Origin of the sequence: Rhizobium sp. HT1-10, from assembly GCF_049472505.1 — a bacterium.
Lineage (GTDB): Bacteria > Pseudomonadota > Alphaproteobacteria > Rhizobiales > Rhizobiaceae > Rhizobium.
This window is the reverse complement of sequence record NZ_JBCEBQ010000010.1, coordinates 1-115,343: the sequence shown is the minus strand read 5'-3', so window position 1 is coordinate 115,343 and position 115,343 is coordinate 1. Positions and strand designations below refer to the sequence as shown.

Sequence of the window (115,343 nt, the reverse complement as noted above, 5' to 3'; positions counted from 1 at the left end):
TTGTCTTCAGCGCGCCGTATTCGGTGTCGGTCGCGGTGTCGAGGTTCAGTTCAGCGCGGGTATGCCAAAGCGTGCCGATCTTGTGGTCGGGCTGGTAGGCATCCTTCCACTCGCCTTCGGTGCGAACCATGCCGCCGATTTTCAGGCAGGTTTCCGAACCAGGAATGTAGAAATAGCCGGCGCCGTAAGCGTCGCAAATGCGGACATACTGCAGCGGTTCCGGCTCAGCCGCAACAATAGCGTCTGCAGCGTTGGCAGCCGAAAATGCCGACAGGGCAGCAGCCGATGCAAGGAGAAGACCCTTGATAATCATCTTTAAATCCATTTTTTCGGTGCAGGGCGAAGCATCGAAGGAGCCGATACCGTCGGAGGCCTGCGGTGGTGGAGCAAGTTATTCCGGAGCTTTCGCTCGTAGGACAAAGGCTATGGCCAAACCGCAGACCGGTACAGCTTCCATCGCCCGAAACGGGGCCGCCGGCATCGGTGTTTTCGCGCCACGCGACTGTCACACCACATTTACAAAACGGATAGCCGAGCGACGTTCTATAATAGTCGCCGGAATGCCGCGCTTCGGGCGCATTGGCGATCGAAGGAGCACGCGATGGCGGCCAAATCATCGAATCGAAATCGGTCGATTGGCTACGCAGCAGCGCGCGACGCTCTGTCTTCGACCTCTTTGTCTATAATGACTGCGTGCGATCGCCGCAGGTGACGTTGACAAGGCGCGTCTGAAAGCCATGTTGGCAGCGGCGACTACCCCTATGAAATGACTCCTTCGAGGCCTCCATGCGCGATCCGTTTCAAAACCCATTTCCGGCATCCGACAGCGTCCGGCACGCAATCTGGGAAATGCTGGTGCCCCGCGATATCGACGCATTCCTGGCTGCCGACTGGTCGATGGTTGCCGGCGACTTCGTCGAGGATGGCTTCATCGGAATAGACGGCAGGCACGAGACCAGTCCGGACCAGTGGCGCCTGACGTTTCCGACGCTCTCCGCTTACCGGGACGAATGGCTGCGCCAGGCGCGCGAATTTGCATCGCAATCCTTCGCCGAGGACCCACGCAACGCCATCTTCACGGCGACCACGCTGGAAGACATAGAAATTGCCGGAGAAACGGCGCTGGTGCGCAAGAAGTTTGACGGCGGGCTGACGAAGACGGATGGCAGCCGCGATGTCATGCTGTGGCAGACACTCTATTATTGCCGCTTGCACGCGGGCCGCTGGAAGATCTCCGGCTTCACCGGCTATCTCCCCAATCCGATGGGCTGAGAGCGGGCAACAGCAATAGATATTGCAGCTCACTGTATTGCAATCGAGCTGCGGATCTATCCTTCGCTGCGCGCTTCTTCTGCTCACGTGAACCCTCCCGTGAAGTGCGGAGGGCCCGTCGGCCCTTCCTGTTTTATCGCGCCCATTCTCCACAAAAGTTCCGGCCTCGAAAATCATTCAATGCTCATGGACAAGGCTCGCGCAAGCGCTGCAGGCGACAGTCGGGAGGAACATGTATCTGAAAGCGGGGTCGTGCCTTGCAAGGTTCGCATCGCCGCATAGTGGAAGGCTTGATAGTTTGAAAAGTGCAGCGGCTCAGGTGCAGACATTGTCGGACCCCTACCTGATCACGGGGAAGGCGCCGATCGTTCGGGCAATCTACGAGAAGAGAGATATTGCACCTCTCTGGAACCAGCTTCTGGCCCGAGCGTCCACGGACCTCTCCGACGCCGCCGCCTTCATGGATGCCTCGATCGTCCTGCACACGGTGGGCGAGCCGGAAAAGGCTGTCATCAGCCAGAAGGCAGCGCTCGAACTCAGCCGCCAATACCGAATTCAGAATGGTCGCGGCACCGGCCTCAACATTCTCGTCTTCATGACGGCCGGCGATTTCATGGCGAACACGCCGATCGAGTTCCTGCTGGAACAGTCCGACACCAACCTTTTGCTCTACTACATCGATGCCGACACCAAAGAACTCACCGATATCCCAGACCACGACGTCGCCTTTGTCGCTATTGGCGAATCGACCGCCAATCTACCGGTGCTCGAGAATGTCGAGCGGCTGTTGCGCGACTGGTCCGGCCCGATCGTCAACAATGCCCCACGCGCCATCATGGATCTCTCGAGAGACGGCGTCGCCAACGCTTTCAAGGATGAGCGTGCGGTGCTTGCGCCCGCCACCGTGCGTGTGACGCGCGACGCGCTGCAGAAGCTGTCCCACGGCGAGGTCCAACTTGGCAAGCTTCTCGAAGGGGCCCGTTTTCCCATCATCGTGCGGCCGCTGGGCACCCATGCCGGCAAGGGCATGGAGAAGATCTCGGCCCGCTGGGAGCTGACCGGCTACCTCAATGCCCAGACGGACAGCGATTTCTACCTGACGCCGTTCATCGACTACAGCGACGCGGACGGCAAGTTCCGCAAGCAGCGGATCGCCTTCATCAACGGCAAGGCCTATGCCAGCCATCTGGCGATCTCGGACCACTGGATGGTCCATTACCTCAGCGCCGGCATGGCGCAGCATGCCGAGCGGCGTGAGGAAGAGGCTGAGTGGATGGCCAGCTTCGACAGCGATTTCGCCGTCCGCCATGCCGCCGCCTTCGACGCTCTGCACCGCCGCTTCGGTCTCGACTATTTCTCCATCGACTGCGCCGAGCTTTCGGATGGCCGCCTGCTGATGTTCGAAGCGGATGTCGCCATGATCGTCCATTCGATGGATCCGGAAACGGTGTTCCCCTACAAGAAAAAGGCGATGGGCAAGCTGTTTGCCGCCTTCGAGGAAGCCTTGCGAGACCGCATGTGGCGCGCAACTTCGACCTCGCCCGTTACCTGCGCCAACACCGGGCGGCCAGCCGTCTATCAGCGAACGGATGACGACTGCCTGATCTGCGCTTTGGCGATGTTCACCGGCAGGACCTATGAGGAAATCCAGCAGGTCGCCCGTAGTTGCGATCCGATGTTCCCTCTGGGCGGCCCGATGAGCCATTCGATCATGCGTGGCGTCGCCAACCAATGCGGCTTGGTTCTCCTCAGCAGCATCTACATGCTCTGGAACAAGCCGGCGATCATCGGCGTAGTGTCGCCGACGGTCCCCAACACGGGCCATGCAGTCTTCTGGGACGGCGAAAAGATCATCGATCCCGGCCTCAGCGCCCGTGTGGACCGGGCCTATATCGACCGCTGCGGCCTTGAATTCACGCAGCGGGCAAGCGATCTGGCTCCGCTGATTAACCACGAGATCTCGATCTCCTACGTTGCCGGCGCGGTGACGTCGGAAGAGCCAAACGCATGAAGCCGATGCTTGCAGCCTAATTCGGAGACCACCATGGCTGCACGTCAGCACCTCATCACCCCGATGTCGGCAGATCACGCGCCGACATCGGACCAGCAGCAGCTTCTTTCCCAATCGCTTGCCTCCGTCTCGCTCCTGCTCGGAGCGGGCGGCGACCGGCGTATTCTTGCCCATCCTATCCACCGACGGAACAGATACGGCACCTTGACCACGCCGGCCGACGACGAGATTTCCTTTTCGTCGACCACTGCCAGCAATGTCTCGACCGAAGGTTTCCGGGCGGCGGGCGTTGCCCTGGAGCGTCTCGTCAACCTCGGCTCGGCATCACCCGTGGCGATCGACCGCTGGTTTGCCGACATTCGTGGCGGCATTGCCCGCAGCCTCGGCTGCTCTGGCGCCGAAGTCGTCCTTGCCGCTTCGGGAACGGACGCGGAGCTCATGGCGCTCTGCCTGTTCTCCCGGCTTTCCACGCGTCCCCTCACGAACATCCTCATTGCGCCTGACGAGACTGGTAGCGGCGTCCCGAGAGCGGCGGCGGGCCGCCATTACTCGGACCTTGCCGCACTCGGTGAAGCCGTCGAAGCCGGCGCAGCGTTGGACGGATTGAACACCGACCTTATCGAGGTGCGCTCCATCGCCATCAGGATGCCCGAGGGCGAGCCCCGCCAGCAGGCCGACATCGACGCCGAGCTGATTGCGGCCGTCGAGGGCGAACTGAAGCGGGACCGCGATGTTCTCGTCCACGTGCTCGACACATCGAAGACGGGCCTGTCCGGTGTCACGCGGCAGGCCGCCCGCCATGCCGTATCGCTGGCGCCTGATCGCGTCCATGTCATCGTCGACGCCTGCCAGTTCCGGTGCTCGGTGTCTGACATCGGGCAGGATATCGCCGATGGCTTCGTTGTGGTGGTGACAGGCTCGAAATTCGTTGCCGGCCCCCCCTTCTCCGGGGCTCTGCTTGTCCCGCAGCCCCTCGCACAAGCCTTTGCCGCCCATGGTTCGCTGCCGGCCGGTCTGGGCGCCTACACGGCCGCCTATGACTGGCCATCATCGCTGCGCGGCAAGATGGGCCTTGCCTATGGCGCCGACTTCAATCTCGGCCTGGGTCTGCGCTGGGTCGCCGCTTCCAACGGCCTTGATCGGTACACTGCAATTCCCGAAGGCCCGCAGGCGATGATCAAAGCGCGTTTCGTCGAGCACGTTCGCACCCGCATCGAACGCACCGACGGTATCTCTCTGCATGGCAATGACGAGGGCGAGCATCTCAATCTGCGGACCGTCGTGCCCTTCACGATCACCATGCCAACGGGCGCCTTTGCATCGTTCGAGGAGAGCCAGGCAATCCATCTGTCGATGCGGGAATGGAGCGGCGGGCCGATCTGCCACCTCGGCCAGGCGGTGCGCCTCGGAACACGCAGCGTACTGCGGATCGCTGCCTCCGCGCGGGATATCTCCGACGTCGCAAGTCGCATGGCCGATGGACACCCCATGCACCACGCCTTCCGGCCGGTCGAAGCCAGGTTGGACGCTGCCTTTTCCAAGCTCGAGGCCGTGCTTCGTCACGTCCGGACGCTCTGATGTCCGGAGAGACGCAAGAACCGAAGCGCCCCCTCGTACCCTCGGCCAACCTCGACCCGTCGGACTGGGGTGAATTTCGCGCCCTCGCCCATCAGATGCTCGATGATATGATCGGCCACATCGAGACGATCAGAGAGGGGCCGGTATGGCGGGCGCCGGCCGCCGAGACGCGCCAGCGGTTCGCGCGCGCCCTGCCCCATGAGCAACGCCAACTCGGCGACGTGTTGGACGATGTGCGTAGCCACATTCTGCCCTATGCGACCGGCAACCTGCATCCCCTGTTCATGGGATGGGTGCACGGTGCGGGCACACCGGTCGGCATGGTGGCCGAGATGATCGCTGCCGGCCTTAATCTCAACTGCGGCGGCCGCGACCATGTCGGCATCGAGGTCGAGCAGCAGATCGTCCGCTGGATGAGCGAAGCCCTCGGCTACCCGACTGGGGCGAGCGGTCTTTTCCTCACCGGCTCGTCGATGGCCAATTTCCTGGCCGTGACCATCGCCAAGACGGAAGCCCTCGGTCAGCAGGTGCGGCAGGCAGGCCTTGCCCAACAGCAGCAACTCACCGCCTATACCTCGAGCGAGGCCCATGGCTGCATCGCCCAGGCCATGCAGCTCTCCGGCATCGGCTCGGCCAATCTCAGACTGGTCGCAGTCGACGCCAGCGGTCGAATGCGGCCCGAGGTCCTGTCCGCGATGATCGAGGCCGATCGCGCCGCCGGGCATCTGCCCTTTCTCGTCGTCGGCACGGCCGGCACCGTCAACACCGGGGCCATCGATCCGCTGGAAAGCCTCGCCGCGATCGCAGCCCGAGAAAACCTCTGGCTCCACGTCGACGGCGCCATCGGCGCCCTGGCCGTGTTGTCCTGCGAACTGCGTGGACTTTTCGCCGGCATCGAAAGATCGGCCTCGGTCGCGCTCGACTTTCACAAATGGGGACATGTGCCCTACGATGCCGGCTTCCTGCTGGTACGAGACAGCGCGGCGCACAGGCGCACCTTCGCCCAACCGACCGCCTACCTGCAGCGCGCCGATCGCGGCCTTGCGGCAGGAGAGACATGGCCTTGCGACCTCGGTCCGGACCTGTCGCGCGGATTTCGGGCGTTGAAAACCTGGATGACGATCGAGACGCTCGGTAGCGAGCGCATCGGGCAGGCCATCGCAGAGACCTGCCACGTCGCCGCCTATCTCGTAGAACGCGTCGAGCACCATCCACGGCTGGAGCTGAAGGCGCCGGTCGCACTCAACATCGTCTGCTTCAACATTCGCGGCGAAGACTCCGCCTTCATCCGCACCCTCGTGCTCGACATCCAGGAAGCCGGCATCGCCGCCCCATCCTGGACCGTCATCAACGGCGACCTCGTCATCCGCTGCGCCATTGTCAATCACCGCACCACGCGCGACGATATCGATGCATTCATCGGCCACATCGATCGGTATCTGGGCGATAAGCGGCTATAGTTGACCGATTACGCCGTTCATGTCTCGTAGACCGGTTGTGCGGGCCGCAGGCTGCGCTTGTCACGCCGCGACGAAGCCGTCTCATTCTGCCGCGGACTATCGGTTGATCGTGCAGTACTCCTTGCTGGCTTCCGATACGGCGTAGAAATGCGCGGGACCGGTATCCGTCAGTCGGGCAAGGCCGTACCAACCCAGATTGCCGTTGAATTTCTGGGAAAGCCACTCTTCGGCTCTTTCGCTCACACGCGTAGAGAGCGCGAACCCAACAATGCGATTCGCCTCGTCGACAGTGACGACGTAAGAGGCAGGCGCGTGGCTCTCCGTCATCCAAGCCCAGCCTCTCATCGTGAACGGAGCGCCCGGCGCATCAAACACCTTGGTCAGATCGCCCGGCGCAATGGGGTCAAAACGCTCGACCTCGCCCTTGCAGACCGTCTCCTTGTAGCCGGTAAAACGCACTGCCATGTCATCTCCCCACCGGATGGCATATCTGGAAAATACGCTTAGATTTCTTCGCTCTATATCGTGGAAATATTCGGATGCAGCGGGTGGATCTGGATAAAGATCATGAAGCAGTGCGTCGCTGTTGACCTTGAACAGCACCGCTATGCTGGACTCGGCATTTTTATCCGCCGCCTTTTGCCAGACCCGCATCTCGTTACTACCTGCGTCGATACTCATGGAGAAAACCACGGCAGCGGCGGCAAGATAGACGGCCGTGACCCCGAGTATCACTCGGCGGGCGCAGAGTTCGCGAATCATGCCGATGCAGATCGCCAGCGCGCCAAGCCAGCCGAGCGCTGCGAAGGAGGCGTATTTCTTGTTGGCACCCTCCAGAACACCAAATCCCGCGCGCGAATAGGCGCCTGCAAACGCCGTGATGATGATGCAGGTCAGCACGAAAATACCGAACGACATTGCACGACCGCCAAAACGCGGACGTGCCAGACGGATCATCACCGCCGCGGAAAATATACCAAAGATGGCAACCCCGAGAAGATAAGTCAGCGTAACGGAGCTCGACCATGTGGCGAACGAGGATGGCCAAGGTCCGAAGCGGATGAACGGCGCGCCAAGATAGATGAGAGCGAACTTGACGAGATCAAGGACGCTGGCAATGCCGTCGTGGGTTGCCGCTTCCTTCGTCAGGAATGTTAGGCCCACATGCGCGATCGCCAGCAACGTAAGCACTGCGGTGAACTTTAGAGGCCACCGTGCGAGGACGGCCATGCCAGCGCATGTCATCAGCAACACAGGTGCATTACCAAGCGTGAATGTTGCAAGCACCGCAAGGACAAATGTCGCAGCAACAAAGGCTGCAAACTCACGCGAAGACGGCGTGGTTTCGATCCGCATGCTCATCCACGCCGCGAGACCGACGACCAAGGTCGCCATCAGGGTATGCTGTATCTGGAACTGGATCGCGAAGGTGTAAAGGAACATCGGATTGACAAACAGAACAATGATAACGCCAAAAGGAAAGACGTATTTTGCAAAATTGCCGCGTTCGTTGTCCTCTCGCGCCAGTACGACGACCGAGATAACCGCCATCAAGACCTGCAGGAACACGCAAAGCCCAACCTGCAGCTGCTCCTTGCCGCGCAGAAAATAATCATCGAGCAGCGCGATTGCGCGCGTGGTGGCGATGCGATGTTCATTGTGTGGAGCGATAAGATAACTAAAAAAATTGCTCCAAGACGGCCTTGCCCGGATGAAGCGCGTGCGATCATAAATGTCGTCGTTGACCGGCATGACGTAATGATGTGCCGACACCCAATAGATCGTGTAGACGGCGATCAGAAACCCGACAACAGCAACGGCACCTTGCAGAAGAACAATGTAACTCGGGCGTTCTGCTCTAAAAGCCAAGTTGTGATTCAAGTCCGTCACCGATCATTTTTCCTTTTACTATGTTTTATATTGAAATCTGGCATCGCCGACCGCTACCACCGAGCAAGCCGGCGCGCATAGCTCGGTTTTGCCATCAACGGTCAAGCAACCAGAAACTGTCAACCCCTATTCCTTCCCCACTTCCAGAAAGTACGCCGAGTGGGGCGCAAGCAGATCCGAGTCGTACTTGCTACCGGAGCGCGCGTTCGCGGTAGCGAATGAAAGCAACTTTTTGGCATAGTCGCTATCATCGATCGAGAACGCATGCCTCAAGTCGCCGTGGACGATATAGGCCGTCCACAGGTCGATTAGAGCCGGGCGGGCATCCGGCTTCTCGGTGGCCATGCTTTCGAAAAGTGCAGGAAATTCGAAAATTCGGCGTGTTCTTTCATCGATCGTGCCGGTGCAAAGTTGCTTTATGAAAGGAACCGTTCGCCTGTAAAGGTCGATGTGCTGGATGGAGAGGTTGAGGGACGCACTTACCGTCTCCGGGAAACGCCCATCGCAGAGACTCCATTTGGCGACCTGCCGCTCTTCGACCCCCTCACGCACCTCCACTTGGCCAAATTGGAATGCCGGGATGAAGCTGCTGCAGACAAAAAGCAGGGATGCTAGGATTGGAAGCTTGAGCCATATGCCGATCCGCGGAAGAAATAGCAGTTCGACACAGACGAGGCTAATCCCGAGAATAAGTGGCACTAGCATGGGGCCAACGTGGAAATGCGATGCCACCCAACTGAAACCGAAGTCCGCCCGGCCGACGGCGAAGGCGGCAAGGCAGAGTACAGAGCCAACAATCAGGACACCGCCGATGCGCAGATTGGGCGTCAGAGGCCTTGCCCTCCACATCGCGAATCCGAGAAGAAACATGACGCAGATCATGCCGCCACCGAGGGTAAGCGTGACGATGTCTGACCGGTTGGCAAAAGCGCTTCCCAACAGCTTTATAACATAGGGAATATAGATCTCCAGGCTGACGCTGGTGTTCGCATTGTCAAAATAGGTCGACAAATACTTGAGATGGGCGATCGACAGCAGCAATCCGATCAGCGAAACTGCGATCGTCAGCCACCGACGCCCGAAAGACGGCACAAGAAAAACGTGGAGAGCAAGCGCGGCCCAGGTAAACACGCCCTGCGCCGAGGAAAAGCTTGCCAGAATGCATGAGGCAATAGCGAAAAGCCAACTCAGCCTGTATTTTTTTTCAACCAATATAACGTTCAGAATCATGAACAGATTGACGAAATACCAACCAAGTTCAAAAGCCCAGAAAATATGCTTGGATTGTATGGGATGGAAGAAAGCAATCGACGTAACGATGACGACGAGAATCCTCTTGGCAGCAGAACTTTGGCGAAAAGCCTGATAAATGAGTAGTTGAGAAGCGATAATCGCCAGCGCGGATGCATAGATCAGATAACTGAAGTGCAACCCTAAAATCCGGAATACGTATATCGCAAAAATAGCCTGCGTTCCGAGCGGATGGCTTGCAACGTGGGCATCCATCCAAAATTGCCAAATCGGCTTGCCGTCGCGGAACTCTTGGAGCCAATCAATGTAGACAAAATCATCGGCATAAGGCCAATCAATCGCCTTAGTAACGATAAGTGCCAAAAAGCAGATTTCCATCGCGATAAGTATCGCCAGAGGAAGATCCAGCTTAGAAAGAGGCGCCGCGTCGAGATTTTCTGTCGACGAGCGTGGAGCATCAAGGGCCCCAGAAACTAACGGCATCAGACTAAAATTCCTTACTGATCTTGGCAGCCAACTCGAGCACCCGTCACGAGATCGATAAATCTCCATCTCGCAAGAATTTGTCCACGCATGCCTACACCAATAGCAATAGGGTGATTTCGAAAAGGATCAAGCCACCGAACAGAATGCGTCTGTCTGATTACCCCGATTAATTCGCTTGCTCAGTATGCTTGATCCTCAAGAGACGCACGCGAGGCTTCAACTTCGCCGTTTTGTAGCGTCTCGTGCCTGAGCAACCAGACCACCTGCTCCGTCCTCAGCACATCCTCGTCATATATTTCCGCCAGATCCAGCGGGATCGGATCGTCGAATTTCGTGCGGTAATCGCGCACAACCTCCAGTCCGGCTGAAGCCGCGGCCCGCTTCAGTTGTGGGGCGGTGACCTTGTTGAGGGTGGTGTAGGTTTCCCAGAGCGCATCGCGCTCCACCGACTGGGGCGCATCGAGCGGTATGTATACGGACCAGGCCTCTCGCAAATTTTGAGGGGTCGGCGGCGCATTGTACAATGCTTGCCGGTACTCGTCATGCTCCATCGCCAGATGAGCCCAGGGCTGGCCCACCCACGGCGCCAGATGAGAACCGTCTCTTGAATAATAGAGCGGCGAGATCTGGAGAAACAACACGCCCTCTGGTTTCAGCGCTTCCGCGATGGTTCGGAACGCCGCCTCCAGCAGGTCCCGTTTCACATGTTCGAAAACAGACCAGCAATAAATGAAATCGAACATGCCCAGATCGCGCAGGTCCTGACCTGGCGATATCTGCTGGAGCCGTAGATTGGTAGGCAGACCTTGCAGTCCAAAATGGTCCCGGGCGATATCCTCGCAATTATTGACTACATCGAGTATTTCTACTCCGACGACCCGGCGCGGAGTCTTTCGTAGCGCCATTCCCAATGCAACGGTGCCCTCCCCGCACCCGAATTCCAGCATGTCCTTACCGGAGACACCTCCGTAAGGTTCATACCAATCCGATATGATATCGACCACGTCCCTGAACTTGTGCTGGTAGATTTTGTTGTCGGAACTCATGAAGCCATCGCCTGCCACGCAACCTCCTTCAGTAATCTCAAATATATGTCAAGTTATCCGTAGATAGCCTTACTTTACCAATCTCCGCACCCAGCGCATAGGCGCTGTTACCCTCCAGGAGATCGACCGCAAAAGCTCGGCACTGCGCAGGCGTTCCGCCTCGAGCGCAAATCTCAGGGCATCCATCTCGTGCGCTCTGGAACGCTCGCGTTCGGCTTCAATGGCAAACCGCATCGCCTCAACCTCTGATTGCCTCGGGATTCCGTCGTCATCCTGAGGCTGCGTCCGTCCGACCTCGATGGCAAACTTCATCGCCTCAATCTCCGACGAACTGCTTCGGACTGATTCGAGTTCACGCATCATCTTGCGCTCTTCAGAAAGCACCCCGCGCAGTCGGTCGAGTTCGTTAGATATATGACGGGTGTGGATCTTGGTGGCCTGCAGGACACGAAACGCTCCCTCGTCCTTCTCTCGGTCGATACGGCGCAAGGTGGCGATAGCATTGGCGGCAGAACCTGTCGGATTAAGCTCCAGGATCTCCGTCACGTCGTCGATCGCCGCCTTGGTCTCCTCGAGATATCGCCGGCCATTGCGTCCGTCCGGCTCGATATAGGTTCCCTCGCACCACTCGTTCCAGGAATGCAGAAACACGATCCGTTCATCGGGTGGACTGTTCTTGGCCGTATCCAACATGGTCTGCGTCAGCCATAGCCGGTAGGAGTCATTCTCGGTGTTGATGTGCACAAGGGCACGCGACGCGTATCGAGGCGTGTTGTCCCAAGGCGCCATCACCGTTTTGTGGCGCCGATAGTCAGGGATGCTGCGGCCCATATGGAAGCTGGCAAACTTGCGGTAATCGACAATATGGCCGGTGAAATCCTCTGGAAGATCCTTGGCCTCGATCTGATCACTGAGGACATTTGGCGGAATGGTGTTGGAAGGGATCTCGTAGGTCGCATCGAAGCCCATGGCGCGCGGGTGCAGCGGATCCTGCGACCAGTCATCGACCATGACCAGATACAGACCTGGGAAGCCGTGTTTCACCGCTTCCGCACGCCATCTGTCGGTTGTCGCATTGACGTCGGCGAACAGATGCGCCTTGTAGACCATCAGGATCGGCCGGCCATCGACTTTCACATATCGCTCGTCCCGGAAAGTCGTCACCAGTTCCTGGATAAAGACAATATCGTCCTCCGGCGAATGGTTCTGGGCGATGATGACTTCCTTGTCTCCGCCGTCCCAGCGCTTGCTCCAGTTTTCATTCGCCCACAGATAGAAGAACGGCGCCTTCATGTCTGAATTTATGTAATTCTCAATCGGTTTATAGAGGAGCTTCTGGCCTTGGAAATAATAGTAGTAGAAGCAGAAGCCGGAAATGCCGTGGCTAAGCGCCAGGTCCACCTGCGCACGCATCACATCGACGGAACGCAGGTCGTAATACCCCAGTTCGCCTGGTAGGCGCGGCTGGTAGTGGCCGGGGAAAAGCGGCTTTGCCTTGATGACATTGGTCCATTCGGTGAAGCCATTGCCGTGCGCCCAATCGTTCTGGTCGATGGGATGGAATTGCGGCAGGTAGAAAGCGAAAACGCGCGGCACATCTGACGAGGGCGCCACCGCGGGAGCTGTCATTCCAACTGCCGAAGTCAGGGTGCGCAACTTCCAAGCCGGTTCCGCTTCGCTCGAAAATTTATCCGAGGCCGGCTTATAGACCGTATATTTCGGCCTACCTTCGTGTTTCCCGGCCCTCATGTAGTGCAGCAGGCCATTCTGGCCGTCTGCTTCCACATCGGGGTTCATGGACAGATAGTGCAAAAGATCGAACTCGGCGCTGGGCGACAGGCGATTGCGCCCACCTTCGCTCAGAAAATGGTCGAGTGGATCATTATCCCCCACCTGTTCGTTGTGAAGCACGTACCATGCGGCATCAAACAGACCAGAGCGGATGGCAAGTTCGCGTTCCGCCGGCTCCGCCGCGGCAACGGTAACGGCAGGCACGACGTTTTCCGGATCCTTTTCTGCAGATGCCGAAGCCAGCGCCAGAAGGTAACTGACGGCCTCTGTCATCTCCTCCACGGGAATTTCTCTTGCCCGACCGGTCAAATTGCGAAGGATCTTGACGTCGCGACCGCCATCGGCGAACCGGCCCGAGAACGGATTGTATTTTCTGAACACGCCGATACGGCCCAGAAGGACGACACCGGACGTGCCGACAGCATTTGCCATATGAGCGGGACCGCTATCCACCCCGATGAAAAGCTTCGCGCGCTTGATCACTTCAGCCGTGCCGAGCAGCGATGTCTTGTTGGTCAGATCTATGACACCCGGAAGGTCAGGAAGCCGCGCACCGGCCTTGGAAGCGCCGATTTCGACGACCGCCAGGCCGTGCTTTTCCTGTATCCAGGCGACGGTCTGCCGCCATTTTTCAGTGTCCCAATCCTTATCGACATTGTTAGATTCGCGATGAATGACGCAATAATCCGCCGGCAGACCCAAGCCATCGACTGTTTCTTCGATATCCGCGCCGATATACATCTTCGGCGTAACGGTCATAGGCGGCAATCCCGCCCCGATCGAGAAAGCCTCGAGGATTGAGCCGTAATCGAACCACTCATGCGCATTGACGAGCGGATTTCCGTGCTGTTTCACCAACGGAATGCGGCAGCATTCGCAAACTCTGTAATTGACGTGAAGATCGACGATAAGGTCGAAATCTTCATGCTTCGTTTTCTTGATCCAATCCGTTAGGCAACCAAGGACAATGGTATTGTCGATGTTCGGATTAGCATCAATGAGAACGCTGTAAGGCTTGCTGACAGCCCAAGAAATTTCCGCATCGGGATAGGCATTTCGAAGGTACCGACTGACCGGCTCGCATGCGATAATGTCACCGATATGCTCGATCAGACCTACGAGAACTTTCATTGCGTCTCTCTGCTAGTGCATGAATATGATTTTGGCAAAACTAGATATCTGCGAAAGCCATAGCCAATCGGCTTCAACAATCCAACAATCTTCTTTTGTGGAACACGCAACTCCAAAGGAAACTTTCCCGGTGTGTCGATGTATCGTCCTGCCGCTTCAAGGCGCCGGCGATACGATTGTTGAGATCGGCATTAGGCAATGACGCGAGTCGAACTGGAGGTAATCAGAAAAAAAACTGACCGTCTACCACTTTAGGTGGAACAAAGGGCGTGCCGTTGCCGAAAACGTCTCGTAGGGAGCCCATATCGGGCCACCCGGGACATATCGATGCCCGATGCAAGTGGCCCGTTGATCGTGCGTGATTACCGATACTGGTCGTCCCGCATCAGATAATTTTGAACGTAGTCGCGAACGCCCTCCTCCAGAGAATAGAAGGGCTTCTCATAGCCGGCGCTCTTGAGTTTCATCATGTCGGCCTGGGTGAAATATTGATACTGGTTACGAATTGACACTGGCATGTCTACAAATTCGAAGTTGACCGGCCTGTCCGCTGCAAGACCGACAGCCAGCATCAAATCGCGGAAAGATCGGGCCCGGCCAGTGCCCAGATTGAAGAGGCCGCTGACGCCCGGGTTCTGCAACAACCAGGAAATCACGCTCGTACAATCGCGGACGTACACAAAATCGCGGAGCTGCTCGCCGTCGGCGTAGCCAGCTTTGTGCGACTTGAACATCTTGATGACTTGGTCGGCCAGAATCGGCGGTGTGTTCTTGGCGACGAGACTTTTCATGTCGCCCTTATGAGCTTCGTTGGGACCATAGACATTAAAGAACTTGAGGCCGGCCCATTGCGGCGGCGCCTCTCCGCGTCTGGCTCGCTCCAGAGCCCATTTGTCGAAAGCGTGCTTGGACCAGCCATAAAGGTTCAGTGGGTGTAACTGGTCGAGAGCGGCGTCGCTGTCGTCATCGACGAAACCTCCAGTGCCGTCACCGTAGGTCGCTGCTGACGATGCATAGATAAGCGGCGTGCTGGTCCTGGTGCACCAATCCCACAGACGCGTCGAAAACCGCAGGTTGGAGCGGATGATCTCGTCGCCGTCGGTCGCCGTGGTCGAGGAATTCGCGCCCATATGGATGACGGCATCAGCGCCCGACAAACCTTCGAGATAAGTGGACATCTCCTCGGGAAAGACGATATCTGCAAATCGCCGTTTGGCGATGTTGCGCCATTTCGCGTCGGTGCCCAAATGATCGACGATAACGATGTCATTTCTGCCGGCTTCATTGAGGTCAGCTGCGATATTGGAGCCGATGAAGCCGGCCCCCCCTGTCAGGATGATCATTGTGTGTTCCCTGTCACTGGCGTCTTGGAGCGGCCGATCAGCCGCGAGGTGGATTGTCCCTGGGTGAGGTCCGCCAGCAGCACGGCTCCACCCGCATCGCGCACGACGGAGGCACCGACCACCTGATCCTCGGTGTAATCTGCACCCTTGACGAGAAGATCGGGCAGCAAGGCCGCAATCAGGTCATAGGGCGTATCTTCATCAAAAAGCACAACCGCTGCAACGTCTTTCAACGCGCCCATGACATCTGCGCGGGCGTCCTCCGTCTGCACCGGCCGTGATGGACCTTTCAGCCTCCTCACGGAGGCATCCGTGTTCAGCGCCATCACCAGTCGGTCGCAATTGCTGGCGGCTTGGCGGATCAGCGAAATATGGCCCGGATGGATCAGGTCGAAACATCCGTTCGCAAAACCGACCTTCAACCCGCTGTCGCGCCAAAAGGCACGCGTTGCCAGAAGTTCGTCGATATCGAGCAGGCGACCGTCCTGAATGTCGCGACTCCCCTCGGAATCCTGCATCGCCAGCAGGAGTTCCTGTGGGGATATAGTCGCTGTCCCGACCTTGGCAACGACGAGGCCGGCGGCGTGATTGGCTGCACGCATCGCCTCGATGATGCTCAACCCGGATGCGAGCGTGACACCGAGCACTGCGACCACCGTGTCGCCGGCGCCCGAGACGTCGAAGACCTCTCGAGCAACGGTAGCGAGATGCATCGGCGGGTTATCGCTTCCAAAATAGGACATGCCCCTTTCTGATCGCGTGAGCAGGACATCGGCACCGCAGGTCTTGGAAGCTAGGCGGGCCGCGGCTTCCGCCTCGTCGTCACTCTCACAGGCAAGACCCGTTGCCTCCGTCAGTTCCGCCCGGTTCGGCGTGATGATAGAAGCGCCGCGATAAGCGGAAAAATCGCGCCGTTTGGGGTCCACCAGAACGAGCTTGCCGGCAGAGCGCGCATGGGCCATTGTCGCCTCCAGAACACGGTCGCTCAGTACCCCTTTGCCGTAGTCGGAATGAATTACGAGATCGCACGTGTCGATGGCTATCTTCGCCGCCTCGATAAGAGCGTCTTCGATCGCTGCCGCGAAGGGCGAGTTATCCTCGCTGTCGACACGCACGATCTGCTGATGCCGGCCCAAAACTCTGGTCTTGGTGATGGTGCTTCTGCTTTCGTCCATCACCACGCCGGAGAGATCGACACCACCAAATTGGTTCAGGCTTTCAGTCAGTCGCACGAAGCCGTTATCGCGGTTGGCGACGCCGACCAGATGGACTGTCGCACCCAACGCTGCGATATTTGCCGCCACGTTGGCAGCCCCGCCTGGCACGGTGCGTTCGGACACACGCTTGACGATCGGTACCGGCGCTTCCGGCGAAACACGACTTACCTCGCCCTGGATGTAGATGTCGAGCATCAGATCGCCGATAACCGCGACTTTTGCTGAGGCGAATTTCTGCACCATGTCCCACATCTCAAATAACTCCGAAGTCTTCTTGCTTAGCCGGTTCAGGCATTTCACGCGCCGTCAAAGGCATCAAGGCCACACTGGCGGAATATAGATGATACAAGCTGCTAGCCGGCACAAAATCCACGATCGGCTGAGCGTTGCCATCGACCCTATCAATCCAGCCACCCTCGAAAGGTCGCTGAAGAAATATGTCGTTCAATGACGACGCCATGTTTTTCGCAATAGGTAGGCCGTCGGGCAGGCCGGCGCCCGCCCTGACGGCTGCGATCTTGGCACCTTCGGTATGTGGCCAGAGCCGGTGCGAAGGCTTGCGCACATTCATCGAAAGCGAGATCTCGTCGTAGCACAGGCGGGCGTCTTTCAGTCCATACCGACAGGCCGAGGCCCAGAGAGCATTGGCGATGGCACTCTGATCGGTGCCCGAAAGGGCGCCATACCACTGCAACAACCACGCCCATTCGAATTGATGGCCGGGTTCGAAAAAGGCATCGTCCGAATGCCGCTCCAGCTGCGACCAGTCCTCATGATAATATTCCGCTAGGACGCCAAGGTCTTCCATCCAGATTTTTCTCCGGAAATGGAGGACGATATCCGATGCCCGGTCGAGAAATCCGCCATCCGGCCATGCCTCGTGTACGGCAAGATAAGCCTCCAGCAAATGCATCAGCGGATTTTGGGATTTGAGTTTTCTGGATGGTGGGTGCTGATCGTGCAGGCCCGAAAAGTGCCGGTCCACCAGACGGTTCTCGACGAAATGCGTGGTCTTCTCGATAGCGTTGCGAAGCCGCGGCGCGCCGCTAAGGTGGTAAGTGGTGGCAAGCGCCAAAAGGATGAAAGCATGGGTGTAGCTGTCGCGCACCGGAGAAACCACATCGCTATGCCTACCGATGGAAAAACAAAGTCCCTTCTCCACGTCGCCGACGTCGTTGTATCTTGACAGCAGGCTATCCATGGCGCGCAACGCGCTGTCGCCACCGGCCGGGAAGATGCCCGACAGCGCAGCGTGACTATAGACGTAGATTTGCCGCGCTTGCACCATCGCGCGATGCGGTACGTTACCGATCGTCCGGCCCTCAAAATCCAAACGCTCCGCGAACAACCCATCTCTTTCCGAATACCCTTGCGACAGCCAGACCGGCAGTGCGACTTTATGAATGTGCGCGCAATAGGCATCGATAGAGGAGGGAAGGACGGCACTCATTGGGGCAAGCCCGTCGCCACTGTCGGCGCAAGCCTGCAAAGGCAATCCGCGACGAAATCATCGAGGTTTCCGCCATTGAACAGAAAACCCTGAACTCCCATCGCGGCGGCGGCCTGCATATCTGTTTCTTTGTCGCCGATCATGAAGGATTTTGACAAATCAGTAGGAAATTGCCGGGCGGCCTTCATAAGCATTCCTGGCTGCGGCTTTCTGTCGGGATGGTCGATTTTATAGTGTTCGAGAGGCGCATCGGAAAGATAGGGGCAATAATAGAAGGCCGAAACCTCTCCACCGTGCAATGCTATACAACGTTGCATCCACTGATGTAGTTGCTGCACATCATCCTCGGTGAAAAATCCACGCGCGACACCCGATTGGTTGGTGACAACGACCACTCTGTAGCCAGCCCGTCGCAGCCGGGCCAATGCGGCCAGCGCCCCGTCAACCCAAATCAATTCCGAAGACCTGAAAAGGTAGCCGCTATCCTCGTTCAACACACCATCGCGATCAAGAAAAGCCATGGGTTGTAAGCTTGATGAAACATCGGCAGTCACTTTTCTCAACCCTTCACCAAGTTTAGTGTTTAGCAGTTAACGCTGGTGATTGAAAATCGTCAAATCAGTAACATCTAATTCTTCAGCTAATTCTATTGCCGCTCGACGCGCATAGCACGTCGGTGTAGCCTTACCAACCATTGCCGTCTAAATGGTAGGCAAAATTGTGGGAGCACTACTGGTGAATGATCTGCCCTACACGTCCTCGGCAACGAAGAAAACTGCATCGAAATATGGCGAAATCAGCTATTTCTCGAACGATTCCGGCGCCATCCGCCTGTCCCTAGAACACTATGGGGAATGGGCAGAAAATGAAATCAGCTTTATGAAGACCTTCCTGCGCAAGGGCGGCACCGTCGTTGATGTGGGCGCCTATCTCGGCACGCACACACTTGCCTTTGCTGATGCAGTTGGAGAGAACGGCCATGTCGTCAGCATCGAGGCGCAGCAAAAATCCTGGGAGATATTACAGGCGAATGTCAGCGCCAATGGGTTGAAGAATGTAAGGGTTGAAAATGCCATTGCAGGCGAGCAAGTCGACTTTCGCGACCTGGTCGCGATCGATCCGGAAAGTGCGGAGAGTTTCGGCAGTACCTCCATCGTCGCGATCAAAGAACATTCAGACACCGCCCTCAAGGTCCGCACCATCAGCATCGATTCCCTCCAAATCGCGCAGTGCGATCTTATCAAGATTGACGTCGAGGGGATGGAGGAGGAGGTGCTTAAAGGTTCCGTCAAAACTTTGGCGCAGTTGCGACCGACTATCTATGCCGAATGCAACAGCCTGGACGACGGTTTGCGGACGGTGGCATTGCTGAAGGGCATGGGCTACACGACCTTTGCCCATGTCGTCGATGCCTTCAATCCGCAGAACTTTAACCGCAACGAGAACGACATTTTCCGCGGTGCACGCGAGGTCGCTATTGTCGGAGCGATCGACCAGAATGCTGAAGTTTGTCGTGCATACTCACCGCGCAAATGTGAATTGCTGCTTAACATCGAGACTGCCGACGACCTCGCCCTGGCGATGATGAACAAGCCCCAATATGCGGTTGAGATATTGCGCGAAGGCGCTGCGAGCCGCAGCGGAGGCAATGCAATTCTGGATCAATGGACAAACGATCGGCTTGATCTCGAAGCCTGCCGGACGGACGTCACCATATTGAGATCCAAGGCGATTGCCGATGGTGCGGAGAAACATCAGCTGCAGATCGACACGGCGTGGCTGAAAAATGACGTCGAGGATCTGAAGCGCCAAATCGCCAGCTTGGGAAATAAAGTCATCGCGGAGAAGCGCGAAAGGACCGACCTCTCATTCCAATTGAAAAAAATGGACCACGAATTGGGCAACCTTGAACTCCAGGGTATTTCACTCAGGCGCCAGCTTGCGGACCGCGAGGATCAGAAGCAGCGCGATCATGCCCGCATCCGCGCCCTGCAGGATCAGATCGAAATAATCTATCGCTCGCGATCTTGGCGATTGACCTCGCCTATTCGTCTTATTGTCATACTGATGAAGCGCTACATCAGGAGAGTAAAGGGATAGCGACAAGCGTTTTTGAGGATTACAAAAGGCGCTTTGCGCGTCAAATGGGGGAAAACAAGTGGACAACACTAATATATCAATTTCTGAAGAAATTCGCATACTTTCGGAGCGTTTGCTTAAAATCCATGAGCGTATTGGGCGGGTCGAAGAGCATCACGGCGACGCCTTGACCGATTTTGGACAGCGTCTCGCTGTCGTCGAGAAGCAATATGGTGATTCCGTTGCCACTCTTGGCCGGAAACTGGAGCTACTGGAGCGCAATGCCGGCTCCCAGCAAAGCGCCCAGCCGCAGCCCGGCCTTAAGACGGAAGAAGCCAACCTGCCGACCGGCACCTTCCTCGGCCATGTTCCCGAGCGCTACAGCTCCCAGCTCAGCAAATACCGGTCGCTTGGCGGCCAGTTCGGTGAAGAAAAGAACAGCATCACCTACGGCAATGGCGACATGGTTCGCTTCTACGCTTTGGCAATGGCTTTCGATCTAATCCAAAAAGATGGTATCGAAGGCGACGTTGTCGAGCTTGGTGTCTACAAGGGCGACACGGCAGTTCTCTTCGCCAACTTCGCCCGCAAGATGTCCAAGCAGCTCTATCTTCTGGACACATTCGAAGGTTTCGACGTCCGCGATCTCGAAACCAACGAGCAGCACCTGACGGGAGCTTTCAGCGACACCGCGCTGGACTACGTGAAAAGCCGCGTGGGCGCCGAAAACACTTCATATATCCAGGGATTTTTTCCCGAAACGGCCTCCCAGCTCGATGAAAACAGGCGTTACTGCGTCGTCCACATCGACACCGACCTGCACGCTCCTATCAAGGCCGGCCTCGAATATTTCTACCCGCGGCTCAACACCGGCGGCTTCCTGATCATGCACGACTATATGAGCCTGTGCTGGGATGGGGCGATCCGTGCCATCGAGGAATTTTTCGCAGACAAGCCTGAATTTATCATCCCTATCCCGGATTTCGCCGGTACCGTGATGATCAGGAAGATCGGCTGACGATTAGACCCACGGCCGGTTTTGCCGGCCGTGGGTGAGTTCCGACGGGGAAAAGTGATCGGCGGTGCCGTGGCAGCTTTCCAAGATAGTGGTGCTCGCAGACAAGCCGAGCGAAATACAGACTGCCGACCAAGGCGTCCTAGTCACCGACTAGGGCTGAATTTCCGGATGTTGTGGAAAGTGCATCGATGGATGAATTTTCCCCCCGAGATATACCGCGGACGTGTACGTTCCGCCCACCGTTTCTCGGCACCCTCGTATTGGCGAAGGTCGGGAGCAACAGCGTAACCTAGTTTTCTTGTTTTCTTGGCAGGCAACGTCGCAACAATTTCAGCATTGGCTTTTCAATGACGAAATGGCTCAGCATGCCCACCAATATCGATGAAGTGAACAAAATCGCAATCTTCAAAAGAGGACTACTATCTAGATCCACTCGATACCACTTGGCAGCTTCTCCGATGAAGATCTGAAGCGAAATATGACTGAGGTAAATTGCGTAGCTAGCATCCCCCAGCGTGACAAACACTCTGTATCTCAGCCACTTGCTGCCCTCGAAAGCAAGCATTCCTCCTACAAGCAAGGCGGCCGGCAGTCCCCATGACAAGGCACGGCTGGTCGAGCCAAGCCGATAGTTCAGAGAAAAAACTAAAACGCTTAAGACTATGGCCATCACACCTAAGGATGGAGGTATTTTCAACTTACCTGCGATCAACGCGTATATGACTATTCCGTAGGCAAATTCCAGACACATCGACGACTGAAAATACTCGTTTCCGTCAGCCCAGAAAATGGGAAGAGTCACGGACGAAAGAAATAAAAGCACAAGAAAAACAACCGACTTCGCATAGTTTCGGCTTATCAGCAAAGCAATTGTAAAAATTATATAAAACAGCATTTCGTACTGCAGCGTCCACGCCGGGAAGTACAATGGTAGGTTATTTGGACCCGAACCAAATAAAGGAAACAGCATTAAGGACCTAATAACCTGTGACAGGGTAGGCAAATCCCTCCAGCATATGTATTTCACGATTATAAATGCGGCGGTCGCCACCCAGTACAAAGGCACAACACGTATGAAACGCCGCATCCAAAATTCATATGCGGTTTCACCAGGCCGAGTTGAAAGAAATATCACTATCCCACTGATTATAAAAAATACATCGACACCAGCAGCGCCGACGTCAACCTTCGTATCGCCTAGGCTATGGTGTAGAGTTACGGCAGCTGCGGCAAAAAATCGCAGAAAATGAATAGAATACAGCATGCCTAAGCTTTCAAAGCAACACATTAACCATTTGATTTCAATCTATGCGCGTCGCAGTTGAAACAGTCAAGCGTGCGAAAATCGGGCGACCGCTCTCATGCCCCTAGCTCCAGTTGACAAAGCACGGCAGCTGCTATTGCGGCGAATGCTGATAAGGATTTAGTTCGAAGGCCGTCTCGATACCCGATGCACAAATGACCTCGAATTGAGCAGGATCATCAATCGAGCGGATACCCCGCCTCCAGGAGGTCTGCTTCCATGAGTTCAGATGCATAGCGGGCCAGTGAGGGCTCTAGATCACGTCGCCACCGACCAATTGAATCCTTGGAAGACTCACTTGTTTTGTGATTCTTTATTTCGCTCGTCTCAGCATTTGCCGTTTCAATCATCATGGCCATGACCGCCGGTGAATTATCAACATCGAGATAGCGCAAAATGCCGGAGAGGGTGCCAAATGTATCCTCAATCAGGTTCTCGTACCTGACAAAGAAGGACGTCTCCTTCCTGCGCCGCCAACCATCGATCACATTCGAAAACAGCTCTTTCCGGATGTCGATAAAATCATGCGCATCTTTTGCGTTGTTGGCTCCAAAATCCTTCGTTTTCCTACGCTCGTTAAATGCTAGAGCAGACGCGTGCGCATCGCGCGGGTCTCGAACAAGCACTATTTCCTTGCAAAAATCACCGTATATTTCTTGAACTAAATCCGGGATAAACGAGGGTCTACTCTTCTCGACAAAATATCTCGCGCCGCCTTTAAACTGCTTGGCGGCAATTTCCGTGTATATCGTGTCGATGGATGACACAGCGCAAAATGCGTTTGCATCCGCTAGGCGTGAGACAATATTTCGATTTATTAGATTGTCTTTCTTGTTTTGCAGGTATTCATAGTTAAAATACGGATTTGGATATAAAGCGGTCTGGCCGCGATCTATATCTTTAAATTGTTCGTTAAGCTTGGAATCTCTGTAGAGATTTTGCTCCGAATTTATCTTCGCCACTTTCGCATAGTGAGCCGCTAACCGGGTCTCCATGGGGTAGCTCGTTTCAACAGCAATCTGCGGGTGCGCCGAAATCAACCGCATCATGTACGTCGTCCCGCTTCTGCCGTTGGCGGTAACGAGGACGGGGCGAATTTGTGGAGCAGTCTTCAGCTCGGTAAAGAAACGATCTTGCTCGCCGTGAATATACCCGATGTTGACTCTATCTTCTTTTTCATCAATGACGCTTCTCGTGACCACTCCAACCGAGATTCTAAATTTCGTACCCAGCCCTACCAGGCTTACGGCGCCATTGAATCCGGATATCAGCGGAATATTATAATCCGGGAAGGCGCTGACAACATCGGGCCGCTCGAATTCAACTTTTGAAACATTGATCGAAAGTTCCACGCGGAATACAATACTCAGTACGACCTTGTGCTGAGCAGCAACCCAGCCGCTGAAAACGAGATTGGGGAAGCCCCGCGCTTCATCGATAAGGAGTGTATCGAAAGATATTCCCACAAATTCTGAAATTGCGCGTTCATTGGCGATAAAGCGACAGGAAGTCATATCTTCACCTTTTGTATGTCACCGGCTACCCGGTAGCCGCCGGTTTTAACAGGTTCCCTCAAAAAGAGGTGAGCGATTTAAGCAGTTTGTGATTCTCTCGGATTGGTTAGAAACGATGGACTTCACAACGGCCTGGATCAAATCGCCCGTCGGCACTCTGCTTGGTTATGGCTCGCCACTCGCGCGATATCAAGAAAAGAGAACGGGACCAGTCAGTCCTTTTCTGCTGATTGCCCGCCGCCTGCGTCGTGCTTGGAGAACGTATTCACGTCGTAAGCGCTCCGCCCCAAATCGTCACCGACGATTGCCAATGCGAACGCTGCGGAAGGATTTCCCCTCGCTCGACCGCTCAGTGATATTTCGTCGAATGGAGGACGCTGGGGCTTCGGACGCGCGTCAACCGGGCCTGGTGATCGAAGCCCGCAAATCCGACGGTAAGGAGGCAATCTCCGGCAGGGACCATCGATAGAAAGAGTGCCCCAGGAACTTGACCCCGACATCGGACCGGAAACATACTTAGGAAGCGGGTCGAATCTAGGTTGGGACGCCGGGTAACTTCTCGGTGATGATCAGCCCTGTCTGGCCTCAACGATCACGCTATCAATTTGATTTGGCTCTGCCTGGATCGGCAACCGCATTGGGGACAAGCCGTCGGTTTTAGAAAGGCAAAAAGCTATGCATAGATCACGCAAACATTTTCGCTTTGGCCACCTTGATCGTCTTGAAGCAGAGTCGATTCACATAATTCGGGAAGTTGCAGCCAATTTTGCGCGCCCGGTGATGCTGTATTCTGTTGGCAAGGATTCTTCGGTGATGCTGCACCTCGCTCGGAAGGCATTTTACCCTGCTAAGCCGCCCTTTCCCTTCTTGCACATCGACACCACGTGGAAGTTTAAGGAGATGATCGCCTTTCGCGACCGGACTTTCAAGGAACTCGGACTGGATCTGATAATCCATATAAACCCAGATGGATTGGAGCAGAATATCAACCCATTCACGCACGGGTCGGACACTCACACACATATTATGAAAACGCTGGCGCTGCGGCAGGCGCTTGAGATGTACAAGTTCGATGCCGCCTTCGGTGGTGCGCGCCGTGACGAAGAAAAATCCCGAGCGAAAGAGCGGATATTCTCGTTCCGCAACAGCCAGCACGCTTGGAATCCCAAGAGCCAGCGTCCCGAAATGTGGAAAACCTACAATACCCGTATTAGCCCCAGCGAATCCATACGCGTCTTTCCGCTGTCAAACTGGACGGAGATCGACGTGTGGCAGTACCTCCTAGCCGAGGATATTCCCGTTGTTCCTCTGTATTTTGCTAGCAAACGGCCGGTTGTCGAACGCGACGGAACCCTGCTTATGGTCGATGACGATCGCATGCCGCTCCGCGCCGGGGATAAGGTAGAGGAAAAGCTTGTCCGTTTCCGCACGTTGGGTTGCTACCCCCTCACCGGCGCCATCGAGTCTGATGCGATGACAAGAGAGGACATCATTTCAGAAACCCGCCTTGCTCGGACCTCAGAGCGAGAAGGTCGTCTCATCGACAAAGACGGCTCTGGCTCCATGGAGAAGAAGAAAAAGGAAGGATATTTTTGATGATTGTGGCCCAGCGACACCGCCCTTCCTCTTCGATATCAGACGACTTCGAGACACAGGGAGAAAAGTCTTTTTTACGCTTCCTCACCTGTGGCTCCGTCGACGACGGAAAGTCTACCCTCATCGGACGCCTGCTATACGATTCAAGCCATATATTTGACGATCAACTCGCGGCCCTCGAGCGTGACAGCGCCCGGCATGGAACAATCGATGGTGACTTCGATTTCGCACTCCTCCTGGATGGCCTTGAGGCCGAGCGCGAACAAGGCATCACCATTGATGTCGCCTATCGCTTTTTCGACACCGAAAAACGCAAATTTATCGTTGCAGATACGCCCGGTCACGAGGAATACACCCGCAACATGGCGACCGGGGCCTCGACAGCGGATCTGGCTGTCTTGCTGGTGGACGCGCGTCGGGGTGTTTTGTCTCAAACGAGGCGGCACTCCATAATCGCGTCATTGCTTGGAATCCGACATGTCATCTTGGCAGTGAACAAAATCGACCTCGTCGGCTACGACGAAAGAACCTTCGACGAGATCGCATCACACTATCGCGAATTCGCAAAGAATCTTGACTTCATCACGGCCGTACCAATCCCGATATCCGCACGCTTTGGTGATAATGTTATCCACCGCTCAACCAATATGCCGTGGTACCAAGGCCCAACGGTGCTCGAACATTTGGAGAATGTACCGGTCGACGATGCCTATATCGATAGTCCTTTCCGCTTTCCTGTTCAGTATGTGTCGAGGACGGACCGAGATTTCCGCGGTCTTGCGGGCCAAGTCGCTTCGGGAAAAATTGCAGTAGGCGAGCCTGTCGTGGTCGCTAACTCGGGCAAACTCTCGCGGGTAAGGGAAATCGTCAGCATGGACGGTCCGCTCGAGGAAGCACGGGAAGGCCAAGCTGTAACGCTCGTACTAGATGACCAACTTGATGTGTCGCGGGGCAACATATTGGCTGCACCCGATGCTCCACCGCAGGTCGGCGATCAATTTCAAGCCCATATCATCTGGTTCGATCACGAACCGCTAATTCCGGGCCGAAGCTATATCCTCCGGACAGAATGCGACAGCGTGACCGCAAGCGTTACCAACCTGAAGCACACCATCGACATTCATAATTTCTCTCAGATTGCCGCAAATACGCTCGCCATGAATGAATTCGGCGTCTGTACCTTTGGTCTTCAGTCGCCAATCGCTTTCGACCCATTTCGGAGCAATCGCGTCACCGGCAACTTCATCCTGATCGACCGCTACACCAACGCGACTGTAGGCGCTGGGATGATCGATTTTGCATTGCGACGCGCACGGAATATCCACTGGCAAGCGCTAGACGTGAGCAAGAGTTCGCGCGCTGATCTGATGAACCAGAAACCCGCAGTGATATGGCTGACAGGGTTATCTGGGTCCGGAAAGTCGACAATCGCCAATACTCTGGAAAGGGTGCTGCATGCTAGCGGGCGGCACACCATCCTTCTTGACGGCGATAATGTCCGCCATGGGCTAAATCGGGATCTTGGTTTCACGAACGCCGATCGGGTAGAAAACATCCGCCGGATTGCAGAAGTCGCAAAATTGATGGTCGATGCCGGTCTGATCGTTATAGTCTCGGTGATATCTCCTTTCCGTTCCGAGAGGCAACTGGCGCGCGAATTGATGGGTTCCGGAGAGTTTGTCGAAGTGTTCGTCGACACACCTCTGGAGGAGTGCGTGAGGCGAGACCCAAAGGGACTATACAAGCGGGCTTTAGCAGGTGATATCCGTAACTTTACCGGCGTCGATTCACCGTATGAGGCTCCAGAAACGCCGGAGCTTCGTCTTCAGACCATAGAAGCTCAGCCAGAGGCGCTGGCGATGAGGATCCAGGAGTATGTAGAAAGGCGAACGTGACTTGCCCTATGCGACCCGTCTCAGGCCGCCGCACCATATCGTGCCTTGCGGTGGTATTCCAAGTGCGCTGTGATCCCGGAAGCGATACTTTATACTCGCTTCAGTTCCTCGAATTTTTCGTCGCAAGAGCTATCGCCACGCGTCATTGCGACACATATCGTTCCACATGTTCAAAGGGGCTGGCCTATTGAACCGCATTGTTTACCTGAATGGCGAATGGCTTGCTGAAGCCGAGGCCAAGGTTTCGGTCTTTGACCGGGGCTTCCTGTTCGCAGACGCAATCTACGAGGTGACCGCCGTCATTGGCGGTAAGCTGATCGATTATAGGGGCCACACCGCCCGCCTTCAGCGCTCGCTGTCCGAGCTCGGCATCGTCTGCCCGCTGTCGGAGGAGGCACTGCTTGCCGTCCATCGCGAGATCGTAGAGCGCAACGGCCTCGACGAGGGGCTGATCTATCTGCAGGTGAGCCGCGGGCCCGCCGATCGTGATTTCGCTTATCCCGCGGCGCCTACGCCGACGACAGTCCTCTTTACCCAGGCCAAGGCCATCCTCGAAAATCCCCGCAACCAGACGGGCATCTCCATCGCCACGGTGCCGGACTGGCGCTGGGAGCGGCGGGACATCAAGACGGTGCAACTGCTCTATCCCTCGATGGCCAAGATGGAAGCGACGCGACGCGGCGCCGACGATGCCTGGCTTGTCGAGGATGGCATGGTCACCGAGGCGAGCTCTGCCAGCGCGCATATCGTCAAGGCTGACGGCACGCTGGTCACGCGCGGCCTCTCGCACGCGATCCTGCATGGGATCACGCGGGCGGGCATCATCGAGCTTGCAAGGAGTGCCGGTATTAAAGTCGAAGAGCGGGCCTTCACGGTAGAGGAAGCCAAGCAGGCCGCCGAAGCCTTCGTCACCTCCGCGACCAATTTCGCAACACCGGTGGTCAGGATCGACGACGTGGAAATCGGCAATGGCCGACCGGGCCCGATTTGCGAAAAGCTGCGTGGCCTCTATACCGCCGAGCGGCTGTCGACGGCCATCTGACCGCAGATCTCAAAAAGGAGACCGCCGCGAGGCTCGCGGCGGTCTGTTCTGTTCGGCCCAAATCAGCTCAAACTCAGTTCTTGACGGTGTCTTCCAGGAAGAAGCGGCCGAGCGGGTTCTGGTAGAAGTTGTCGATGTTCTTGCGCGAGACGTTGATATAGGGGCTATAGTAGAGGTCGATCCAGTTGACGTCGTCCTTGGCCATCTTCTGCAGATCAACATACATCTGCTGGCGCTTGGCCGGATCGAGCTCCAGGCGGGCTGCAGCCACCAGTTCCTTGACCTTCTCGTTCTTGTAGTGGGTCGAGTAATTGTTGTTGGAATCGTGGCCGAGCACGAAGGTGGTCTTCTGGTCGGGATCGAGGATATCGTTCGTCCAGTAGTTCACCGAGATATCGTAGTCGCCGGCAACGACCATGTCCCATTCCTGGCTCGCATCGACCTTCTGCAGGTTGGCGGTGATACCGGCCTTCTGCAGCTGCTGCTGCAGCAGCACGGCAATCTGCTCGTCGACCTCGTCGCCGGCGCGCAGCAGGTAGTTCAGCTTCAGGTCCGAAGCACCGGCCGCCGCCAGCATCTGCTTGGCCTTCTCAGGATCATAGGGGCGCTGCATGTTGTCGGCGTAGTAGTAGAGCGCGCCCTTCGGAATGTAGGAATTCGCGACAGTTCCCTGGCCGAAGGTGACGGCATCGATGATCGCCTTCTTGTCGATAGCGAAATCGAGCGCCTGACGGACCTCTTTCTTCGCCAGCGCGCCATGCTCGTGATTGATGAGCAGGTGGTCTTCGCGAGTGGAAGGGTCGATGTCGACATTGAGGTTCGGGTCCTTCTTCAACTCGGCGACGCGTGAGAAGGGAACGAAGATCGCGGTATCGAGCTGGCCGGCCTGTACGTTCAGCATGCGGGTATTGTCGTCGGGCACGGAAATCCATTCGACGCCGTCGAGCTTGACGCGGTCCGCCTGCCAGAAATAGGGGTTCTTCTTCAGGATCACGCGATCGCCGCGGCGCCACTCGTCAACGACGAAGGCGCCCGAGGCCACAGGCTTTTCGCTGTAGCCGTCCGAGCCGAGCGCCTCCATGGCCTTCTTCGAGATCACCGAGACGTTGGGCAGCGCCAGCGTGGACAGGAACGGCGCAGACGGGTTCTTCAGCTTGACGGTCAGAGTGCGGGGATCGGTGGCGACGGCCGTGTCGACGACCTTGTAGGAATCGCTCCACAGCGAAGCCTTGTCGTCGCGGATGCGCAGCAGGCTGTAGGCGGCGTCCTCGGCGGTCAGCGGCGAGCCGTCGGAGAACTTGGCGTCGCGGATCTTGAAGACATAAGTCAGGCCGTCATCGGAGATGGTCCAGCTTTCGGCAAGACCCGGCTCCAGCTTGGTGCCCGTCTTGTCGACGCGCACGAGCACGTCATAGACGTTGGAGAACACCCAGTTGTCGATGTTCTGGGCGGTCTTGATAGGATCGAAGGTGGTCGAATCCTCGCGGCGGCCGATGGTAAGCACGCCTGCCGCCTCGGCAAAGCTGGCGCTGAGGCTGAGGCCGGCGAAGAGGGCTGCAAGCCCGACTGTTTTCCATTTGCTGATCATGATGTCGTTCCCTTTGTTGTTATGGCAGGCGTTCGAGAAGATGTGGCGACGCTAGAGGCGGATCGCCGTGGATGTCGGCAAGCAGCGGCCGGTCCGGGTCGATGTCCGGAATGGCCGCGATGAGTGCCGCGGTATAGGGATGCTTGGGCCGCGCGAAGACCTCGGCGCAGAGGCCCTCCTCGACGACTTCGCCGCGGTACATGACGACGACCCGGTCGCAGAGATTGCGCACGATCGCCAGGTCATGGGCGATGAAGATCAGCGTCAGGTTCATCTTGCGCTTCAGGTCACGAAACAGCTCGACGATCTGCGCCTGGATGGTCACATCAAGGGCGGCGACGCATTCGTCGGCGATGATCAGCTTCGGATCGACGGCGAGCGCCCGGGCGATGCCGGCCCGCTGACACTGGCCGCCACTCATGCTGCGCGGCTTGCGGTCGGCAAACTCCCGCTCGAGACCGACGAGATCGAGAAGCTGACCGATCCGGGCGGGTATCTCGGCAACCGGCGTCGCCCCTTGGACCCTCAGCACTTCCGCCAGCATGTCGCCGATGCGCATCCGCGGATTGAGGGCGTTGTAGGGGTCCTGGAACACCATCGCAGCCTCGTGGCGCAGCTTGAACAGCGCCGCGCTCTTCTGCTGGGCGAGATCCACGCCCTCGAAGCTGACATGGCCCGAAGACAGCGGCGTCAGGCCGAGGATGGCGCGCGCAAGCGTGCTCTTGCCGCTGCCGCTTTCGCCGACGACGCCGACGCTCTCGCCGGGCATGATGCGCAGGCTGACGCCCGCAACCGCGCTGACGGTCTTGCCGCGCGCGCCGAACAACCCGCCGCCGCTTGCAAAGCGGACGTGCAGGTCGTCGACCTCGAGCAAGGGCCGGATGGTGGCGGCTATTGGGGCTGCTTCAGCAGGGGCTGGCCCACCCTCCGCCGCGATCGACGGATGGCTGGCGATCAGGCTGACGGTATAGGGATCCCGCGGCGTCGACAGGACGGTGCGCTTCGGCCCCTCTTCCAGCAGCCTGCCGCCACGCAGCACCGCGATCCGATCGCAGGTCTGGGCCACGACGCCGAGGTCGTGGGTGATGAGGATGATCGAAAGGCCGCGCCGATCGCGGATGTCCATTAACAGACGCAGGATCTGCGCCTGAATGGTGACATCAAGCGCCGTCGTCGGCTCGTCGGCGACGAGGATCTTCGGGTCGCAGGACAGCGCCACTCCGATCATCGCCCGCTGGCGCATGCCGCCGGAAAATTCGTGGGCGTAGCTGTCATATTGCCGTGCCGGATCCGGCAGCCCGACCTGCGACAGGATATCGACGGCGGCAGCCCGCGCGTCCCGGGCGCTCGCCCCCTGGTGATAGCGAATACCCTCGGCGATCTGGTCGCCGATGCTCATCACCGGATCGAGATGGCTGGTGGGGTTCTGGAAGATCATGCCGATCTCGGCGCCGCGCACCTTCAGCATCTCGGCGTCGCTAACCGCGGTGAGGTCGCGTCCTTCGAGCAGCACCGATCCGCTTTCGATCCTGAGACGCGACGACGGCATCAGCCGCACCAGCGAGCGGCAGAACAGGCTCTTTCCGGAGCCGCTTTCGCCCACCAACCCGACGATCTCGCCCTTGCGGACATCGAGCGAAACGGCGTCGATCAGTGTGCGGACACCGTCCGGCAGGTGCGACTTCACCGTGAGATCGCGGACCGAGAGAATGGGATCGTTCATTCGTGCACCCCGAAGACTTCGCCGAGCGCATCGCCGAGCATGCTGAAGCCGAAGGCGAGGCAGACGATGGAGAGGCCCGGAAACAGCGTGATCCACCAGGCCGTCGTCACGAAGCTCTGGCCTTCGGCAACCATGACACCCCATTCGGCGACCGGCGGCTGCACGCCGAGGCCGAGATAGCTGACCGCCGCGCCGCTGAGCAGCACAAGGACGGCATCCGACATGGAGAACACCAGCGACCCGGCAATGGCATTCGGCAGCAGGTGGCGGAACATGATGCGGGCACGACTGAAGCCGAGGCTGACGGCGGCAACCGCATAGTCGCTGCTTTTCAGCACCAGCATCTGCGCCCGGATTAGGCGCGCATAGGACACCCATCCTACCAGCGCCATGGCGATATAGAAACTGCCGAGGCCCGGGCCGAGGATGGCGATGATCGACAGCATCAGTACGAGAAAGGGAAAGGCGAGGATGATGTCGACCAAGCGCATGAAGATCGCATCGACAGGCCCGCCGAAAAATCCCGCGACGGTACCGACCGTCGTGCCGATCAGGAAGGGGAAGAGCACGCCGATGACCGCGATCTGCAGGTCTATCCGGGTCCCCCAGATCACGCGCGACAGGATATCGCGGCCGAAATTGTCGGTGCCGAAGGGATGCAGCCAGGTCGGCGCCTGCAGCCGGACATCGGCGCCCTGCAGGATCGGGTCGTAGGGTGCAATCAGCGGCGCAGCGATCGCCACAAGCAGGAAGAACAGCAGGATGGCGAGGCCGACCACCAGGGTCAGCCGCCCGCCGAAGAAGCGGTGCCAGCGCAATGCCAGTGGCGCGGAGGCTTGCACAGTCATAGGCGGACCCTCGGATCGACCGCGACTGTGGCGATATCGGCAATGAAATTGATGAAGACGGTGGCGCAGGCAAAGACCATGGCGACGCCTTGGACCACCATGTAGTCGCGCGAGAAGATGGCGCGGACCAGCAGCTGACCCATGCCCGGCAGGGCAAAGACCGTTTCGACGACCACCGTTCCGCCGATCAGCCAGCCGATGTTGACGGCCAGGAGATTGATCGTCGGCAGCAGCGAATTGGGCAGGACATGACGCCAGAAGACGGTGCGCTCCGGCATGCCGCGCGCCCTCACCGCCGTTGCGACGTCGGATTTCAGACCCTCGATCATCGCCGTCCGCAGGCTGCGGGTGAGCACCGTCGACAGCGACAGCGCGATGGTCAGGCTCGGCAGCAGCAGATGGGCGGCTTTCTCGCCGATCGTGCTGCCATAGCCGGACACCGGCAGCCAGCCGAGATCGACGCTGAACAGAATGATGAGCATCAGCCCCAACCAGAAGGGCGGAAAGCCGATGCCGAAGGTCGAGACGATGCGGATGATATGGTCGGGGGCACGCCCGTTGCTGCGCGCGGCGATGGCAGCAAGCGGCACGGCGATCAGCACCGACAGCACGACGCTCGACGCGACCAGCGCCACGGTCGGCTCGATGCGCGTCAGGATGAGTTTCAGCACGTCGATCTTGTAGAGGATGGATTTGCCCATCTCGCCATTGGCAAGATTGCGCAGGAAATAGAAATACTGCAGCCACAGGGGCTCGTCCAGGCCGTACTGGGCTCGGATATTGGCGATCGCCGTCGGCGTGGCGCGGGTGCCGAGGATATTGCGCACCGGATCGCCGGGGATGAGCCGCACGAGGATGAAGGTGATGACGCTGATGCCGAACAGCACCGGCACGAATTGCAGCGGACGGGTGAGGATGAACCTATAGCGATGCATCGCGGCAAGTGCCCCTTCGCGTTCGCATGGAAGCGTCTTTGATACTCTGCATTACCCGGCCCTGTGACGCGAGAGAAAGTCTTGAAGGACCGGATAATAGTCGGCCGGGTTTTCATAGAAGGGCATATGGCTGGCGTTGGTAAACACCTTCAGCTCGGCATCGGGCAGCGCCAGCTTCATGCGCAGCGCACAGGCCGGTGTCAGCTCGTCATGCTCGCCGGTGGTGATCAGCACGGGCAGGGTCAGACGGGGCAGATCGGGGATCCGGTTCCAGTCCTTGAGGTTGCCGATATAGAGGAACTCGTTGGGGCCCTGCATCGCCATGTAGGGTGCCATGTTCCAGTCATCGAGCGAGCGGCGGACAGGCGCCGGCCATTCGGCAAGCCGGCACACGTGGCGATAGCTGAGGATCGTCAGCGCCGCCTGATATTCCGGATGGTCGTAAGTCCCTTGCGCCTCGTGCTTCTGCATCATCGCCACGGTCTCGGAGCCCAGCGCCGACCGCAGGCGGTCCAGTTCCTGGATCAGATGCGGCATGTCGGCGACGGTGTCCTCAAGGATGAGGGTGTGGAGATTGTCCGAATATCGCAGCGCATAGTCGATCGCCAGCCACCCGCCCCAGGAGTGGCCGAGCAGATGGACCTTGCCGAGACCAAGGGCCTTGCGGACGGTCTCTGTCTCCTCGACATAGCGCTCGATGGTCCAGAGCGCCGGGTCGGTGGGTCGATCGGAGGCGCCGGTGCCGAGCTGGTCGAAGGCCACAACGCGATAGCCCTTGGCGGCGAGACAGCTGTGAGCCTCGCGCAGATAGTCGCAGGGAAGTCCCGGCCCGCCGTTCAGGCAGAGCACCGTCTCGTCGCCGCTGCCAAAGCTGTAGGCGACGACGCGATAGCCGTCGACGTCGACCTCATAGCGCGCGTCCGGCTGCATTTCCTGCCACATCATCACACTCCCGCAAGATTTCCCTTGCTCAACATTTGTGCATGGCTAATTTTTTACCGGAAACCGACTGGGTTACCAGCTATAAGAAGTGATAGGTCGACATGAGACGGCTGAGGAAAAAGCGATGCTAGATGAGATTGGCACAATCCGGCGACAGTTTTACGCCCATACGACCCTCGACGGGCGCATCGACCAGGCGTTCGAAGCGGCCAAGCAACTTGGCTTCGAGGCACTGATCTACGACTATACGCCGGTGCCCTATGACCTCTCCGGCGGCATCATGATCCCGTCATTGCTGAAGCTACGCAACATTTCCGAGGATATGCACGAATACTGGTACGACCGGGGCTATTTCCGCTTCGACCCGGTCCAGCAGGTTGCACTGCGGACCTGCGCGCCATTCTTCTGGGATTACAACCCTAGCGCCGACACGCCGATCAATCGCTTTATGAGCGAGGACAGCGCCCCGGTCGCCCGCTATCTCAGCGAGCGTGACATGTCGACCGGGGTGACGGTGCCGGTCCACATGCCGCGCGGCGACTATGCCACGGTCACCGGCGTTCGCTTCGGCCAGCACCGCGATGCCGAAACACACGCGCTGCGCACCATTGCCGACTTCGGGTTGCTTGCCCAAGTCTTTCACGAAGCAGCCTTCGAGCTGTTCGACCAGGCTGCCCTCAGCGTCGGCAAGATGCGGTTGACAGAGCGTGAGCGCGAATGTCTGCGCTATTCGGCGGAAGGGCTTTCCGCCAAGGAAATTTCCCGTATCATCGAGCGCTCGGTGCCGACGGTCGTCATGCACCTGAATGCCGCGGCAAAGAAGCTGGGCGCCAAGAACCGCACGCAGGCCGTCGTTCGCGCCACCCATTACCGGCTGCTCGACAGCAAGCCATCCTATAACTTGTGATAGCTGCCGGTGTGCCTCCGGCGCCTCTATGCTGGCCTTTTGCTTCTGAAGGATGGAGATGCAGGTGGCCGACGTGACCTCGAAGGAAGATTATCTACCGTTCCGCACATACAAGACATGGTTTCGGATCACGGGATCCCTCGACAGCGACAAGCTGCCCCTGGTGGTGGCCCATGGCGGCCCCGGCTGTACCCATGATTACGTCGACTCGTTCAAGGATATCGCCGCGCTCGATGGCCGGCCGGTCATCCATTATGACCAGTTGGGCAACGGCAACTCCACCCGCCTGCCGGAGATGGGGCCGGACTTCTGGACGCCTGCCCTGTTTCTGGAGGAGCTCGACACGCTCCTCGACCATCTCGGCATAAGGAACCGATACGCATTCCTCGGCCAGTCCTGGGGTGGGATGCTGGGTGCCGAGCACGCCGTGCGGCAACCGCCGGGCCTGAAAGCGCTTGTCATTGCCAACTCGCCTGCCGACATGCACACCTGGGTTGCCGAGGCCAACCGCCTGCGGCTCGAACTGCCGGCCGAGGTTCAGGACACCTTGCTGCGCCATGAACAGGCCGGCACCCTCACCGATCCCGAATATATCGCAGCCTCGCGCGTCTTCTATGATCGACACGTCTGCCGCGTCAGCCCCTGGCCGCCGGAAGTGGCGCGCACCTTCGCAATCATGGACGAGGACAACACCGTCTATCGCAACATGAACGGACCGACCGAGTTTCATGTCATCGGCACGATGAAGGACTGGACCATCGAGGATCGGCTCCACCGCATCGTGGCCCCGACCCTGCTGATCTCAGGCAAGCACGACGAGGCGACACCGCTGGTGGTCAAGCCCTATGTGGACCATGTTCCAAATTGCGAATGGGTGCTGTTCGAACATTCCAGCCACATGCCGCATGTCGAGGAAAAGGAACTCTGCATGAGAACCGTGTCTGAGTTTCTGACCAGGTTCGACCGCGGATAGCGGAAGGTCCAGCCAAAAGCTTGTTCAGGTCAACAGCACAGGCCGCTCGAAGGAACGCAGTTCCGTGTCTGACTGCCCCTCTCGTCAGCCGAAGAGCGCCTGTATCGGCGGCGCAGACATTAAAATGCCCTGGCGAGTAGCTCGGACCACATTTGCTGTTGCGGCGAGGGAATGAATTGTGTATCCCCGCCTCACCAGAAGTTCGGAGTGTAGCGCAGCCTGGTAGCGCATCTGGTTTGGGACCAGAGGGTCGGGAGTTCGAATCTCTCCACTCCGACCATTATTTTGAAAACTTAGCCGGGTTAAGTTCTTGGGAGCGTTGCGGGAACCCCGCTCCGCTTCACCCATTACCCAGCTGGCCTAGCGCGGTCCCGCTCCACTCTGTCAAGACGCTCACGGAGCTCAAGAGTACGGTCGCGGGTCGATTATGTGTTCGCCGCATCTTTGTTCTGTCGATCGTTCTGACGCTCCAAAGCTTGAAACCGCTGTTCATAGCCTGAGAAGACGCGCTCGAGTTCGGCGCGTGGGACCTGGGCTGTGTGGAGATCGGCCAAGGTGTCGTCGGTACGCTTGCGATCCTCAAGGCCGCGATCGGTGCGCCATTTTAGTTCCTGCTGGGTCACCATGGACGTGACGACCGTCGACAGGCTGGCCTTTGTGTTGGATGCCTCTAAGCGAGCATCCTCTCGTACCTGGGCAAAATTGTCCTTGATGGGCTGTAGGGCGAAGTAGCGAAGCCCCCAAAGATCGTAATGGCAACCGTGCTGAACCCGATCAGCAGCGGCCATTGGGTACGGCTCCCCCCTCGGAAGTCATCGGCAAGCCCACGCGGCTGCGAGGCGATGTCCGTAAAGCCTTGACGCATCCGGACGTCGATATAGGCAATCTGGCGGGCATGGTTGTGGACCCGCTCGGATATGTGGACGTAGCGGGCATCATCATTCATCCCGGTCATGTCGCCTTTTCCAATCGTTGTTTTCACTTCCGATAAACGACCTTCTAATATTCCAGTTCATTGCTTGGAGAAGTTACGCCGCGAGACCCCGCCTCCGGTTAGGGTAGCGGGGCTGGATGTTGAGAACCCACAGATGTGATTTGGGTGGGTGGTGAAACTCTTTCGCCCCATCACTCGTCTGCCGGTAATGGAAAGACCAAAGTTCAGCTTTCGGGTCATATATTCTGTTGCGGGTGCAATTCTTGCGATATGGGCGGGGTTAGCAGTAGAGATCTGCCACCTTCTTGGCTGGCTTTGACGATCAGGCCCAATGAGAGCCTGAGCTTCGAACCGTGTTTGGCGTTGTTTCTGTCAGTATGACGATCGCTGATAACCCGTCAGGTTTTCCGCTCATGCCTGAGGCATAGGGTGTGCTCTAAAACCAACCGGTTGCGGTAAGTGATAAAACGCGCCGGTTCGTTGTTGGCAGCAGCGGCGAGTAACTTCTCGGTCAAATAGTCGACAGCGGCCTCTAAATGAGCCGTTTCAACAGTCTGGTCTTCGGCTAAAATTCTAGCAGCAAATTTTGGCATAGGAGTTCATCTCCATTGTGGAATGGAGCAATAATACATCTCTTGTTAAGGATGATCATAGGCATTTTGCGTGATCATTTCTGACAAGTTAATACACACAGGCCGTGTGCCGATCTCGGACATATCTGCTATATTGATGTGATCAGGGACCTGGGGTCTGTTGCCAGTTGGCAATCTGCATAGAAAATGATCTGTGATTTTCGGATAGGTTGGAGCAAAAAATGGCCTGGAAGCGCTTAGACACCCAAGATGTACTTAATGTTAGGTACTATCCCCATAGAAAACGGCTTAAGGCCCATCTCAAATCAGGCTACTCCGCCGAATACATGCCTATTTCTGAAGAAAGATACTCCCAACTTGTAGCCAGCGGCCACCATCACGACATCGATATATTCTTCAGGAATATGATTACCCCTTACCAGGTCTCGAAACGGCCAACGCTTAGGTTCACCGCTATAAAAATAGCGAAACGAGCAGCAGCTGCAGCCGCTGTCATAGCGTTTGTCGTTCTTCTTGGGCTTTGGAACTCTGGTGTGATGTCTGCTTACCTCACTCACATCTTTCCGGCCGTTGCTGGTTAAATGCGGTTCGTGGCGAGGGCTAGGCGCGGAAAACAGTCGTCACGATTTGTTTGATGTTGTGCCGGATTTCCAAGTTTGGAATCAGGTACGCAGCTTGCGCTGCCCGATAGGTATCGCGGGCAGCGTTAAACGAACCGACCCATAGGATCGCGCTTGAAAGTCCCGCGATAATCCAAATCTGTAATCTCATGCAATCCTAGTAGGACTTTTTCGGCCGGCCAGCAATGGTGCCGGGTAACCGTTTGGGCTCACGCTGATGTGATTAAAGCTTTCGCAATGGGTCACGACTCGTTAAATCAAAGCCAGAAGATGCAGCCATCTCAACGCCGGGAGCCTTACGGCAAATGCGAGCATTTGCCTGCCGGCCAGTGGATAGCCGGGAATGCAGTAGCGTTACCCGGGGTGAGTATTGCCCTCGCCTGCCGCACCTTCGAGGTCAGCGAGACCTGCTATCGTTACAGTGCCAAGCTGAGCGAGGAGAACGAACAGATCGCCGATCTCCTCATTCGGCTGACGCGAGCAAAGGAAGAGCTGGGGCTGCGGTCTGTGCTTCCTTTACCTGCGCAATATCCGGGGGCATCTGTGGAATCACAAACGGGTCTACCGGTAATACGCGAGTTGGAATTGAACCTACGGATCAAGCCAAGAAAGCGCTTGAAGCGGAACAAACCCGATACGCTGACCGTCCCGGATCAACCGAACATGGTCTGGTCGATGGACTTCATGGCAGACCGCCTGGAGGACGGCAGGCAGTGCAGGTATCGCGTCCCAGACTCACAGGAGTTCGCTGGCCGAGTTGGTGAGTTCGAATGTCGCTAGGCGGCATTTAGTCCCGTGGCTTAGCCATACCGTCGCCCGTCTTTCCCGGACTGCGAGACCAACCTTACCAACGGGAAGAAAGCCTGCTTTCGCAGGGAGTGGATACGAACCACCTTTCTCACCTGGTCTAGGTCGAGGAGGAATTGAACCTCACCACCAGAAAAATGATTGTTGTCGGCGGCGTCCAGCGTTTTAGGTCCGCGCGGTACCCACAACTTTGGAGCTTACACCTCCGAACGGGTGAGGAGATAGTCAAGCCCGCCGAGCCTATACCACCGGTAGCCGTAGGCATCGAGCAGCAACCGATGGTGCCCTTCACTGTCCGCCTCACTATTTCCGCCATCCATTATGTCGATGAGTTTCGCACCCTCCCCCACGGCCTCGTTGGGCCTGATCATGAACTCGACAGGTTTCGGATGAAGGTTATGGATGACCAGCACGGAGTTGTTGCGCCAGTCGTAACGTAGAGCCAGGACCCCGTCGTCTCCAGTGTCGACGACCGTGCATTCTCCCCACCCGATCTCTGGCGCTTCTTTGCGCATCCGGATCAGTCGTTCCATCCAGTTGAGCATCGAGTCTGCGTCGCGGCGTTGGTCGGCAACGTTGATATGCGGATAGCCGTACGGGCCCTCGTTGATGACCGGCAACATCGGTTTGTCGCTTTTCGTGAACCCGGCTTGAGGCTCCGTCGACCACTGCATTGGCGTTCTTGCGCAGTTGCGCTCAGGCAGGTTCAGGTTGTCACCCATGCCGATCTCGTCGCCATAACGCAGAACCGGAGTGCCAGGCAGCGAGAACATAAGGCTATAGGCCTGCCGGATGCGACGTGGATCGCCTTCTAGCATCGGAGCCAGGCGACGCCGGATGCCTCGGTCGTAGAGCTGCATACCCTTCTCAGGCCCGAAAGCCGCGAACACGGCGTTGCGCTGCCTATTCGACAGCCGTCCCAGATCGAGTTCGTCGTGATTGCGAAGGAACATGCCCCACTGGGCGGTCTCCGGCCGGGGCTTCGTATCATTCATTGCTTTAACCAAGGGCCGGGCATCGGCTGCGGCCAGCGCATAAAAAAGTGTCTGGTTGACCTGGAAGTTGAACATCATTTGCATTCGGTCGCCGTCATCGCCGAAATATTCCAAGTCAGTCTCAGGCAAGACGTTGGCTTCCGCAAGGATGATTGCATCGCCACGGCGCCACTGCAGGAACTCCCGAAAGCGCCGTAGCATGTCATACTGCTCTCTCGGCTTCGCGACATCCGCGCCCTTCTCGGCGATAACGAATGGGACAGCATCCATGCGGAACCCACACACGCCAAGCTGGATCCAGAAACCCATGATCTTCAGAATTTCCGCCTGAACCAGCGGGTTGGCGGTGTTGAGGTCAGGCTGGAAATCGTAGAAGCGATGGAAATAGTAGGCCTTCGCCTTCTCGTCGTATGTCCAAGTCGATTTCTGGACACCAGGAAAGACCATGCCTGTATCGGCATTCGCAGGCTTTTTCTTCGACCAAACGTACCAATCGCGATAGGGTGAGTGCGGATCGGCGCAGGCTGACTTGAACCAAGCGTGCTCGTTTGATGTGTGATTGACAACCAGGTCGATCAAAACCCGAATACCACGCTGTTTGGCCGCATGCGTAAATTCTACGAAATCTCCGAGTGTCCCATAGCGCGGATCGACGTTGTAGTAATCGGAGACGTCGTACCCATCATCCCGCCCCGGAGATGTTTGAAAAGGCATGAGCCAGATAGCAGTGATGCCAAGACCGCTGAGATAGTCCAAGCGGCGCATCAGGCCTTGGAAATCGCCCGTTCCGTCGCCGCTGGAGTCCATAAATGAGCTTACCGACAGGCAGTAGACGACGGCGTTTTTATACCAGAGGTCATTTATCAAATTGATTTTTCCTTCGGTCCGCTGACGGGTCTGCCCATCATGACAATAACTTTCTTGAGACGAATGCCTTCAAATAGGCGCTCACAGGTGACGGGCAATGCCATTAGCTTTCGCTTGATGAACGAGCTGCGGAACCTTCTTCGCTCTGCCAAGTCAGATTGGGCGAGGTCAGATGATTCCCTATCCGCCACTCGATGCTTTGAAACCCGTCGGAAACGGCATCTGGGTCGTCGACAGCGGCCCGATAAAGGCAGGCGGGTTGATACCCCTACCCGTCCGAATGACAGTAAAGCAACTGATTGACGGCAGCATCGACCTTCATTCTCCAACCCACTCTGATGAAGGACTTCGCCAAGAGATTGAGAAGTGCGGGGCTATCCACCACGTGGTCGCACCTCAGCCAAACCTGTCACTGACGTCATGCAAGCAGGATCGCTTCACGACGGATTGCTACGGCTGCCGCAACTGATGCACCTCGGATCGGAGGCGGGTCCGGTCGTTCACTGAACTCTCGCCAGATAAACAGCGTCAGCTCTGCCCCGTCAGTTTTGGTCTCACCACGTCCATCCGCGAATTGTTCGAGCGCCCTATAGCGCTTATCCTCCCAGAAAAGGTCTTCGACCCACTCGTAAACCGGAATAGCGTGGAAACGAATTGGATAGCCTGGAGAGTGACCGAAGCGGCCGAGATATACCCGTTGTACGCCAAGCATTTTCAGCGCTTTTTGAACGACCTCAAAAACAATCCCCCATTGAACCCAGGACCTCAGCTGGAAGATCACTGAGATCATTCGTGGCCTTTATTGACGCGATGATCAGATATCCGGGTACGGCAGAGTTGACACGATGGTTTAGACCAGTGAGATTCCGGGCGATGTGAAGGCGCGACGGTATTTGCTGTGTCCGGGGCATGGCGGCAATTTATCTAGATTTACTCGCGCTGCAATGTCCGGTGTTCGCGCAATCCGGCCATACCTGTGGATCGATGTCACCTACCTGAAGGTTCGTCGCGGGGGGCGCATCGTCTCTGTCGCGGTCATCATCGCGGTGGGCTTCAACACCGATGGCCGAGGTGAGATGCTCGGCATGGATATCGGGACATCCGAGGGCGAAGCGATCTGGACGGAATTCCTGCGCAAGCTGACAAGGCGAGGCCTCCGCGGCGTCAAGCTCGCTGTCTCCGACGCCCATGAAGGCATAAAGGCCGCCGTTTCAAAGGTTCTTTTCGCCACCTGGCAGCGCTGCAGGGTTCACTTCATGCGCAGTGCATTGGCTCATGCCGGGAAGAGCGGCGCAAGCTGGCCCGCCGGGGTTTGAGGGGGCGGCGCACCGAGGTGGCGAGCATTTTTCCCAACGAGGATGCCATCATCCGTCTCGTCGGCACTCTGCTGCTCAAACAGAACGACTGTGGGCAAAACGCGCACCTTCCCAAGCGGGCGTCATTTCCATTTTTTCTACCGCCTAAGTGGACATTCCGTGTGTTCAGCTCACAAGCGTTTGTTACACTTTCGCCGGCTTGAGAAGGGATCATAGACCTGTCTGGCGCGCTTGGCGGCAATCCTGCGCGGAGCGATACCGCCGAGCAGATAGACAACAGCACGCGACGCTTGCGTTTTTGCCATTTGCATCACAGAATCGATCTTTGCAAAGTTAGCGTTACAAGACAATTTTCATGAGGCTGCCTTGATCTTCGCCGAGCAACTCGATCATCTGCCCGCAACAAAACGCCGCGAGCTCGCTCGCGTCGTGAAGATCATATTTGAGGAGTTTGGGGACGCCCAGAAAGCCAAACTTTCCGAAAAGGGTCGCGCGGGACGGATTCTGAAGCTGATTTTGTTTGGCTCCTATGCCCGTGGCGACTGGGTTGAAGACCACGACAGCGGTTATCGCTCAGACTATGACCTGTTAGCCATCGTCAACACTAGGAGATTTGCCGAGGAGAACGACGTCTGGCTGAAGATCGATGAACACCTAACACAGGCGTTTGCAATTACCCATCATCTCCAGACGCCGGCGAAAGTCATCGTTCACAGCTTGCCTGACGTCAATGACAAACTTGCCCGCGGCCTGCCCTTCTTTGTCGACATCGCCCGCGATGGCATTATCCTATATGAAGCCCCTGGTTATCCCCTGACCGAGCCGAAGCCACTGACGCCAGAGGCTGAGCACCAAGAGGCTCAGCGACACTTCGGCCAGTGGTTTCCTAATGCTGAAACGTTCGCAAAAGGCGCAAGCTTTTATCTCAGTGAAGGAGACCTGAAACACAGCGCTTTTTTGGCTCACCAATCCGCAGAGAGCTTGTACCATTGCGTCCTTCTCGTCCTCACTCTGTATTCTCCAAAATCGCATCGTCTCGGGATGTTGAGGACCCGTGCGGAACGCATAGATCCTCGCCTGGTCGAAGCCTGGCCGCGCGACACAAAGTTTGCGACGCGGTCCTTCACGCGGCTTGATCGTGCCTACGTCGATGCCCGGTATTCGGCTCACTACGAAATCACAAAGGAAGAACTTGATTGGCTTGTCGACCGCATCAAGCAGCTCAAGGAAATCGTAGCGGCGATTTGCGCTGAGCGACTCAATGGCTAAAGCTGGCGCCACCCCAAGCTGCAGGCAATCCTTATCTTGAGAAGCGTCTTACCGGAAGCAACACCGGTCGGTCCCGATAGACGAGACTACGTCAAGATCTGCCGTAGCGGGCTCAGCCCCCACCTCCCCTCACCCGGTCTTGGGATTCAAATTCGGTTCTGCCGGTGAGGCCGCGCAGGAATTCAGGAACCTGCACCATCGAACCGGCCCTGAGGTTAAGAAACAAAGAAAGCTTCAATTGCTGTGTGATCAAGGACGTCAATTATAGCGTAGGCGTCTTTATGGGCCCACACGGCAAAGAAGCCCGCAGGTGCGGGATCCTTCGTATGGGAAACTTGCCTCGGCCCTCACACCTGCGCAAAGCGCTCCGGACGGAACGCCGCCAGAAGCGGATGTCTTTCGCCCGTGGCAATTTCGCCCGCGAGCAGTTCACCGATGATTAGGCCGAGCGTGGCGCCACTATGGCTGAAAGCGACATAATAGCCGGGGATGTCGGCAAGTTCGCCCAGCACCGGCTGTCCGTCGCCAGGAATAGGCTTTGGTCCCATCGCATAACTGTCGAGTTCGAGGACAGGATTGCCTTCCAGCACGCGCGACGCCTCGCTAAGCAGACCCTGCACCGTGGAATCCCTCGCCTCGTATGTCCCGTCGGTATGGATGATGATCTCCTCTTCCGACCAGCCGGAATCAAGCACCAGAGCCCCCGTTGGCGTCGGACGGATGGCCACGCGCGGAGTGTTGAGCACGGCGCGCAACGGCAGGCCGTATGGCTTGGTCTTGACCAGCAGCGCGACCGGGGTTGCGTCGCCGATGGGTTGGCCGGCCTCCGCCGCCATCAGCGGCACCGCCGGACCGGTGGCAACGAGAACGGCATCTGCGGCAAAGCTTCTGCCGTCGACGGTGGCGACGCCGCGCGCCCGGCCTGCTTCGATTGTGACAGACGCACGACCCGCATCCGTCACCAGCGCGCCGCCAAGTTTCAGGAATTCGGCAAGCAGCACCTCGATCAAGCCGGGCAGATCCACCCAGCCCTCGCCGGGATTGAAGATCGCGCCCTGAGGGGTCACCGTGCCAGCATCCACGCCCGGCGTCACCGCGGCAATCTCAGGCCCGTCGAGATGCAGCGCTTCGTATCCGATCGCCTTTTCATGGGCAAACGCGGCGGCGATGTCGTTGGCCGCGTTGTCAGCATCCCAGGTCAACCCGCCATCGAAGCGCAGCCAATCGGCATCGGGATGTCGGGTCGCCAGCGTGCGATACCGGTCGATGCCGATCATTCGCAGGCGATGATACTCCTCGGATCGCACGCGGGAGGAATTGAGCCAGGCGAGCGAGCGGCCGGAAGCGCCGTTAGCAACCGGACCATCGTTGATCAACGTCGTGGTGACGCCGAGCCGCGCCAGATTGACGGCAGAGGAAACGCCGAAGATGCCGGCACCGACGACGATGGCAGTCGAGACGGAAGAAGAGCTCATGAAATTCACTTTCCTGATGAATGCGGTTTTGAGGGGATTTACCGGTCGTTTTGCAGGCTCGCGCCCTTGCCCGACCGCCGGAGAAGATCATCGCGCCGCCGCATTACAGCACCTCCGCCAGGAAGTGCTTGAGCCGCTCGGTGCGGGGGGTGTCGAAGATTTCCGAAGGGCTGCCTGCCTCGATCACCCGCCCCTCGTCCATGAAGACGACCTGGTCGGCAACCTGCCGCGCAAAGCCCATTTCATGGGTCACCACGACCATCGTCATGCCACGTCGCCCGAGATCGGCCATGAGCGTCAGAACGCCTTTGACCAGTTCCGGATCGAGCGCGCTGGTAACCTCATCGAAGAGAATGACTTCCGGATCCATCGCCAGCGCCCGGGCGATCGCCACACGCTGCTGCTGGCCGCCGGAAAGCCCGCCTGGCCGATGATGCTGGCGTGCGGCCAGACCGACATCCGCCAACCGCGCTTCGGCGATCTGCGTTGCCTCCCGTCTGGGCATGCCCTTGATCTTCGTCAAGGACAGCATGACGTTTTCGAGTGCCGAGTGATCGGGGAACAGGTTGAATTGCTGGAACACCATGCCGACCCGACGACGCAGCTTTTCCTGCTTCATGGCAAGAATGCTGGCGCCGTCGAGCAGGATATCGCCGCCCTTTGGCTCGACCAGCCGGTTGAGGCAGCGCAGCAGCGTCGATTTTCCCGAGCCGGAGGGGCCGATGATGCAGGTGACGGTACCCGGCTGGACGTCGATGCTGACGCCCTTCAGGACTTCCAGCTCGCCGTAGGCCATGGTAAGGTCGCTGACCCGCAGGCTGCCGCCCTTGAAGGCCTGTCGGACCGGCGCCTGCGCTGTTTGCGATGCAGCCGGACCGCCATCGACGGCGGCCGCCAGTTCGCTCACTTCGGCAAGACCGCTGGTCGGCGCTCCGCCCTTATGCTTGCCGAGCCTGAGGCTGGTGTCGATATAATTGACCACATGGGTCAGCGGCACGGTGATGATCAGGTAGAAGATGCCCGCCAGAAGCAGCGGCGAGAGATTGCCCGTGACCACCGCCTGGTCCTGGCCGACACGGAAGATCTCCCGCTCAGAGGCGAGCAGGCCGAGGAAGTAGACAAGGCTTGAATCCTTGACGTTGCCGATGAACTGGTTGACCAGTGCCGGCAGCACCCGGCGGATGCCCTGCGGGATGACGATCAGCCGCATGCCCTGCCCGTAGCTCATGCTGAGCGCCCGGCACGCCTCCATCTGCCCGCGCTCGACGCTCTGGATCCCCGCCCGGAAGATCTCGCCGATATAGGCCCCGGCAATCAAGCTGAGCGCCAGGATGCCGAGCGGAAAAGGCGAAGGACCGAAAATCTCCCGACCGATGCGGGCAAAGCCCTGGCCGATGATCAGAATGGTGACGATGGCCGGAAGGCCACGGAAGATATCCGTATAGACCCGCGCCGGCAGCCGCAGCCAGCGTGACCGGGACATGCCCATGACGGCCAGGATCATGCCGATGACGACGCCGAGCACGGTCGAGGCGGCGGCAAGGATAAGCGTATTCTTCAGGCCCACGGTAATCATCGTCGGCAGCACTTCGGCCATCGCGTTCCAATCGAGGAAGCTGCGGCGCAGATTGTCGAACCAGTCCATTCTTTCCCCTTTTATCGCTGTCGCGCGGCCCAGTCGGCCGGGACGTTCCCCGAACGGCCGCCTGCCTCTTGGGCAGACGGCCGGTGCCCGTCAGTGGGGAAGATACTGATCGGGCATCGGCGAGCCCGGGAACCACCTCTGATAGAGCGTCTTCCAGGTACCGTCCTGCATGGCCTCATGCAGACCCTTGTTGAGCGCCTCGCGGAACGCGTCATTGCCCTTCTTGATGACGAAGCCTGCCGGCGCGTCAAAGGAAGGGATGTTGATGGCGATCTTCAGGTCGGCATAACGATCGCCATATTGCTTGGCCGCCTCGTAATCGAGGAAGTGGGCATCGATCGTACCGTTGTTGAGAGCGGCGACGGCCGAATTGTTGTCTGGAAACTTAACGAGGTCTGTGCTGGTAAAGGTCTTGGTGGCGTAGATTTCCTGAAGCGAACCCTGGACGACGCCCAGCCGCTTGCCCTTGAGGCCATCGGCGGAGGTGATCGTCTTGTCCCCCGTCAGCACGGAAAGGTAGCCGGCAAGGTAACCATCGGAGAAATCGACAGTCTCCTTGCGCTTTGCCGTCGTTCCGATCGCCGCGACGGCAACGTCGAAGCGGCCGTTGGCAACCGAGGGCATCAGGGCCGAAAAGTCCTGGCCGGTGAACGTCACCTGATCCCTGGAAAAGCCGAGGCGGGAAACGACATTCAGGAACAGTTCGACGTCGAAGCCGGTGAACTGGCCGTCGGCCGTGGCGAACACGTAGGGCTTGGCATCCCCCATGGTGCCGACGCTGATCGTCTTGGCATCGACGAGGTTGTAGGGGTTGTCGACGGCCCTGGCGGCACCGAAACCAATGCAGGCGACCGTGAGCGCAACGGCGCCGGCACGGGCATAGGATCGAAGCCATCTGAGAATTCCAGTTTTACGCATGTTCCTTCTCCTCTGAAGTTGTGTTTTCGAACTTCTGCCGGGACATTGATGTCCTCGTTTTCTTATCTGCCGGACAGCGCCCGAAACGGCCGCCCGCGCTACTCAGCGAAACCCGGGAATAGCCCATAATTTCGTCCGATATAAGCGTAGATACCGGTTTCAACGTAAATGAGACCGGTCTCAATTCGTAATTGTTATATTCGTATTGACCTGCCGTCAACAAGTCTTGTAGTCGTTTCTTTCATGAAGAATGCCTCCGAAAAACGCCGCTCCGTGACCCTTGCCGACGTCGCCCGGCAGGCGAACGTCTCCAAGGCGACCGCAGCCCGGGTCCTTGGGGGCTATGGTGTCGTCAGCGAGAGCGCCCATGACGATGTGATGAAGGCCGCGCAGGCGCTGGATTACCGGCCGAACGAACTGGCCCGCAGCATGACCACCGGCCGCTCCGGCCTCATCGGCGTCGTCGTCGGGGATATCGAAAATCCATTCTTCAGCTTTGCCGTGCGGGGCATCAGCGATGCGGCCCGTGCTGCGGGCTTCAATGTCATCCTTGCCAATTCGGGCGAGGAGATCGAGGCGGAGAAGGCCGCGGTCCGGGTTCTGATCGGCAAGCGGGTCGATGGGTTGATCGTCACCTCGGCCGATTGCCGGGATATTTCCCATCTGCGAGATGTCCATCTTTCCGGCCGCCCGTTGGCGCTTCTCGACCGCGCGCTGCCCGATCTCGATGTCGACGCTGTTACCGTCGATGATCGCGATGCGGCGATGCGGGCAACACGGCTGCTAGTCGACGCCGGCCATCGTCGGATCGCCTATGTCACGGCGGCGGAAGACGCGGAGATCCGCGGCGCCGACGGGCTGCCTGTCATCTCGACGTCAACGGTGCGCGACCGTATCGAGGGGTTTCTTGCGGCCTGTCGAGAGGCGGATATTGCACAGCCGGAACGATCGGTGCTTTTCGGCGCGAAGAAGACCGCGACCCGCGCCATTGTTGCAGGTGCCCTGGCGGCTTCTGATCGACCGACGGCGATCCTCGCATCCGACAGCATCATTGCGCTCGAGACCTTTAAGGCGATCCGGGAGGCCCGCTTGCAGATTCCCGACGATATATCGCTGATCACCTTTCACGACGCCGACTGGACGAGCGTCACTAGCCCGCCGATCACGGCTGTGGACCAGCCGGTCTACAGTCTCGGGAAATCCGTGGCCGACCTACTGATCCGACGCCTGAAAGGCGATATAGCTGCCGTAGAGCGCATCGTTATCGCCGCCTCGCTGATAGAGCGCGGCTCCGTGGGACCTCCGCCGCATTAGTGTGAGTAGCAACTGGCCAGGTCGCCCTCCTACGCTTCCCTTCTCGCCGGACTGTATATATCGCGCGACTGACTCAAGGTAGGGCAGGACGAGACTTGCTGTGGACAAGAAATGATTTGCCACGATCGCTTGTGAACCTCTCAGTGAGGACCTGGCGTCGGCGGTCCGGCCGAAATCAACGTTCAAGGCGATCTCCCCCACATAACGCCTCGTCGACTCATGCGACCGGTATGCAACATCATGCGGCGCGGCCAGGATGCACCCCGCGCTAAGTCAACGCGATTCGTTGAATAAAATCCAAAAAAGCGCGCACCTTGGCCGGCGGCATGTGGCGTGACGGATGATAGGCATAAAGTGGAAACTGCTCGCCGGACCATTCCGTCAGGATCGTCGTCAGTTCCCCGCTCTCAAGCCACTCGTCGAGACCGATGGCAAAGCTCTGGAATATGCCTTGCCCCGCGAGACAGGCCGCGACGGCAGCGGAGGGATCGTCCATGATCAACCGCCCTGCCACCCTGATCTCGATGGCACCGCTATCACCCTGGAATTCCCAGGTGAACGGCCGCCCGGTTTGCGGGTCGCGAAAGAGGATGCAATCGTGGTGCATCAGGTCGTGGGGGGTGGCTGGAACTCCGTGACGGTCGAGATAGCCTGGGCGGCACAGGTCAGCACCGGTACGTCCAGCAGTTTGCGCGCGATCAGCGACGATTCGTCCGGCGGACCGAAACGCACGGCGACATCCGCGCCGCTCATCATCTCTTCGCGATAGTTGCTGGTGGTCAGATCGAGCGTCAGAGCGGGATAGCGCGCCAGAAACTCACCGATCCTCGGCGCCAGCACCATGCGCGCGAACCAGGGATCGATCGAAACCCTGAGCCGCCCGCCGACGAATGCCGCCGAGCCGGCGGCTTCGGAGGCAGCCTCCTCCAGCCCGGCCAGCAACGGCATTATCCTTGCATGGAAGCGGGCGCCCTCTTCGGTCAGCGTAACCTCACGCGGGTTGCGGTCGAACAATCCGACGCCGACGCGTTGTTCGAGCCGCGCTACCGCACGACTGATCCCCGATGGCGTGAGGCCAAGAATATCCGCGGCCCGCACGAAATTGCCTGCTTCCATCACAGCCCCGAAAACGCCGACCCCGGTCAGCAACCGCGTGTCGAAACTCATGCACCCTCTCCGCCGCAAGATTGGTCTTGCCGACCGTCTCGTCATGATGATTTGAAGTCATCTTAGGATTATCCCGGCGTTGCTGCCGACCATCGTCAGGGCGCAAGGCTGGGCGCGGAATATCTTTTGAGACTCGGCCATCGCCGCATCGGCATCGTATCCGGGCCGTCCGACTCCGTCTCTGCGAACGATCGTCTCGGCGGATATCTGGAGGCCGTTGAGAATTTCAACGGCAGCAGCGGCCAATCGTGCAGTAGCATGGTCGTGGAGGCCACCTTCGATTACGAAGGTGGATTGCGGGCCGGCAGTTATCTGCTAGCACAGGCGCGCGACGAAAGACCGACGGCGATCCTGGCGAGCTCGGATCAGCAGGCAATCGGCTGCATGCGTGCTGCCTACGACCTCGGCATTCCCATACCCGCGGCCCTCAGCATCGTCGGGTTCGACGGCATTCCTCTTTCCCACATGACGACGCCACGATTGACGACTATCCGACAGCCGATAGCGGCGGTCGCCGCTGCGGCGGTGGAAATGATCCTGGGCTGTCGGGAGTTTTCGACAGTCGATAAGCCCCTTCTTCTGGAATGTGCACTCCTCGAAGGCGAAACGGCATCACCGCCCAGCCGGGTCCCGATGCGCTTACGAATAGAGCTCCTATAGCGACTGATTGATCGCAGCTCTGAGAGATTCATTCCGGCAATTCTCACGCTGCAGCTCTGAGGACCTTATCGAGTTCTCGGAAGGCACCCGTCGGACTGAGCGCCTTGAGCGGAATCGAACCTGTGACCTGCTATTGCCGCCGTTCAGCCGAGTAGTATATTGCAGTTGCAATCTAGCACGACCTAGTGGCTCCGCACTCTCCCTAGTCTCAAAAAGTGTCAGACGCGTGCGCCGCTTGCGGTGTCGAATGCATGTGCCCTTGGTGAGCCGAGGTCGACCAGCAGTTGTTCACCTGGGCGTGTGCTTAAGCGGTCTTTGGATATGATGGTAAGCTCGTGCCCAGCCAGGCGAGCCGTGATGTGCGTTTCCGAGCCTGTCGGCTCGACAACGAGGACGTCGACGGGGACGGCTCCGTCCCCGCCGATGACGATGTCGTCAGGGCGGATGCCGTACGAAATATCCCTGCCCGCGGCGAGGTTTAGCTTGTTGGCGACTTCGGCGACACCCGCTATTTTCACTCCGGTGTGGGTGACCTTCGCGGGGAAGATGTTCATGGCCGGGCTTCCCATGAAAGTCGCGACGAACAGATTGTCGGGGCGGTCGTAAAGCTCTAGGGGCGTACCGATCTGCTCTACCCTACCCGCGTTCATTACGACAATCTTGTCTGCCATCGTCATGGCCTCGATCTGGTCGTGGGTAACATAGACGATGGTGGTTTTTAGACGCTGGTGGAGCGCCTTGATCTCCGCGCGCATCTTGACCCTGAGCTTGGCATCCAGGTTTGATAACGGCTCGTCGAACAGGAAGACTTTTGGATGCCGCACGATTGCGCGGCCCATGGCGACGCGCTGTCGCTGGCCGCCCGAGAGCTGCGCCGGCTTGCGGTCCAGCAGAGGCACCAGTGACAGGATTTCGGCAGCCTTATCGACTTCTGCCTTTATCTCCGTCTTGCTGCGGCCCGCCAGTTCCAACGCAAACCCCATGTTCTGGGCGACGGTCATCTGCGGATAGAGCGCATAGTTCTGGAATACCATGGCTATGTCGCGGTCCTTTGGTTCCAGATCATTGACCCGACGTCCGTCAATGGCAATGTCTCCGGAGGTCACCGTTTCCAGACCAGCGATCATTCGCAGCAAGGTCGACTTTCCGCAGCCGGACGGACCGACGAGGATGACGAATTCGCCGTCGCGAATGGGAACGTCAACACCGTGCATGACAGGGACTGCGCCATAAGATTTCTTTACATTCGATATTTCGACGGACGCCATCAGAGTTCCTCAAACTTGTTTGCGCACGCGCAGTGCGAGATGGGGTTGGCCCGGCAATTCAATGCCGAATGCCGCGTCTGCCTTGCCGCCGCGCGTGATACTGCCGTGGCGCTGGGGATGCGGAACAAGAGCCGCAATCCGTTTGGCGGGTGTGATCGTCATATTCCATGTATCGATGAGATCGACTTCGTAATCGCCCTCATCCGTCGGCAGGCCCGTGGTCCACTGGTTCGGCTGGTGTTCGCCGAAATAGATGTAGCTGACCTTGCCGCTGAGGTCGCGCGCACCAGATACGCGGCTCCAGGGCCATTGGTCATTCATGCCCATCGGCTCGAGACCCTGCAGGCCGTCTTCTTGCATCAGGCGGAGCAGGAAGCTGATGCGTGGCCAGCTCGTCCCGTGCAGTTTGCCGCCCTTTGCCCACCAGATGAGGTCTTCGGGGTGAGCGTATGTCTCGCCGTGACCTGCATAGCCTCCGCGCGTCACAGTGATCCAGAAGCGGCGCACTAATTCCTCGGCCGTGATGTTGCCCCAGCACGGATAGATATTGCCTTCATATTCCGGCTCGTCGTTGACGACGGGCTTGCCGTAGGCCACGCGCCATTCCGGCGTCCGCTTAACATCCCAGTTCTGGATGCAGACATGGGTGATCCAGGGCTTGCGGTGGTCGAAATTCATGTTCTGGTCGCCATTGTGGATCGACCGCAGGTGCTGCACCGGGTCGTTCTCCTCCAGGATGTGGCAGAAGCGGTCCCACGTCGCGACGGGAATGGTGTCGAGCAAGAAGTCGTACTCGTTGGCCAACGCCCACCAGACATTCCGGAAGGCGGACAGGCGCGCGGCGGCATACTCGACAAAGCGCAGGTTCTGCTCCTCGCTCATCGTCGCATAGCCCCAGCGGTCGTACGGGTGGAAGAGGATAAGGTCCGCCTCGATGCCCAGATCACCGAGCTTGGCGATCTGCTGTTCCAGGTGCTGGAAGGCAACGGGATTGGGCCGATCGAAATCGAGTCCGCCGTCGCCACCCTCCATAAATATTGGCTGCAATGGTTCGTTGGTATTAAATGGATAGTCCTTCGGAAAGACGGCCATCCTGATTTTGTTGAACCCGGCCATCTCCAGGCTCGCGAGCGTCTCGGCCTGCATCTCGCGGGGCTGATGTGTCCACGCATAGCAGGTGGTACCGAACGGATAGTAGGGCGTGCCGTCATCGTAGGCGAAGTGGAACCGATTGCGGACGCGAACGGGACCATGCACGCCGCTGCGGGCGTCCGTCACCGTCAGCGTGCCGGACTTGCCGTCAAGTTCCGGCACTGACGAAGTCGTCGTGTAGGTCCATTCGCCAGTCGTATCTGGCATGAAACGGAGCAGGTATTGGTTCGTGCCGTCGTGAAAGCCGGTGACGCGAACGGAACGATTGCCCTGCTTGAAGTGCGCGTGCAGCGTGACGTCAAGATAGGGATTGCCGGCGGCAGGACCGTCGAGGCGGATTTCGTGGATGTCGTACAGGTGGGTCATGGTCATTCCTTGACCGCCCCGGTCGTAAGGCCGGCGACGAAATAGCGTTGGAACATGAGATAGACAATGGCGGCGGGAAGCACGGTCATGATGATCGCAGCATTGAGTTCGCCGTAGTTGCTCTGGAACTGGCTCTGGAAATTCATCAGGCCCAGCGGCAGCGTCCACATCTTCGGATCCTGGAGGATGACAAGCGCCATGGCAAACTCGTTCCATGTGGCGACGAAATCGAGAATCAGCAGCGCCGACAGGACGGGCAGTGAAACCGGCAGGAATATCCGCCAGAAGATCGTGAAATGGGATGCGCCATCGATACGAGCCGCTTCCGAGAGCTCTTTGGGGATTGCCAGGAAGAACCCGTACAAAATAAAGACCTGGTAGGGTATGCCGAAGGCCAGATAGGGCAGAATGATACCGGGATAGGTATTGATTAAGCCGATAGCATTCACCTGCCGGAAGATCGGCGCCAGCATGACTTGGAACGGCAGCATCGTGCCAAACACGAACAATGCGAAAACGACCTTGTTCAGCCGCATCGGGACTTTAGCGAGCGCATAGGCCGCCATGGCCGAAATGAAGAGCCCGAGCGGCACTTTGATCACGGTGATGACGACGCCGTTGAAGGCGGTGGTCGAAAAGTTGCCGCGCTTCCAGGCCGAGACGAAATTGTCAAAGGCAAGGTCCGTTGGTAACGAGAACGCACTCGAATTCATCACCGACTCGCTCGACTTCAGCGCCGTAAAGACGATGAAGACGAACGGCGTGATCCAGATCAGCGCCAGCAAGATAAGCCCGATCCAGAGGGCAATGAGCATCGGGTCGGTTTTGCTCGAGCCGATCGGGCGAAATGCCTGCGAGAATATCGTCATCGTTTCATCTCCTCGCGCTTGAACATCCACCGCATGTAGGGGATCACGATCGCCAGGGTGATCAGCAGCAGGACGACGGAGACTGCAGCACCTCGGCCATAGACGCCGAGCTGCATGGATTGCGTGTAGGCCCACATGGCCAGCATCTGGGTCGACTGCGCCGGGCCCCCGCCGGTCATCCCGTAGATGATGTCGAAGGCTTTCAGGGAGTTGATCAGCGACAGGACAAGCACGACGGTGATCGTCGGCCCGAGTGCCGGCACCGTCACATATTTGAACACGCCCCAGCGTCCCGCGCCATCGATGCGCGCGGCTTCGATCAACGTCGCCGAAACGCCCTGGAGGCCCGCCAGGAACAGCACCATGGAAAAGCCGACCGATTGCCAGATGTGGGCGACAAGGACGGACCAGAGGGCCACCTTTTTGTCGCCGAGCCAGTCCATGATCCAGTCGGCAAAACCCCAATAGGTCAGGATGGTGTTGAACAGGCCGAAGAAGGGATCGTACATCCACTTCCAGATCGTCGCGACCGCGATCGACGCGATGATCACCGGCAGGTAGAAGATCACCCTTAACGAAGACTTGCCCGGAATGTTCTGGTTCAGCGCAAGTGCCAGACCGAAACTGATCAGCGTCGGGATGAGAACGGCAAAAAAGGTCCAGGCAAGCGTAGTCCAAAGCGCGCCCCAGAACACCGGGTCCTGGGTGAAAATTGCCCGGTAATTCTCGACACCGACGAATTTGGCCTCGGACGCGAGACCATTCCACGACGAGAACGACATCTTGACGACATCGATCATCGGATAGACGGCAAACAGCAGGTAGACGATCAGGGCGGGCACAAGCAGGACATAGCCTTGCATGCTCGGCCCCAAAGACAAGCGCGTTCTTGACATGGTTTCTCACCGAGCTCGGCGCGGGGTTCCGAAGCTGCGCCCGGAACCCCGCCTTGGGAGGTTAGCCTTTGTTGGCAATAAACGTCTGCAAGGTCTTGCCGCCGTCCTCGGGCTTGATATCGCCCGACGCCACGTTGTTGATGACGCGGAAATATTCCGTCGTCACGTCTAGCGGGAATGCCTGGTCGCCATTGACGAACACCTTGCTGTATTTGGCGAAGATATCGATCCACTTCTTGTCGAGCGGATCGACCTTGTCGTACTTGACGTTGGCGTTGACAGAGATCGAGCCGAACGCACCGAGATTGTCCTGCTGGACTTTGTCCGAAAGCAGATAATCCAGGAACTTTGCCGCGTCGTCCGGATGAGCGCTCTTGCTCGAATCATAGAGATATTCGGCAAACCCGTAGAGCCGATCAGCCCCGGTTGGAAGCGGGAAGACATCAAAGTCATCCATGCGCTTGGCGGTGCGCAGCTGGCCGACAAGCCAGTCGCCTTCAAGCATCAACGCCGCACGGTTGCCGAGGAACAGCTTGAAAGCCTGATTGTTGTCGATGCCCATGAACGGCTTGAGAATGTAATTCTGCGACCAGTCGCTCAGTTCAGTGAAGCTTGCACTGGCGCAGGCCTCCGTCGACCAGTCCGCCTTCATGGTCATCAGCGCATCATGCTTTTCCGGACCGCACTTGGCCTCCAGAATGAAATCCATGAGCCGCATCAGATGCCAGTTGACCGTTCCGCCGAATGTCATGGCCGGGATGCCGGCTTTCTTCAGCTTGGCGGCATCGGCTTTCAGTTCATCATAGGTGGTTGGCGTCGCTGTGATGCCGGCCTTCTGGAACAACGCCTTGTTGTAATAGAGCCCTTCGCCATGAAAGGTGTAGGGCACGCCCTGGCGGCCGCCCTCATAGACTTTGGAAAAGCTCACCGCCGAAGCCGTCAGACGCTTGTCCCAATCATATTTCTTGTAATATTCGTCCAGTGGCTTGGACAGCCCGGCTTTGACGAATTCGCCGCCAAGCCCGAGTCCCGCCCACATGAAATAGACGTCCGGCCCCTGGCTGGACTGCGACGCGACACGCAGCGCCGCCTTGTGCTCGTCGACCGAGCGACCCTCGCGGGAGATCGTCACGCCCGGATTGGCCGCATCGAAATCCTTGACGATTTTATCCCAGGCGACATTCGCGGCATCATTGTCGAACGTCAACGTCCAGACCTTCAACTCCGCCGCAGAAGCGCTAGCTGCAAGTCCTAACGTCGCCGCCAACAGCGTGGCAGCAAAAGCATTGCTCTTTCGCATTTAATCCTCCCTGACGCGGCCCTCCCCGCGACCTGAAATTCGCGGACGCACCAAGCTTTGTCAATACCTTTTTTCATTCATGAATTAATGCGCTTGCAAGGCCAATAAAAAATACCGCGTTTTTTACGATTCAGATTGATTGCTTCCTCTAGGCGGTTGGAGTCCTTCTCATTTTATTCTATTGCGCTTGTCTTGGAGATTTGCCTAAATGCGTCGCGAAGGATGAAGCCATGCAGGACATTACGCAGCTGTTTCTGGATAGGGAAGCGCCGTCGGGACGGATCGTGCGCGCCATCGCCGCAATAGGATCAACCACGGCTATTCAGCTGGTGCAATCGACGGGGCTTGCGCGCTCCACGGTCTCGACACTTCTTTCGGAGTTGAAAGATAGCGGAATCGTTCTCGATCTCTCAACCAAAAGCAACGGTTTTGGTCGCCCGTCGCAATTACTCTCTCTCAACCCAGAAACTGGACGCTGTGCCGGAGTCCTCTTGGGATTAGGCGAAATCCGTATCGTCATCTGCGATCTTGCGCATTCGGTGCTTTCGGATGTCTGGTTCGAAATGCCGCGCGACTACGCGCCAGAAGCTGCAGCACAGCAGATCAAGGCTAATCTTGCGCGGGAATGCGCCTTGCTCGGCTTTGCCATCGCCGACCTTCTTGGGGTCGGCCTGGCGATTTCAGCGCCCCTCAGCTACGATGGGAGGGTGCTCAACGGGGACGTCTTGCCCACTTGGGGTGGCGTCAATATCGCGGCCCTGTTTTCGGATTATCTTGACTGTCCGATACATGCGGAAAACGAGAGCCACTGCGGCGCTTTGGCAGAAATGACATGGGGTGCGGCGATTGGCGAGAAAGACTTTGTCCTCTTCAAGTTCGACCTTGGCGTGGGTGGCGCGATCGTTCGAGATGGCGTGGTTCAGCGGGGCTTTACCGGTAGCGCGGCCGAATTCGGCCATCTCGTTCTGGATCCCAACGGCGCTCTTTGCCGCTGCGGAAATCGGGGTTGCCTTCAGACATTTGTCGGCGGGTACCATCTCGTTCGGCACGCTGAAGAATTTGGTGGCTACCCCGTAACTATTGATGAATTTGTCGAGCACGCAAAGGATGGTAGACTTGGGTACAGGCGCCTGATTGCCGACGCAGCGGAGAAAGCTGGATGGGGTATGGGCATCGCTGCCACCATCCTCAACCCCCCATTGTTCGTCATTGTCGGCAAGCTGGCCGCAATCGGCGAGGCTTTCCTAACGCCCATGGAGCGCAGTTTCTCGCGCCATACCCTCCCGCCGCCGGACCAACTAATTGAAACAACGAGACCTCGCTTCGTCGTTGGGAAGTTTCTGGGCAATGATGACACAGTCCTTGGTGCAGTGGCACTTGTGCTGCATCAGCACGGACGAGTGTCCGGCTTTTCATCGAGAAATTAGATTTACCGAATTCAACGTGAGTATCGCACGCCTTGAAGAGAATCGAACCCTCGGCAGAGGCGAATGCTCTCTACGCAATTGATATTGAAGGATCACGGCCACCTAGGTCTGAATATTTTGATGTCTATGCAGAGATCGGCCGCCTCCATGGCAACGCGAGTTATGGAAACTCCAGGTAGTTGTAAAATCAGCACTGACTGATAGGCCGAGCCGGATTGCCAACCACTCTCTGTCCATCTGCAACGTTGCGCGTCACCACCGCGCCCGCGCCAACGATAGCGCCATCTCCGATAGTTATTCCCCCTAGTATGATGGCACCGCCGCCAATCCAGACATCTTTCCCGATAGAGACTGGTCGGGCGACTTCTAGGCCTGCCTTCCGTAGGCCACGTCGCGATGATGTTCTGGGCAGTAGATCTGGACGGCGGGTCCAAGCATCGTTCCGTCGCCAATCGACACTGATGCGGTATCCAAAATTACGCAGGCAGAATTGAGATACACCCCGCTTCCGAGCGAGATATTCATGCCATAGGTACAATGGAACGGTGCCTCGATGAAGGCGTCGCCAGCGGCGGCGAATAGTGCACGAAGCTCGGCAGCCATCGCCCCACGTTCGTCAGGCGGCGCGCTGTTGTGAGCATGCACGGCGCGTCTTGCCAGCATGCGCAACGAATCGAGTTCGGGATCGATGCAGCAGTACCATTCGCCCGCTTTCATTTTCGCGCGCTCGCTCTTCAAAGGCCTGCCTCCGCTCGTGCTCTCGATAGGCATTTTAATCCCCCGAAACGATGTATGGCAATGACTTTGACTGCCCATTGTCTTTTGCTGTTTCCCTGTCCCAAAGCACGCTCGAGTGACGGGGATCCCCATTACTCAACTGAGGAGGTGCCACCGGTAACTTCGGGATTCAGAGAGAGCGTATGCGTTTGATCACCTTATACCCTATACCTTGCAGTGCCGCCGCAGGTTCAAGACTGTTCCGCTGGCGGTTCGCTTACCCATCCTTCAGCAAGAGGAGGCACTTCGATGAAGCGTTGCGATAGCTGCGAACGAGAAATCCTCGATCAACTTGCGGTCTGCCCGTATTGTCACAGGCTTCAAATGTCCGCTGATCAACGGGGCAGCCAAACCAAGAGAGTGGTGGTCGTGGTCATATTGACCATCGTGCTGACCAGCAGTTGGGCGCTCTTTCGGTACTATACGCACGGTGTCATACCGCATCTACAATGAAGTCAGTTTCGAGTGCCGCGCGCAGGCTCACCGTTTTGCCGCACAACGTCGAACCGTCAATGCAGATTTGGTAGTGACCGGAAGGTCGTCGCGGTCAAACGAAGAAGCGAGGTTGACGCTATCGCCCCCGACGGTTTGATTGCATTCAAAGATCGTGATCCGCGGGCTCCACGTTCCAAGAATGACGGTCTTGAAAGGATGCGAACCGTCGACCCCTTGCATATCGCAGCTCTAAACCATTTATCAGAAGCGATCCAGTGACTTGGAACATCAGGCCATGTCCCTAAATTTTCTCAGAAATTGTCCCAATCACCAGTTATGTGGTACAAGACCAAGGCCGGGATAAAGTCTGTCGACGGCCATTGCATCCTCAGTCAGCTCGGAGATGATCCAATCACGCACCTCGGTGACGATTGGCCTTTTGGGCTTGTCGCGAAGGCGTGACAGATGGCATCTTCGGTTGGTTTGCATCAGATGTTCACCAGCGGGCACGAGCGTGCCGGCTCGCAACCAGTGCCCAACGACATTCAGCCAGCCCAGCGCCACCCCCTGCCCGAGCAACGCCGCTTGGACAACGATCGCGTAGTCAGAGAAGATCATCGAATTTGTCATCTCCTCGCCGTTGGCAGCAGAAAACAGGCTCGACCAATTCGGCTCGGCATCGCTGAGATTGATCGTCGTGTCCGCTGCCTGCTCCATGCCGCCAATCCCATGACTGTTCTTGTAATCCGGACTGCAGATCGGGATGAGAATTTCGGGCATGACAAAGGTGGCCTCATGCCGATCATCACTGCCTTGGACAAATCGCATGCCGAGATCGACGTCATCGATGGGACCGGCAAGCGCGCCCATGATGAGCTGGAAGCGAAGATCGACCGCCGGAAACTGGATCTTGAACGCCGCCATGCGCGGCATCATCCAATGGGTCGTAAAGCCTGTCGACAGGGACAGGGAGACGGTATGAACCCCGATGCGACGTTCCTCGATCTCCCGGAGCGCATCTTCAATGCCTGAAAAGCCGCGCGAAATTGCATCGAACAGAACGCGGCCGGATTCGGTCAGAAGGACACCTCCCGCGCTTCGCGTAAACAAGGCGATGTCCAGATGTTCCTCCAATCGGGAAACCATCCGGCTGACGGCGGCCGGCGTCACATTGAGATCCCCTGCCGCCTTTGAAAAATTGCCAAAGCGCGCTGCGGCCTCGAAAGTAAAGAGGCTGTTCATGGAGGGTAAGGCACGTCGCATATTTGTCATTACATCATGTAACAACAACCCATACTTTTTTTCAATTGCGGATATCGCGATTGTTTGGTCTCTTGATCCTCTCAGAGGACGTCAGATCCTTCGGAAAATCAGGCGACCACGGAAAATGGCCGAAGGCGCGGCTTGCGCTCCTTGGCGCTGGCAATCCAGGTTTCGACTCAGCAAAGAATACGACGTAGGCTGGCAACAGTTGTGTATCGCATATATTTCGTAGTGGAATCAGATGATTAATATCGACAAGTCGGAATCGGTCGGAGTCTCCATTCGTTCAGCCAACAAGTTCTATGGGATTTTCCAAGCTTTGACCAATGTCAGCCTCGAGGTTTCCGCTGGCGAATTCGTCTCGATCCTCGGGCCGTCCGGCTCCGGCAAGACCACCCTGCTGGGCCTCTTGGGCGGCTTTGTTCAACCGACGTCTGGCAGCATCTGGCTAGGTGATCGAGATATTACATTCGCGCCCCCGCACAAGCGCAACATCGGTATCGTCTTTCAGAATTACGCGCTGTTTCCCCATATGAGCGTGGCAGAAAACATCACCTTTCCGTTGCGGGCCCGCCGGATTGCCCGGGAAACCTGGCCGGCTCGGCTGAAGGCTGCACTCGAGATGGTGGAGCTGGCCGGATATGACGACAGGCGCATCCACGAACTCTCCGGCGGCCAGCGCCAGCGCGTGGCGCTGGCCAGAGCGATCATCTTCGAGCCGAAGCTGATCCTGATGGATGAACCGCTTTCGGCGCTCGACAAGCAGCTGCGCGAAAACATGCAGATCGAGCTCAAGCGCCTGCACAAGAAGCTCGGCGCGACGATCGTTTACGTCACCCATGACCAGCGTGAGGCGCTGACGATGAGCGACCGCGTTGCGATCATGAACAGGGGGCAACTGGTTCAGGTCGATACGCCGCAACGGCTGCACGATCAGCCCGCAAATTCCTTCGTCGCGAAGTTTATCGGCGAGGCAACCCTGGTGCCTGTCGAATATGAAGATGCCAACAGAGTGAAACTTGGCGACGCGATCCTTCGCACGTCTCATACCGTGGTGACCGGGCAGAAGCTTTACCTCGCCGTTCATTCGGAGAAGCTCCTCGTTGCGGACGGTCGCGAGCCGGCCGGCTCCAACCTTCTGCCGGCCGTGGTCACCGACACGCTCTACCAAGGCGAAAGCAGCAGGGTTTTTCTGAAGCTTTCCTGCGGCAGCGATCTCAGCCTGCGATTGCCGAGCAACCATGCCGGGCGCCTGCAGCTCAAAAATCCTGGCGACCGGATAACCGTCGCGCTCCATCCGGACGACACCATCGTCGTGCCCGAAGCCTCGTGAGACACCGCATCCATTCTTTATCCAATGAGGAAAGACTACTATGAAACTCACCGAATTCAAGGTCATGACATTTGACGTTGTCGGCACACTGATCGATTTTGAAAAGGGCGTGCTGGATGCTGTTCGTGCGCTGGGCGGAAAAAAGGCCGCAGCTTTGTCCGACGATGCGATTTTCGAGCCATACAAGCGTGGTCGCGACAAGTTCTACGGACGTTCGTCCTTTGCGATGAAGGATGTCTATCTGTCGCTTGCGGCCGAACTTGGCCTGAAGGCGGACGATGCGACGGCGGAGGCATTCCAGCTCGCCGTGCTCCGCTGGCCAGCATTTACGGACTCCGTCGATGCCCTTCAACGCCTGCGCAAGAACTATCGACTGGTGGCAATGACCAATGCCGACCGTACGGCGTTCTCCGCCTACGCCGCAACACTCGGCCATCCGTTTCATGACAGCGTCACCTGCGACGAGGCCGGCTGTGCGAAGCCCAATCCGCAATTCTTCGCTTTCAACAAGGGCCGACAGTCGGCGTCCGGATACAAACAAGCCGAGATCCTGCATGTGGCGCAGAGCCAGCACCACGATATCGGTATCGCCAAGGAACTCGGCTACACGACATGCTGGATCGAGCGGCGGCAAGATCAGCAGGGTTTTGGCGGCACACCCGCACCGAAGGTCCTGACAAAGCCGGACTTTCACTTTTCATCGCTGAAGCAGCTTGCAGACGCCGTCGACGCAGAATTGGCCGCTGGCATAAAAACCGCCAGTGCAGCCTGAAAGCGGACGGAAAGATCATGCAACAACGCCAGCCACCATTTCCCGATATTGCCTCGCTCTGGCAGGAGACGGCTGAGCAAAGTCCATCCTTCGGCCTATTGCCAGGCGATCGGCGTTTTGATGTCGCGATCATCGGCGGTGGCTATACCGGGCTGACCACGGCACGCTATCTTGCCCGCCGCGGCCTGTCTTCGGTGGTGCTCGAAGCAAGCCAGATCGGCTGGGGAGCAAGCGGTCGCAATGGCGGCGTTGTTTCGGGAAAATTCCGACTGGCCTTCTCGGAGATTGCGACGCGCTTCGGCATCGATACGGCGCGCCGCATGCACGACATCGGCATCGGGGCGATAGAGCATGTCGGCGAACTGGTCGAGGATTACGGCATAGCGGCGGCTGATTACCGAGCCACCGGTTCCCTGCGATGCGCCCACAATGACATATCCCTGGCAGGGCTGAAAAGCGAGACGGAGTGGCTGCATCAGACGCTCGGCGATCGGGCCTGCTCGCTGCTGTCGGCCGGGGACATGGCGGCAGAAACCGGGTCGCATGATTTCGTCGGCGGCATGCTCAACACCCATGGCGGCATCATTCATCCGCTTAATTTTGCGAGGGGTATCGCCGCCGGCCTGCAGCGAGCCGGGATGGAGATTTTCGAGAGGACGCCGGTTTTGGCGCTTCGGCAGGACGGATCGGGCGTACGGCTCGAGACACCGCACGGAACCGTCTCCGCCAAGCAGGCAGTGATCGCGACAAATTCCTATTCCGATCTGACGCCGGCCACTTCGGCGGTGCGCAAAGCGATCATTCCGTTTCGCTCCGCCATGATTGCTACCGAGCCATTGCAAGGAAAGTCCGGCGAGCATCTTCTGTCTGAAGGTCGTAGCTATACCGAGACCCGACGGATGATGCGCTGGTTTCGCAAGGTCGGCGATCGTCTGCTTTACGGCGGGCGGGGCGCTTTCGGTAGGGACGATTCCGAAAGCGCGTTTGCAGCACTTCACAAGGCGATGATACGCCAGTTTCCCGAACTTGGCGGCGCTGCCATCACGCATCGCTGGGCGGGCCTCGTCGCCATGACGATGGACAGCATTCCCCATGTGGGCAGGCTGGACGACCGTGTCATCTATGCCGTCGGGTATAACGGCACCGGCGTGGCGTTGGCCTCCAGCATGGGCAAACATGTTGCAGCGCTCGTTGCCGGCGAGAAGGTGGACCTTGGACTTCTGACTTCGGAACGGCTTAAGCCTGTTCCATTTTATCCCATCCGTGAACCCGCTGTTCGGCTCGTTGCCGGCTGGTACCAGTTTCTGGATGCAATCGGGCGCTAAGACCCTGACTGTCAACATCATCAGCGGGCGTTTCGGACCCTGCCACAAGAAGAGGTGAACGGACATGACATTGAAGTTTTCAAGCATAACGCTTTCCGCATCGATACTCGCGCTCTCCGCAGGGTTCGCGGCCGCCGAACAGATCACCTTTGTTTCTCAAGGTGGCGCCTACCAGGAGGCCCAGACAAAGGCGATCCTCGACCCTGTCGCCGAACTGCTGAAGATCACCATCAATCAGGATAGCTCGCCAGACGCCTGGCCAGTTATCAAGACGCAAACAGCGACCGGCAAGCCGATCTGGGACGTCATCGACACGCCTGCGAAGGACTGCATTCGCGGTGGTGAGCAGGGGATGATTGAAAAGCTGGACTTTTCCAAGCTTCCGAATGTCGCCAGCATGCCCGCCGAGTACAAAAGCCCCTACTCCGTCGCCTACGAGTTCTATTCGAGCGTGCTCGCCTACAACAAGAAGAAATTCGGCGACAAACCACCGCAGTCCTGGGCAGACTTCTGGGATGTAAAGAAATTCCCCGGAACACGCGCCCTGCGTAACCATCCGCTTGCCACGCTGGAAGCGGCCCTGCTTGCGGATGGCGTCCCCGCGGACAAACTTTATCCGCTAGACGTTGACCGCGCCTTCAAGAAGCTTGAGGAAATCAAGCCCTATGTAACTGTCTGGTGGACTTCCGGTGCCCAGTCGGCCCAGCTTCTGGCCGACAGCGAGGTCGATATGGAAATGGCCTGGAACGGCCGCGTGACAGCGGTCGTCAAGGAAGGTGCGCCGATCGGCTATACATTCAACCAGGGTTTTCTCCAGTATACGTCTCTATGCATCCTGAAGGGTGCGCCCAATCTCGATACTGCGGTGAAGTTCGTCAATGCCGCGCTCAAGCCTGAGATCCAAGCCAATTTCCCGGCCTATATCGATTACGGGCCCGGCAATCCGGCGGCCTATAAGACCGGCAAGATTTCACCCGAGCGTGCCGCCGAGATGCCAAGCTCGCCCGCCAATGCTGCAAAGCAGGTGCTGGTGTCGGATGCCTGGTGGAGCTCACCGGCCGGTGAGGATGCACAGAAGCGTTGGGCTTCGTTCATTCAGCAATAAGCATCCGGCCTCCGGAGGGGTACCCATGGCGACAGCGGCAAACAATCCCGAAGACCAGAACGACCGCCGCGAGCAGCGGCTGATGCTGATGCTGCTTGCGCCGGCATTGCTGGTGGTGGTGTCGCTTCTCGTGGTTCCCCTTCTCTGGCTAGCCTGGCAATCAATCCGCCAGGACGGCAGTTTCACCGCCGCCAACTATGCACGGTTTCTGACAGATTCCGTCTACTGGATAACCTTTCTGCAGACCTTCCGGATCGCCGCCATCGCCACCCTGGCGACGCTTCTGCTCGGCTACCCCGTCGCCTATCTGGCGGCGGGGCTTCCGCAGCGATGGAGCGTGGTCATTCTGGCCATGGTCCTGTTGCCCTTCTGGACCAGCGTTCTCGTGCGCGCCTATTCCTGGCTGATCCTGTTGCAGCGGACCGGCATCATCAATTCGGCGCTGAAAGGCGCGGGATTGATCGATAGCCCGTTGCTGCTGGTCAACAACGAACTCGGCACGGTGATTGCGACCATCCATATCCTTCTGCCGTTCATGGTTCTGCCGCTCTACGCGACCATGAAGAAAATACCGCCGGAATTGACCATGGCCGGCGCCAGCCTCGGCGGCTCGCCGTTTCTGGTCTTCACGCGGATTTTTCTGCCGCTTTCAATGCCCGGTATGATCGCTGGAATGGTATTGGTGTTCGTGCTGACGCTCGGCTTCTACATCACACCGGAGCTGCTCGGTGGCGGGCGCACCTACATGGTCTCGACGTTGGTATCGCGCAACATCGAGCTCTACAACGAATGGGGCGCGGCCTCCTCAATCAGCGTCGTCCTGATGATCTGCGTCTTCCTGGTCTTTAAGCTGGCGAGCCTGCTCATTCCATTTGAACGCATCATGGGAACGAGGTAAATCATGTGCCGTCCCAATTACCTTCTCTATGGCTTTGTCGCCGTCGTCCTTGCATGGCTGATCATTCCGATCATCATCATCATTCCCATGTCTTTTTCTGGCGCAAGGTTTCTTTCGTTTCCGCCGCCGTCGTGGTCGCTGCGCTGGTACGATGCATTCCTCGGCAGCGCCCAGTGGATGCAGGCGACCCGCGTCAGCCTCATCGTCTCCGTGTCGAGTGCGATCCTCGCAACTGTTCTTGGGACAGCGGCAGCCTATGCGCTGAACATGACATCGTCCAGACTGGTGCGCAGCCTGCAAATGGTGCTGCTTCTGCCGCTAATCGTCCCGATCGTCATCACAGCCGTTGGTGTGTTCCTTGTGTACGCGCAGGTCGGCCTTCTCGCGACCATGACTGGCCTTATCCTCGCCAATGTCATGCTCGGCCTGCCCTACGTCATCACATCCGTTCTGGTTGGATTGCGGAAGTTCGACCCCACGCAAGAAATGGTATCGCGCAGTCTGGGCATGAACCGGCTGCGGACGTTCTTCATCGTGACATTGCCGCAGATACGACCAAGCGTGATCTCAGGGCTATTGTTCGCCTTCATCTCGGCCATGGACGAAACTGTGGTGGCACTGTTCATCTCCGGGGGCGAGAACCAGACGTTGACAAAGCGCATGTTCACTGCGCTGCGCGACGAGATCGATCCGACCATCGCAGCGATCAGTTCGCTGCTGACAACGATATCCATCATTCTGGTCATCATGGTCGCCATCAGCGCCCGCAACGCCGAGCGCCGGCGGGGAAATGCGGTATGATTGCTGACCATCTGATCCTTGGAGGCGGCTCGGCCGGCTGTGTTCTGGCCGCGCGGCTGTCCGAAGATCCGAAACGCGTGGTCGTGCTTGTCGAAGCTGGCCGAAACATCGAAGCGGGGCACATTCCTGACGATGTCCGCAGCCGCTATCCGGGGCGTGCCTATCTCGACACGAGCAATATCTGGCACTCCCTGAGCGCCTTCATGGGCATCACCAACTCGAACAGCAATCCGCGCCAAAGGCGGCGATACGAGCAGGGTCGAATCCTCGGCGGCGGATCGGCCATCAACGCGCTGATGGCCAATCGCGGTGCACCGTCGGATTACGCGGAGTGGGAAGCCTTAGGCGCCAGCGGCTGGAGTTGGGAAAACTGCCTGCCCTTTTTCCGCAAGATCGAAGCCGACCGCGATTTTGACGGGCCGCTGCACGGCAAGGACGGCCCCCTGACGATCCGACGGATCAGCGATCGGGCGATTTCTCCCTTCGTCGATCGCGTCATGAAAACGCTGGCGAGGCAAGGATATCCGATCCGCGACGACCAGAACGGCCCATGGGAGGACGGTGTTTTTCGAGGTGCCATTGCAGTCAGCGACGCCGGCGAACGCCTTCCGACATCAATCGCCTTTCTGACGCACGATGTCCGCGCCAGACCCAATCTCAGGATCATCACCGACAGCACGGTCGAGCGACTTGTCTTCGATGGGGTGAAGGCTATCGGCGCGCAGATTAGCGGTGCCGTTTCCAAGATGATCCGCGCTCACGAGGTCATCGTTTCATCAGGTGCGATCCACTCCCCGGCGTTGCTGTTGCGCTCGGGGGTAGGACCCGGCAAGGACCTGGCGGCGCTCGGAATTCCGGTTGTCGCGGCGCGCGCCGGAGTAGGCAAGAATCTCATGGAACATCCGTCGATCGCGGTCTCCGCCTATCTGCCTCCGGCAATGCGCGTCCGCGATCGTGCCGAACATCATGAGCAGGCTATCTGGCGCTTTTCGTCCGGCGTTCCCGGCAGCCCTCAAGGCGATATGCATGCCGCCATCTTGTCGAGGTCCGGCTGGCATTCCGTCGGATTGCGGTTGGGCACGCTGTTCTTCTGGGTGAACAAATCCTTTTCGCGCGGTGAACTCCGGCTTTCCTCCGCCGATCCCCGCATCGAGCCCGATGTCGATTTTCGAATGCTGAGCGACGAACGGGATCTCGAGCGGCTGAAGCTGGCGCTGCGCATGGGTGCGCAAGCGCTTTCAGATCGGAACATGGATGGCTACAGCGGCACCGTTTTTCCCTCCAGCTACTCTCCGCGCGTTGCAAAGGTCGCTGTCCCTGGTGCGTGGAACGGGCTCCAGCGCGGGATACTATCCGCCCTGCTCGATCTTGCCGGACCTCTTCGTCCCGCCTTGGTGCATTCGGCCATCACGCGCGGAGCCACTATCGACGCGTTGCTCGGTGACGACGACACTCTCACCGAATTCATTCGACGGCACGCCGGGGGAACCTGGCATCCGTCCGGCACCTGCCGCATGGGCGCAAAAGACGATGCGATGGCTGTCGCCTCTCCCACAGGCCGGGTTTACGGGGTCGAGGGGCTGCGCATATGCGACGCCTCGCTGATGCCGTCGATCCCCTGTGCCAATACCAATATACCGACGATCATGATTGCCGAACGGATCGCAAATTTCATTCACAATGCAGAGTGAGACTGGATATGCAGTTCGGCATTTCCACTGAACAACCCCGATTTTAGGCAGGACTTTGTGCCGATCCTGTCTAAACTGCACCGACGGCAGATCCTTCTGGAAGCGCTTGGACGCTGGATTAAATGATGAGAAACTCGGACAAATTCTATATCGGCGGGGCGTGGGTCGATCCGCTTGGCGGGGTCAAAATGGACGTCATCGATCCGGCAACCGAACAGCCATTCGCGTCCATTGCAATGGGAACGGCCGCGGACGCCGAAACAGCGATTGCTGCTGCAAAAGCTGCTTTTCCATCCTTCTCGCAATCGTCGAAGGAGGAGCGCCTTGCGCTGCTGGAACGCATTCTCGACATTCTGAAGCGCCGCAATGACGAGATCGGCGACATCATAGCTAGAGAGATGGGCGCACCGACCGACCTCGCGCGCAATTCCCAGGCCAGCATCGGAGCCGCCCATTTCAAGGAAACGCTGCACGCACTCGATGCCTTCGCATTCGAGTATATGCAGGGAAGCACACGCATCGTTCACGAGCCGATCGGCGTCGTCGCGATGATCACGCCCTGGAACTGGCCGATCAACCAGATCGCCTCCAAGGTGGCACCGGCGCTTGCGACCGGCTGCACAATGGTTCTGAAGCCCTCGGAAATCGCACCGCTCAACGCCATCATTTTTGCGGAAATCATGCACGAAGCGGGCGTCCCCGAGGGCGTATTCAATCTTGTCCAAGGCGATGGCCCGACAGTCGGCGCAGTGCTTGCGAGCCACTCCGATATCGATATGGTCTCGTTCACCGGATCGACGCGGGCTGGCATAACCGTTGCACAGGCGGCGGCGCCCACCGTCAAGCGTGTCCATCAGGAGCTGGGTGGCAAGTCGCCCAACATCGTACTCAGAAGCGCCGATCTCCACACGGCCGTTGCGGCGGGCGTGCGTCGCTGTTTCGACAATTCCGGTCAGTCCTGCAATGCGCCGACACGGCTGCTGGTGCCGATGGAGCGCATGGACGATGCGATCGCCGTAACGCGGGCGGCAGCAGAATCGATTGTCGTCGGTGCGCCCGGACATCCCGCGACCACCATGGGTCCCGTTGTCAGCCAGTTGCAGTTCGACAAGATCCAGGGTTTGATCCGTAAGGGTATCGAGGAAGGCGCCACGCTTGTCACTGGTGGATGCGACAGGCCGGCACATCTCAATGTCGGTTATTACGTAAAGCCGACCGTCTTTGCGCATGTGAGCAACGACATGACCATCGCACAGGAAGAGATCTTCGGCCCGGTCCTCGTCATGATCGGCTACGGCACGGAAGACGAGGCTGTCGCCATTGCCAACGACACACCCTACGGCCTCGCTTCCTACATCCAGGGAGACGCCGCTGAGGCAAGAGCCCTGTCGCGAAAGCTTCGGACCGGCATCGTGCGCATCAACAGCTCTGCCTGGGACGGTGCGGCGCCCTTCGGCGGCTACAAGCAATCGGGCAACGGCCGCGAATACGGCAAATTCGGCATTCATGAGTTTACCGAGATCAAAGGCATTGTCGGCTATGCCGACAGCTGAGCGCCGGACAGACGATTTCTTGCGCTTCACTGCTGCGCGGCACCTTCACCGGAAAGAGATGGCGAAGACATCCAAATTTGCTCAGCTCAACGCCTGACTGACCAAGCCATATGTGAACGGCTTGTCATTACCTTCTGGGGTGCTGTCACATAAAGGCGGTATGTGTGAATTTGGCATAGAGACGGCGGTGTGAAGAGTTTTGCTTTCAGCTACAAGCGCCACCGTTTCCAGCAACAGGTCATCTCGAATGCGCTCCGGCTGAATTTCAGGTTTCCGCTGAGCTTCCGCCTTGTCGAGGACAATGCTACTGGAGAGGGGACAGGCCGCACGCTGCTCTGCGAAGGCGATCAGCGGTCTTGAAGGCATAGGAACGAACGACCCGCGATCTAGCCGCAGCCTTTTACCCTGAAAACCATACAAAAATGATTTCTCCCTCCCTCGTCTGGTCCTTTGCCTTCTACCGGTTTGATCAGCAGCAGGCCTAAATCCTCGGCGGGATAGTTCGTTGCGCAGGCACGCGGTCGGAGTCGGTCAATTCCACGCCGAAGTGGGCAGCGGCGTCCGCCAAAATCACTTGCAGCATCTTCGCGGCAGCTTCAATTTCATCCTTTTCACCTCTTTGAGGCAAGCGACCGGCATCCTTTGGGTAACGGTAGGTCGTAGCGTAGACAGTGAGGAAGGTGATCGGAGACATTCTTGCCTTCAACGCATTCTCGTTGGGCAGGAGATCTCTTAGGACGTCAAGCCGATGCGAGTCTCTACGCTCAGCCTTGATATTTTCCGAGTTGAGGAGCGCCAGAAGGATTTTCTCGGCAGCTTGCTGTAGATGGTAGACGTCGTTTCTGTTGTCTATTGCTGAAAGGGCCTGAGCTGCAACTAAATCTTCATGCGCCAGCCGAAGACAATTTGCGATGTGGAGATCAGCCGACATCAAGAACGACGCCGTCTACGACGATATGGCTGGATGCGGAGTTCGCAACGGCCAGGTCAGCGTGGAATTCTGAAAGCCTGATGCAGGAGACATCTGCGTAAACGCCCGAGCCTTCCTGAATGCGCCAACCAGACATGGGCGAAAAAAAGCGTTCCGGCGCTTCGTCGGAAACGATCACTTTTAGGTCCCAATCGCTCTGGCTAGTCGCTTCCCCGCGGGCGCGGCTGCCATAGAGGACGACATCGATCGGGCTGTATTCTGCCTTGATACGAGCAAGCAGCGTTCCCAACTCCGGAAACCGACCGGGAGAAACAACACGTCCGCCAAAACTTTCTGCAACAACGGTCATTTCCGTCCCACTACATCGCTCTTTCACCACATATAGCCGCTCTCGACAGGCATTTCTACTGGTTCGATATCAGCCTAAGCTACAGAGGTATCGCCTTCGCCGCGAAGGCTCGGCTCAACCGGAACAACCATGGCGCCTGGAAAGGTGGCGGCGCACGTAAAGATGTGCGAGCGCAATACCTCGCCTTGAACCAATTCGAACCCAAGGCACACCAAACCCCACAGCTCCATCCGCGGCGCTACATTGAAATACTTGCCCAATCTTCATGCCCGTGGCGAATTCGCACTACGAAAATTTTCTCGTCGTCTTCAACCCGATAGACGATGAGGTGTGCTTTGAAGGGATGAATTCTGACGGGCGGTTCGATCTCATTCCGTTCGCGTGCGATGCGTGGGTTAGCAGCTATCAGATCAAATAATGCGAAAAGTTCATCGTGGTAGCGTTTTGCCTGATCTACTCCAAACATACGGGCACCCTGCTCGGCGATCGTAATGATGTCGTCTTCCGCCTCGACAGAAAGTTTAAAACTCATGACTCGCTGGCACGAGCCATCGCCTCAGCGAAGAGTTCATCCTTTGATCGAATGCCAACGCCACTTTGGAGCCCGGCCTCGACGAAACTTTGCATGGCGACAATCTTGTCGTTTCGTGTCTGGTCGCGTCTGATCAGGTCGCGTACGTAGTCGCTAGCGTTGGAATATCGCCCAGTCCTTGCCTGCGCCTCCACCCAATCCTTCATCGGGTCTGGAAGAGATACGTTCATTGTCGCCATCGGAAAACTCCATTTGAAGGGATCATATTCGATTTTGGCAAAGTTTGTCAAATATCCCACATCTGTATGGGTCAGAATCGTCCCCCATTCTTTCTGCAGGTGGGATAACGCTGATTTATGGAACTTGAGATGCCAAATGCTGTTTCGGCCTTGATGGCTCAGCTGGGTGGAACTCGTGTCTCAACGGCTGCGACTATGCCGCAAGCGCTATCGTGCAGCAGGTTGCTGCTGCCGTTGAGAGCGCCTGCCAGGCGCATTTTTCCGGCAATCCTGAGGCCGAGGAGCAGGCCAATGCGATTGCCGAGCTGGAAACGTCACAGGCTGTCACCGTCATAAGCAATCTCGTTCTCGAAGCTGCAACGATTGCTTTCGACGCGCTTGGCGCGTCCGCCGCGCGGATTTCGGCCGGGCTCGACCGTCATTGGCGCAACGCCCGCACGCTGGCATCTCATAACCCCCGCATTTACAAATATAGAATCGTCGGCGATTTCGCCGTAAATGGCACGCCGCCGCCTTATCAGTGGCGGATCGGACTGGCATCAGACCGGGTCAGAAGAAGCTTGAACTAACGCGGTGGACACGTTCGTTCGCCGCTCAACAGACGGAAATCGCCATCGGCTGCTCCAGCCTCAAACGAATGCTGGCAAGCGCGCGCCCGAAATCCGTCCGCTGGGTGACAGCCACCGCATAGACGCAACATCGACTCTTAGCAAAGCTCGTTTCATGCTGCGTTGGCACTTGCGGCTCCCAAATTTTGGTTCAGACACACCCGGTTTCTACCTTGCTGTTTGGCGTCATAGAGCGCTGCGTCGGCGGCCGCGAGAATCGATTCGCGCGATACACCGTTAATTACCATGCACGAGACAAGGCCAATGCTAACGGACTGTGACGGCGGAGATTTTTCGACGTCGAATATTTGCGTGAGTTGGACCGCCTGGCGTGCGTGTTCTGCAACGCGAAATGCATTGGACTGATCGTGGTCGGGCAAAATCGCCACAAATTCCTCCCCGCCATATCGAGCCAGGAGGCCGCTAGCCGATATGACGTCGTTGAGAGCTTTCGATAGCGCCTGCAAGCAGCGGTCACCTGCCTGATGTCCGTACGTGTCGTTGAAGAGCTTGAAGTGATCGACATCAATCATCATCAAGGAGATTGACGTCTGCCGCCCGTGAGCGTTCCTGAGTGCCTCATCAAAAGCTGCATCAAATTTGCGCCTGTTCGGTAGTCCGGTAAGCGCGTCTTCGAAAGCTGTTTCTGCTAGTTTGTCGTTCGCCACGCGGAGCAGGTCGTTCTTGATGATGAGCTCTTTAAGCAATCGCTCACTCATGTCCTCGGCACGCAGTTGCTGCATCCGGTTCTTCACCATCTGGACGATAAATGAGGATAGGAAGCCGTAGTATAGAAGACACGCGGGAATGAATACGTAGTTGCCATCCAAAGACGCAGCACTACCCATCAGTCCTAGAACAAGAGCGATATTGATAAAAGCCGTTCCCGGCATCATGAATGCCCTCCCAGCCGCACCCTGAACGATCGCGCAGGCTACGCCGACAGTGATCGTCTGAGTGGTTGCTGATGCTTCATAAAGGAGCACCGCGCCACAAATACCCCATCCAAGTCCCGAAAGCAGCGATCCTAAAACGAAAAGGAGAACCCATTGATCGCGAACAGGGACGGCGGCGTGCCGGACGTAAAGATACTCAAGAACGATTCGGAGAATGAGGCACGTCACGGAGACAACCGTTGCTACAAGGCCCGCCCAGCCCGTCCCGGACCAAGCCGCGCTTTGGCTCGCAAGAACGATGCCCAGAGTTGCCATCACATGGGGCTTGCTACTGTAAAGTTCGCGAAGCGTAGCTTCCACCTGTTCTGGTGAAGCTATGTCCGAGCCCGCCAGGGAAAAAGGATTCAACATTCCAACCAGACGCATTACGGCTTTCCCGATCTATAGATGGCTCTACTGCAGAACTCCTTAAGATCACTATCATATGTTGGTAAACATATTGATTTTAACTTGAGCCGAATTATACGGCGTCTTTCTGAAGCCGACTCTTTGGGCTTCCCAAAGCGTGGTGAATCTGAATCTCTTGTGCAAAGCGGAGGTTTCGGATGCGAACAGGAATTTCACTGAGGGCAGATTTTGATGCTGAAGGCCTTCGGCGTCTGGCCCGTCAGAGCAAGCATGCAGCTCAGGCGCGCCGTCTTTTGGCGCTCGCCGCGATCTATGATGGAGGCTCGCGCTCGGATGCTGCACGTCTGGGCAACGTCACGCTCCAGATCGTGCGTGACTGGGTCCTGCGTTTCAACGAACGTGGTCCTGCAGGACTGATCGATGGCAAGGCTCCGGGCCCAAAATCACTGTTGAACGATGCTCAGCGGGCGGCCTTGGCGAAGGCTATTGAACGGGGGCCGACGCCTTATCTTGATGGTGTCGTCCGCTGGCGTCTGTGCGATCTGGCCCAGTGGCTTTGGGAGGAGTTTCGTGTGTCGGTGAGCGAGCAGACGCTAAGCCGGGAGGTGCGCGCCATGGGTTATCGCAAGCTGACTGCCCGCCCGAAACATCATGCGCAGGACCCTCAAGCCATTGAGGATTTTAAAAAAGTTTCCCCGCCGCAGTGGCAGAAATTGCAGCCGGGCCCGCTCAAGGAAAACGCATAGAACTTTGGTACCAGGACGAGGCCCGGATCGGTCAGAAGAACAAAATCACCCGCCGATGGGCAAAGCGAGGAACGCGGCCGTCAGCCCCGCATGACCAGCGAACCCGCTCTGCCTATATCTTCGGTGCCATTTGCCCCAAGCTCGGCAAGGCGGCGGCGTTGGTCATGCCCTGGTGTGATACCCACGCCATGACCCAGCACCTGGCAGAAATATCCCGTCATGTGGCCGATGACGCGCATGCCGTCCTCATCATGGACCAGGCGGGATGGCACATGTCCAACAACCTTGTCGTGCCTGCCAACATCTCGATTTTGCCATTGCCGCCGAAGTCGCCCGAGCTTAACCCGGTTGAGAACCTCTGGCTCTTCATGCGCGAGAACTGGCTGTCGAACCGTATCTTTAAATCATACGACGACATTGTCGCTCACTGCTGCGATGCTTGGCGAAAGCTCGAAAGCCAGCCGTGGCGCATAATGTCAATTGGGCGCAGAGAATGGGCAAATGGGTTCTAGTGAGGATGCGTATTACGTGCGGCAGCGCTGTATGATGCTGAACTACATGAGTGAAGTTTGATTTAATCAGCCTGAAAAGATTTGCTGATATTTAGGTCAGTGAGGGGGCTGCCCGTGTTCCCCATTCGAAAGCACGAATTGGGACGGCCGCCGCGCCGCCGACAACAGCTGTGTCCACCATCCTATGAGAACATCACCTTTTACCCAGGGGTCGCTGGGTACCAGCAAAGCATCTGCTACCATTCCTTTATGGATGGCACCTCCGTGCCCCGCCAAAATCTTTGACGCGCGCGTCATTAAAAAATGCTAGTTGGAGATCGGAGTCGAGAGTGATGCCTTGCTGGAAGGTTTCCAAGATGTCATCGAAGGGCAGCATCGGTTTCACCTCGGTGAGCCTATCTGGATACACGCAGAAATAGCATCAGAAAAAAACAATAAGTTTCCGCTAACGCTCAGCTAGCTGAACTGGCCAACCTTTTCACGCTCAAACCCGCAGCAGACATTTTATAGTTTTTAAGCATGTTCCGATAAAGTGCCCATTATAGCGACGGTGGGGGCCAAGATGACATCAATTCAGACAAAGATCATTATCGCGAGCGTGGCGATATTCTCGTTGGCCGGCGGCGCGACAGGTGTTGGCATCTGGTCAACGAAGACACTTGTTTCCAACAATGCTGAAGTCGCCCATTCCGCGGAAGTCCTGCGGAACCACATGCAGGCAGACATGATGCACGATGCGTTACGCGCTGATGTGCTAGCATCGCTGCTCGCTGCCGATCCGGCAGCCCACATAAACCTCGATGAGGTTAGGTCGGACCTGCAGGAGCATGAAAAATCATTTCGGGACACGATCTCCGCCAACAAGTTACTGGCGACTGACCAGACAACGCAAGCCACGCTTGCAAAGGTCGAACCGCCGCTTCTGAAGTACATAGATAGCGCTACCGCTATGGTCGGCCTTGCGGGCAAAGACGAACCGTCAGCGATGAAGTCGCTTCCAGATTTCATGAAGCAGTTTTCGGCCCTTGAAACGGCGATGGAAGATGCGGGCGACCAGATAAGCGCCGTTTCCGAAGCGACCGCAAAAAGCAGCGCCGATACCCAGGCATTCGTCGATAGATTTTTGCAGGCCCTGCTTGGCACAATTGCGTTGTTTTCATTCAGCCTATATTGGTTGACCCGCAAGACCGTGACGAAACCGATCCTCGTATTGTCTGACGACATGCGGGCATTGGCCGCTGGCAATACAGATGTTATCTGTTCGGCGGTCGGCCGTTCAGACGAAATTGGTGCCATGGGATCGGCCGTCGAGGTCTTCCGACAGGCAGCCATCGCCAGCAAGCAGCTTGACCAGGATGCGCAAACTGCGAGAGCACAGGCAGAGGAAGACCGGGTCGCGGCGCGGCAGCAGGCCGACGAGGAAGCAGCGCAGCGACTTCGTTTGGCGACAGCGGGTCTTGCGGTGGGGTTGAAGCGGCTCGCCGAGGGCGATCTTGCGTTTCAGCTCGAAGATCCGTTTTCTCCCGATTTCGAAACCCTTCGCCAGGACTTCAACAGTTCGGTCAAACAATTAGGCGACGTGTTAAGCGCTATATCGATTGGCATTGCAGTCATCGACGATGGCACGCGAGAGATCTCATCGGGGGCTAACGATCTTTCTAAGCGCACTGAACAGCAGGCGGCGTCTCTGGAGGAGACAGCTGCGGCTCTCGACCAGATCACCGTCAACGTGTCAAACTCCAATAAACGGACCAGCGAGGCACGCGTCGTGGCGACAGAGGCTAACCGCAGCGCTGCAAAATCAGTGCAGGTTGTATCCCATGCCGAAGACGCCATGCGCCGGATCGAAGCATCGGCACAGCAGATTTCCAGCATCATTGGTGTCATCGACGAAATTGCCTTCCAGACAAACTTGCTGGCCCTGAACGCTGGGGTCGAGGCTGCTCGTGCGGGAGATGCGGGGAAGGGTTTTGCCGTCGTCGCCCAGGAAGTTCGCGAACTCGCGCAACGCTCTGCTCAAGCTGCCAAAGAGATCAAGGGTCTGATCCAGAAATCGACTTCCGAGGTAGAAGGCGGTGTAAAACTGGTCCATGATACAGGGTTGTCGCTTAAGACCATTGGTGAGCAGATCGCGGAAATCAATCTACATATGGATGCTATTGCCACCTCCGCAAAGGAGCAAGCAACAGGGCTTGCGGAGGTTAATACCGCTGTCAATTCAATGGACCAGACGACACAGCAAAATGCCGCAATGGTAGAGCAGTCGACTGCTGCTTCAAGCAGCCTCGCCCTGGAAGCGGCTAAGCTTCGCCAGCTGGTTTCACGCTTTAAATTGGAAGCTTCTATATCAGCGCAGTCAGGAGCTCTTCAGGCTGCTGCGCGCGCGATGGCAACGCCAGGAAGGGCCGTGGGGTATCCAACGGAAAAAGTGCAACGTGCCGAATCTAGGGCGCAAGGTTCGGCCGTCTTGGTAGCCCATAATGAATGGCAGGAGTTTTGAGGGCGCTACGACGACCGTAAGAAGCGAAAGCTGTTACTCGTGGCCCCGCCGTCGATGGTCTGTCATGAAGAAATCGTTCGGAAAACCGGGCACAGTCGCGAGCTGGTTCGCAGTCTTGTTCGGTGGTTTGTGGTGAATGGAAAGAGATCTTTTGAGCCCAGCAAACATCAACTCGAAGCACATCTTTTGAAATCCGTTTTTTGCCAGGCTTCTACGGCCGGGCCGATGGTTCGAATTCTGTCAAGGCGACGGTGCGAGCCGGACGTGTTGAACGCGAAGATTATTTCCGTTTTTCCGAGTAAGCGGACGGTTCGATGGCTATCAAGGGCTGCAGCAACACTACGAAACTTGTCGAGCGACAATCATGGGGACCGTCCAAAGTGATCTGGGCAATATTGTTGAGGCATCGATCAAACACTGCCGCGATCGCTCACAAGCAGGTCCAGACGTTTTAATTTACCTTCGGGGGGATTCCCCGAGAGACTCGCAATCAACATTTCACCCGCTTCTCGGCCCAGCATGGCACTGTCAATACCGATCGTCGTGAGACCTGGGGGAATTTCGGCGGCGATGTCGCTTTCACCAAATCCGAGGATGCCAAGGTCGTTGGGCACGCGGATGTTCAGGCGGCGAGCCTCCATCATGCAGCCAAGCGCTAAAACGTCGTTGCTGCAGAAGAGCGCCTCTGGTCTTTCCGCGTGGGATATGGCGACCGCCAGGCAGCGGCGGCCGTCGGAGAGACCGTTGACGTCGTCTATCAGATGTTGTCCTAGAAGCGTCATGCCGAGCGCACGACAACCTTCCTCGAAGCCCTTCAGCCGCAGGGCGCCGCGTCCGCCGCGCCGGCCGACATAGGACACGGTGCGATATCCCCTTCGATACAATATATCCGCAGCCATTCTTCCGGCCTCCGTATTGGAGAACCCGACCAGCATGTCGATCGGATCGCGCGGCAGTGCCCAGGTTTCCATGATGGGGATGCCGAGGCCGCGAAGGAGTTCGCGATTGGTTTCGAGCTCAATAACACCGGTAAACATCACCGCGGCAGGTTTCATGGCGTGCAGAGAGCGGATGGCTGCCGTCTCGCGTTCATAGGAGTATGAAGTCTGGCCGACAAGAAAGAGGTAGCCTGCATCTTCGAGAACTGTGGCGCAGGACCGCAACGCAAGCGAGAACTGTTCGCTCATTAGATTTGAAGCGAATGCCAGCACGACATTCGATCGTCCGCTTTTGAGGGCGCTCGCATGGGGATTGACACTGTAGCCGGTTTCCTCGACGGCGCGCTGGATCCTTAGGCGCTTGTCGGGGCTGACCATCTCGGGATTTCGCAGAGCCCTCGAAACCGTGATAGGCGCGACCTCGGCCAGCCGCGCGACGTCGCCGATAGATGCACGCCCCGGCGCAGCCTTTCCCTCGACAGCGAACTGGGCAGGTTTCGGTGACGCGGCGCCGGTGACGCGCACGACCTCGTCGTAAACGAAGGTGGCATTGTTTTCTTCGCGCTCAATCGCCATGCAGTTCCCTACCGTATGCCAGTGCCGATCTCTAGTCCGGGGTTCGCTGTCAGGCAACCGCCAGACCTCAGCCTCCAGCAAGACCGTCGTTCAATACGCAACCCATAATCCACCATATTATGGTAACGTTATCATTGACAGATGAAATCTCGATGATAACGTTACCATAGGCGGCAAGCGCGTGGTTTCACCCATGCGGTACCGCCTCAAAAAAGGGGAACGACATGAACGACCTTACCACCAAATCCCACACGACACTGCGCCGCCTTCTTGTAGCAGCGGCAACCGCGACCATTCTTGTCGCTGCGTCTTCAAGCGGCGCATCGGCCGCGTCGGGCTGCGTCAAGGGCGACCGAAAGGCCCCCTACACCATCGGTTGGGCGAATATCTACTCGGTGCCGACCTGGATGAAACAGACGGAGGGCACCATCTCCTCGGAGGCGGACGAACTCAAGAAGGCAGGCCTCGTCAAGAATTTGATGATAACGGACGCCCAGGGGAATGCGCAGACCCAGATCCAGCAGATCCAGTCGATGATTGATGCCAACGTGGATGCGATCGTGGTCATTGCCGGCTCGTCCAATGCGCTCGACCGCGTCATCTCTGATGCCTGCGACAAGGGCATCGCCGTGGTGAATTTCGACAGCCTCGTCAACACGGACAAGGTGACGGCAAAGATCAACACGGATTCCAACGAATGGGGCGCTTCTGCCGCGAAATGGCTGGTCGGCCAGCTTGGCGGCAAGGGCAAGATCATCGTCATGAACGGTCCGGCAGGTATCTCGGTCTCCGACGATCGCCGCAAGGGCGCGCAGCCGGTTCTCGACGCAAACAAAGGCATCGAGGTCATCACCGAGACGAACACCGAATACAATGTCGCACCGGCCCAGGAAGCCATGACCAGCCTGCTCTTTGCCAATCAGGAGATCGACGGGATATTGTCTCTCGGCGGCGCCTTGTCGGCCGGCTCCGTTCTCGCCTTCGATCGTCAAGGTCGCGATCAGGTTCCCATCACGGGCGAGAATGCACGCCAGTTTCTTGAGCTCTGGAAGGAAAAGGGTCTGAAGGGTTGGGCCACCATGCAGCCGAACTGGCTGGGCGCTCTCTCGGTCTACACGGCGGTGCAGGCCCTCCAGGGAAAGACCGTTCCGGCCTTCATCAAGGTTCCGTTGCCGGTAATCGACAACGGAACCTTGGACAGCTATCTCGCCCGCGCCAAGGACTTCCCCGCCGACGGATATATCTATTCGAACTACGACAAGGCGCTATTCGACAAGCTTCTTGCACAGTGAGTGGAAGCCATGTTGGACCTGGTGAGCCGGCAGGAGAGAGCATCGTGACCGCTGGACAGTCGGTGCTGGAGGCGCGCGGAGTTTTCAAGGGGTTTTTCGGCAATCCTGTTCTGAAGGGCGTCGACATAGCCCTTATGCCGGGCCGGGTCCATGCCCTGCTGGGCGAGAATGGTGCCGGGAAGTCCACGCTTATCAATCTCCTGTCCGGCGCGCTGGCGCCGGATCAGGGCACCATCGCGATTGATGGGAAGGCCGTTGCACGGCTTTCGCCATCTTTGGCGAGAACTGCTGGCATCGGTGTCGTGCAGCAGGACTCAGCCTTGCTAGTCAGTTGTCGATCGCCGAAAATATCGGGCTCGGCGCCTATCCGCGGCGATTTGGCCTGATCGACTACCGCGCTCTTGCCCGCGGCGTGCGGGATGTCTGCGATCTCGTCGGAATAACCGAACCCCTCGACATGCCGGTCTCGGACCTGTCGCTCGGGCGGCGCCAGATGGTGGAGATCGCCAAGGCGCTGTTTGCCAAGCCCCGCGTGCTGATCCTCGACGAGCCGACATCATCCTTGTCGGCCCACGAGGCAGGCGTGCTTGCCAACCTGGTCTTCACGCTGCGGGACCGCGGTGTGGCAGTTCTTTATATTTCCCATCGGTTGAACGAGGTGCGTGCCCTCTGCTCCCATGTCACGGTGCTGAAGGACGGCGGCATTACCGCCGACAGGGCGCTTTCCGGCATCGATGGAGAAGGCCTGGTACGGCTGATGGTCGGCCGCGAGACTGGCGCGCTCTTTCCACCTCGGCCGGCGGCGGTGTCGGGTGCGGTGCGGGTTCGGGCTGAAGGCTTTTCGGCAGGCGTGGTGCGCGACGCCAACATTTCAGCGCGCGCCGGTGAAATCCTCGGGATCGGCGGTCTTGTCGGGCAGGGGCAGGAAGATCTTCTGCTCGGTCTGTACGGTGCCATTCCCGCGAAAGCGAAAGAGGCAGAGATCGACGGCCGATCCGGCCTCCCGAACGATGTCGCATCAGCCAATGCGGCTGGCATCGTCTACGTTCCAGCCGACCGGAAGCATGAAGGGCTTGTTTTACAGCATTCGATCGCCTCGAATATCATCCTTCCTTCCCTGGCACGACTGGCGCGTGGTGGCCTGCGCAACCGGCGCGCAGAAGCCGATCTTATCGGCGAACTCGCGGGTCAGCTCATGATCAAGGGGGACGTGGCCCGGCCGGTCCAGGCCCTATCCGGCGGAAATCAACAAAAGGTCGCGCTGGCGAAGTGGCTGCCGCTCGATCCGGGCATCCTCCTTCTAAACGATCCGACGCGCGGCGTTGACATCGAGACCAAGCGGGAAATCTATCTGATGCTGCGCCGCTTTGCGGCGGAGGGGCGTCTCGTGATCGTGGCAAGTTCGGATACGCCGGAACTCGTCCATCTCTGCGACCGCGTCTTGGTGCTGCGCGAAGGCCGGATCGTCGTCGAACTGCACGGCGATGCCATTACCGAGGAAGCCATCGTCGGCGCCGCAATGGCGGTCGAGGAAAGCGGCGACGCGAAATTCGTGCAAGAAGAGGCCATTCCATGACCCTCACATCATCGTCAAGCCTCTACGGCGCCGTGCAGCGACAGCGAAATCGCGGCCTTGTCGGATTGTACATCGTCGTCGCAGCCTTCCTCTTGCTCTATGCAGTGCTCTTTCCCGGCATCATGTCGATCGGGGGCTTCTCCAAGTTCACGCAGAATTGGTTTCCCTTGGCGCTGGTCACCATGGCGCAAGCCCTGCTGATGTTGAACGGGGGCATAACCCTTGCCATCGGTCCGCTGGTAAGCCTTGGCGCGGTAGTTGCCGCGACGACCATGGGCGGCTTTCTCGGTGCCACCGGCGGCATTTTGGCGGTCGCCGTCGCCGGCCTTTGCATCGGGGCTGCCACAGGGTCGATCGTTGCACTTCTTCGGCTCCCGGCGATCATCGTGACGCTCGCCGGCTCCTTCATCATCACCGGCGTCGCGCTGCTCCTGTTGCCTCGGCCGGGTGGCTTCGTGCCTGAATGGCTCTCCACGGCGCTGGCCGGTCACACGCCGGTCGCCTTCCTGTTTCTGCTGCTGATCCTCGGGTTCTGGAAAATCTTTCTCGCGACGCCCCTCGGCCTCGGGATATATGCCGCCGGCGACAATCCGGTTGGAGCCTTTCGGTCTGGCGTGCCGATCGAGCGGGTAAAGATCATTGCTTTTGCGCTGTCCGGCCTGCTGGCGATGCTTGCAGGACTGTTCGTGGCTGCCCAGACCGGTTCAGGCGATCCGATCATCGGCGCACCCTTCACGCTCAACTCGATTGCGGCGGCCGTTCTCGGCGGTGTCGGTTTTCTCGGCGGCCGGGGGACGATGCGGGGAGGGGTCTGCGGCAGCCTTCTGTTGTCGGTGATGATCAACGTTATGTTTTTCCTCGGCTTTCCTCCCGTTGCGCAATATGTCGCCCAAGGGCTTATCATCGTCGGAGCCGTGGCCATTCCGGAGCTTCTCGGACGGTGGAGGGCCGCGCGATGAGATTGTTCAAATCGCTCTTTAGCAATCCGCCGCTCCTCACCTTCGTTCTCGTTGTGCTGGTATGGCTCGTGGCAGGCCTCACCCTACACGGCTTCGCTGCCTATGGGCATTTGCGCTACCTGCTGGAACTGGCAGCAGTTATCGGCATAGCAGCCGCCGGCCAGACGCTGGTGATCCTCATGGGTGGCATCGACCTTTCGGTCGGCGCCGTGATCACCGTCACGGCAATCCTGCTGCCGTTTCTGTCGCCAGACTGGGACCCGACGGGTTTGGTCGGCGTCGTCCTGGCACTCGTGATTGCAACCAGCGTCGGTCTTCTCAACGGAGCAGGCGCCGCCGTTCTCCGGGTTCCGCCGATCATCATGACGCTCGCCATGGCGACCTTCCTGCAGGGCGTCCTGGTCCTTGTCGCCGGCGGCAGCGCCGTGACGGTGCAGAACCCGGCCGTCGTCATGCTGGGACAAGCGCGCCCACTCGGTATTCCGGCTGGTGTGCTCCTCTGGATCGTCGTGTCGGTCAGCGTGCTGGTGCTGATCCACCGCATGCCGATCGGTGCCCGGTTCCTCGCGCTCGGCGCCAATCCGCTGGCTGCCCGCCTCTCGGGCGTCAGCATGATACGCAACACCCTCATTCTCTATGCGCTGTCCGGCTTTTTCGCCGGGCTCGCCGGTATACTTCTCCTCGGGATGAACCGGCAGGGCTATGTCGGCATCGGCGATTCTTACCTGCTCACCTCCATCGCAGCAGTTGTGCTCGGCGGCACGTCGATACTCGGCGGCCGTGGCACCTACGCGGGAACAATTCCAGGCGCAATCCTGCTGGTGACGACGACGGCGCTGATCACCGTCGTCAACGCCTCTGCCGGCTGGCGTTCGATCATGTTCGGCTCGCTCATCCTTGCGCTGCTCCTGATCTCGGGCCGGGAGGCACGGCGATGACGCGCTACACCGGCCCGATGATCGATCCGCATCATCATCTCTGGGACCTGGGGCTCAAGCGCCATCCCTGGCTGGAAAAAGCGCGCGACGAGGCGCAGAAGGTGGTGTTCGGCAGCATGTCCGCGCTGCTGCGAAACTACGGCATCGCGGACTATTCCGCGGATGCAGCGCGTCAGAATATGGTCGCGACCGTTCATGTCGAAGCCGGCTGGTCTGACGACTATCCCCATGAGGAGACCGCGTGGCTCGACACTCTCGATCATGGGGGCAGCATCGCGCAACGCTATGTCGCCCGCGTCAGACTGGACGATCCGGACGCAGGCGTCAGGCTCGCAGCGGAAGCGGCCAATCCGAGAGTCGTCGGTATCCGGGACATGGTCAGCTGGCATCCGGATCCTGGCAAAAGCTTTGCACCGCGGGCAGGGCGGATGGCAGATCCGCAATGGCGTTCCGGGTTCTCGCATCTGGCCCGGCTCGGACTGGTCTTCGACCTCATGCTCTATCCCTGGCAGATGGATGAGGCACTTGATCTTGTCCGCGCCTTTCCCGAGACGCTTTTCGTCCTGAACCATGGCGGCAGCCCAGCGGATCGAACGGAAGAAGGGATGGCGCTCTGGAAGAAGGGCCTGGCGTCTCTCGGCAGCGAGCCGAACATCCGGCTCAAGATCTCCGACCTCGTTGCTTATGACCATGCCTGGAGCTTCGACAGCCTGGAACCGGTCATCCATCACTGCCTCGAGAGCTTCGGCGTGTCGCGCTGCATGTTTGCGAGCGACTTCCCGGTCGCGGGACTGCATGCCACGTTCGACGAAGTCTACGACGTCTTCCGGCGTGCCGCCGAACCTCTGTCGCTGCACGAGCAGCGATCGCTCTTCTTTTCCACTGCCAACGACACCTACCGGCTGGGGCTTGGAGATGACGAAGCCTTCACCGAGAGAGAACCATGTCTGACGTGCGCTTGAATACCTTGCCCAATCCTCTGATCGATGACCGTATACGCGGCTTTCCGCCCGGCCGCCCGCCGCTACCAATCGATGCGATCGGCACGCAGAACTGGAAGCCCTATGACGGCCAGATGGGGCTGCCTCTGATGTCGCTCAACCAAACCGCCTTCGCCGGCAATATCGAGGCGATGATGGGGCTCGTGAAGGAGCACGGCGTCGAGATTGCCCCGCATGCGAAAACGCCGATGGCACCCGCGCTCGCCGCAGCGCTTTTGTCTGCCGGAGCCTGGGGCACGACGGTTGCGGATATTCGTCAGGCAAGCGTTTTCCTGAAGGCCGGTCAGCGAAAACTGATCCTTGCCAACGAGATCGGCGGGGTTGCCGCTGCGCGCCGGCTGGCCGCGCTGCTTTCGGGCTTCCCGGACGCAGAGCTCCATATCTTCGTCGATTCCCGCGACGCGGTCGATGCCCTTCGTCAGGCATGGGGCGAGCGCGCCGACCTGCCGGCCCTCGGCCTGTTGATTGAATTCGGCGCCGGCCGGGCCGGTGCCCGAAGCCTGCAAGCGGGTCTCGACATCCTGAACTTTCTTCTGGCGTCGGAAACTCCGACGCTAAGGCTGACGGGCATCGCCGCTTACGAAGGCGCTGCCGCCACGCCCGATCCGCAGGAAACGGCAGAGCGCATTCGCAGTCTCCTGCACATCACATCGGAATTTCTCATCGCGCTTCGCGCCCGCCTCGGCGACGCGCGTCCACTGATCCTCACGGCAGGGGGATCTGTCTTCTTCGATATGGTCATCTCAGGGCTGCGCGCGGCGGTGGCTGCCGATTCGCATTGCCGCCTGGTGCTTCGCAGCGGTGCCATCTTCTTCCACGATCACGGCATCTATCAGCGTGGGTTGGCCGATCTCGATGCCCGTGGCGGTTACGTTCCGGAAGGGGTCGTGCAATCGGCCTCGGCGGCCTTCGTTCCGGCGCTGAGGATCTGGGCGGAGGTGTTGTCCCGTCCCGAAGCGGGACTTGCGATCTGTGGCATGGGCATGCGTGACGTCGCCAACGATCAGGGTCTGCCAAAACCGCTGGCGCTCTATCGAAACGGGCAGCACCACGCCGATCTGGCGGGATGCGCGGTCTTGCGGCTGAACGACCAGCACGCTTTCATCCAGCTCCGCGAACAGAGCGACGTCGCCGTTGGCGATGTCATCGAGTTTGGCATCTCGCATCCCTGCACCTGCATCGACCGCCATGCCATCGTTTACGGCCTCGGCCCGGATCATCGTGTAACCAATGCCTATCTCACGCACTTTGGATGACATCGACGGATCTCGGAAGGCCGGAGGCATGCCGCTTCTGGCGGGCTCCCGCAGTCATGTCGTTTGCGTTTCATCCCTTCGTCAAACTGCATGATCGGCATCTCGGCTGAGATCGACCTTTAACGAGCTTGCGGCGCGTCCGCGCGGCAAGCGCTGTCAGACTGGAGATAAAATGCATAGTGGCCTCGTCAATCCGATCGATTTTTCGCAGGAAGGCCGACAGACCGGCTTTCTCGCCATCCCCTATTCGGTCGATCGATCGCCATACTACCAGATCCGAATTCCGATCCTCCGGCTTAAGAACGGAGAGGGGCCCAGCATCCTGCTCATGGCGGGCAATCACGGCGACGAGTATGAGGGGGAGCTCCAGCTCGGGCGCCTGATGCGCCGGCTTGAGCCGTCGAAGATCCGTGGTGCGGTGACCATCCTGCCGATGGCCAACCTGCCGGCCGTCATGGCGGCAAAGCGCTGTTCTCCTCTGGATGGTGGCAATCTCAACCGGGCCTTTCCCGGCGACCCCCTCGGCACCCCGACGGCGCGCCTTGCGGATTTTCTGGAGACGCGGCTCTTTCCGTCCCACGACGTCGTTCTCGATCTTCACTCGGGCGGCACCTCGATGGCGCATCTGCCCTGCACGCTGATCGAACGCCAAGCGGAAGAGGAACGCTTTCGACGTGCAACCGCGCTTCTCGCCGCCATGGGCGGTTCCTACGCATTCATTGCCGACAATGGTCCTGCGGCGCCGACATCGATGGGATCAGCCAGCCGCGCCGGCGCGATCGGGCTTTCCGGCGAGTTTGGCGGCGGTGGAACGGTGACACCGGAGAGCATGGCCTTCACGGCCTCGGCCATTGACCGCCTGCTTCTCGCCCTCGGGATTGTCGAGATGCCGATCCTGTCAATGGCGCCTCTACCGGGACCCGGCCCGCTGCAGCTCCTGTCCCTGTCACGCCACAGCCAGGGTATCTATGCCGAGCGGCGCGGCTGGTTCGAGCCGGCAGTGGCGCTTGGCACGACCGTCTCCTGCGGCGATGTCGCGGGCTGGTATCACGACCTGGAACGGCTGGATCTGGCGGAGGAGCCGTTGTATTTCGCAGAAGGCGGCATCGTCATCTCGAACCGCCTGCATTGCGACAGCCAGGCCGGCGACTGCCTGATACAGGTCGCAGAGCCGATCGACATGTGACACAAGCACACGAGCCTGCAGCACGACCTGCAGCATTTCACGATTTCAGAGAACGAGGCGGAATTATGCATCTTTCCATGTGGACGTATCCCTGGGACATTCAGGACCAGGGCCTGGCGCAAGCGACCGCCGAGTTGCGCGACCGCGCCGGTCTCAATACCGTCAGCCTCGCCACCTCCTATCACGCCGGACGGTTCCTGCAGCCTCGCAGCCCGGACCAGAAGGCCTATTTTCCCGAGGACGGAACGGTCTACTATCGCCCGAGCGAGGAGACCTGGGCGGGCAAGGAGATCCGCCCGCTGATGGCACGCAATGTCGTCGAGCGTGGCGACATGCTGGCCGCTCTGACTGCGGCGCGCAAAGAGGGCGGCATGAAGGTCTCTTGCTGGACGGTCTGCCTGCACAACACCCGGCTCGGAATGCTCCATCCGCAGCATGTGACGCGCAATGCCTTCGGCAATGCCAATTACTACAATCTCTGCCCCTCGAGCCCGGCGGCCCGGGACTATGTCGTCACCATGGTCGCCGAAATCACGCAAGCCTACAAGCCCGACATGCTGGAACTCGAAAGCCCGAATTTCATGGGTTTCGCGCATGAGTACCATCACGAGAAGGACGGCGTCGGCCTGCTGCCGGAGGACGACTTCCTGCTCTCGCTTTGCTTCTGCGACCATTGCATGGCACGCGCGGCAAAGGCCGGGGTCGCAGCGAAGCGCGCGTGCGACACGGTGAAGCGCTTCATCGCCGAGATGTGCGAGCGCGAGGTGCCGGAAGCCCAGATCCCCGGCTTTCCGGGGGAGGGCGTCGATGCCTTCCGCGCCTGGCCCGACCTTCACGCCTATCTCTGCTGGCGCACGGAGCCCGTGACCAGCCTTTTGGCCGAGATCCGCGCCGCAGCCGAGCCGGCAACGCGGATCTTCCTGATCGACTTGAAGGACGCCTGGCTCGGGGGCGTCGATCTTGCGGCGGTCGGCAAGGTCTGCGACGGGCTCATCCTCTGCTGCTATTTCATGGAGGCCGAAGCCGTGTCGGCCCTGACGAGGAGCACGCGCGTCACGCTGGGACCGGACAAATATCTCGGTGCCGGGCTTCGGGTGTTTTATCCCGAGGTCACCTCCCCTAGCGTCCTTGCAGCCAGCGCCCGCGCGGCAATCGACGGCGGCGCGGACGGCATCAACTTCTACAACTACGGCCTCATCCCGGCCCGACGCCTCGACTGGGTCCGCAAGGCAGTGGATGGGTTGGCCGGCTAGGCCAAATGTTCAAAAAGGCCCGCCTGTAGTCAGGCATTGGAGAAAGTTCGATTGGCTGCTTGCATCTGCGGCAAGAAAAGACGGCAAGCGTTTGAGATATAAAAAGCTTTTCATAAACCCCATGATGTTAAGTCCGTTATAAATTGCTGTCTGCGGAAGTCGTCGTCGGTTCAAATCCCATCAAGGCGAATGATACTCTCGGCATCTTGCCCAGGCCCATTAGAGGCGTCATTGCCTTGAACGAACAGCCGAAACCAACCGGACCTGTCCTCGTGCCGAGCCCGTTCAGTTGCAAGTCGTCACGATGGTAATCAACAGACCGCCCACAGCAAGCGTCGCACCGACCTGTTAGATTGAGTCGCGGATCTAAAAGTTTTTCTCTTTCTCGACAACCTTAAGGCTCATGGCCGCACGCGGCATTACCTTCCCTCACTATTCACCGACCTGACCGCAGTAGTTTTGCGACCCAGAAATTTCCTTTTCCTCGATGGCGATGTCGCCGCGGCTCAGATGAAATCTGTACGACGACCACTCGGCATCGTTCTTGCATGACCTTAAGCCTTCGCGAAATCGGAAAGGGCCCGCCATTATGCAGACTGCAACCATGCGACCGGAAGCAGGCGGAGATGTTGCACTGTCCGTCAGGCAACTGACAGTCAGTCTTCCAAAGAACATGGAGCGCGCCCATGCGGTGAGCGACATTTCCTTCGATTTGAGGTCGGGAGAAATTCTCTGTATCATTGGTGAGTCCGGCTCGGGCAAGCCGGTGACGGCCAATGCGATAATGGGCCTGTTGTCACCCGCCATCACAGTCACTCATGGAAGCATCTGGTTCAAAGGGCAGGATCTGATCCAGGCGGATGAAAAGACCTTGCGCGCGCTGCGCGGCCGCGCCGTCTCGATCATCTTTCAGGATCCGCTTTCCGCCCTCAATCCGCTGATGACGATCGGCGATCAGATCGCCGAGGTGATGGAAGCGCACAAGGTGGGGACGCCGGAAAGCCGCGCGGCCAAGGTTCTCGATCTCCTCGATGAGGTTGGTCTTCCCGACCCAGGCCTGCTTCAGCATCAGTATCCGTTTCGTCTTTCTGGCGGCCAGCGCCAGCGGGTCATGATCGCCATAGCGCTCGCACTCGATCCCGATGTCTTGATCGCCGACGAGCCGACAACGGCGCTAGATGTCACGACCCAGGCGCAAATTCTCGAATTGATCCGCAAGATCCAGCGTCGAAAGAACATGAGTGTGATGTTCATCACCCACGATTTCGGCGTCGTCTCAGAGATTGCCGATCGGGTGATTGTCATGGAGAAGGGGCATCTGGTGGAGCAGGGGCCTGCCGATGTCGTCTTAAAAACGCCCGAGCATCCCTACACAAAACGCCTAATTGCAGCAGTTCCGCGCATGACCGCTCGGGATCGGCAGGGGGCGGCGGATACGCCCGTCGTGTTGGAAGTCTCCCATCTCAGCAAGACCTATTACACGTCCGGTGGATTCTTCTCCAAGGGGCGCACTGTGCGGGCCGTCAACGACGTCAGCTTTTCGATCCGTAAAGGGCGCACGCTCGGTATCGTCGGCGAATCCGGTTCCGGAAAGTCCTCGCTCGGCCGGGTTCTGCTGAAGCTTATGAAGTCCGATAGCGGCCAGATCCTGTTTGATGGTCGCGATATCGCACCTATGTCCAACGACGCATTCCGCTCGCTCCGACCTTACATCCAGATGATCTTCCAGGATCCGTTTGCCTCCCTCAATCCGCGTCATACCATCGGCAGGGTCCTGACCGTCGGGCCCGTGGCGCACGGGATTTCCATCTCGGAAGCCAAGGCCAAGGCACTTCGGACGTTGAGGCTGGTCGGCTTGGACGAGGGTGCCTATGACAGGTTCCCGCATGAATTTTCCGGCGGCCAGCGTCAGCGGATCGGCATCGCTAGGGCGCTGATGTTCGATCCGGTGCTGCTGGTGGCCGATGAAGCGGTATCGGCCCTCGACGTGTCGATCCAGGCGCAGATTCTCGAGTTACTGACGCAAATCCAGAAAGAGACAAAGGTAGCGATGATCTTCATCACCCATGATCTGAGGGTCGCGAGCCTGATGTGCGACGAGGTCGCCGTCATGTACAGGGGTGAAATCGTCGAATACGGGCCACCCTCGCAGATCTTTCGTGCGCCGCGCCACGACTACACCCGCAAGCTTGTCTCGGCGATCCCCGGAGCCGAGTGGGAGCCGGCTGCCTGAGAGTCTAGAACCTGACCTTCACAGCGTAGCCGCCCTGAACTCGTGTCTGGGCGGTTTTTGTCGTTTTGCCTCAAATGCGTATGCGTATCAGCCCAATAAATGGGCGACATGTAACGGTGAATATAATATCGGCGAATTCATCAGAAAATAGTTGCAATTATCCACTATCCGGCAAATCATGATCCTCGGAAGACTACTCCTATTTCTCTCGTCGCGAGATCTTGATGGCCGCCCTTATCAGAAAGGGCAGCTTGGTATCGCTTTGTTTTTTTGAGGCTTTCGACTGTGCTGGTACGAAGAAAGACGCCACCCGTTTCACTTGAGGACATCGATCTCGATGTGCTTGAGGATACGCTGAGCTTCTACATCCGCACGGTCAATCTGGCAGTCTCTCGCGATCTGGATGAGCGCCTTGAGGGATACGATGTCGCCAAGGGGACTGGGAAGATAACCACCCTCTTGATGGTAGACAGCCATCCGGGAATTCGCCCGTCCGTGATCGCCCAACTCATTCTCAAGGATCGCTCTGCCATGGGCCGCCTTGTCGAGCAGATGGAAAGCCAGGGGCTTCTGACCCGCGAGACGTCGGTAGACGACAACCGTGCACAGGAGCTTTACATCACCGAAAGGGGCGCAGAGCTGGCGGTCGAGGTGCGCGCCATCGTTACCCGGCAATCCAGGGACTTCTTCGACTTCGTGCCGGAGGGCGACCAGCAACTGCTGATGGACATTCTGCGCAGAACCTACCGGCGGATCGCCGGCCTGTCCTGATCATTGTTTTCGGAGGATCATGCCATGATGGCAGAGCGTGTAGCGTTGATATCGGGTGCCAATCGTGGCATCGGCGCGGCTGTGGCGATTTTTCTGCACGAGCAGGGATGGCGCCTGTCGCTTGGCATGCGCACGCCGGCACTTCCCTCCTGGGCCGATCCGCAACGCGTTCATGTTCAAGCCTACGATGCATTTGAGGAGACTGCCGAGCAGAGCTGGGTCGATGCCGCCATCGATCGTTTCGGCCGCATCGATGCCATCGTCGCCAATGCCGGGATCATGATTCCGAAGTCGGTGATAGAGGCCGACGAGGCGGATATCGACGCAATGCTTTCGGTCAATGTCAAGGCGCCGCGCCGGCTTGCCAGGGCTGCATGGCCGGCTCTCGGCAAAAGTGGACGGGGCAGGGTGATCATTCTCGGTTCCCTGTCCGGCAAGCGCGTGAAGTCCGCCGGTGCCGGTTCGTATTCGATCTCCAAGTTTGGAGCTGTTGCCCTTGCCCACGGCATCCGCCATGCGGGCTTCGATCTCGGCATACGCGCCACCGCCGTCTGCCCGGGTTTCGTGGCGACCGATATGGCGCTCGGTATCAGCGACCGCGCCGCCGAAACGATGACCGATCCGCGCGATCTTGCCCGGATCATCGCCATGCTGCTGGACCTGCCCAACGAGGCCAGCGTCGCCGAATTTAACATCAACTGTCAGCTCGAGGAATCCTACTGAAATGCCCGGACCCTATGTCGTTCCCGTCCACGGCGATGCCGACCTGCCTGCCGAAGTGGACGTCGTCGTCATCGGCGGCGGTATCATCGGCACATCCACAGCGCTTGAACTTGTAGAGCGCGGCCTGCGCGTTGCCCTTTGCGAAAAAGGTGGGATCGGTCATGAGCAGTCAAGCCGCAACTGGGGCTGGGTGCGTATTTCCCGGCGTGATCCGCGCGAAGTGCCACTGATGGCCGAAGCATTGCGGCTATGGAGCAATCTCGACCAGAGGACCGGTCGTGCCACCGGCTACAAACGCGCCGGCATCCTCTTCACCTGCGCCAGCGATCGGGAGTTTGCCGATCACGAGCGCTGGAACCGCAACCTCGAAGGCTACCAGCTGGACTCCAGGATGCTGAGTGCCGGGGAATTCCGGGCGATGTTTCCGAATGCGGACATGAACATCAAGGGTGCGCTCTACACTGCTGCCGACGGGCGTGCCGAACCGCAAGTCGCGGCTCCCGCAATTGCCGAAGCCGCACGCGACAAGGGGGCGACGATCCTGACGGAATGCGCGGTGCGCGGCATCGAAACGTCCGGCGGAAGGATCTCGGGCGTTGTGACGGAGCGCGGCCACATCGCATGTTCAGCAGTCGTGCTCGCCGGTGGGGCTTGGTCGAGCCTGTTTTCCGGAAATTTTGGCATCGACCTGCCGCAGTTGAAGGTGATGAATTCGGTACTGCGGACAACGCCTCTGGAAGGTGGGCCGGAGCAGGCCATCTGGTCGCAGGGTTTTGCCGTGCGCAAGCGGCGGGATGGCGGCTACACGATTGCCTCCGGACACGAGAACGTCGTCGATATCGTGCCGAAATCCTTCCGTTATGCCCGCGACTTCATGCCCGCTTTCGGAAAGGAATGGCGCTCGCTGAAATTTCGACTGGGCGGGCGCTTCCTCGACGAGGCGCGTATCCCCAATCGCTGGTCGATGGATGAGGCAAGCCCGTTCGAATACAATCGCGTACTCGACCCGAAGCCCGCCAACAAGCTTTCCGATCTGGCGCTTGCCAATCTCAAAAAGGCATTTCCGGTCTTCGAAAAGGCAGAGATTGCCCAGCGTTGGGCGGGTTATATCGATGTGACGCCGGACGCCGTGCCGGTGATTTCAGCTGTTGATCAAATCCCCGGCTTCCATATCGCGACCGGTTTTTCCGGCCATGGCTTCGGCATCGGTCCTGCCGCAGGCAAGTTGATGGCTGACATCGTCACCAGCCGAACGCCGGTGGTCGATCCCAGGGACTTTCGCTTTTCCCGCTTTTCCGACGGTTCGAAGATCGAGCTGATCAGCGGTTTCTAATTCTGCCCGGCAAAGAAGGCAGATGACATGACGTGCAAACAAAGTGGAACAGTGACTGAGCAACATCAAAGGGGAAAAGCCTATGCCTGACGAAACCAAGCCTGCAGTTTTCAATCCGACGCGCCGCCAGGCGCTCACCATGATGGCTTTGGCCGGTGCTTCCGGCTTGATCATGCCCGGCCTTCTCGGTCGAGACCAAGCCCTTGCCGCGACGCCGCCGGCAAAGCCGACAGGTCAGATGATCGTCGGCTTTTCTCAGGAACCGACCGTCTTCAATCCGCACCTGCTGCATATCGAAGTCGACGAAGGTATCCATTTCAGCCTGTTCGACCCGCTTTTTGCCATTGACCCCCAGGGCAAGTTCACTCCGGCGCTGGCCGTCGAGGTTCCAAGCGTCGAAAATGGCGGCATCTCTGCCGATGGCCTCTCGTGGAAGGTCAAGCTGCGCGACGACGTCAAATGGCATGACGGTTCGCCTTTTACTGCCGAAGATGTCAAGTTCACATTGGAACTGATGGTCGATCCAGCGTTCCTCAGTTGGCGCAAGACCGGCCATGAACTGGTGCGCGACCTAACTGTCGTCTCGCCGACCGAAATCACCTGGAAGATGGAGAAGCCGTTCGCGCCCTATCCCTCGATCCTCGCCTCCACATTCATAGTGCCCAAGCATATCCTCGGCCCAGAGAAAGACAAGAATACCGCCCCGTTCAACCATGCGCCCATCGGCACCGGTCCGTTCAAGTGGGTGGAGCGGATCGCAGGCGATCACATCACTCTCGAAGCCAATACCGGCTATTTCGGTGACGGTCCTTATCTCGAGCGGATCATCTACAAGTACATCCCTGACCTGACGGTTCTCTACACCCAGTTCAAGACCGGCGATATCGACGTCGCGGGCCTGCAGTGGATCACGCCGGACCACTATGAAGAAGCCAAGGCGCTGGATGGCAAGACCGTGCTGGTCGTGCCGGGCTCAACGGTCGAATCCGTGACCTTCAACATGGAGAGGCCGCAGTTCAAGGATCTCGCGGTCCGACAGGCGCTCTATCATGCTCTAGACAAGACGACGATCATCGACACGCTTTATTATGGCCTGCCGACGCCTACGGAAAGCTATATGCCGCAGCAGTCCTTCTATGCCAATCCGGATCTGCCCAAGCATGAATACGATCCGGAAAAGGCCAAGAAACTTCTGGACGATGCAGGCTGGGTGCCCGGCAGCGACGGCATCCGCGCCAAGGGCGGCGTCAAGCTTTCCTTCTCGAATTCGACCACGGCCGGCAATCATATCCGCGAACAGGTGCAGCAGTTCATGCAGCAGTCCTTCAAGGATATCGGCATCGACATGACGATCTCGAACCTGCCACCTGCCGTGATGTGGGGCGAATACTGGACGAATTCAAAGTTCGACAGCGTCGTCGTTGGCCTCGATTTTCTGACAGGCGCCGATCCCGATACGTCCGACTATTTCAAGTCGACATCCATTGTTGCCAAGGGCGGTGCTGGCCAGAACACCTGGCAGTACGCCAATCCCGAGGTCGACAAGCTGCTGACCGAGGGCGGCCAGACCGTTGTGCCGGAAGAGCGCAAGAAAATTTACCTGAAGATCCAGGAGATCATGCGCGCCGATCTGCCATACCTGCCGGTCTTCCAGTACGCCACGGTCCGTGGCTACAAGAAGGGCGCCGAGGGCATAGCCTACAACGTCAACGTCCGCATCGACAGCTGGAACCCGGGCAGCTGGTACTGGGCGTCCTAGCGCCGATCTCTATCCGCCCTCTTTCTTTGCTGGAGGGGGGCGGAAGAGGCATTCGACGTCCGGGACTATGCGTCCCGCAATCATCGGAGAGACCGCGATGCTGCACTATCTTCTGGGCCGTTTATGGCAGAGCCTGATCCTTTTGGTTCTGGTGTCGATGATCGGCTTCGCCGTCCTGAATCTTGCGCCCGGAGGGCCGTTGTCGCAATACGCGCTCACCCCTGGGATGACCAAGGAAACGCTCGACCGCATTTCCGAGCAGATGGGGCTGAACCGGCCGCTGCCGATCCAGTATCTCGATTGGCTCTGGCATCTTCTGCAGGGTGACTGGGGTCGCTCCTATCGCGACAGCCAGCCGGTACTCGGCATCATCACGGGACATCTCTTTGCGACCCTGCTGCTAATGGGCTCATCGACCGTGTTGTCGATCGCGGTCGGGACCTGGGTCGGCATCAAGGGTGCGACGAAGCGCTATTCGATCTTCGATTACTCCGCCACCGTGGGTGCCATGGTCGCCCTGTCGATCCCGACATTCTGGTTCGGACTTGTCGCGATCTATCTGTTTTCCCTCAAGTTACGATGGCTGCCAGCGGGCAACATGTACACGATCGGCAACGGCTCGGTCAGTGACTATGCCATCCACCTGATCATGCCGACCGTGGTTCTGGCGCTCGTCAACGTCGCCGTCTGGAGCCGCTACATGCGCACCGCAACGCTTGACGTCATCAACCAGGATTTCGTGCGCACGGCAAAAGCCAAGGGACTGTCGGAGCGGCGGGTGCTGATGAAACACGTCATTGGCAATGCACTCCTGCCGATGATCACCCTGGCGGGACTGCAGCTTCCGACCATTCTCGGCGGCGCGCTGGTGACCGAGACGGTCTTCACATGGCCCGGCATGGGGCGGCTGTTTCTGGATAGTCTCGGATACAACGACTACCCGGTCGTGATGGGTCTACTGATGTTTTCCGCGATCCTCGTGCTGTGCGGCAGTCTGATCGCCGATCTCCTCGTTGCCTTCGTCGATCCACGCATCCGGCTGAGTTAGGAAAAAGATCATGTCAGCAATCGCTTCCATACCCGGCTCCGGCAAATCCCATTGGTGGCAAAGCCGCACCTTCCGTCGGTTCGCGCGCCACAGGCTCGCGATGATCGGCCTGATCATGATCACGCTGCTGACGCTTGCGTGCGTCGTCGGTCCCTATCTGCTGCCGTTCAACGAACTCTATATCGACCTGCGCGCCCGTTTTGCCCCGCCTCTGACTGGCTACCATATCTTCGGAACTGATCCGCTTGGCCGCGATCTCGCTGCCCGCCTGTTCATGGCCGGCCGCATTTCACTGCTCGTCGGTTTTTTCGCCATGCTGCTCAGCACGATCTTCGGCACCGTCATCGGGGTCTGCGCCGGCTATTACGGTGGACGTGTGGGTGCGGCGCTGATGCGGTTCGTCGATGCATTCCTGTCGTTTCCCAGTATCTTCCTGCTTCTGGCGCTGGCCGCTTTCATCAAGCCGAGCCCGTTCATGATCACCGTCATCATCGCAGTCACCAGCTGGATGGAGATCGCCCGGATCGTCGAGGCCGAGGTGCGCTCTCTGCGCGAACGGGATTTCGTGCTGGCCGCCCGGATGCTCGGCCTTTCCAACCGCTGGATCATGTTTCGCGAACTCCTGCCGAACGCCATCGGCCCGATCATCGTCGCTGCCACGCTGACTGTCGCGCGCGCCATCCTGCTCGAAGCCTATGTCAGTTTCCTCGGCTACGGTATCCAGCCGCCACTGCCGAGCTGGGGCAATATGCTGAACGGTGCGCAGCAATATCTCGATCGTGCCCCGTGGCTAGCGATCGTACCGGGCGTGGCAATCACGCTGGCGGTGACAAGCTTCAACTTCATCGGCGACGGTCTGCGCGACGCACTCGACGCGCGCAGCGATGCAAACTGAAGGCGTGAGCGGCATGACCCGGTTTTCTCCGTTCAAGACAACCTTATGGTACGACAGCGCAACGCCTGCCGTAGAAACGAAAGAGCTGGAGGGTACGGTCAGAGCTGATGTCTGCATCGTTGGCGGGGGCTACACCGGGCTGACCACTGCGCTCGACCTGGCAAGTGATGGCATCAGCGTGGTGCTTCTCGAGAGGGAAGAAATCGGCTTCGGCGGTTCCGGTCGCAACGCCGGCCATTGCACGCCAACGTTCACGCACTATAGCCTATCGGAGTTGCGCCGTATGCTCGGCGAGCCCTGGGCCGAACGGCTGATCGATAAACAGACCCGCGCCAACGACCGCGTATCCGGCATTATCGAGCGCTACCAGATTCAGTGCGAATGGCAGCAGCACGGCTATGTCATGGGAGCTGCCTATCCCAACATGATGAAGACAATCGAAGAGAAGGTGCGCACTTACAATGCCGTCGGCGCGAAAACCCGGGCGCTGGATAGGGATGAGGTGGCGACGATCACCGGTAGCCCGCGCTTTCACGGCGGCTGGCTGCACGAGGAGGCAGGGCACCTCAACCCTCTTGGCTATGCCCGCGGCCTTGCCCGCGCGGTCATCCAGGAGGGCGGGATTATTCATACGCAATCGCCGGTGACCGGTTGCGAGCGTGACGGAACCGCCTGGGCGATCCGCACGCCGAAGGGGAAAGTTGTTGCAGACAAGGTGATCTTCGCCACCGGCGCCTATACGGTTGGTGGCTGGCCGAAGCTCGACCGCACCTTCAGAATCCAGAAGGTCTTTGTCGCGGCAACGCAGCCGCTATCGGAAGACGAGCGCGGCTCGATCCTGCCACGCAATACCACCGTGCACGACGGTCGCGGCGATATCTATGTCTACAAGTACAATTCCGAGGGACGGATCGTCGCGTCGATGTTCCCGATGGGTCGGCGCGGTCGAGACATGGATTATACCCGAAGGGTCATGAGCGACAGGTTGAAATGGCTGCATCCGCAGATCAGGCAGGAGATTCGGTGGGAGTATTTCTGGTTTGGCGAACTCGACATGCAACACCGCACAGTGCCGCGCCTTTACGATCTGGCACCGGGCGTCGTAGCGCTGACCGGCCTTTCGGGTCGTGGTGTGCCGACCGGCAGCATGCTGGGCGGAATCCTTTCGGACTGGGCAAAAGGAGTGCCGCAACGTGATCTTTCGCTCAAGCTAGAGCCGCTGACAGCGGCACCTGTCTATATGAAATACGGACCACCGCTGACTTTGCGATACTACCGCATTGCCGACTGGATCAAGACGAAACTCGGAGGCGCGGCCTTGCCGCCACATGCCTGATCTGGATGTGCACAGTTTGACCAGCGTGTTGGGGGCGTTGGTGGAGCGAGTCATCGGAAGGTCATCAATACAGCTCGCCGCGATTGGATGCATCCTTGCGGGCAGCGAAAAGGCTGCTTGACGGGGATCGACGGTGAGCAAGGTGGAACCTTGATGACGGTTCGAAACCTGACGACCGCGAATTATTGCTTGAAATCGATGCCAAGGACACCCTCTTTGTCTGCTTCTGGCTGAGCGAAGCGCATCAAATTCGTCGCTAGTTGAAATGAAATTCTACGTCGTGAAACTCATCTCGGGTCAGGGCCGCCTGTAGGATTCCCGCGACACGGCCCGCCGTAGGCCGGAGTTCCGGATTGATCAGCGATCAAGCAGACAACCCGCCAGGCTGAGTGATGAGCGCGACAACGAAATCCATCACAGCTCGGACGGAGGGGTTTTTGCGCAGATCCCGATGGACGACAAGCCAGATGTCCCGGGAGAAGATTGGAATGTCGTCGCCAATCCGCATCAGGTGCGGATCTGCGTCTCCCAAAAAGCAGGGCAACCCGGCGACGCCAGCTCCGACACGCGCCGCAGTGAGATGTCCGCCGATGTCATTCAACTCGCACGCGATCGGCCTTGTGCCGGCAATGCCCAGTAGCCACGTCTGCTGCGGCATGCCCTCAAAACTCTGGTCGTAAGCGATGAACTGCCATCGATCAGGCTCGTCACGATGCGGATAGTCGCGGCGCGCGAAGAGGCCGAATTCCATGACCCCAACTTTTCGCGCGAAACTGCCGGGCTCTTCGGGCCGTACCAGCCGGAGAGCCACATCCGCTTCCCTGCGGCTGAGCGATACCTGCTGGGCCTGCGCCGCGAGAGAAAGACGGATGTCCGGATAGCGAGACCGAAAGTCCGCGAGATGCTGCGCCAGCAGATGCGCGGCCAACACAGGCGGAGCGCTGAGCGTGACCTTGCCGATAAGCGGCCTATGCGCAGCCCGAGCGATCCGGGCAACACCGTCCGCTGCACTTTCCATCGTGACAGCCTGATCGAAGACTTGTTTACCAATCGTGGTCAAGCGACAGGACCGCGGCAAGCGGTCGACAAGCTTCACATCGAGTGCGCCTTCGAGCGCCGCCAGCCGACGGCTCACCGTGGCGTGGTCCACCTTCAAGGCGCGCGCCGCGCCGGACAGGGTGCCGCTACGCGCCACTGCTAGGAAATGACGAAGATTTTCTCATTCGACCATCTGTGCAAATTCTCAATGTGCACTGGCATATATACCGAATTTCCGCACAGAAATCATCGGCGTACTTTCGAGACAATTTACTTTTTTGAGGTTGTCTCGATGTCAGTGTCTCCCACCATGCACCCACGCGTCACGCTTGCCGCCTCGGCGCTTGGCTTCGTGGTCGTTCTTCTAAACGTCAGTGTCGTCAATGTTGCCCTCGATGCCTTGCGTACGAGTTTCTCCACCGACGTTGCCGGCCTCCAATGGGTCCTCAATGCCTATACGCTCATTTTCGCGGCCCTGCTGCTGATGGCCGGATCGCTTGGAGACCGCTTTGGCACGCGCGCCATCTTCATCACCGGCTTCGTTCTCTTCACGCTCGCTTCGCTTGGCTGCGGGCTGGCGCCAACGCTGACAACGCTGGTCGCGGCACGGCTCGCGCAAGGCGTCGCCGCCGCGCTGCTGGTCCCGAACTCTTTATCGTTGCTCGCCCAAGCTTTCCCCGACAAGGAACAGCGTAGCCGAGCGGTCGGTTGGTGGGGAGCCGCTGGCGGCATCGCATTGGCGGCCGGCCCAGTGGTTGGTGGTGTTCTGGTAACGCATTTCGGCTGGCGCAGCGTTTTTCTGATCAATATTTCGGTCGGCCTGATCGGTCTGGCCATGATCCTGCTTTATTCCGCGCCAAGTCCCAGGAACGAGGGGCGCTCGCTCGATATGCCTGCGCAGGCCGCCGCCATCATCGCGCTCGCATCGTTGGCAATAGCGCTGACCGACGCCGCGCATCTGGGCTGGACGCATCCCCTTATTCTCGCGGCCTTTATCGTGGCCGTCCTTTCCACAATCGGCTTTATCCTGATCGAGGCGCGTAGACGCGCACCGATGCTGCCACTATCCGTCTTCTCCAGTCGCGCCTTCTCGATAGCCTCAATCACCGGCGTTATCGTCAACTTCGCCTATTACGGCCTGATCTTCGTCTTCAGCCTGTTCTTCCAACTGGAGCAACACCTCTCACCGCAGGAAACGGGCATAGCCTTCCTGCTGACGACCATCGTCCTGATGGTCATGAACATCATCGCGGGCCGATTGATCACACGCTTGGGTGCGCGCCGGCTGATGGTGTTCGGCCTCCTTCTGGCAGCAGTGGGATATCTTTTGTTGATCCCAGTCAGTCTTAGTGGCTCCTATTGGCAACTGGGCGTGCCGATGCTGATGGCGGCAAGCGGCATCGCGCTCTTAGTGCCGACGATGACGAATGTGACTCTTTCGTCGGTCGATCCGTCACGGGCCGGGATCGCGTCAGGTGTGCTCAACACGGCACGGCAAGTGGGCGGCATGATCGGCGTCGCGACGTGTGGCTATTTTGTGCGCGACACGGCGCCAACTGCGTTCATGCACGGCATGCACCTTTCGCTCATCGTCGCAGTGGTGCTGTTGTTTCTCGGCGCCGCACTCTCGTTCTTCAGGCTCGAGAAGGTGCGGTAGTGCCTGGCACTATGCGGCTTTCAAAATCTCTCAGCAGCGCCAAACCGTCTGGCCAATCGCCCAGTTCGCTTTGCCCGTTGATGTGGCCAGCCGCGCCGATGATCTTCGATTCGCTGCCCCACTGCTCGGCTCGGGCCTCGACATAAGACAACGAACCATAGGGATCAATGGTGCTCGCCACAATCAGCGACGGAAAGCGAAATTTGCATTCGGGGACGTTGGCAAAGCCTGCCGCCTGCGGGGGGAAAGCCGGAGCTGCCGGATCGGGCACAGCGACCAGAAAGGCCCCTTTGATCGACAGATCGGAAACGTCCCGCCAATGCGCGACAAGCAAGCAGGCGAGACTGTGCGCCACGAGAATGGGCGGCGTTGGCGCGGCACGTACGGCCTGCTCCAGCGCATCGATCCAGTCCAAAAGGTCTGGCTCATCCCAACTGGTCGGAGCAAATCGGCGTATGGAGGGGTCGGCGTCTTCCCAAAGGCTATGCCAATGGAGCTTTCCGGAGTTGCCGATGCCTGGCAGATGGATGATTTCGGTCATGCTTGCCTCTTTGCGGGTTCGCATCATGATGAGCGTTTACTGCAGTTTTAAAAATTGGCATTCATCGGAAAAGCATCCCGCATTCCGATGGATTAAAGGTCAATGGCGAGACATTTCGATACGCGCGCTGAACTCGATCCGACCGACATCGCGATGATCGAAATCTTGCAAGATGACGGCCGCATGAGTGTCTCAGAATTGGGCAGGAAGGTCGGCCTTTCTCAACCGGCGACTTCAGAACGTCTTAAGCGGCTTGAAGAGCGCGGCATCATCACCGGCTACCGAGCCGTCTCGACCCTGCTGCGGTGGGACTGGGGATGATGGCGATTATCCGCGTGCGCACCACGCATGAACATATCAAGACATGCCTGAAGCAGTTTTCGGAAATGCCGCAGGTCATCGAGGTTCTAAGGCTGACAGGAGAAGACTGTTTCCATCTCAAGGTGATCGTGCCTACACCAGCCGACCTGGAGCGCATCGTCGATGCCGTTGCCCGTTACGGCTCCGTCACGACGTCGATCGTTGTGCGAAGCGAGCCCCATAAACGGATTGGTCGCGAGCTCATGAAGAAGGGATAGCTTCGGAAATTCCCACGTTTCGTAAGCTTTACGGCAACGGTCATGGCACCACGAGATGGCAACACACACCATGCTGCCGAACAAGGCTCATCCAACCGCGGAATAAAGGAGAGAGCCGAGAGCGAAAAAAACAATCCGATCAGGATCAATCCGGACAGTCGCGATACCCAAATGGCAAAATGCTGCGGCAGGCGTCGCCGGCGCCAGACCGTGGTTCTGTCCTCAACCTTACTAGGCATCAAGCTTGGCGAAGTTGCGAGTGACCTCGACCATGTCCTCGCGCCTCAGTAGCATAGTGGTACGAGAACTTGGTCCAAGCTGTCACCGAGCGTGGTTAGACTACCGTCCACACGCGGTCGGCGCGCTTCACGACGCCGTCGAGCTACTGGATTAGCACCTTGTCGCTGACATTGCGCCTGTCCGCCGCAGCGCGCCCGGCCTCGTCAAAGCCCCTAGGGGGACGAAATACAGGATGAACGGTTTCCACTGCCAGCAGTGACCGGCGAAGTCGCGTCCAGGCATCCTGTGAGCGGCTTAAGCAGTTGCTGAACGAGATCGATGGCGAGATCGGCCAGCTCACTGCCAATGAAGCTTATGGAGCTAAAATTGCGCCAGCGACATGCTAGCATCTAAAGATGATCGAAATAATCATCTTTTCCCTTGCGCCCGATTGCCATGCGATGATAGCAGCAATTTATGGAAAGCGCTGATCACCCAGACATTCTTGGTACCTTCATGGACGTGCGTTCTAGGTTGACACACGTCATCTACGGTCGGGTGCAATGTTCCGCGACGACGGCGGATCTTCTGCAGGACACATTTTTACGTTTCTGGGAACGGCCAGGCCTGTTGCGCGGGGTTGCAGACCTTGCCGGCTACTTCGTCACGACAGGCCGCAATCTCGCCCTCGATCATCAGCGCCGCAAGAAACTCGCGCCATTTGTTGATGGCATAGAAGGTCTGGAAGCGATATCCGATCCCGGGCAATCCGTTGAATCGACCGCAATAAGCCGCCAGGAACTGCGGCGCGTGCAGGCGGCACTCGGCCGAATGCCTCCTCGCGCCAGACAGGTTTTCATGCTTTCACGCATCGATGGCCTCACCTACGTCGAGATCGGAGATCATCTCGGCATTTCGCCGAAGACAGCCTTCGGTCACATGGTCGTCGCGCTCGAACGGTTGCGGGCGGAGATGAAGGCACAGGGCTAAAGGCTCCCTGCTGCTTTAATTTGTTAGAGCGGGGCGGCGAGTGCAGGACATCTCCCAGAAAGAAAACTGTTCCGACGAAGATGCGAACGTATCGCGGTGCGCGGCGGAATGGTTTGCGCGGCTTCTCGATGAAAGCGCCACCGCCAACGACCGCGCATCATTCCGGGCTTGGCTGGAGCGCAGCCCCGAGCATGCCAAAGCCTATTCCGAACTCGAGCGACTGTGGCAAGGGGCTTCGGCTCTTCCCGAGGTCCCGGCGCCTTCGTCCATCAAACGCAGGAATCTCCTCAAGTCGGGCGGCGCACTCCTGGTGCTTGCCACCGCTGGGCTCAGTGCGACTTCCTACCTGCGGTCGGTCGCGGCAGACTATCGAACGAGCGTCGGAGAAACTGCCCGTGTCACCCTTCCCGACGGCACGGTCGCAGAACTTTCTACCGCCACAGCCATTTCGCTGGACTTCACGCCAGGGCAACGGCAGGTCCATTTGCTGGAAGGGGAGGCATTCTTCATAGTTGCCCCGGATATGCAGCGACCGTTCGTCGTGGATTGCGGATTGCTGAGAAGTGCTGCGCTGGGGACGCAGTTTTCCGTGGGAATGGAGGAGGAGGGCATCGTCGTGGCGGTGGCACAGCATGCAGTCAGCGTATCGTCTCCTACGCAGAAGCAGGTTGTCCGGGAGGGCCAGTCCGTGCTGTATGCCCGCGACAGAATATCCAATCCAGCGCAGATGGGCGACGGTTCGCAGCTTTCGTGGCGCGATGGAAAGCTCGTCTTCATTTCAACGCCGTTTGAAAATGTGGTCGCCGCACTCTCCAGGTGGCGTCACGGCAAGATGATCGTCATGGACAGGGCCTTGGCGCGCCGCCCGGTCAGCATCATCGTCGATGTTCGACGAGCCGGTAGAATACTCGAGAACCTCGAAAACGGCCTGCCCATCCGCATAGCCACCTACTCTCCCTGGCTGACATTGATCTATCCGCAATAAAAAAGTTGAAAAACGACCGAGGTTTTTTTCGACCTGCTGCGTCCCCTTTTCAGAAGCCCGGAAAAGCCCGGGCTGAGTTGCGTTTGCAGGGGGCAAGGCGAATGACGGAAAATCAAATTGGCGGCAGTCGCCTGCGGCTGCTTCGCAGCATGCTTTTGGTAGCCTGCGTCGGCTTCGCGCCGCTTTCGATGGATGCGTTAGCCGAGAGCGGCAAGAGTTATGCCTTCACGATCGTCGGCCAGTCGCTTTCCGCCGCACTGGTTCGTTATTCGTCCGTAACTGGCATCGACGTCGCGTTCGACGGTAATATGCCCGCTAACCTGCGTACGAGCGGCATCAATGGCAATCTGCCCGCCGAAGCCGCGCTATCGCGCCTGCTGGCCGGAACCGGCCTTACCTACCGTTTCACGACGCCGACAACGGCACTGCTTGTCAATTCAAAGCCAGCCTCTCCCGATGCGGCAGCGGACAGCACCACATCCTTGCAACCGATCGTTCTCCAGGGGGAGCGAGGTCGTGGCCCGGTCGACGGCTTCGTTGCCACGGAAAGTGCAACGGGAACGAAAACCGATGCTGCGCTCAAAAACACCCCGCAGGCAATCAATGTCGTCACACGGGACCAAATGACGGCACAGGGATCCGCCACGCTCACCCAGGCATTCCGGTATACGCCCGGCGTGATCAGCCAGTTCGGCGACGACAGCCGCTACGACTGGTTCACAATTCGCGGTTTTCGTCCTGGACGATATCTCGATGGGCTGCGACTACCGTTCGGTGCCAAGGGCTATGCTCAGCCACGTGTCGAGCCCTACAGCCTGGAGCGAGCGGAAGTCCTGAAGGGTCCCGCTTCGGTTCTTTATGGTCAGAGCGAACCGGGCGGCCTCATCAACATGGTTTCGAAGCGTCCCAGTGCCACTGCGAGGAACGAGGTGGAAACGCAGTTCGGCACCGATAATCGCATTCAGACTGCATTCGATCTCAACGGCAACGTCAATGACGACGACGGCCTTCTCTACCGCCTGGTCGGCGTCGGTCGCCTGACCGACACGCAGTATGACTTCGTGAAGGAGAAGAAGGGCTACATTGCGCCATCCTTCACCTTCAAGCCGGACGAGGGAACATCCCTCACGATCTACGGCAGTTACCAGCGGATCGACTCCCCCGGCGGTGGCGGCGCGCCGGCGCTTCCGGCCAACGGAACGCTCTTTACCGACAAATATCCGGAACTACCGCGCAGCACCTTCCCCGGAGAGCCGGGATACGACCATTACAAAAGCGAGCAGGCCTCGGTGGGCTACGAGTTCGAACATGAAATCGACGAGACCTGGACTGTCCGGCAGAACCTTCGCTACTCCTATGTCAGCACGGACACCCAGCGCGTCCAGCCCTACTGCCCTTCGGCTTGCAACCCTGCCGCCTTCTATCGCTACGCCTGGGCCTTTCCGGAAAGCTCTCGAGCCGTGACGGTCGACAACCAGGCCGTAGGACATTTTTCGACCGGAGATCTGGCGCATACCTCCCTTTTCGGCCTCGATTATTCCTATGAAAGCAGCCGGTACGAAGAATCCGCGCTGTCGCCGATCTTTAAACTGTTCAATGGATTGGATCCCGTTTACGGGGCCAGCAGCGTTACGCGTCCTGCGATTGCCACCAAGATCAACCAGCAGCGCAGCCAGACCGGAATTTATGCGCAGGACCAGGTCGAGTGGGATCGTTTCGTGTTCTCGCTTGGCGGCCGCTACGACTGGGCGAACACCGACACCAGAACCCACACCAGCCTTGCTGACAACAGTGTCAACCAGAGGGACGGCCATTTCACTTGGCGCGCCGGCCTCGTTTACAATTTCGACAACGGCATCTCGCCCTATGCCGGATATTCGACGTCGTTCAATCCTGCCAGTGGCACAGACCACGCAGGCACGGCATTCGATCCGACGACAGGCGAACAGTTCGAAGTCGGCGTCAAATATCAGCCGGTCGGCCGCAACAGTTTCGTTACCCTCTCGGCCTTCGACCTGACGCAGGACAACGTCCTTTCGCCGGACCCGGAAAACACCAGTTTCAACGTTCAGACCGGCCAGGTTAGGATGCGGGGCGTCGAGCTTGAGGGCAAGGCAGAGCTTACAGATTCCTTCTCAGTTCTCGCATCCTACGCCTACACGGACAGCGACATCACCAAGGCCAACGCCAACGCTGCCGGCGTCAGCAACCAGGGCAATCGTTTTGCCTTCGTGCCGCGCCACCAGGCATCGCTCTGGCTCGACTATACACTGCAAACATCTACGGCCTGGGATGGCCTAAGCCTCGGCGGCGGGGCGCGCTACACCGGACAGACATATGGCGACAACGCCAACCTGTTCGACATACCGTCCTATACCGTCTTCGATGCTGCCGTGCGCTATGACTTCGGCAAGGCCAATCCAAAGATGGAGGGCCTGAAGGCGTCGCTCAATGTGAGCAACCTGTTCGACCGGAAGTATGTCTCGACCTGTATCGCGGCCACGGGATGCTACTGGGGCGAAGGCCGAAGCATCTATGCAACACTCAAATACAGCTGGTAAAAAGCCTTGGCATACCAGCCCGACCATAATCACCATTGGCTGACACGGCGGCAGTTTGCCGCTGCGTTGACGGCCGCCTTTCTTCCGGCGCAGGCGATGGCCGCACCGACGGCGCCGAGAATCGCGGCGCTGGACTGGGGATGGGCGGAAAGCCTTCTCGCCATGGAGCTTCCGCCGTTCGCCGTGGCAGAGGCGCCGCTCTACGGCGACCGCGTCGTCGTGCCGGCACTGCCGGATGTGACAGTCGACCTCGGCTTGAGGTCATGGCCCAACATGGAGTTGCTGCGCGCCCTAAAGCCTGACCTGATCCTTTCCCAGGCGGGTTATGGCGCCTCTTCTGCGCGCCTCAACGAGATTGCTCGAACTCTTTCCATGCCGCTCTACAGCGCCGAGCGCCAGCCATTGAAGGCCGCCGAGGCGGGCCTTCGCACAATCGCCGGCCATATCGGCAGAGAACGGATTGCAGCGGATTATTTGCAGCGCTCCTATGCCCGGCTAGACGCCATAGCGCTTAAAGCAAAAAATTACGACGGACGGCCGCTGCTGATCGTCAAGTTCGCCGACGAAAGGCTTGTCGACATCTATGGCGCCGGCGGTCTGTTCGACGATGTGTTGAAACATATTGGCATCGAAAATGCATGGGGTGGCCCAACGAACAACTGGGGTTTTGCCACGGCGGGGCTGGAGGTGATTGCCCGTTATCCCGATGCCCGTGTGATCATCATCGAGCCGGGCCCACCGGGGACGTTGCTGCAAAGTGCGCTTTGGCAATCCTTGCCGGCGGTGCAGAAGGGCCATGTCGCAATGCTGACGCCCACCTGGGTTTTCGGAGCATTTCCTTCGGCAATGCGATTTGCCGAGGTCATCCAGCAAAGCATTGGCATCGCATGATCTCCCCCCTGATGACACCGGTCCGCCTGAGCCTCTCGATCGCTTTGGCAGCACTTTTGCTCTATGCCTGCGCCATACTTGGCTACGTTCCGGTTGCCAATCTGCGGCATGCGATCTGGCAACCAGACCCTGCCTCCTTTGGCGAGGTCTATGTCCACTTCTCGCTGCTGCCGCGGATGATCGTCGCCCTCCTCGCGGGTTCTGCTCTCGCCTTTGCCGGCACGATCTTCCAGCAACTCCTCAAGAACCCGCTCGCCGAACCGTCGACGCTCGGCATACTCTCGGGCGCGCAACTCGCCATCACCCTCGTCTCGCTGTTTGCCGTCACCGTATCGGCAAGCGAGCGCGAAATCGCCGGCCTGGCAGGCGGTCTCGCAGCCGTGGCGATTGTTGCCGGCCTTGCAAAGAAGGCAAATTTTGCCCCGATGACATTGCTGCTCTGTGGCATGATCATTAGCTTTTCGGCAGGCTCCGCCTCCGTCATCCTGGCGCTGTTTCATCACGAATATCTGCGGGGAGTATTTATTTGGGGCAGCGGCTCTTTGATCCAGAACGATTATTCCAATGCGGCGGCTCTGGGCCTGCGCCTGATCGTGCTCATTCCCGCGCTGCTGCTATTCTATCGACCGCTGGCGGTGGCCGGCCTCGACGATGAGAATGCCCGCAGCCTCGGCCTTTCAGCCGGTAGACTCCGCGCCTCGGTATTGTTGATTGCCACCATTCTCTCGGCAGTCGTCGTCGCCCGGGTGGGCGTCATCGCCTTTGTAGGCTTGGCAGCAACCAGCGTCGCGCGGATTGCAGGTGCGAGGACATTCCGGCAGCGGCTATACTGGGGGTCGCTGATGGGTGCGCTGCTGCTGCTTCTGGCCGATGGCATCGTTCTCGTCGGCGCGCCAATTGTGGGAGAAGTCCCGACAGGCACGGTGACTGCGATCGTAGGTGCTATCTTGATGCTTGTTCTCCTCAAGGGCGTGCCGCATTCCCTCGACGAGGTGATCGCGGTGCAAAACATCGATGCGTCGCGTTTGTTATCGAGCCGGTTCTTCCTGCCTGTCTCCCTCGTCATCGCGGTGACGATCGCGATCTTCTCGCTGACCGAGCAGATCTTCACACACGGCATCGATCAGATGGTTCTCTTCGGAGGGCGATGGCCACGTGTCCTCACCTCGGCTAGTGCCGGCGCCATGCTCGCCCTTGCAGGCGCCATAATCCAGGTCACGACGCGCAATCCGATGGCGAGCCCCGAGGGCCTCGGGGTCAGCGCCGGCGCTGGGCTTGGGATCATTGCCGCATTTTTCCTCAACGGGATGGCCTCTCCGCTGGTGCCGCTGGCTGGCGGCATGGTTGGCGCAATGCTGTCATTCGCACTCGTCCTGGCGGTTGCAAGGCAAAGAAACTATGCTCCTGGACCGGTTTTGCTGGCTGGCATCGCCGTCAGTGCGCTCGCCACCGCCATCATCTCCTTCATCGTTGCCAGCGGCGATCCGCGTGCAAGTTACATTCTCGCCTGGACCATGGGGCCAACGTTTCGCGCCACGGGCATCTTCGCGCTTATCGCTTCCGGTTTCGCAGTCATCGGGCTGGCCTTGGCACCGCTCTTTCGCCGTTGGCTGGAAGTCCTGCCACTCGGCGATGGCGCGGCACGCTCTTTCGGCGTCAATCCCGGACGGTCGCGTGCCGTTCTGCTGATGTTCGTCGCCATTTTAACAGGTGCAGCGACGATGATGGTCGGGCCACTGAGCTTCATTGGGCTGATGGCGCCGCACCTCGTGCGGATGGCCGGTGTACGCGGCCAGGTCCACACGCTTCTCTCGGCGACCGCGATCGGCGCAACGCTGATGATGGCGGCAGACTGGCTGGGTCGATCTGCCGACTTTCCTTATGAAATCCCGGCTGGTGTGATGGCGGCCTTCATCGGCGGACCATACTTCCTGTGGGTCATCCGTGGGCAGGGTAGAGGGTCCCGTTCATGAAGAAGAGGAATATGTGATGATTGACGGGCGCGAAGACCGCGGCACCGACGCGATGTCGAAAGCACCATTGCTCCCCACGGCGAGTATCTCCGCCTTGTTCACACTCGATCGCGCCGGTTTCTCCGTCGACAATCGTGTCCTGCTGGAACCACTGTCGATAGATCTGCCGGCACGACGTGTGATTGGCCTGATCGGCCATAACGGCTCCGGCAAATCGACCTTGGTGAAACTGTTGGCGCGCCAGCAGGCGGTATCGACCGGCTCGATTTCCTATGAAGGCAAGAGCCTCAAGGAGTGGGGAGACCGGCCGTTCGCCCGCAAGGTCGCCTACCTTCCGCAACAAACGCCGAACGCCTCCGGCATGCTTGTCAGCGAACTGGTGGCACTCGGACGCTATCCGTGGCATGGCGCTCTGGGCAGGTTTGGATCGCACGACCAGCAGATTGTGGAAGAGGCGATGGAGCTTGCCGACGTTGCCATCTACCGGGACCGCCTCGTCGATACACTTTCGGGCGGGGAGCGACAGCGCGCATGGCTTGCCATGCTGATCGCGCAGGAAACCGAATGCCTGCTGCTCGACGAGCCGATCTCGGCTCTCGACGTCGCGCACCAGATCGAAGTGCTAACGCTTGTTCGGCGGCTTGCAGAGGAGCGTCGACTGTGTGTCGTCATGGTTCTCCACGACGTCAACATGGCAGCACGCTTTTGCGACGAGATCCTAGCACTTCATTCGGGAAGGCTCATTGCGCACGGTACACCCGCACAGATCGTGGTACCAACCCAACTGCAGACCATTTACGGCATTGAAATGGGCGTGTTGCGCCATCCCGACACCGGCATTCCACTCGCCTACGTCCGGTAGGCAATTTTCGAGCGCTTGGCCCGGAACTCAGGGCTCTGCGTACAAGCGGCTGTCGGCGCGAACGATGAAGCGTTAAGCGTGATTAATTAGGCCACGGACTCATTAGTTGAGTCGATCCATATCCTCGTCGCGACAAGCTTGAGGGCGGCCATGTAATTATCAGCGCGGCGGTCGTATCGCGTCGCGAGGCCTCGCATCTGCTTGATACGGTTGAAGAACCGTTCCACGAGATTGCGCTGACGGTAGACCCAGCGGTTGAAGCTGAATGTCTGCTTTCGATTGGCCTTTGCAGGGATATTCGCCCAACACTTGCGTTGCTTGGCAAAGTTACGAATTGCATCGGTGTCATATGCCTTGTCGGCGAGGATCGTCGCGCCGGGCCGCAGGTCGCTCAACAGCTTTTCAGCCATCGGTGCATCGGCGGCTTGGCCGGCGGTGAGTTCGAGCCGAATCGATCTGCCATCTGCATCGACTAGAACGTGGATCTTTGTCGTCAGGCCGCCGCGCGAACGTCCCACGCAAGGATCGGCAGATCCCCCTTTTTAGCGTTGGCACCATGCTGGTGAACGCGAACACAAGAACTGTCGATCATCACGATGTCTCCATCGTAACGCTTTGAAACGGCGTCCAGAGGACGATCCCAGACGCCCGCCTTGCGCCATCGGGAGAACCTATTGTAAAGCGTCGTGCGCGGGCCATAACGCTCCGGCACATCTCGCCAAGACGAACCAGTCCTGAAACGCCAGAGGATGCCGTTGATCACCCGGCGGTCATCGACACGTTCAATTCCACGGCTATTGTTCGGCAAAAGAGGTGCAATGATAGCCCATTCTTCATCGCTCAATTCGTGACGGCGCATAGCAATCTCCTTTCAAGGAGATTGAATCACACACCGTCAATAAGATGAACCCCGTTTATGGGGACACTGCCTAGATCGTAACTGCAATTTATTGCTCGGCTGTCCGGCGGGAATAGCAGGTCGTGGGTTCGGATCCCTTCAAGGCGAAGAAACGACAGCAGCATCAAGCATGATTGAGGTAAGAACGCTTAATAATGCTGCCGGCTCAAAAGCTCCAGTGCGAGCCACGAATGTGCAGCTTCTTGATGTTGAACCTACGGGAGCTTCTTGATAGTGCTGTAAATGATATTGCGGTTGGTTCCGAACCAAACGCGAGCATCGACGGTATCCGCACTAATGCTGGCATTGACGATACGCCACATGTCTGCCTCTGAACGCTGCAAGAGCTCCCAGTTCATATAGGATTCCATATAGCCGTCATCAGACATCTCGTTGGAGAAGTTGGCGAACAGGAATATTCCGCCTGGCTTCAGCATCTCAACGCAGATCTGCGTGAGCTTGATTGCGACTTTATCGCTGAGATAATCGTAGAGCCCTGCGGCATAAATCAGATCGAATGTTCCAAGTTGGTGCTTCCCCGTGAGGAGCCCACGCACCGATCCATCGACCGGATCGACAGACGTTCCTTTGAATTGTCGGATGATTGAGCCGATGCTTTGCGGATCCTGATCGAGGGCCACCCAGCGCTTAATTTCGCCTTTGGAAAGAGCCGTCGATGCCTCCGCTTCACGGAGATGTCCAGCGGCAATCGCCAGGATCTCAGTCTCCGAGGCTGTCCTCGCCGCGGTCTCATCAACGAAGCGGGTCAGTATGTCTCGCCTTTCCCTAACCGCAACTGGCCCGGGAGCGTGGATGGTATACTCAAAGATCTGGAGTCCAGCAGGAGTCGCCTTAGCGACCTCTCCGGCTGCCGCCTCATGTCCATAGATGAAGTCAATCAGCCCTGCATCGCCGGAATATCCGCGAGGCTTTTCGAACGACCATCGGGTAAAGGGGCACTGCTGCATTACCTGTGCCGAAGGATGCGCTTGTATGATTGGGACGAGCTTTTGCCAGACATCAGGCCCTGCCTTCTGCCTGATATCATGCAGTTGACCGATCAACCATTTGGTAATCTCGGGCAGATCTTTCCTAGCGTCCAAGCGCTGCATGGCAAGGTTTATGACAACGGCAAACTGAGCTTTTGCTTCAGCCAGAAGTTCTGCCTGATTGCTCGGTTCATGAGAAATAAGACTGTCACTGACGGATTGCGGCATGATCAAGCTTTTGCCGTCAGGAGAAAAAAGGGGCTGAGCCAAAAAAAACCTCATGCTTAACGGAGTGTTAACACAAAGTCAGATGCTTCACCATTCTACGATCCGTCAAGGGGTATTCGGGTGTTCCGCATTGGGTCAGTCACGCGTCACCAACTTTAGAGTCTGTTAAATAAGCTTCACGTTTAGCGACCGGCCTCCGCGACGTAAGCCCGTAATCGTTTGTCGCGGGTGTGACATGTCGTTATCGACAATAAGCGGAGATCCACGACGCGGAACTGCAAACGAATTGGGTGACGGGCCATGAAGCACATGTTAGCCGAAGCAGGTGTGGTCGTTGAAGGTCCAGGGATGTCGCCGGAAGACTTGCGTGCTTCGTACTTGCGTGAGAGCGAGCAGGGTAGGAAACGCGTTACTCGCCAAGGCCTGCGGATAGCCGTTGCAGCTTATCTGGCGTATTCTATTACTGACTACCTTTTCATTGGCGATGTTGCCTACTACACCGTCGCGGGGCGTCTGATCGTTGGGGTCAGTGCCTTAGTGTTCTTAGAGGTTTTGATCTACTTTGAAGCAAGATCCGGCCTGATCGATGCGGTCGCGGCTACAGCAGTATCTGTGGCCTATCTTGCCTGGATAATCACTGCACAAATGTCCAGTGCCGTGGAGGCTGTCTCGTACTACATGGTTTTTGGGGCCATCTTCATGATGAGCGTGAACCTGTTTTTCAGCTTTCGGTTTCCCCTTGCGCTCACGGCCTCGACAGTGAATATGCTCATTTTTCTGGGCATGCTCTATCCGTTTTCGCCCATGCTGCCGCTTTATAAGCTGATTCTCGGAGCCTTCTGTATTTCGTGCTTCGTATTTACGTCATACGTGAACCTGAAGCTCAATCGAGAGCGTTACAATGTGTTCCTCAAGGCGCTCGAGGCCCGTGTCCAGCAAAACGAGGCAGACGAGAGGGGCAAGGCGCTCCTTCGCTTGTCGAACACGGACTCGCTCACTGGGCTGGAAAACCGGCGAGCCGTCGATGAGCGACTACGTGATTACTGGCAACGTTGGCTCGACCACAGGTCGATGTTTTACGTGCTGCTACTCGATGTTGATTACTTCAAACGATATAACGACCGCTATGGTCATCAAGAAGGCGATCGGTGCCTTGTTGCTGTTTCACATCTTCTCCAAGACGTTGTAAGTTCGCATGGCGCTAGGATTGCGCGTTACGGCGGCGAGGAATTCATAATCATCGCGCAGCAGCATAGCGTTGAAGACGCCATCGCTTTTGCGGAAGCGATCAAGTCTGCCATACGTGCGCTGGCTTTACCTCATGAGAACCGACGAGATGGAACCACGATCGTCACTGTCAGCATCGGATTGTCGTTCCCCAAGAATCTCACAAAGCAACTCGACCGGGTTGTCCACGAAGCTGATCTCGCCCTCTACGCTGCGAAAAAACGTGGCCGGAACACGGTGGTTGTCTTTGATCCTAGCGATGCGAAGGCACAAGATGACGAGGAAGACATTGCAGCGATCTTAAAGGTGGCGGTCGACCAGCGGCTTGTGTCCCTGGTCTACCAGCCAATACGAAATGTCCAGTCCGGCAGAGTGGCGGCTGCCGAAGCTCTGATGCGCCTGCGTCGGCCTGATGGCACATCGATCGCACCTGTTGCTTTTATCCCCGTCGCCGAACGATCTGGGGCAATAATCGAGCTCGGGCGTTGGGCGATACGAACCGTCTGCAGCGACCTTCTGGCAGAGAATAAGGTGGAGGTCGCAAGTGTCAATGTGTCGCCAATTGAACTCAAGTCGCCGGACTTCCCAAGTTTCGTTGCTTCAACCCTCGCAGATTTTGGCTTAGCAGGAGCCAGGCTCGCTCTCGAAATTACGGAAGGAATAGAGCTGGAGCTGGACCAAGATGTAGTTCTTTGCATCACCGATTTGAGAAAGTTAGGCGTCCAGGTCTGGTTGGACGACTTTGGTACGGGTTTTGCCGGACTGTCATGGCTGCGTCTGATAGAATTCGATACCGTTAAGATTGACCGGTC

The 115,343-nt window shown here is 58.3% G+C and carries 87 protein-coding genes, 1 tRNA gene and 12 pseudogenes (1 of these 100 running past the window's edge); 58 read left to right on the top strand and 42 right to left on the bottom strand.

The window, feature by feature from the left end; translation table 11 throughout:
• Positions 1 to 313 carry the beginning of a porin gene (locus VH564_RS21560; protein WP_423341903.1) on the bottom strand. 806 nt of this gene lie to the left of the window's left edge, so only the first 313 of its 1,119 coding nucleotides appear in the window; the start codon lies at positions 311 to 313; its stop codon lies off the left edge, out of view.
• 473 nt (positions 314 to 786) lie between these two features.
• Here VH564_RS21560 and VH564_RS21555 point away from each other — a divergent pair, with 473 nt between their 5' ends.
• The 4 genes from VH564_RS21555 to VH564_RS21540 all read left to right on the top strand — a co-directional run bounded on the left by VH564_RS21555 (position 787) and on the right by VH564_RS21540 (position 6,321).
• Positions 787 to 1,272 (top strand): hypothetical protein, encoded by a 486-nt coding sequence (locus VH564_RS21555; protein ID WP_423341902.1) that lies wholly within the window; start codon positions 787 to 789, stop codon positions 1,270 to 1,272.
• Positions 1,273 to 1,600: 328 nt separating this feature from the next.
• Positions 1,601 to 3,283 (top strand): ATP-grasp domain-containing protein, encoded by a 1,683-nt coding sequence (locus tag VH564_RS21550; RefSeq protein ID WP_423341901.1) that lies wholly within the window; start codon positions 1,601 to 1,603, stop codon positions 3,281 to 3,283.
• Positions 3,284 to 3,316: 33 nt separating this feature from the next.
• A complete protein-coding gene (locus VH564_RS21545; RefSeq protein WP_423341900.1) occupies positions 3,317 to 4,861 on the top strand; it encodes a hypothetical protein in 1,545 nt (514 codons plus the stop codon).
• Complete coding sequence (locus VH564_RS21540) at positions 4,861 to 6,321, top strand: pyridoxal phosphate-dependent decarboxylase family protein (protein WP_423341899.1); 1,461 nt, start codon at positions 4,861 to 4,863, stop codon at positions 6,319 to 6,321. The genes VH564_RS21545 and VH564_RS21540 overlap by 1 nt, the downstream gene beginning before the upstream one ends.
• 96 nt (positions 6,322 to 6,417) lie before the next feature.
• On the opposite strand, the gene VH564_RS21535 is transcribed toward VH564_RS21540, so the two are convergent.
• From VH564_RS21535 to VH564_RS21500, 8 genes are all read right to left on the bottom strand, one after another.
• On the bottom strand, positions 6,418 to 8,211 hold the full coding sequence (locus tag VH564_RS21535) for a hypothetical protein (protein ID WP_423341898.1): 1,794 nt from the start codon (positions 8,209 to 8,211) through the stop codon (positions 6,418 to 6,420).
• 126 nt (positions 8,212 to 8,337) lie between these two features.
• Positions 8,338 to 9,945 carry a hypothetical protein gene (locus VH564_RS21530; protein ID WP_423341897.1) on the bottom strand — a complete coding sequence of 536 codons (1,608 nt, stop codon included), beginning with the start codon at positions 9,943 to 9,945 and terminating at the stop codon, positions 8,338 to 8,340.
• A 182-nt stretch (positions 9,946 to 10,127) separates the two neighbouring features.
• Positions 10,128 to 10,994: a methyltransferase domain-containing protein gene (locus tag VH564_RS21525; protein WP_423341896.1), complete on the bottom strand. Its 867-nt coding sequence runs from the start codon at positions 10,992 to 10,994 to the stop codon at positions 10,128 to 10,130.
• A 69-nt stretch (positions 10,995 to 11,063) separates the two neighbouring features.
• Positions 11,064 to 13,916: a glycoside hydrolase family 99-like domain-containing protein gene (locus VH564_RS21520; protein ID WP_423341895.1), complete on the bottom strand. Its 2,853-nt coding sequence runs from the start codon at positions 13,914 to 13,916 to the stop codon at positions 11,064 to 11,066.
• Between the two features lie 362 nt (positions 13,917 to 14,278).
• On the bottom strand, positions 14,279 to 15,259 hold the full coding sequence (gene rfaD, locus VH564_RS21515; protein WP_423341894.1) for an ADP-glyceromanno-heptose 6-epimerase: 981 nt from the start codon (positions 15,257 to 15,259) through the stop codon (positions 14,279 to 14,281).
• Positions 15,256 to 16,728 carry a D-glycero-beta-D-manno-heptose-7-phosphate kinase gene (rfaE1, locus tag VH564_RS21510; protein WP_423341893.1) on the bottom strand — a complete coding sequence of 491 codons (1,473 nt, stop codon included), beginning with the start codon at positions 16,726 to 16,728 and terminating at the stop codon, positions 15,256 to 15,258. The genes rfaD and rfaE1 overlap by 4 nt, the downstream gene beginning before the upstream one ends.
• 1 nt (position 16,729) lies before the next feature.
• A complete protein-coding gene (locus tag VH564_RS21505) occupies positions 16,730 to 17,926 on the bottom strand; it encodes an AGE family epimerase/isomerase (protein WP_423341892.1) in 1,197 nt (398 codons plus the stop codon).
• Entirely contained in the window at positions 17,923 to 18,480 is a 558-nt protein-coding gene (locus VH564_RS21500; protein WP_423341891.1) for a D-glycero-alpha-D-manno-heptose-1,7-bisphosphate 7-phosphatase, read from the bottom strand. The genes VH564_RS21505 and VH564_RS21500 overlap by 4 nt, the downstream gene beginning before the upstream one ends.
• Positions 18,481 to 18,661: 181 nt before the next feature.
• On the opposite strand from VH564_RS21500, the gene VH564_RS21495 reads away from it, so the two are divergent.
• Both VH564_RS21495 and VH564_RS21490 read left to right on the top strand, forming a co-directional pair.
• On the top strand, positions 18,662 to 20,026 hold the full coding sequence (locus tag VH564_RS21495) for an FkbM family methyltransferase (protein WP_423341890.1): 1,365 nt from the start codon (positions 18,662 to 18,664) through the stop codon (positions 20,024 to 20,026).
• A 166-nt stretch (positions 20,027 to 20,192) separates the two neighbouring features.
• Positions 20,193 to 21,023, top strand: coding sequence for a TylF/MycF/NovP-related O-methyltransferase (locus VH564_RS21490; protein ID WP_423341889.1), 831 nt, complete (start codon positions 20,193 to 20,195; stop codon positions 21,021 to 21,023).
• A gap of 289 nt (positions 21,024 to 21,312) precedes the next feature.
• On the opposite strand, the gene VH564_RS21485 is transcribed toward VH564_RS21490, so the two are convergent.
• Entirely contained in the window at positions 21,313 to 22,287 is a 975-nt protein-coding gene (locus tag VH564_RS21485) for an acyltransferase family protein (RefSeq protein WP_423341888.1), read from the bottom strand.
• A gap of 218 nt (positions 22,288 to 22,505) precedes the next feature.
• Positions 22,506 to 23,840, bottom strand: coding sequence for a sulfotransferase (locus VH564_RS21480; RefSeq protein ID WP_423341887.1), 1,335 nt, complete (start codon positions 23,838 to 23,840; stop codon positions 22,506 to 22,508).
• 675 nt (positions 23,841 to 24,515) lie between these two features.
• Between VH564_RS21480 and cysD the strand changes: the two genes are divergently transcribed.
• The 3 genes from cysD (at position 24,516) to VH564_RS21465 (ending at position 28,373) form a co-directional block, all read left to right on the top strand.
• Positions 24,516 to 25,436, top strand: coding sequence for a sulfate adenylyltransferase subunit CysD (gene cysD / locus VH564_RS21475; protein ID WP_423341886.1), 921 nt, complete (start codon positions 24,516 to 24,518; stop codon positions 25,434 to 25,436).
• Positions 25,436 to 27,331, top strand: coding sequence for a sulfate adenylyltransferase subunit CysN (cysN, locus tag VH564_RS21470; protein WP_423341885.1), 1,896 nt, complete (start codon positions 25,436 to 25,438; stop codon positions 27,329 to 27,331). The genes cysD and cysN overlap by 1 nt, the downstream gene beginning before the upstream one ends.
• Before the next feature lie 187 nt (positions 27,332 to 27,518).
• A complete protein-coding gene (locus VH564_RS21465) occupies positions 27,519 to 28,373 on the top strand; it encodes a D-amino-acid transaminase (RefSeq protein ID WP_423341884.1) in 855 nt (284 codons plus the stop codon).
• A 73-nt stretch (positions 28,374 to 28,446) separates the two neighbouring features.
• On the opposite strand, the gene VH564_RS21460 is transcribed toward VH564_RS21465, so the two are convergent.
• From VH564_RS21460 to VH564_RS21440, 5 genes are read right to left on the bottom strand one after another with little or no spacing between them, the layout of a single operon-like run.
• Positions 28,447 to 29,961, bottom strand: coding sequence for an ABC transporter substrate-binding protein (locus tag VH564_RS21460; RefSeq protein WP_423341883.1), 1,515 nt, complete (start codon positions 29,959 to 29,961; stop codon positions 28,447 to 28,449).
• Between the two features lie 19 nt (positions 29,962 to 29,980).
• Positions 29,981 to 31,684 (bottom strand): dipeptide ABC transporter ATP-binding protein, encoded by a 1,704-nt coding sequence (locus tag VH564_RS21455; protein ID WP_423341882.1) that lies wholly within the window; start codon positions 31,682 to 31,684, stop codon positions 29,981 to 29,983.
• Entirely contained in the window at positions 31,681 to 32,532 is an 852-nt protein-coding gene (locus VH564_RS21450) for an ABC transporter permease (protein WP_423341881.1), read from the bottom strand. The genes VH564_RS21455 and VH564_RS21450 overlap by 4 nt, the downstream gene beginning before the upstream one ends.
• A complete protein-coding gene (locus VH564_RS21445; RefSeq protein ID WP_423341880.1) occupies positions 32,529 to 33,467 on the bottom strand; it encodes an ABC transporter permease in 939 nt (312 codons plus the stop codon). The genes VH564_RS21450 and VH564_RS21445 overlap by 4 nt, the downstream gene beginning before the upstream one ends.
• 51 nt (positions 33,468 to 33,518) lie before the next feature.
• Positions 33,519 to 34,409 carry a proline iminopeptidase-family hydrolase gene (locus tag VH564_RS21440; protein WP_423341879.1) on the bottom strand — a complete coding sequence of 297 codons (891 nt, stop codon included), beginning with the start codon at positions 34,407 to 34,409 and terminating at the stop codon, positions 33,519 to 33,521.
• Positions 34,410 to 34,533: 124 nt separating this feature from the next.
• Here VH564_RS21440 and VH564_RS21435 point away from each other — a divergent pair, with 124 nt between their 5' ends.
• The 3 genes from VH564_RS21435 (at position 34,534) to VH564_RS21425 (ending at position 36,569) form a co-directional block, all read left to right on the top strand.
• Positions 34,534 to 35,316 carry a LuxR family transcriptional regulator gene (locus VH564_RS21435; protein ID WP_423341878.1) on the top strand — a complete coding sequence of 261 codons (783 nt, stop codon included), beginning with the start codon at positions 34,534 to 34,536 and terminating at the stop codon, positions 35,314 to 35,316.
• A gap of 58 nt (positions 35,317 to 35,374) precedes the next feature.
• Positions 35,375 to 36,289, top strand: coding sequence for a proline iminopeptidase-family hydrolase (locus VH564_RS21430; protein WP_423341877.1), 915 nt, complete (start codon positions 35,375 to 35,377; stop codon positions 36,287 to 36,289).
• Between the two features lie 203 nt (positions 36,290 to 36,492).
• Positions 36,493 to 36,569, top strand: a tRNA-Pro gene (locus VH564_RS21425).
• A 145-nt stretch (positions 36,570 to 36,714) separates the two neighbouring features.
• On the opposite strand, the gene VH564_RS21420 is transcribed toward VH564_RS21425, so the two are convergent.
• A complete protein-coding gene (locus VH564_RS21420; RefSeq protein WP_423341876.1) occupies positions 36,715 to 37,077 on the bottom strand; it encodes a hypothetical protein in 363 nt (120 codons plus the stop codon).
• Positions 37,078 to 37,621: 544 nt separating this feature from the next.
• Positions 37,622 to 37,816 (bottom strand): hypothetical protein, encoded by a 195-nt coding sequence (locus VH564_RS21415; protein ID WP_423341875.1) that lies wholly within the window; start codon positions 37,814 to 37,816, stop codon positions 37,622 to 37,624.
• Positions 37,817 to 38,037: 221 nt separating this feature from the next.
• Here VH564_RS21415 and VH564_RS21410 point away from each other — a divergent pair, with 221 nt between their 5' ends.
• Positions 38,038 to 38,397, top strand: a complete 360-nt coding sequence (locus tag VH564_RS21410) for a hypothetical protein (protein ID WP_423341874.1) — start codon at positions 38,038 to 38,040, stop codon at positions 38,395 to 38,397.
• 312 nt (positions 38,398 to 38,709) lie between these two features.
• Positions 38,710 to 39,156, top strand: a pseudogene (locus VH564_RS21405) (IS3 family transposase); the annotation flags it as partial.
• A 284-nt stretch (positions 39,157 to 39,440) separates the two neighbouring features.
• On the opposite strand, the gene VH564_RS21400 reads toward VH564_RS21405, so the two are convergent.
• Positions 39,441 to 41,105, bottom strand: coding sequence for an alpha-amylase family protein (locus tag VH564_RS21400; protein ID WP_423341873.1), 1,665 nt, complete (start codon positions 41,103 to 41,105; stop codon positions 39,441 to 39,443).
• Between the two features lie 172 nt (positions 41,106 to 41,277).
• On the opposite strand from VH564_RS21400, the pseudogene VH564_RS21395 reads away from it, so the two are divergent.
• Positions 41,278 to 41,502, top strand: a pseudogene (locus tag VH564_RS21395) (hypothetical protein); the annotation flags it as partial.
• A gap of 21 nt (positions 41,503 to 41,523) precedes the next feature.
• Here the strand turns inward: VH564_RS21395 and VH564_RS21390 are convergent.
• Positions 41,524 to 42,016: pseudogene (locus VH564_RS21390) on the bottom strand (HIT family protein).
• A 57-nt stretch (positions 42,017 to 42,073) separates the two neighbouring features.
• On the opposite strand from VH564_RS21390, the pseudogene VH564_RS21385 reads away from it, so the two are divergent.
• Positions 42,074 to 42,385, top strand: a pseudogene (locus tag VH564_RS21385) (transposase); the annotation flags it as partial.
• 402 nt (positions 42,386 to 42,787) lie between these two features.
• Entirely contained in the window at positions 42,788 to 43,690 is a 903-nt protein-coding gene (locus VH564_RS21380; RefSeq protein ID WP_423341872.1) for a HEPN domain-containing protein, read from the top strand.
• Positions 43,691 to 44,037: 347 nt separating this feature from the next.
• Here VH564_RS21380 and VH564_RS21375 read toward each other — a convergent pair whose 3' ends face one another.
• The 3 genes from VH564_RS21375 to VH564_RS21365 form a co-directional block, all read right to left on the bottom strand.
• Positions 44,038 to 45,165 (bottom strand): NAD(P)/FAD-dependent oxidoreductase, encoded by a 1,128-nt coding sequence (locus tag VH564_RS21375; protein WP_423341871.1) that lies wholly within the window; start codon positions 45,163 to 45,165, stop codon positions 44,038 to 44,040.
• 103 nt (positions 45,166 to 45,268) lie between these two features.
• Complete coding sequence (locus tag VH564_RS21370) at positions 45,269 to 46,810, bottom strand: amino acid ABC transporter permease/ATP-binding protein (protein WP_423341870.1); 1,542 nt, start codon at positions 46,808 to 46,810, stop codon at positions 45,269 to 45,271.
• A gap of 90 nt (positions 46,811 to 46,900) precedes the next feature.
• Complete coding sequence (locus VH564_RS21365; RefSeq protein WP_423341869.1) at positions 46,901 to 47,728, bottom strand: ABC transporter substrate-binding protein; 828 nt, start codon at positions 47,726 to 47,728, stop codon at positions 46,901 to 46,903.
• Positions 47,729 to 47,971: 243 nt separating this feature from the next.
• Here VH564_RS21365 and VH564_RS21360 point away from each other — a divergent pair, with 243 nt between their 5' ends.
• On the top strand, positions 47,972 to 49,042 hold the full coding sequence (locus VH564_RS21360) for a LacI family DNA-binding transcriptional regulator (RefSeq protein ID WP_423341868.1): 1,071 nt from the start codon (positions 47,972 to 47,974) through the stop codon (positions 49,040 to 49,042).
• Positions 49,043 to 49,310: 268 nt separating this feature from the next.
• On the opposite strand, the pseudogene VH564_RS21355 reads toward VH564_RS21360, so the two are convergent.
• Positions 49,311 to 50,158: pseudogene (locus VH564_RS21355) on the bottom strand (LysR family transcriptional regulator).
• A gap of 120 nt (positions 50,159 to 50,278) precedes the next feature.
• Here VH564_RS21355 and VH564_RS21350 point away from each other — a divergent pair.
• Positions 50,279 to 50,869 (top strand): annotated as a pseudogene (locus tag VH564_RS21350) (substrate-binding domain-containing protein); the annotation flags it as partial.
• Positions 50,870 to 51,087: 218 nt separating this feature from the next.
• Here VH564_RS21350 and VH564_RS21345 read toward each other — a convergent pair.
• From VH564_RS21345 to VH564_RS21325, 5 genes are all read right to left on the bottom strand, one after another.
• Positions 51,088 to 52,137, bottom strand: a complete 1,050-nt coding sequence (locus VH564_RS21345) for an ABC transporter ATP-binding protein (RefSeq protein ID WP_423341867.1) — start codon at positions 52,135 to 52,137, stop codon at positions 51,088 to 51,090.
• A 9-nt stretch (positions 52,138 to 52,146) separates the two neighbouring features.
• Positions 52,147 to 53,655 carry a DUF4038 domain-containing protein gene (locus VH564_RS21340; protein ID WP_423341866.1) on the bottom strand — a complete coding sequence of 503 codons (1,509 nt, stop codon included), beginning with the start codon at positions 53,653 to 53,655 and terminating at the stop codon, positions 52,147 to 52,149.
• 2 nt (positions 53,656 to 53,657) lie between these two features.
• Complete coding sequence (locus VH564_RS21335) at positions 53,658 to 54,524, bottom strand: carbohydrate ABC transporter permease (protein WP_423341865.1); 867 nt, start codon at positions 54,522 to 54,524, stop codon at positions 53,658 to 53,660.
• Positions 54,521 to 55,420: a carbohydrate ABC transporter permease gene (locus VH564_RS21330; RefSeq protein ID WP_423341864.1), complete on the bottom strand. Its 900-nt coding sequence runs from the start codon at positions 55,418 to 55,420 to the stop codon at positions 54,521 to 54,523. The genes VH564_RS21335 and VH564_RS21330 overlap by 4 nt, the downstream gene beginning before the upstream one ends.
• 61 nt (positions 55,421 to 55,481) lie before the next feature.
• Entirely contained in the window at positions 55,482 to 56,720 is a 1,239-nt protein-coding gene (locus VH564_RS21325) for an extracellular solute-binding protein (RefSeq protein ID WP_423341863.1), read from the bottom strand.
• Positions 56,721 to 56,950: 230 nt separating this feature from the next.
• On the opposite strand from VH564_RS21325, the gene VH564_RS21320 reads away from it, so the two are divergent.
• Positions 56,951 to 58,147, top strand: coding sequence for an ROK family protein (locus VH564_RS21320; protein ID WP_423341862.1), 1,197 nt, complete (start codon positions 56,951 to 56,953; stop codon positions 58,145 to 58,147).
• A gap of 187 nt (positions 58,148 to 58,334) precedes the next feature.
• On the opposite strand, the pseudogene VH564_RS21315 reads toward VH564_RS21320, so the two are convergent.
• A pseudogene (locus VH564_RS21315) lies at positions 58,335 to 58,918 on the bottom strand (sugar O-acetyltransferase).
• Between the two features lie 768 nt (positions 58,919 to 59,686).
• Positions 59,687 to 60,631: a LysR family transcriptional regulator gene (locus tag VH564_RS21310; RefSeq protein WP_423341995.1), complete on the bottom strand. Its 945-nt coding sequence runs from the start codon at positions 60,629 to 60,631 to the stop codon at positions 59,687 to 59,689.
• Positions 60,632 to 60,863: 232 nt separating this feature from the next.
• Between VH564_RS21310 and VH564_RS21305 the strand changes: the two genes are divergently transcribed.
• The 9 genes and pseudogenes from VH564_RS21305 to VH564_RS21265 all read left to right on the top strand — a co-directional run.
• Positions 60,864 to 61,955 (top strand): ABC transporter ATP-binding protein, encoded by a 1,092-nt coding sequence (locus VH564_RS21305; RefSeq protein ID WP_423341861.1) that lies wholly within the window; start codon positions 60,864 to 60,866, stop codon positions 61,953 to 61,955.
• Positions 61,956 to 61,995: 40 nt separating this feature from the next.
• Positions 61,996 to 62,727 (top strand): HAD-IA family hydrolase, encoded by a 732-nt coding sequence (locus VH564_RS21300; RefSeq protein ID WP_423341860.1) that lies wholly within the window; start codon positions 61,996 to 61,998, stop codon positions 62,725 to 62,727.
• A 17-nt stretch (positions 62,728 to 62,744) separates the two neighbouring features.
• Positions 62,745 to 64,052: an NAD(P)/FAD-dependent oxidoreductase gene (locus VH564_RS21295; RefSeq protein ID WP_423341859.1), complete on the top strand. Its 1,308-nt coding sequence runs from the start codon at positions 62,745 to 62,747 to the stop codon at positions 64,050 to 64,052.
• Between the two features lie 64 nt (positions 64,053 to 64,116).
• Positions 64,117 to 65,157 carry an ABC transporter substrate-binding protein gene (locus tag VH564_RS21290; protein ID WP_423341858.1) on the top strand — a complete coding sequence of 347 codons (1,041 nt, stop codon included), beginning with the start codon at positions 64,117 to 64,119 and terminating at the stop codon, positions 65,155 to 65,157.
• A 25-nt stretch (positions 65,158 to 65,182) separates the two neighbouring features.
• Positions 65,183 to 66,055: an ABC transporter permease gene (locus VH564_RS21285; protein WP_423341857.1), complete on the top strand. Its 873-nt coding sequence runs from the start codon at positions 65,183 to 65,185 to the stop codon at positions 66,053 to 66,055.
• Positions 66,056 to 66,058: 3 nt separating this feature from the next.
• The gene (locus VH564_RS21280) at positions 66,059 to 66,856 is read left to right on the top strand and encodes an ABC transporter permease (protein ID WP_423341856.1); all 798 of its coding nucleotides are present in this window, start codon (positions 66,059 to 66,061) and stop codon (positions 66,854 to 66,856) included.
• Positions 66,853 to 68,547: a GMC family oxidoreductase gene (locus VH564_RS21275; protein WP_423341855.1), complete on the top strand. Its 1,695-nt coding sequence runs from the start codon at positions 66,853 to 66,855 to the stop codon at positions 68,545 to 68,547. Before VH564_RS21280 ends, VH564_RS21275 begins: the two co-directional genes overlap by 4 nt.
• A 125-nt stretch (positions 68,548 to 68,672) precedes the next feature.
• Complete coding sequence (locus tag VH564_RS21270; RefSeq protein ID WP_423341854.1) at positions 68,673 to 70,100, top strand: aldehyde dehydrogenase family protein; 1,428 nt, start codon at positions 68,673 to 68,675, stop codon at positions 70,098 to 70,100.
• Between the two features lie 189 nt (positions 70,101 to 70,289).
• A pseudogene (locus tag VH564_RS21265) lies at positions 70,290 to 70,419 on the top strand (IS6 family transposase); the annotation flags it as partial.
• Between the two features lie 162 nt (positions 70,420 to 70,581).
• On the opposite strand, the gene VH564_RS21260 reads toward VH564_RS21265, so the two are convergent.
• The 4 genes from VH564_RS21260 to VH564_RS21245 form a co-directional block, all read right to left on the bottom strand.
• Positions 70,582 to 71,031: a HEPN domain-containing protein gene (locus VH564_RS21260; RefSeq protein WP_423341853.1), complete on the bottom strand. Its 450-nt coding sequence runs from the start codon at positions 71,029 to 71,031 to the stop codon at positions 70,582 to 70,584.
• Positions 71,021 to 71,380 (bottom strand): nucleotidyltransferase domain-containing protein, encoded by a 360-nt coding sequence (locus VH564_RS21255; RefSeq protein WP_423341852.1) that lies wholly within the window; start codon positions 71,378 to 71,380, stop codon positions 71,021 to 71,023. The genes VH564_RS21260 and VH564_RS21255 overlap by 11 nt, the downstream gene beginning before the upstream one ends.
• 238 nt (positions 71,381 to 71,618) lie before the next feature.
• Positions 71,619 to 71,912: a type II toxin-antitoxin system RelE/ParE family toxin gene (locus tag VH564_RS21250; RefSeq protein WP_423341851.1), complete on the bottom strand. Its 294-nt coding sequence runs from the start codon at positions 71,910 to 71,912 to the stop codon at positions 71,619 to 71,621.
• Positions 71,909 to 72,151 (bottom strand): type II toxin-antitoxin system ParD family antitoxin, encoded by a 243-nt coding sequence (locus tag VH564_RS21245; RefSeq protein WP_423341994.1) that lies wholly within the window; start codon positions 72,149 to 72,151, stop codon positions 71,909 to 71,911. The genes VH564_RS21250 and VH564_RS21245 overlap by 4 nt, the downstream gene beginning before the upstream one ends.
• 194 nt (positions 72,152 to 72,345) lie before the next feature.
• On the opposite strand from VH564_RS21245, the pseudogene VH564_RS21240 reads away from it, so the two are divergent.
• Both VH564_RS21240 and VH564_RS21235 read left to right on the top strand, forming a co-directional pair.
• Positions 72,346 to 72,720: pseudogene (locus VH564_RS21240) on the top strand (monooxygenase); the annotation flags it as partial.
• Positions 72,721 to 72,731: 11 nt separating this feature from the next.
• Positions 72,732 to 72,842, top strand: a pseudogene (locus VH564_RS21235) (IS5/IS1182 family transposase); the annotation flags it as partial.
• A 30-nt stretch (positions 72,843 to 72,872) separates the two neighbouring features.
• Here VH564_RS21235 and VH564_RS21230 read toward each other — a convergent pair.
• Complete coding sequence (locus tag VH564_RS21230; RefSeq protein WP_423341850.1) at positions 72,873 to 74,081, bottom strand: diguanylate cyclase domain-containing protein; 1,209 nt, start codon at positions 74,079 to 74,081, stop codon at positions 72,873 to 72,875.
• 179 nt (positions 74,082 to 74,260) lie between these two features.
• Here VH564_RS21230 and VH564_RS21225 point away from each other — a divergent pair.
• A protein-coding gene (locus VH564_RS21225) for an IS630 family transposase (RefSeq protein ID WP_423341849.1) occupies positions 74,261 to 75,321 on the top strand; the annotation gives its coding sequence in 2 pieces (ribosomal slippage) (positions 74,261 to 74,753 and positions 74,753 to 75,321; 1,062 coding nt in all).
• 562 nt (positions 75,322 to 75,883) lie between these two features.
• Positions 75,884 to 77,821 carry a methyl-accepting chemotaxis protein gene (locus tag VH564_RS21220; RefSeq protein ID WP_423341848.1) on the top strand — a complete coding sequence of 646 codons (1,938 nt, stop codon included), beginning with the start codon at positions 75,884 to 75,886 and terminating at the stop codon, positions 77,819 to 77,821.
• Between the two features lie 410 nt (positions 77,822 to 78,231).
• Here VH564_RS21220 and VH564_RS21215 read toward each other — a convergent pair whose 3' ends face one another.
• Positions 78,232 to 79,335 carry a LacI family DNA-binding transcriptional regulator gene (locus VH564_RS21215; RefSeq protein WP_423341847.1) on the bottom strand — a complete coding sequence of 368 codons (1,104 nt, stop codon included), beginning with the start codon at positions 79,333 to 79,335 and terminating at the stop codon, positions 78,232 to 78,234.
• A gap of 224 nt (positions 79,336 to 79,559) precedes the next feature.
• Here VH564_RS21215 and VH564_RS21210 point away from each other — a divergent pair, with 224 nt between their 5' ends.
• From VH564_RS21210 to VH564_RS21135, 16 genes and pseudogenes are all read left to right on the top strand, one after another.
• The gene (locus tag VH564_RS21210) at positions 79,560 to 80,627 is read left to right on the top strand and encodes an ABC transporter substrate-binding protein (RefSeq protein ID WP_423341846.1); all 1,068 of its coding nucleotides are present in this window, start codon (positions 79,560 to 79,562) and stop codon (positions 80,625 to 80,627) included.
• 44 nt (positions 80,628 to 80,671) lie between these two features.
• Positions 80,672 to 82,203 (top strand): annotated as a pseudogene (locus VH564_RS21205) (sugar ABC transporter ATP-binding protein).
• Positions 82,200 to 83,162 carry an ABC transporter permease gene (locus VH564_RS21200; RefSeq protein WP_423341845.1) on the top strand — a complete coding sequence of 321 codons (963 nt, stop codon included), beginning with the start codon at positions 82,200 to 82,202 and terminating at the stop codon, positions 83,160 to 83,162. Before VH564_RS21205 ends, VH564_RS21200 begins: the two are co-directional and overlap by 4 nt.
• Positions 83,159 to 84,100 carry an ABC transporter permease gene (locus tag VH564_RS21195; RefSeq protein WP_423341844.1) on the top strand — a complete coding sequence of 314 codons (942 nt, stop codon included), beginning with the start codon at positions 83,159 to 83,161 and terminating at the stop codon, positions 84,098 to 84,100. Before VH564_RS21200 ends, VH564_RS21195 begins: the two co-directional genes overlap by 4 nt.
• Positions 84,097 to 85,062, top strand: coding sequence for an amidohydrolase family protein (locus VH564_RS21190; protein WP_423341843.1), 966 nt, complete (start codon positions 84,097 to 84,099; stop codon positions 85,060 to 85,062). The genes VH564_RS21195 and VH564_RS21190 overlap by 4 nt, the downstream gene beginning before the upstream one ends.
• On the top strand, positions 85,044 to 86,357 hold the full coding sequence (locus tag VH564_RS21185) for an alanine racemase (RefSeq protein ID WP_423341842.1): 1,314 nt from the start codon (positions 85,044 to 85,046) through the stop codon (positions 86,355 to 86,357). The genes VH564_RS21190 and VH564_RS21185 overlap by 19 nt, the downstream gene beginning before the upstream one ends.
• Positions 86,358 to 86,529: 172 nt before the next feature.
• The gene (locus VH564_RS21180) at positions 86,530 to 87,543 is read left to right on the top strand and encodes a succinylglutamate desuccinylase/aspartoacylase family protein (RefSeq protein WP_423341841.1); all 1,014 of its coding nucleotides are present in this window, start codon (positions 86,530 to 86,532) and stop codon (positions 87,541 to 87,543) included.
• Between the two features lie 65 nt (positions 87,544 to 87,608).
• Positions 87,609 to 88,796 carry a hypothetical protein gene (locus VH564_RS21175; protein WP_423341840.1) on the top strand — a complete coding sequence of 396 codons (1,188 nt, stop codon included), beginning with the start codon at positions 87,609 to 87,611 and terminating at the stop codon, positions 88,794 to 88,796.
• A 589-nt stretch (positions 88,797 to 89,385) separates the two neighbouring features.
• Complete coding sequence (locus VH564_RS21170; RefSeq protein WP_423341839.1) at positions 89,386 to 91,029, top strand: ABC transporter ATP-binding protein; 1,644 nt, start codon at positions 89,386 to 89,388, stop codon at positions 91,027 to 91,029.
• Positions 91,030 to 91,314: 285 nt separating this feature from the next.
• Positions 91,315 to 91,800, top strand: a complete 486-nt coding sequence (locus VH564_RS21165) for a MarR family winged helix-turn-helix transcriptional regulator (protein WP_423341838.1) — start codon at positions 91,315 to 91,317, stop codon at positions 91,798 to 91,800.
• Positions 91,801 to 91,824: 24 nt separating this feature from the next.
• Entirely contained in the window at positions 91,825 to 92,523 is a 699-nt protein-coding gene (locus VH564_RS21160) for an SDR family NAD(P)-dependent oxidoreductase (protein WP_423341837.1), read from the top strand.
• Position 92,524: 1 nt separating this feature from the next.
• The gene (locus tag VH564_RS21155; RefSeq protein WP_423341836.1) at positions 92,525 to 93,856 is read left to right on the top strand and encodes an NAD(P)/FAD-dependent oxidoreductase; all 1,332 of its coding nucleotides are present in this window, start codon (positions 92,525 to 92,527) and stop codon (positions 93,854 to 93,856) included.
• A gap of 82 nt (positions 93,857 to 93,938) precedes the next feature.
• The gene (locus VH564_RS21150) at positions 93,939 to 95,615 is read left to right on the top strand and encodes a peptide ABC transporter substrate-binding protein (RefSeq protein WP_423341835.1); all 1,677 of its coding nucleotides are present in this window, start codon (positions 93,939 to 93,941) and stop codon (positions 95,613 to 95,615) included.
• A 97-nt stretch (positions 95,616 to 95,712) separates the two neighbouring features.
• Positions 95,713 to 96,663: an ABC transporter permease gene (locus VH564_RS21145; RefSeq protein ID WP_423341834.1), complete on the top strand. Its 951-nt coding sequence runs from the start codon at positions 95,713 to 95,715 to the stop codon at positions 96,661 to 96,663.
• Positions 96,664 to 96,673: 10 nt separating this feature from the next.
• Positions 96,674 to 97,558, top strand: coding sequence for an ABC transporter permease (locus VH564_RS21140; protein ID WP_423341833.1), 885 nt, complete (start codon positions 96,674 to 96,676; stop codon positions 97,556 to 97,558).
• Positions 97,559 to 97,571: 13 nt separating this feature from the next.
• The gene (locus VH564_RS21135; protein WP_423341832.1) at positions 97,572 to 98,894 is read left to right on the top strand and encodes an NAD(P)/FAD-dependent oxidoreductase; all 1,323 of its coding nucleotides are present in this window, start codon (positions 97,572 to 97,574) and stop codon (positions 98,892 to 98,894) included.
• A gap of 364 nt (positions 98,895 to 99,258) precedes the next feature.
• Here VH564_RS21135 and VH564_RS21130 read toward each other — a convergent pair whose 3' ends face one another.
• Positions 99,259 to 100,050, bottom strand: coding sequence for a LysR family transcriptional regulator (locus tag VH564_RS21130; RefSeq protein WP_423341831.1), 792 nt, complete (start codon positions 100,048 to 100,050; stop codon positions 99,259 to 99,261).
• Between the two features lie 48 nt (positions 100,051 to 100,098).
• Here VH564_RS21130 and VH564_RS21125 point away from each other — a divergent pair, with 48 nt between their 5' ends.
• Complete coding sequence (locus VH564_RS21125) at positions 100,099 to 101,589, top strand: MFS transporter (RefSeq protein WP_423341830.1); 1,491 nt, start codon at positions 100,099 to 100,101, stop codon at positions 101,587 to 101,589.
• Here VH564_RS21125 and VH564_RS21120 read toward each other — a convergent pair.
• Positions 101,567 to 102,130: an RBBP9/YdeN family alpha/beta hydrolase gene (locus tag VH564_RS21120; RefSeq protein ID WP_423341829.1), complete on the bottom strand. Its 564-nt coding sequence runs from the start codon at positions 102,128 to 102,130 to the stop codon at positions 101,567 to 101,569. The genes VH564_RS21125 and VH564_RS21120 overlap by 23 nt on opposite strands.
• A 102-nt stretch (positions 102,131 to 102,232) precedes the next feature.
• Between VH564_RS21120 and VH564_RS21115 the strand changes: the two are divergent.
• The 4 genes and pseudogenes from VH564_RS21115 to VH564_RS21100 all read left to right on the top strand — a co-directional run bounded on the left by VH564_RS21115 (position 102,233) and on the right by VH564_RS21100 (position 107,463).
• Positions 102,233 to 102,708: pseudogene (locus VH564_RS21115) on the top strand (Lrp/AsnC family transcriptional regulator).
• Positions 102,709 to 103,443: 735 nt separating this feature from the next.
• A complete protein-coding gene (locus VH564_RS21110) occupies positions 103,444 to 103,917 on the top strand; it encodes an RNA polymerase sigma factor (protein WP_423341828.1) in 474 nt (157 codons plus the stop codon).
• A 40-nt stretch (positions 103,918 to 103,957) separates the two neighbouring features.
• Positions 103,958 to 104,902 carry a FecR family protein gene (locus VH564_RS21105; RefSeq protein ID WP_423341827.1) on the top strand — a complete coding sequence of 315 codons (945 nt, stop codon included), beginning with the start codon at positions 103,958 to 103,960 and terminating at the stop codon, positions 104,900 to 104,902.
• 101 nt (positions 104,903 to 105,003) lie between these two features.
• A complete protein-coding gene (locus VH564_RS21100) occupies positions 105,004 to 107,463 on the top strand; it encodes a TonB-dependent siderophore receptor (RefSeq protein ID WP_423341826.1) in 2,460 nt (819 codons plus the stop codon).
• A gap of 29 nt (positions 107,464 to 107,492) precedes the next feature.
• Here VH564_RS21100 and VH564_RS21095 read toward each other — a convergent pair whose 3' ends face one another.
• Positions 107,493 to 107,627: a hypothetical protein gene (locus VH564_RS21095; RefSeq protein WP_423342005.1), complete on the bottom strand. Its 135-nt coding sequence runs from the start codon at positions 107,625 to 107,627 to the stop codon at positions 107,493 to 107,495.
• On the opposite strand from VH564_RS21095, the gene VH564_RS21090 reads away from it, so the two are divergent.
• Genes VH564_RS21090 through VH564_RS21080 form a run of 3 tightly spaced genes read left to right on the top strand, consistent with a single transcriptional unit; the run spans position 107,626 to position 111,189 of the window.
• Positions 107,626 to 108,354, top strand: a complete 729-nt coding sequence (locus VH564_RS21090) for an ABC transporter substrate-binding protein (protein ID WP_423341993.1) — start codon at positions 107,626 to 107,628, stop codon at positions 108,352 to 108,354. The genes VH564_RS21095 and VH564_RS21090 overlap by 2 nt on opposite strands.
• Entirely contained in the window at positions 108,351 to 110,327 is a 1,977-nt protein-coding gene (gene fhuB / locus VH564_RS21085) for a Fe(3+)-hydroxamate ABC transporter permease FhuB (RefSeq protein WP_423341825.1), read from the top strand. Before VH564_RS21090 ends, fhuB begins: the two co-directional genes overlap by 4 nt.
• A 52-nt stretch (positions 110,328 to 110,379) precedes the next feature.
• The gene (locus VH564_RS21080; RefSeq protein WP_423341992.1) at positions 110,380 to 111,189 is read left to right on the top strand and encodes an ATP-binding cassette domain-containing protein; all 810 of its coding nucleotides are present in this window, start codon (positions 110,380 to 110,382) and stop codon (positions 111,187 to 111,189) included.
• 86 nt (positions 111,190 to 111,275) lie between these two features.
• On the opposite strand, the gene VH564_RS21075 is transcribed toward VH564_RS21080, so the two are convergent.
• Both VH564_RS21075 and VH564_RS21070 read right to left on the bottom strand, forming a co-directional pair.
• A protein-coding gene (locus tag VH564_RS21075) for an IS5 family transposase (protein ID WP_423341991.1) occupies positions 111,276 to 112,054 on the bottom strand; the annotation gives its coding sequence in 2 pieces (ribosomal slippage) (positions 111,276 to 111,712 and positions 111,712 to 112,054; 780 coding nt in all).
• Positions 112,055 to 112,302: 248 nt separating this feature from the next.
• Entirely contained in the window at positions 112,303 to 113,346 is a 1,044-nt protein-coding gene (locus VH564_RS21070; protein WP_423341824.1) for a class I SAM-dependent methyltransferase, read from the bottom strand.
• 258 nt (positions 113,347 to 113,604) lie between these two features.
• On the opposite strand from VH564_RS21070, the gene VH564_RS21065 reads away from it, so the two are divergent.
• Positions 113,605 to 115,343: putative bifunctional diguanylate cyclase/phosphodiesterase (locus VH564_RS21065; RefSeq protein WP_423341823.1), on the top strand; the 1,739-nt coding region annotated here is incomplete at its 3' end.

Excerpts from the sequence above, each read along its gene's own strand:
- VH564_RS21555 (WP_423341902.1), top strand. The coding sequence starts at position 787 with ATGCGCGATCCGTTTCAAAACCCATTTCCGGCATCCGACAGCGTCCGG.
- VH564_RS21545 (WP_423341900.1), top strand. The coding sequence starts at position 3,317 with ATGGCTGCACGTCAGCACCTCATCACCCCGATGTCGGCAGATCACGCG.
- VH564_RS21540 (WP_423341899.1), top strand. The coding sequence starts at position 4,861 with ATGTCCGGAGAGACGCAAGAACCGAAGCGCCCCCTCGTACCCTCGGCC.
- VH564_RS21530 (WP_423341897.1), bottom strand. The coding sequence starts at position 9,945 with ATGCCGTTAGTTTCTGGGGCCCTTGATGCTCCACGCTCGTCGACAGAA.
- VH564_RS21525 (WP_423341896.1), bottom strand. The coding sequence starts at position 10,994 with ATGAGTTCCGACAACAAAATCTACCAGCACAAGTTCAGGGACGTGGTC.
- VH564_RS21520 (WP_423341895.1), bottom strand. The coding sequence starts at position 13,916 with ATGAAAGTTCTCGTAGGTCTGATCGAGCATATCGGTGACATTATCGCA.
- rfaD (WP_423341894.1), bottom strand. The coding sequence starts at position 15,259 with ATGATCATCCTGACAGGGGGGGCCGGCTTCATCGGCTCCAATATCGCA.
- rfaE1 (WP_423341893.1), bottom strand. The coding sequence starts at position 16,728 with ATGTGGGACATGGTGCAGAAATTCGCCTCAGCAAAAGTCGCGGTTATC.
- VH564_RS21505 (WP_423341892.1), bottom strand. The coding sequence starts at position 17,926 with ATGAGTGCCGTCCTTCCCTCCTCTATCGATGCCTATTGCGCGCACATT.
- VH564_RS21485 (WP_423341888.1), bottom strand. The coding sequence starts at position 22,287 with ATGCTGTATTCTATTCATTTTCTGCGATTTTTTGCCGCAGCTGCCGTA.
- VH564_RS21480 (WP_423341887.1), bottom strand. The coding sequence starts at position 23,840 with ATGACTTCCTGTCGCTTTATCGCCAATGAACGCGCAATTTCAGAATTT.
- cysD (WP_423341886.1), top strand. The coding sequence starts at position 24,516 with ATGCATAGATCACGCAAACATTTTCGCTTTGGCCACCTTGATCGTCTT.
- cysN (WP_423341885.1), top strand. The coding sequence starts at position 25,436 with ATGATTGTGGCCCAGCGACACCGCCCTTCCTCTTCGATATCAGACGAC.
- VH564_RS21460 (WP_423341883.1), bottom strand. The coding sequence starts at position 29,961 with ATGATCAGCAAATGGAAAACAGTCGGGCTTGCAGCCCTCTTCGCCGGC.
- VH564_RS21455 (WP_423341882.1), bottom strand. The coding sequence starts at position 31,684 with ATGAACGATCCCATTCTCTCGGTCCGCGATCTCACGGTGAAGTCGCAC.
- VH564_RS21450 (WP_423341881.1), bottom strand. The coding sequence starts at position 32,532 with ATGACTGTGCAAGCCTCCGCGCCACTGGCATTGCGCTGGCACCGCTTC.
- VH564_RS21445 (WP_423341880.1), bottom strand. The coding sequence starts at position 33,467 with ATGCATCGCTATAGGTTCATCCTCACCCGTCCGCTGCAATTCGTGCCG.
- VH564_RS21440 (WP_423341879.1), bottom strand. The coding sequence starts at position 34,409 with ATGTGGCAGGAAATGCAGCCGGACGCGCGCTATGAGGTCGACGTCGAC.
- VH564_RS21435 (WP_423341878.1), top strand. The coding sequence starts at position 34,534 with ATGCTAGATGAGATTGGCACAATCCGGCGACAGTTTTACGCCCATACG.
- VH564_RS21430 (WP_423341877.1), top strand. The coding sequence starts at position 35,375 with ATGCAGGTGGCCGACGTGACCTCGAAGGAAGATTATCTACCGTTCCGC.
- VH564_RS21420 (WP_423341876.1), bottom strand. The coding sequence starts at position 37,077 with ATGGCCGCTGCTGATCGGGTTCAGCACGGTTGCCATTACGATCTTTGG.
- VH564_RS21415 (WP_423341875.1), bottom strand. The coding sequence starts at position 37,816 with ATGCCAAAATTTGCTGCTAGAATTTTAGCCGAAGACCAGACTGTTGAA.
- VH564_RS21410 (WP_423341874.1), top strand. The coding sequence starts at position 38,038 with ATGGCCTGGAAGCGCTTAGACACCCAAGATGTACTTAATGTTAGGTAC.
- VH564_RS21375 (WP_423341871.1), bottom strand. The coding sequence starts at position 45,165 with ATGAGCTCTTCTTCCGTCTCGACTGCCATCGTCGTCGGTGCCGGCATC.
- VH564_RS21370 (WP_423341870.1), bottom strand. The coding sequence starts at position 46,810 with ATGGACTGGTTCGACAATCTGCGCCGCAGCTTCCTCGATTGGAACGCG.
- VH564_RS21365 (WP_423341869.1), bottom strand. The coding sequence starts at position 47,728 with ATGCGTAAAACTGGAATTCTCAGATGGCTTCGATCCTATGCCCGTGCC.
- VH564_RS21360 (WP_423341868.1), top strand. The coding sequence starts at position 47,972 with ATGAAGAATGCCTCCGAAAAACGCCGCTCCGTGACCCTTGCCGACGTC.
- VH564_RS21345 (WP_423341867.1), bottom strand. The coding sequence starts at position 52,137 with ATGGCGTCCGTCGAAATATCGAATGTAAAGAAATCTTATGGCGCAGTC.
- VH564_RS21340 (WP_423341866.1), bottom strand. The coding sequence starts at position 53,655 with ATGACCCACCTGTACGACATCCACGAAATCCGCCTCGACGGTCCTGCC.
- VH564_RS21335 (WP_423341865.1), bottom strand. The coding sequence starts at position 54,524 with ATGACGATATTCTCGCAGGCATTTCGCCCGATCGGCTCGAGCAAAACC.
- VH564_RS21330 (WP_423341864.1), bottom strand. The coding sequence starts at position 55,420 with ATGTCAAGAACGCGCTTGTCTTTGGGGCCGAGCATGCAAGGCTATGTC.
- VH564_RS21325 (WP_423341863.1), bottom strand. The coding sequence starts at position 56,720 with ATGCGAAAGAGCAATGCTTTTGCTGCCACGCTGTTGGCGGCGACGTTA.
- VH564_RS21320 (WP_423341862.1), top strand. The coding sequence starts at position 56,951 with ATGCAGGACATTACGCAGCTGTTTCTGGATAGGGAAGCGCCGTCGGGA.
- VH564_RS21310 (WP_423341995.1), bottom strand. The coding sequence starts at position 60,631 with ATGACAAATATGCGACGTGCCTTACCCTCCATGAACAGCCTCTTTACT.
- VH564_RS21305 (WP_423341861.1), top strand. The coding sequence starts at position 60,864 with ATGATTAATATCGACAAGTCGGAATCGGTCGGAGTCTCCATTCGTTCA.
- VH564_RS21300 (WP_423341860.1), top strand. The coding sequence starts at position 61,996 with ATGAAACTCACCGAATTCAAGGTCATGACATTTGACGTTGTCGGCACA.
- VH564_RS21295 (WP_423341859.1), top strand. The coding sequence starts at position 62,745 with ATGCAACAACGCCAGCCACCATTTCCCGATATTGCCTCGCTCTGGCAG.
- VH564_RS21290 (WP_423341858.1), top strand. The coding sequence starts at position 64,117 with ATGACATTGAAGTTTTCAAGCATAACGCTTTCCGCATCGATACTCGCG.
- VH564_RS21285 (WP_423341857.1), top strand. The coding sequence starts at position 65,183 with ATGGCGACAGCGGCAAACAATCCCGAAGACCAGAACGACCGCCGCGAG.
- VH564_RS21280 (WP_423341856.1), top strand. The coding sequence starts at position 66,059 with ATGTGCCGTCCCAATTACCTTCTCTATGGCTTTGTCGCCGTCGTCCTT.
- VH564_RS21275 (WP_423341855.1), top strand. The coding sequence starts at position 66,853 with ATGATTGCTGACCATCTGATCCTTGGAGGCGGCTCGGCCGGCTGTGTT.
- VH564_RS21270 (WP_423341854.1), top strand. The coding sequence starts at position 68,673 with ATGAGAAACTCGGACAAATTCTATATCGGCGGGGCGTGGGTCGATCCG.
- VH564_RS21260 (WP_423341853.1), bottom strand. The coding sequence starts at position 71,031 with ATGTCGGCTGATCTCCACATCGCAAATTGTCTTCGGCTGGCGCATGAA.
- VH564_RS21255 (WP_423341852.1), bottom strand. The coding sequence starts at position 71,380 with ATGACCGTTGTTGCAGAAAGTTTTGGCGGACGTGTTGTTTCTCCCGGT.
- VH564_RS21250 (WP_423341851.1), bottom strand. The coding sequence starts at position 71,912 with ATGAGTTTTAAACTTTCTGTCGAGGCGGAAGACGACATCATTACGATC.
- VH564_RS21245 (WP_423341994.1), bottom strand. The coding sequence starts at position 72,151 with ATGGCGACAATGAACGTATCTCTTCCAGACCCGATGAAGGATTGGGTG.
- VH564_RS21230 (WP_423341850.1), bottom strand. The coding sequence starts at position 74,081 with ATGCGTCTGGTTGGAATGTTGAATCCTTTTTCCCTGGCGGGCTCGGAC.
- VH564_RS21220 (WP_423341848.1), top strand. The coding sequence starts at position 75,884 with ATGACATCAATTCAGACAAAGATCATTATCGCGAGCGTGGCGATATTC.
- VH564_RS21215 (WP_423341847.1), bottom strand. The coding sequence starts at position 79,335 with ATGGCGATTGAGCGCGAAGAAAACAATGCCACCTTCGTTTACGACGAG.
- VH564_RS21210 (WP_423341846.1), top strand. The coding sequence starts at position 79,560 with ATGAACGACCTTACCACCAAATCCCACACGACACTGCGCCGCCTTCTT.
- VH564_RS21200 (WP_423341845.1), top strand. The coding sequence starts at position 82,200 with ATGACCCTCACATCATCGTCAAGCCTCTACGGCGCCGTGCAGCGACAG.
- VH564_RS21195 (WP_423341844.1), top strand. The coding sequence starts at position 83,159 with ATGAGATTGTTCAAATCGCTCTTTAGCAATCCGCCGCTCCTCACCTTC.
- VH564_RS21190 (WP_423341843.1), top strand. The coding sequence starts at position 84,097 with ATGACGCGCTACACCGGCCCGATGATCGATCCGCATCATCATCTCTGG.
- VH564_RS21185 (WP_423341842.1), top strand. The coding sequence starts at position 85,044 with ATGTCTGACGTGCGCTTGAATACCTTGCCCAATCCTCTGATCGATGAC.
- VH564_RS21180 (WP_423341841.1), top strand. The coding sequence starts at position 86,530 with ATGCATAGTGGCCTCGTCAATCCGATCGATTTTTCGCAGGAAGGCCGA.
- VH564_RS21175 (WP_423341840.1), top strand. The coding sequence starts at position 87,609 with ATGCATCTTTCCATGTGGACGTATCCCTGGGACATTCAGGACCAGGGC.
- VH564_RS21170 (WP_423341839.1), top strand. The coding sequence starts at position 89,386 with ATGCAGACTGCAACCATGCGACCGGAAGCAGGCGGAGATGTTGCACTG.
- VH564_RS21160 (WP_423341837.1), top strand. The coding sequence starts at position 91,825 with ATGATGGCAGAGCGTGTAGCGTTGATATCGGGTGCCAATCGTGGCATC.
- VH564_RS21155 (WP_423341836.1), top strand. The coding sequence starts at position 92,525 with ATGCCCGGACCCTATGTCGTTCCCGTCCACGGCGATGCCGACCTGCCT.
- VH564_RS21150 (WP_423341835.1), top strand. The coding sequence starts at position 93,939 with ATGCCTGACGAAACCAAGCCTGCAGTTTTCAATCCGACGCGCCGCCAG.
- VH564_RS21145 (WP_423341834.1), top strand. The coding sequence starts at position 95,713 with ATGCTGCACTATCTTCTGGGCCGTTTATGGCAGAGCCTGATCCTTTTG.
- VH564_RS21140 (WP_423341833.1), top strand. The coding sequence starts at position 96,674 with ATGTCAGCAATCGCTTCCATACCCGGCTCCGGCAAATCCCATTGGTGG.
- VH564_RS21135 (WP_423341832.1), top strand. The coding sequence starts at position 97,572 with ATGACCCGGTTTTCTCCGTTCAAGACAACCTTATGGTACGACAGCGCA.
- VH564_RS21125 (WP_423341830.1), top strand. The coding sequence starts at position 100,099 with ATGACGAAGATTTTCTCATTCGACCATCTGTGCAAATTCTCAATGTGC.
- VH564_RS21120 (WP_423341829.1), bottom strand. The coding sequence starts at position 102,130 with ATGACCGAAATCATCCATCTGCCAGGCATCGGCAACTCCGGAAAGCTC.
- VH564_RS21110 (WP_423341828.1), top strand. The coding sequence starts at position 103,444 with ATGGACGTGCGTTCTAGGTTGACACACGTCATCTACGGTCGGGTGCAA.
- VH564_RS21100 (WP_423341826.1), top strand. The coding sequence starts at position 105,004 with ATGACGGAAAATCAAATTGGCGGCAGTCGCCTGCGGCTGCTTCGCAGC.
- VH564_RS21090 (WP_423341993.1), top strand. The coding sequence starts at position 107,626 with ATGGAGCTTCCGCCGTTCGCCGTGGCAGAGGCGCCGCTCTACGGCGAC.
- VH564_RS21095 (WP_423342005.1), bottom strand. The coding sequence starts at position 107,627 with ATGGCGAGAAGGCTTTCCGCCCATCCCCAGTCCAGCGCCGCGATTCTC.
- fhuB (WP_423341825.1), top strand. The coding sequence starts at position 108,351 with ATGATCTCCCCCCTGATGACACCGGTCCGCCTGAGCCTCTCGATCGCT.
- VH564_RS21080 (WP_423341992.1), top strand. The coding sequence starts at position 110,380 with ATGTCGAAAGCACCATTGCTCCCCACGGCGAGTATCTCCGCCTTGTTC.